General features: G+C 63.6%; 110 protein-coding genes and 1 tRNA gene (1 of these 111 only partly in view). 44 read left to right on the forward strand and 67 right to left on the reverse strand.

What is annotated here, in order from left to right:
* Positions 1-679: 679 nt before the first annotated feature.
* Together P3T42_RS24215 and P3T42_RS24220 are read right to left on the reverse strand one after the other, a co-directional pair.
* The gene (locus P3T42_RS24215; protein WP_429307462.1) at positions 680-1,216 is read right to left on the reverse strand and encodes a single-stranded DNA-binding protein; all 537 of its coding nucleotides are present in this window, start codon (positions 1,214-1,216) and stop codon (positions 680-682) included.
* A 109-nt stretch (positions 1,217-1,325) separates the two neighbouring features.
* Positions 1,326-2,519, reverse strand: a complete 1,194-nt coding sequence (locus tag P3T42_RS24220; protein WP_429307463.1) for an MFS transporter — start codon at positions 2,517-2,519, stop codon at positions 1,326-1,328.
* 308 nt (positions 2,520-2,827) lie between these two features.
* On the opposite strand from P3T42_RS24220, the gene uvrA reads away from it, so the two are divergent.
* Together uvrA and P3T42_RS24230 are read left to right on the forward strand one after the other, a co-directional pair.
* The gene (gene uvrA / locus P3T42_RS24225) at positions 2,828-5,701 is read left to right on the forward strand and encodes an excinuclease ABC subunit UvrA (RefSeq protein ID WP_074300844.1); all 2,874 of its coding nucleotides are present in this window, start codon (positions 2,828-2,830) and stop codon (positions 5,699-5,701) included.
* A gap of 35 nt (positions 5,702-5,736) precedes the next feature.
* On the forward strand, positions 5,737-6,822 hold the full coding sequence (locus P3T42_RS24230; RefSeq protein WP_074300845.1) for an AI-2E family transporter: 1,086 nt from the start codon (positions 5,737-5,739) through the stop codon (positions 6,820-6,822).
* Between the two features lie 59 nt (positions 6,823-6,881).
* On the opposite strand, the gene purU is transcribed toward P3T42_RS24230, so the two are convergent.
* The 5 genes from purU to P3T42_RS24255 all read right to left on the reverse strand — a co-directional run bounded on the left by purU (position 6,882) and on the right by P3T42_RS24255 (position 12,136).
* A complete protein-coding gene (gene purU / locus P3T42_RS24235) occupies positions 6,882-7,751 on the reverse strand; it encodes a formyltetrahydrofolate deformylase (protein WP_074300846.1) in 870 nt (289 codons plus the stop codon).
* 67 nt (positions 7,752-7,818) lie between these two features.
* Complete coding sequence (locus P3T42_RS24240) at positions 7,819-8,667, reverse strand: NUDIX hydrolase (RefSeq protein ID WP_429307464.1); 849 nt, start codon at positions 8,665-8,667, stop codon at positions 7,819-7,821.
* Positions 8,668-8,692: 25 nt separating this feature from the next.
* Positions 8,693-9,307 carry a LysE family translocator gene (locus tag P3T42_RS24245; RefSeq protein WP_429307465.1) on the reverse strand — a complete coding sequence of 205 codons (615 nt, stop codon included), beginning with the start codon at positions 9,305-9,307 and terminating at the stop codon, positions 8,693-8,695.
* Positions 9,308-9,419: 112 nt separating this feature from the next.
* The gene (locus P3T42_RS24250; protein ID WP_074300849.1) at positions 9,420-9,986 is read right to left on the reverse strand and encodes an adenine phosphoribosyltransferase; all 567 of its coding nucleotides are present in this window, start codon (positions 9,984-9,986) and stop codon (positions 9,420-9,422) included.
* 146 nt (positions 9,987-10,132) lie between these two features.
* Positions 10,133-12,136, reverse strand: coding sequence for a monovalent cation:proton antiporter family protein (locus P3T42_RS24255; RefSeq protein WP_074300850.1), 2,004 nt, complete (start codon positions 12,134-12,136; stop codon positions 10,133-10,135).
* Positions 12,137-12,271: 135 nt separating this feature from the next.
* Here P3T42_RS24255 and kdsD point away from each other — a divergent pair, with 135 nt between their 5' ends.
* The 11 genes from kdsD to P3T42_RS24310 all read left to right on the forward strand — a co-directional run bounded on the left by kdsD (position 12,272) and on the right by P3T42_RS24310 (position 21,646).
* The gene (gene kdsD / locus P3T42_RS24260) at positions 12,272-13,255 is read left to right on the forward strand and encodes an arabinose 5-phosphate isomerase KdsD (RefSeq protein ID WP_074300851.1); all 984 of its coding nucleotides are present in this window, start codon (positions 12,272-12,274) and stop codon (positions 13,253-13,255) included.
* Positions 13,255-13,818 (forward strand): KdsC family phosphatase, encoded by a 564-nt coding sequence (locus tag P3T42_RS24265; RefSeq protein WP_074300852.1) that lies wholly within the window; start codon positions 13,255-13,257, stop codon positions 13,816-13,818. The genes kdsD and P3T42_RS24265 overlap by 1 nt, the downstream gene beginning before the upstream one ends.
* A complete protein-coding gene (gene lptC, locus P3T42_RS24270; RefSeq protein ID WP_074300853.1) occupies positions 13,815-14,423 on the forward strand; it encodes an LPS export ABC transporter periplasmic protein LptC in 609 nt (202 codons plus the stop codon). The genes P3T42_RS24265 and lptC overlap by 4 nt, the downstream gene beginning before the upstream one ends.
* Positions 14,424-14,442: 19 nt before the next feature.
* Positions 14,443-15,114: a lipopolysaccharide transport periplasmic protein LptA gene (gene lptA, locus P3T42_RS24275; RefSeq protein WP_074300854.1), complete on the forward strand. Its 672-nt coding sequence runs from the start codon at positions 14,443-14,445 to the stop codon at positions 15,112-15,114.
* Positions 15,115-15,119: 5 nt separating this feature from the next.
* Positions 15,120-15,902, forward strand: a complete 783-nt coding sequence (gene lptB, locus P3T42_RS24280) for an LPS export ABC transporter ATP-binding protein (RefSeq protein ID WP_074301773.1) — start codon at positions 15,120-15,122, stop codon at positions 15,900-15,902.
* A gap of 185 nt (positions 15,903-16,087) precedes the next feature.
* Complete coding sequence (locus P3T42_RS24285) at positions 16,088-17,602, forward strand: RNA polymerase factor sigma-54 (protein WP_074300855.1); 1,515 nt, start codon at positions 16,088-16,090, stop codon at positions 17,600-17,602.
* 171 nt (positions 17,603-17,773) lie between these two features.
* A complete protein-coding gene (gene hpf / locus P3T42_RS24290; protein ID WP_074300856.1) occupies positions 17,774-18,133 on the forward strand; it encodes a ribosome hibernation-promoting factor, HPF/YfiA family in 360 nt (119 codons plus the stop codon).
* A gap of 227 nt (positions 18,134-18,360) precedes the next feature.
* Positions 18,361-18,876 carry a PTS sugar transporter subunit IIA gene (locus P3T42_RS24295; protein WP_074300857.1) on the forward strand — a complete coding sequence of 172 codons (516 nt, stop codon included), beginning with the start codon at positions 18,361-18,363 and terminating at the stop codon, positions 18,874-18,876.
* Positions 18,877-19,004: 128 nt separating this feature from the next.
* The gene (gene hprK, locus P3T42_RS24300) at positions 19,005-19,973 is read left to right on the forward strand and encodes an HPr(Ser) kinase/phosphatase (protein ID WP_074300858.1); all 969 of its coding nucleotides are present in this window, start codon (positions 19,005-19,007) and stop codon (positions 19,971-19,973) included.
* Between the two features lie 108 nt (positions 19,974-20,081).
* Complete coding sequence (gene rapZ, locus P3T42_RS24305) at positions 20,082-20,975, forward strand: RNase adapter RapZ (RefSeq protein ID WP_074300859.1); 894 nt, start codon at positions 20,082-20,084, stop codon at positions 20,973-20,975.
* Between the two features lie 38 nt (positions 20,976-21,013).
* Entirely contained in the window at positions 21,014-21,646 is a 633-nt protein-coding gene (locus P3T42_RS24310) for an LON peptidase substrate-binding domain-containing protein (RefSeq protein WP_074300860.1), read from the forward strand.
* Positions 21,647-21,707: 61 nt separating this feature from the next.
* On the opposite strand, the gene mutY is transcribed toward P3T42_RS24310, so the two are convergent.
* Both mutY and mutM read right to left on the reverse strand, forming a co-directional pair.
* Positions 21,708-22,832: an A/G-specific adenine glycosylase gene (gene mutY, locus P3T42_RS24315; RefSeq protein ID WP_429307466.1), complete on the reverse strand. Its 1,125-nt coding sequence runs from the start codon at positions 22,830-22,832 to the stop codon at positions 21,708-21,710.
* Between the two features lie 7 nt (positions 22,833-22,839).
* Entirely contained in the window at positions 22,840-23,670 is an 831-nt protein-coding gene (mutM, locus tag P3T42_RS24320) for a bifunctional DNA-formamidopyrimidine glycosylase/DNA-(apurinic or apyrimidinic site) lyase (RefSeq protein WP_074300861.1), read from the reverse strand.
* An 87-nt stretch (positions 23,671-23,757) separates the two neighbouring features.
* Here mutM and P3T42_RS24325 point away from each other — a divergent pair, with 87 nt between their 5' ends.
* The 8 genes from P3T42_RS24325 to hisC all read left to right on the forward strand — a co-directional run bounded on the left by P3T42_RS24325 (position 23,758) and on the right by hisC (position 30,982).
* Positions 23,758-25,599 (forward strand): tetratricopeptide repeat protein, encoded by a 1,842-nt coding sequence (locus P3T42_RS24325; protein ID WP_074300862.1) that lies wholly within the window; start codon positions 23,758-23,760, stop codon positions 25,597-25,599.
* Complete coding sequence (gene lolB, locus P3T42_RS24330; protein WP_074300863.1) at positions 25,599-26,255, forward strand: lipoprotein insertase outer membrane protein LolB; 657 nt, start codon at positions 25,599-25,601, stop codon at positions 26,253-26,255. The genes P3T42_RS24325 and lolB overlap by 1 nt, the downstream gene beginning before the upstream one ends.
* Before the next feature lie 36 nt (positions 26,256-26,291).
* Positions 26,292-27,173 carry a 4-(cytidine 5'-diphospho)-2-C-methyl-D-erythritol kinase gene (gene ispE, locus P3T42_RS24335; protein ID WP_074300864.1) on the forward strand — a complete coding sequence of 294 codons (882 nt, stop codon included), beginning with the start codon at positions 26,292-26,294 and terminating at the stop codon, positions 27,171-27,173.
* A gap of 52 nt (positions 27,174-27,225) precedes the next feature.
* Positions 27,226-27,302: transfer RNA gene (locus P3T42_RS24340), tRNA-Gln, on the forward strand.
* A 45-nt stretch (positions 27,303-27,347) separates the two neighbouring features.
* A complete protein-coding gene (locus tag P3T42_RS24345; protein WP_074300865.1) occupies positions 27,348-28,304 on the forward strand; it encodes a ribose-phosphate pyrophosphokinase in 957 nt (318 codons plus the stop codon).
* 165 nt (positions 28,305-28,469) lie between these two features.
* Positions 28,470-29,090 (forward strand): 50S ribosomal protein L25/general stress protein Ctc, encoded by a 621-nt coding sequence (locus P3T42_RS24350; protein ID WP_074300866.1) that lies wholly within the window; start codon positions 28,470-28,472, stop codon positions 29,088-29,090.
* Between the two features lie 140 nt (positions 29,091-29,230).
* A complete protein-coding gene (pth, locus tag P3T42_RS24355; RefSeq protein ID WP_074300867.1) occupies positions 29,231-29,833 on the forward strand; it encodes an aminoacyl-tRNA hydrolase in 603 nt (200 codons plus the stop codon).
* Positions 29,834-29,902: 69 nt separating this feature from the next.
* Positions 29,903-30,982, forward strand: coding sequence for a histidinol-phosphate transaminase (hisC, locus tag P3T42_RS24360; RefSeq protein ID WP_429307467.1), 1,080 nt, complete (start codon positions 29,903-29,905; stop codon positions 30,980-30,982).
* Between the two features lie 46 nt (positions 30,983-31,028).
* Here hisC and P3T42_RS24365 read toward each other — a convergent pair whose 3' ends face one another.
* The 3 genes from P3T42_RS24365 to rsmD all read right to left on the reverse strand — a co-directional run bounded on the left by P3T42_RS24365 (position 31,029) and on the right by rsmD (position 32,589).
* A complete protein-coding gene (locus P3T42_RS24365) occupies positions 31,029-31,283 on the reverse strand; it encodes a YfhL family 4Fe-4S dicluster ferredoxin (RefSeq protein ID WP_074263289.1) in 255 nt (84 codons plus the stop codon).
* 65 nt (positions 31,284-31,348) lie between these two features.
* Positions 31,349-31,861, reverse strand: coding sequence for a pantetheine-phosphate adenylyltransferase (gene coaD, locus P3T42_RS24370; RefSeq protein ID WP_074300869.1), 513 nt, complete (start codon positions 31,859-31,861; stop codon positions 31,349-31,351).
* Between the two features lie 113 nt (positions 31,862-31,974).
* Complete coding sequence (gene rsmD / locus P3T42_RS24375) at positions 31,975-32,589, reverse strand: 16S rRNA (guanine(966)-N(2))-methyltransferase RsmD (protein WP_074300870.1); 615 nt, start codon at positions 32,587-32,589, stop codon at positions 31,975-31,977.
* Between the two features lie 252 nt (positions 32,590-32,841).
* On the opposite strand from rsmD, the gene ftsY reads away from it, so the two are divergent.
* On the forward strand, positions 32,842-34,056 hold the full coding sequence (ftsY, locus tag P3T42_RS24380; RefSeq protein ID WP_429307468.1) for a signal recognition particle-docking protein FtsY: 1,215 nt from the start codon (positions 32,842-32,844) through the stop codon (positions 34,054-34,056).
* 133 nt (positions 34,057-34,189) lie between these two features.
* Here the strand turns inward: ftsY and maiA are convergent, their stop codons facing one another.
* Positions 34,190-34,834 carry a maleylacetoacetate isomerase gene (gene maiA, locus P3T42_RS24385; RefSeq protein ID WP_429307469.1) on the reverse strand — a complete coding sequence of 215 codons (645 nt, stop codon included), beginning with the start codon at positions 34,832-34,834 and terminating at the stop codon, positions 34,190-34,192.
* A 28-nt stretch (positions 34,835-34,862) separates the two neighbouring features.
* Positions 34,863-35,561 carry a fumarylacetoacetate hydrolase family protein gene (locus P3T42_RS24390; RefSeq protein WP_074300873.1) on the reverse strand — a complete coding sequence of 233 codons (699 nt, stop codon included), beginning with the start codon at positions 35,559-35,561 and terminating at the stop codon, positions 34,863-34,865.
* 296 nt (positions 35,562-35,857) lie between these two features.
* On the opposite strand from P3T42_RS24390, the gene ybiB reads away from it, so the two are divergent.
* On the forward strand, positions 35,858-36,832 hold the full coding sequence (gene ybiB / locus P3T42_RS24395; protein WP_429307470.1) for a DNA-binding protein YbiB: 975 nt from the start codon (positions 35,858-35,860) through the stop codon (positions 36,830-36,832).
* A gap of 552 nt (positions 36,833-37,384) precedes the next feature.
* Complete coding sequence (leuA, locus tag P3T42_RS24400) at positions 37,385-39,088, forward strand: 2-isopropylmalate synthase (protein WP_429307471.1); 1,704 nt, start codon at positions 37,385-37,387, stop codon at positions 39,086-39,088.
* A gap of 122 nt (positions 39,089-39,210) precedes the next feature.
* Here leuA and P3T42_RS24405 read toward each other — a convergent pair whose 3' ends face one another.
* Together P3T42_RS24405 and P3T42_RS24410 are read right to left on the reverse strand one after the other, a co-directional pair.
* Positions 39,211-39,594: a nuclear transport factor 2 family protein gene (locus tag P3T42_RS24405; RefSeq protein WP_074300876.1), complete on the reverse strand. Its 384-nt coding sequence runs from the start codon at positions 39,592-39,594 to the stop codon at positions 39,211-39,213.
* Positions 39,595-39,638: 44 nt separating this feature from the next.
* Positions 39,639-39,770 carry an acyloxyacyl hydrolase gene (locus P3T42_RS24410; protein WP_429307531.1) on the reverse strand — a complete coding sequence of 44 codons (132 nt, stop codon included), beginning with the start codon at positions 39,768-39,770 and terminating at the stop codon, positions 39,639-39,641.
* Positions 39,771-40,156: 386 nt separating this feature from the next.
* Here P3T42_RS24410 and rpoH point away from each other — a divergent pair, with 386 nt between their 5' ends.
* The 5 genes from rpoH to cydX all read left to right on the forward strand — a co-directional run bounded on the left by rpoH (position 40,157) and on the right by cydX (position 44,609).
* Complete coding sequence (rpoH, locus tag P3T42_RS24415) at positions 40,157-41,092, forward strand: RNA polymerase sigma factor RpoH (protein ID WP_074300878.1); 936 nt, start codon at positions 40,157-40,159, stop codon at positions 41,090-41,092.
* Positions 41,093-41,393: 301 nt separating this feature from the next.
* The gene (gene cydP / locus P3T42_RS24420) at positions 41,394-41,654 is read left to right on the forward strand and encodes a cytochrome oxidase putative small subunit CydP (RefSeq protein ID WP_429307472.1); all 261 of its coding nucleotides are present in this window, start codon (positions 41,394-41,396) and stop codon (positions 41,652-41,654) included.
* The gene (locus P3T42_RS24425) at positions 41,644-43,242 is read left to right on the forward strand and encodes a cytochrome ubiquinol oxidase subunit I (protein WP_074300880.1); all 1,599 of its coding nucleotides are present in this window, start codon (positions 41,644-41,646) and stop codon (positions 43,240-43,242) included. Before cydP ends, P3T42_RS24425 begins: the two co-directional genes overlap by 11 nt.
* A gap of 53 nt (positions 43,243-43,295) precedes the next feature.
* Positions 43,296-44,432 (forward strand): cytochrome d ubiquinol oxidase subunit II, encoded by a 1,137-nt coding sequence (gene cydB, locus P3T42_RS24430; RefSeq protein ID WP_074300881.1) that lies wholly within the window; start codon positions 43,296-43,298, stop codon positions 44,430-44,432.
* A gap of 57 nt (positions 44,433-44,489) precedes the next feature.
* The gene (cydX, locus tag P3T42_RS24435) at positions 44,490-44,609 is read left to right on the forward strand and encodes a cytochrome bd-I oxidase subunit CydX (protein WP_074300882.1); all 120 of its coding nucleotides are present in this window, start codon (positions 44,490-44,492) and stop codon (positions 44,607-44,609) included.
* Positions 44,610-44,770: 161 nt separating this feature from the next.
* On the opposite strand, the gene nagE is transcribed toward cydX, so the two are convergent.
* From nagE to P3T42_RS24460, 5 genes are all read right to left on the reverse strand, one after another.
* The gene (gene nagE / locus P3T42_RS24440; protein WP_429307473.1) at positions 44,771-46,549 is read right to left on the reverse strand and encodes an N-acetylglucosamine-specific PTS transporter subunit IIBC; all 1,779 of its coding nucleotides are present in this window, start codon (positions 46,547-46,549) and stop codon (positions 44,771-44,773) included.
* An 84-nt stretch (positions 46,550-46,633) separates the two neighbouring features.
* The gene (ptsP, locus tag P3T42_RS24445) at positions 46,634-49,189 is read right to left on the reverse strand and encodes a phosphoenolpyruvate--protein phosphotransferase (protein ID WP_429307474.1); all 2,556 of its coding nucleotides are present in this window, start codon (positions 49,187-49,189) and stop codon (positions 46,634-46,636) included.
* Positions 49,190-49,228: 39 nt separating this feature from the next.
* The gene (locus tag P3T42_RS24450) at positions 49,229-50,236 is read right to left on the reverse strand and encodes an SIS domain-containing protein (RefSeq protein WP_429307532.1); all 1,008 of its coding nucleotides are present in this window, start codon (positions 50,234-50,236) and stop codon (positions 49,229-49,231) included.
* Positions 50,229-51,332 carry an N-acetylglucosamine-6-phosphate deacetylase gene (gene nagA, locus P3T42_RS24455; RefSeq protein ID WP_074300886.1) on the reverse strand — a complete coding sequence of 368 codons (1,104 nt, stop codon included), beginning with the start codon at positions 51,330-51,332 and terminating at the stop codon, positions 50,229-50,231. The genes P3T42_RS24450 and nagA overlap by 8 nt, the downstream gene beginning before the upstream one ends.
* A 106-nt stretch (positions 51,333-51,438) precedes the next feature.
* A complete protein-coding gene (locus tag P3T42_RS24460; RefSeq protein ID WP_074300887.1) occupies positions 51,439-52,173 on the reverse strand; it encodes a GntR family transcriptional regulator in 735 nt (244 codons plus the stop codon).
* 379 nt (positions 52,174-52,552) lie between these two features.
* Between P3T42_RS24460 and P3T42_RS24465 the strand changes: the two genes are divergently transcribed.
* Complete coding sequence (locus tag P3T42_RS24465; protein WP_429307475.1) at positions 52,553-53,479, forward strand: bifunctional helix-turn-helix transcriptional regulator/GNAT family N-acetyltransferase; 927 nt, start codon at positions 52,553-52,555, stop codon at positions 53,477-53,479.
* Positions 53,480-53,511: 32 nt separating this feature from the next.
* Here the strand turns inward: P3T42_RS24465 and chrA are convergent, their stop codons facing one another.
* The 7 genes from chrA to P3T42_RS24500 all read right to left on the reverse strand — a co-directional run bounded on the left by chrA (position 53,512) and on the right by P3T42_RS24500 (position 60,115).
* Complete coding sequence (gene chrA / locus P3T42_RS24470) at positions 53,512-54,717, reverse strand: chromate efflux transporter (protein WP_429307476.1); 1,206 nt, start codon at positions 54,715-54,717, stop codon at positions 53,512-53,514.
* 170 nt (positions 54,718-54,887) lie between these two features.
* A complete protein-coding gene (locus P3T42_RS24475; RefSeq protein ID WP_074301776.1) occupies positions 54,888-55,700 on the reverse strand; it encodes a MetQ/NlpA family ABC transporter substrate-binding protein in 813 nt (270 codons plus the stop codon).
* A 283-nt stretch (positions 55,701-55,983) separates the two neighbouring features.
* The gene (locus P3T42_RS24480) at positions 55,984-56,601 is read right to left on the reverse strand and encodes an SCO family protein (protein WP_429307477.1); all 618 of its coding nucleotides are present in this window, start codon (positions 56,599-56,601) and stop codon (positions 55,984-55,986) included.
* Positions 56,602-56,605: 4 nt separating this feature from the next.
* Positions 56,606-57,511 (reverse strand): heme o synthase, encoded by a 906-nt coding sequence (gene cyoE, locus P3T42_RS24485; protein ID WP_429307478.1) that lies wholly within the window; start codon positions 57,509-57,511, stop codon positions 56,606-56,608.
* A 5-nt stretch (positions 57,512-57,516) separates the two neighbouring features.
* Complete coding sequence (locus tag P3T42_RS24490) at positions 57,517-58,626, reverse strand: COX15/CtaA family protein (protein ID WP_429307479.1); 1,110 nt, start codon at positions 58,624-58,626, stop codon at positions 57,517-57,519.
* Between the two features lie 90 nt (positions 58,627-58,716).
* Positions 58,717-59,379: an SCO family protein gene (locus P3T42_RS24495; RefSeq protein ID WP_074300892.1), complete on the reverse strand. Its 663-nt coding sequence runs from the start codon at positions 59,377-59,379 to the stop codon at positions 58,717-58,719.
* Between the two features lie 19 nt (positions 59,380-59,398).
* Positions 59,399-60,115: an SURF1 family protein gene (locus tag P3T42_RS24500; protein ID WP_074300893.1), complete on the reverse strand. Its 717-nt coding sequence runs from the start codon at positions 60,113-60,115 to the stop codon at positions 59,399-59,401.
* Positions 60,116-60,202: 87 nt separating this feature from the next.
* Here P3T42_RS24500 and P3T42_RS24505 point away from each other — a divergent pair, with 87 nt between their 5' ends.
* Complete coding sequence (locus P3T42_RS24505) at positions 60,203-60,412, forward strand: twin transmembrane helix small protein (protein ID WP_074300894.1); 210 nt, start codon at positions 60,203-60,205, stop codon at positions 60,410-60,412.
* Positions 60,413-60,594: 182 nt separating this feature from the next.
* On the opposite strand, the gene P3T42_RS24510 is transcribed toward P3T42_RS24505, so the two are convergent.
* The 7 genes from P3T42_RS24510 to P3T42_RS24540 all read right to left on the reverse strand — a co-directional run bounded on the left by P3T42_RS24510 (position 60,595) and on the right by P3T42_RS24540 (position 67,177).
* On the reverse strand, positions 60,595-61,452 hold the full coding sequence (locus P3T42_RS24510) for a cytochrome c oxidase subunit 3 (RefSeq protein WP_074300895.1): 858 nt from the start codon (positions 61,450-61,452) through the stop codon (positions 60,595-60,597).
* Positions 61,453-61,614: 162 nt separating this feature from the next.
* Positions 61,615-61,839, reverse strand: a complete 225-nt coding sequence (locus P3T42_RS24515) for a DUF2970 domain-containing protein (RefSeq protein ID WP_429307480.1) — start codon at positions 61,837-61,839, stop codon at positions 61,615-61,617.
* A 13-nt stretch (positions 61,840-61,852) separates the two neighbouring features.
* A complete protein-coding gene (locus P3T42_RS24520; RefSeq protein ID WP_216352739.1) occupies positions 61,853-61,987 on the reverse strand; it encodes a cytochrome oxidase small assembly protein in 135 nt (44 codons plus the stop codon).
* A 126-nt stretch (positions 61,988-62,113) separates the two neighbouring features.
* Complete coding sequence (gene ctaD / locus P3T42_RS24525) at positions 62,114-63,730, reverse strand: cytochrome c oxidase subunit I (protein ID WP_074300897.1); 1,617 nt, start codon at positions 63,728-63,730, stop codon at positions 62,114-62,116.
* A gap of 43 nt (positions 63,731-63,773) precedes the next feature.
* Positions 63,774-65,405: a cytochrome c oxidase subunit II gene (coxB, locus tag P3T42_RS24530; protein WP_429307481.1), complete on the reverse strand. Its 1,632-nt coding sequence runs from the start codon at positions 65,403-65,405 to the stop codon at positions 63,774-63,776.
* A 67-nt stretch (positions 65,406-65,472) separates the two neighbouring features.
* Positions 65,473-65,946 (reverse strand): DUF2244 domain-containing protein, encoded by a 474-nt coding sequence (locus P3T42_RS24535; protein WP_074300899.1) that lies wholly within the window; start codon positions 65,944-65,946, stop codon positions 65,473-65,475.
* Between the two features lie 268 nt (positions 65,947-66,214).
* Positions 66,215-67,177: a methyltransferase domain-containing protein gene (locus P3T42_RS24540; protein ID WP_429307482.1), complete on the reverse strand. Its 963-nt coding sequence runs from the start codon at positions 67,175-67,177 to the stop codon at positions 66,215-66,217.
* An 84-nt stretch (positions 67,178-67,261) separates the two neighbouring features.
* Between P3T42_RS24540 and P3T42_RS24545 the strand changes: the two genes are divergently transcribed.
* Together P3T42_RS24545 and trmL are read left to right on the forward strand one after the other, a co-directional pair.
* Complete coding sequence (locus tag P3T42_RS24545) at positions 67,262-68,044, forward strand: phosphoribosyltransferase family protein (protein WP_429307483.1); 783 nt, start codon at positions 67,262-67,264, stop codon at positions 68,042-68,044.
* 18 nt (positions 68,045-68,062) lie between these two features.
* Positions 68,063-68,533 carry a tRNA (uridine(34)/cytosine(34)/5-carboxymethylaminomethyluridine(34)-2'-O)-methyltransferase TrmL gene (gene trmL, locus P3T42_RS24550; protein WP_429307484.1) on the forward strand — a complete coding sequence of 157 codons (471 nt, stop codon included), beginning with the start codon at positions 68,063-68,065 and terminating at the stop codon, positions 68,531-68,533.
* On the opposite strand, the gene P3T42_RS24555 is transcribed toward trmL, so the two are convergent.
* The 5 genes from P3T42_RS24555 to P3T42_RS24575 form a co-directional block, all read right to left on the reverse strand.
* Positions 68,506-69,066, reverse strand: coding sequence for an O-acetyl-ADP-ribose deacetylase (locus P3T42_RS24555; protein ID WP_429307485.1), 561 nt, complete (start codon positions 69,064-69,066; stop codon positions 68,506-68,508). The two genes, trmL and P3T42_RS24555, sit on opposite strands and share 28 nt — an antisense overlap.
* 114 nt (positions 69,067-69,180) lie before the next feature.
* The gene (locus P3T42_RS24560; protein WP_074300904.1) at positions 69,181-70,179 is read right to left on the reverse strand and encodes an NAD(P)H-dependent glycerol-3-phosphate dehydrogenase; all 999 of its coding nucleotides are present in this window, start codon (positions 70,177-70,179) and stop codon (positions 69,181-69,183) included.
* 21 nt (positions 70,180-70,200) lie between these two features.
* On the reverse strand, positions 70,201-70,671 hold the full coding sequence (gene secB / locus P3T42_RS24565) for a protein-export chaperone SecB (RefSeq protein WP_074300905.1): 471 nt from the start codon (positions 70,669-70,671) through the stop codon (positions 70,201-70,203).
* A gap of 206 nt (positions 70,672-70,877) precedes the next feature.
* Positions 70,878-71,138 (reverse strand): glutaredoxin 3, encoded by a 261-nt coding sequence (gene grxC / locus P3T42_RS24570; protein ID WP_074300906.1) that lies wholly within the window; start codon positions 71,136-71,138, stop codon positions 70,878-70,880.
* Positions 71,135-71,560 carry a rhodanese-like domain-containing protein gene (locus tag P3T42_RS24575; RefSeq protein WP_074300907.1) on the reverse strand — a complete coding sequence of 142 codons (426 nt, stop codon included), beginning with the start codon at positions 71,558-71,560 and terminating at the stop codon, positions 71,135-71,137. Before P3T42_RS24575 ends, grxC begins: the two co-directional genes overlap by 4 nt.
* 138 nt (positions 71,561-71,698) lie before the next feature.
* Here P3T42_RS24575 and gpmA point away from each other — a divergent pair, with 138 nt between their 5' ends.
* From gpmA to P3T42_RS24590, 3 genes are all read left to right on the forward strand, one after another.
* Positions 71,699-72,445: a 2,3-diphosphoglycerate-dependent phosphoglycerate mutase gene (gene gpmA, locus P3T42_RS24580; protein ID WP_074300908.1), complete on the forward strand. Its 747-nt coding sequence runs from the start codon at positions 71,699-71,701 to the stop codon at positions 72,443-72,445.
* A 408-nt stretch (positions 72,446-72,853) separates the two neighbouring features.
* Entirely contained in the window at positions 72,854-74,443 is a 1,590-nt protein-coding gene (locus P3T42_RS24585; RefSeq protein WP_074300909.1) for a S41 family peptidase, read from the forward strand.
* Between the two features lie 168 nt (positions 74,444-74,611).
* Positions 74,612-75,370: a HesA/MoeB/ThiF family protein gene (locus P3T42_RS24590; RefSeq protein ID WP_429307486.1), complete on the forward strand. Its 759-nt coding sequence runs from the start codon at positions 74,612-74,614 to the stop codon at positions 75,368-75,370.
* A gap of 52 nt (positions 75,371-75,422) precedes the next feature.
* Here the strand turns inward: P3T42_RS24590 and ptsP (P3T42_RS24595) are convergent, their stop codons facing one another.
* The 6 genes from ptsP (P3T42_RS24595) to P3T42_RS24620 all read right to left on the reverse strand — a co-directional run bounded on the left by ptsP (P3T42_RS24595) (position 75,423) and on the right by P3T42_RS24620 (position 82,362).
* The gene (ptsP, locus tag P3T42_RS24595) at positions 75,423-77,174 is read right to left on the reverse strand and encodes a phosphoenolpyruvate--protein phosphotransferase (RefSeq protein WP_074301777.1); all 1,752 of its coding nucleotides are present in this window, start codon (positions 77,172-77,174) and stop codon (positions 75,423-75,425) included.
* 199 nt (positions 77,175-77,373) lie between these two features.
* Complete coding sequence (locus tag P3T42_RS24600) at positions 77,374-77,643, reverse strand: HPr family phosphocarrier protein (protein ID WP_074300911.1); 270 nt, start codon at positions 77,641-77,643, stop codon at positions 77,374-77,376.
* A gap of 106 nt (positions 77,644-77,749) precedes the next feature.
* A complete protein-coding gene (locus tag P3T42_RS24605) occupies positions 77,750-78,235 on the reverse strand; it encodes a PTS sugar transporter subunit IIA (protein ID WP_074300912.1) in 486 nt (161 codons plus the stop codon).
* 294 nt (positions 78,236-78,529) lie between these two features.
* Positions 78,530-79,486: a glutathione synthase gene (gshB, locus tag P3T42_RS24610; RefSeq protein WP_074300913.1), complete on the reverse strand. Its 957-nt coding sequence runs from the start codon at positions 79,484-79,486 to the stop codon at positions 78,530-78,532.
* 123 nt (positions 79,487-79,609) lie between these two features.
* Entirely contained in the window at positions 79,610-80,899 is a 1,290-nt protein-coding gene (gshA, locus tag P3T42_RS24615; RefSeq protein ID WP_074300914.1) for a glutamate--cysteine ligase, read from the reverse strand.
* Positions 80,900-81,171: 272 nt separating this feature from the next.
* On the reverse strand, positions 81,172-82,362 hold the full coding sequence (locus tag P3T42_RS24620) for an ammonium transporter (RefSeq protein WP_253190229.1): 1,191 nt from the start codon (positions 82,360-82,362) through the stop codon (positions 81,172-81,174).
* Between P3T42_RS24620 and P3T42_RS24625 the strand changes: the two genes are divergently transcribed.
* On the forward strand, positions 82,331-82,675 hold the full coding sequence (locus tag P3T42_RS24625) for a hypothetical protein (protein WP_429307487.1): 345 nt from the start codon (positions 82,331-82,333) through the stop codon (positions 82,673-82,675). The two genes, P3T42_RS24620 and P3T42_RS24625, sit on opposite strands and share 32 nt — an antisense overlap.
* A 19-nt stretch (positions 82,676-82,694) precedes the next feature.
* Here the strand turns inward: P3T42_RS24625 and P3T42_RS24630 are convergent, their stop codons facing one another.
* A complete protein-coding gene (locus tag P3T42_RS24630; RefSeq protein ID WP_006048089.1) occupies positions 82,695-83,033 on the reverse strand; it encodes a P-II family nitrogen regulator in 339 nt (112 codons plus the stop codon).
* 420 nt (positions 83,034-83,453) lie between these two features.
* Between P3T42_RS24630 and P3T42_RS24635 the strand changes: the two genes are divergently transcribed.
* Both P3T42_RS24635 and P3T42_RS24640 read left to right on the forward strand, forming a co-directional pair.
* Positions 83,454-83,708, forward strand: coding sequence for an accessory factor UbiK family protein (locus tag P3T42_RS24635; protein WP_074300916.1), 255 nt, complete (start codon positions 83,454-83,456; stop codon positions 83,706-83,708).
* 102 nt (positions 83,709-83,810) lie between these two features.
* Entirely contained in the window at positions 83,811-85,448 is a 1,638-nt protein-coding gene (locus P3T42_RS24640; RefSeq protein ID WP_429307488.1) for a YifB family Mg chelatase-like AAA ATPase, read from the forward strand.
* A 329-nt stretch (positions 85,449-85,777) separates the two neighbouring features.
* Here the strand turns inward: P3T42_RS24640 and P3T42_RS24645 are convergent, their stop codons facing one another.
* On the reverse strand, positions 85,778-86,287 hold the full coding sequence (locus P3T42_RS24645; RefSeq protein WP_429307533.1) for a hypothetical protein: 510 nt from the start codon (positions 86,285-86,287) through the stop codon (positions 85,778-85,780).
* A gap of 266 nt (positions 86,288-86,553) precedes the next feature.
* Between P3T42_RS24645 and P3T42_RS24650 the strand changes: the two genes are divergently transcribed.
* On the forward strand, positions 86,554-87,087 hold the full coding sequence (locus P3T42_RS24650) for a peroxiredoxin family protein (protein WP_074300919.1): 534 nt from the start codon (positions 86,554-86,556) through the stop codon (positions 87,085-87,087).
* 117 nt (positions 87,088-87,204) lie between these two features.
* Here the strand turns inward: P3T42_RS24650 and P3T42_RS24655 are convergent, their stop codons facing one another.
* Together P3T42_RS24655 and P3T42_RS24660 are read right to left on the reverse strand one after the other, a co-directional pair.
* Positions 87,205-88,557 (reverse strand): sigma-54-dependent transcriptional regulator, encoded by a 1,353-nt coding sequence (locus tag P3T42_RS24655; RefSeq protein WP_074300920.1) that lies wholly within the window; start codon positions 88,555-88,557, stop codon positions 87,205-87,207.
* 54 nt (positions 88,558-88,611) lie between these two features.
* Complete coding sequence (locus P3T42_RS24660; RefSeq protein ID WP_429307534.1) at positions 88,612-90,549, reverse strand: sensor histidine kinase; 1,938 nt, start codon at positions 90,547-90,549, stop codon at positions 88,612-88,614.
* Positions 90,550-90,700: 151 nt separating this feature from the next.
* Here P3T42_RS24660 and P3T42_RS24665 point away from each other — a divergent pair, with 151 nt between their 5' ends.
* On the forward strand, positions 90,701-93,583 hold the full coding sequence (locus P3T42_RS24665) for a hypothetical protein (protein ID WP_429307489.1): 2,883 nt from the start codon (positions 90,701-90,703) through the stop codon (positions 93,581-93,583).
* Between the two features lie 171 nt (positions 93,584-93,754).
* Here the strand turns inward: P3T42_RS24665 and P3T42_RS24670 are convergent, their stop codons facing one another.
* The 3 genes from P3T42_RS24670 to P3T42_RS24680 form a co-directional block, all read right to left on the reverse strand.
* Complete coding sequence (locus tag P3T42_RS24670; protein WP_074301779.1) at positions 93,755-95,044, reverse strand: dicarboxylate/amino acid:cation symporter; 1,290 nt, start codon at positions 95,042-95,044, stop codon at positions 93,755-93,757.
* Positions 95,045-95,568: 524 nt separating this feature from the next.
* Complete coding sequence (locus P3T42_RS24675; protein WP_074300922.1) at positions 95,569-95,886, reverse strand: zf-TFIIB domain-containing protein; 318 nt, start codon at positions 95,884-95,886, stop codon at positions 95,569-95,571.
* 132 nt (positions 95,887-96,018) lie between these two features.
* Entirely contained in the window at positions 96,019-96,771 is a 753-nt protein-coding gene (locus P3T42_RS24680; RefSeq protein WP_074300923.1) for a TerC family protein, read from the reverse strand.
* Positions 96,772-96,893: 122 nt separating this feature from the next.
* Between P3T42_RS24680 and P3T42_RS24685 the strand changes: the two genes are divergently transcribed.
* Entirely contained in the window at positions 96,894-97,775 is an 882-nt protein-coding gene (locus tag P3T42_RS24685) for a LysR family transcriptional regulator (protein WP_074300924.1), read from the forward strand.
* Here P3T42_RS24685 and P3T42_RS24690 read toward each other — a convergent pair.
* The 6 genes from P3T42_RS24690 to ugpQ form a co-directional block, all read right to left on the reverse strand.
* On the reverse strand, positions 97,748-98,215 hold the full coding sequence (locus P3T42_RS24690) for a TerB family tellurite resistance protein (RefSeq protein ID WP_429307490.1): 468 nt from the start codon (positions 98,213-98,215) through the stop codon (positions 97,748-97,750). The genes P3T42_RS24685 and P3T42_RS24690 overlap by 28 nt on opposite strands.
* 121 nt (positions 98,216-98,336) lie before the next feature.
* Entirely contained in the window at positions 98,337-99,407 is a 1,071-nt protein-coding gene (locus P3T42_RS24695; RefSeq protein WP_429307491.1) for an ABC transporter ATP-binding protein, read from the reverse strand.
* 19 nt (positions 99,408-99,426) lie between these two features.
* Positions 99,427-100,230 (reverse strand): ABC transporter permease, encoded by an 804-nt coding sequence (locus P3T42_RS24700; protein ID WP_074300927.1) that lies wholly within the window; start codon positions 100,228-100,230, stop codon positions 99,427-99,429.
* Positions 100,227-101,165 (reverse strand): ABC transporter permease, encoded by a 939-nt coding sequence (locus P3T42_RS24705; RefSeq protein WP_074300928.1) that lies wholly within the window; start codon positions 101,163-101,165, stop codon positions 100,227-100,229. Before P3T42_RS24705 ends, P3T42_RS24700 begins: the two co-directional genes overlap by 4 nt.
* A 108-nt stretch (positions 101,166-101,273) precedes the next feature.
* Positions 101,274-102,386 (reverse strand): ABC transporter substrate-binding protein, encoded by a 1,113-nt coding sequence (locus P3T42_RS24710; RefSeq protein WP_074300929.1) that lies wholly within the window; start codon positions 102,384-102,386, stop codon positions 101,274-101,276.
* A 97-nt stretch (positions 102,387-102,483) separates the two neighbouring features.
* Entirely contained in the window at positions 102,484-103,266 is a 783-nt protein-coding gene (ugpQ, locus tag P3T42_RS24715; protein WP_429307492.1) for a glycerophosphodiester phosphodiesterase, read from the reverse strand.
* A gap of 425 nt (positions 103,267-103,691) precedes the next feature.
* On the opposite strand from ugpQ, the gene P3T42_RS24720 reads away from it, so the two are divergent.
* Entirely contained in the window at positions 103,692-104,465 is a 774-nt protein-coding gene (locus tag P3T42_RS24720) for a DeoR/GlpR family DNA-binding transcription regulator (protein ID WP_074300931.1), read from the forward strand.
* A 4-nt stretch (positions 104,466-104,469) separates the two neighbouring features.
* On the opposite strand, the gene P3T42_RS24725 is transcribed toward P3T42_RS24720, so the two are convergent.
* Positions 104,470-106,137, reverse strand: a complete 1,668-nt coding sequence (locus P3T42_RS24725; RefSeq protein WP_074300932.1) for a Na/Pi cotransporter family protein — start codon at positions 106,135-106,137, stop codon at positions 104,470-104,472.
* 205 nt (positions 106,138-106,342) lie between these two features.
* On the opposite strand from P3T42_RS24725, the gene P3T42_RS24730 reads away from it, so the two are divergent.
* Positions 106,343-107,026, forward strand: coding sequence for an HAD family hydrolase (locus P3T42_RS24730; RefSeq protein WP_074300933.1), 684 nt, complete (start codon positions 106,343-106,345; stop codon positions 107,024-107,026).
* A 67-nt stretch (positions 107,027-107,093) separates the two neighbouring features.
* Here P3T42_RS24730 and P3T42_RS24735 read toward each other — a convergent pair whose 3' ends face one another.
* From P3T42_RS24735 to P3T42_RS24765, 7 genes are all read right to left on the reverse strand, one after another.
* A complete protein-coding gene (locus P3T42_RS24735; RefSeq protein ID WP_074301780.1) occupies positions 107,094-107,939 on the reverse strand; it encodes an ABC transporter permease subunit in 846 nt (281 codons plus the stop codon).
* Between the two features lie 56 nt (positions 107,940-107,995).
* Positions 107,996-108,793 carry a taurine ABC transporter ATP-binding protein gene (locus P3T42_RS24740; RefSeq protein ID WP_429307493.1) on the reverse strand — a complete coding sequence of 266 codons (798 nt, stop codon included), beginning with the start codon at positions 108,791-108,793 and terminating at the stop codon, positions 107,996-107,998.
* Between the two features lie 72 nt (positions 108,794-108,865).
* Entirely contained in the window at positions 108,866-109,888 is a 1,023-nt protein-coding gene (gene tauA, locus P3T42_RS24745; protein WP_429307494.1) for a taurine ABC transporter substrate-binding protein, read from the reverse strand.
* A gap of 269 nt (positions 109,889-110,157) precedes the next feature.
* On the reverse strand, positions 110,158-110,388 hold the full coding sequence (locus P3T42_RS24750; RefSeq protein ID WP_143788494.1) for a hypothetical protein: 231 nt from the start codon (positions 110,386-110,388) through the stop codon (positions 110,158-110,160).
* A gap of 328 nt (positions 110,389-110,716) precedes the next feature.
* The gene (gene lipA / locus P3T42_RS24755; RefSeq protein ID WP_429307495.1) at positions 110,717-111,721 is read right to left on the reverse strand and encodes a lipoyl synthase; all 1,005 of its coding nucleotides are present in this window, start codon (positions 111,719-111,721) and stop codon (positions 110,717-110,719) included.
* Between the two features lie 13 nt (positions 111,722-111,734).
* On the reverse strand, positions 111,735-112,553 hold the full coding sequence (lipB, locus tag P3T42_RS24760; protein ID WP_074300937.1) for a lipoyl(octanoyl) transferase LipB: 819 nt from the start codon (positions 112,551-112,553) through the stop codon (positions 111,735-111,737).
* 83 nt (positions 112,554-112,636) lie between these two features.
* Positions 112,637-112,769 carry the 3' end of a DUF2917 domain-containing protein gene (locus tag P3T42_RS24765; protein ID WP_429307496.1) on the reverse strand. Its footprint extends 194 nt past the window's final position, so the window shows 133 of its 327 coding nt (coding positions 195-327); its start codon lies off the right edge, out of view; it ends in the stop codon at positions 112,637-112,639.

Consider the following 112,769-nt stretch of genomic DNA (forward strand, 5'->3'; position numbering starts at 1 on the left):
TCAAACAAATATAAATGGAAATGCCTTTCTCCGTGAATGCAGGAAAAATACGACAATCAATTAGGATCAGTCCTATCGCAGCACGCGCCACGATCTAGCCCCTACGGCTCCGCAGATTTATTTTTAGCTTCTTGCTGCGCCGCCTTCATGTTTTCGAAATGTTAGCAAACACCTTCCTTTTTCGCAACGAGGTTTTATTGCGATAAAGTCGAATTATTTTGTCAAATTTTTATTCAAACGTTAAACAATGTTTCAAATCAAAAAATGGGATACCCATAAAAGAGAAAGAAGAAATTCAACACGTAACCAAATGGATTAAGCCGCTCAATATTGACCGAGAAACGCTGACCCAAGCACTCTTGCGTCAGCGTCAAAGCAATGAAATGTCGGAATGTTCCGGCTTCGAACCGTGTAGTCCATTCCAGGGACCATCGAGAAGATCGATGTCAAGCGTCGCCTCGTTACACGGCGCTGAGCGGACCGAACCGTGCCGAAGCTTTCGAAGCGGGACCGGGGGTATCGCGGGTCGCTAGCGGAACTGAAGGCCGGGGCGGCGTGGCGCGCCCGCTGGATCCGGGAGAGGCCGGGGTCATGTGCCGGGAAAGCCATCAACCGGAACGAGATAAAAAAAACCCCGCTTAAAGGCGGGGTTGATCTTACATTTTTCGGTTACGGGAAATCAGAACGGAATATCGTCATCCATCTCATCAAACCCGCCGCCGGCCGGCGCGCTCGGACGGCTCGAACCACCACCGCCGCTACCCCCACGCGAAGCGCCACCACCACCCGAAGCCACGCGACCACCACCACCGCCGCCACCACTGCGCTCCGACGGCTCGCGGCTATACCCGCCTTCGTCGCCACCACCACCCATCGCGCCACCACGGCCACCCAGCATCTGCATCTGCTCGGCCACGATCTCAGTGGAATAACGATCCGTCCCATCCTGAGCCTGCCACTTACGCGTACGAATGCGCCCTTCGATATAAACCGACGAGCCCTTCTTGAGGTATTCGTTCACGATCTCGGCCAACCGCCCGAAGAACGAAACCCGGTGCCACTCGGTGGCTTCCTTCATTTCGCCGGACGTCTTGTCCTTGTACCGGTCCGTCGTCGCAAGGCGGATGTTCGCCACTGCGTCGCCGCTCGGAAGATAACGGACTTCCGGATCGGCTCCGAGGTTGCCGACGAGAATGACCTTGTTCACGGATGCCATGAGTTTCTCCTGTTGATTCCGTTGCAGGTGGCGCGGCAACGCACGTTTTACGTCTCAGAACCGGCCGGCCCGAGAGGAAAACTGCGCCTCAGCCGGCCACCGGTGAGTTCTATGATGCCTTCCTGAGCGGCGGCGGCTTCATATTTGCCGCGATTATAAGCCAGCAAAATACCAGCCCGGAGCAGGCGAAGAACACCGCGCTCTGTCCGTCCGCCTTCAGCAGCACACCGCCGAGCACGCCGCCAATGGCGAGGCCGATCGACTGCGTGGTGTTGTACACGCCCGTCGCCGCGCCTTTGCGCGAGCCCGGCGCCAGTTTCGACACCAGCGAAGGCTGCGACGCTTCAAGAATATTGAAGCCGAGAAAGTAGATAAACAGGATCCCGGCCACACTCAGAATGGTATGGGGCGCGACGCCCAGCAGCAACTGTCCGATCAGGATAAGACCAATCGCACTGACGAGCACCACCTTCATCTTGCCGCGCTTTTCCGCCGCGATGATCGCCGGGACCATCATCACGAACGACAGCCCCATCACCGGCAAATAAACCTTCCAATGCGACGCGACCGGTAAGCCGCCCGCTTCCAGAATGCGCGGCACCACCAGGAACAGCGCCGTTTGCGTCGCGTGCAGCACCAGCACGCCAAAGTTCAAACGCAGCAACTCGACGTTGTGCAGCACTTCCGAGAACGGTGCGCGCACGTGCACGGGCATGGGCGCGTTCGGCACGATCCAGATCACCACGCCAATCGCCAGAATCGAGAAAATGCCGACCAGCGTGAACAGGCCGCTCATGCCGACCCACTCGAACACGATCGGCGCGCCGACAATCGCCACGGCGAACGACACGCCAATGCTGCCGCCCACCATCGCCATCGCCTTGGTGCGATGCTCTTCGGACGTGAGATCCGCGATAAAAGCGAGCACGGCGGACGACACTGCGCCCATCCCCTGAATCACCCGGCCGACGATGATCCACGTCATGTCGTGCGCCCCCGCCGCGACAAAGCTGCCGAGCGCGAAGATCGCGAGCCCGGTGGCGATCACCGGCTTGCGCCCCACCTTGTCGGAAACCCAGCCGTAGAAGATATACAGCAGCGATTGCGTCACGCCGTATGCGCCGAGCGCGATCCCCACCAGCAGGACGTTGTTTCCGCCGGGGATGGTTTTCGCGTAGATCGAGAACACCGGCATGATCATGAAGAGACCGAGCATGCGCAGGGCAAAGATGCCTGCGAGCGACACGGTCGCACGCAGTTCAGGCGCGCTCATGCGTGAAGAGGTTGCGGACGGATTGGACATCGGGAACGTGTTTTGAATAATCTGGACGGCCTCGTGGCCGGGCGACACACCGTCGGGCAGCATACCTCGGGCGGCCTGCCGTGAGCGACCCGCGACCTGCGGCAAAGACCCACAGGCGTCTTGCAGTCGCACCAAAAGGCCCCACCTGCCACCTTTCCTCACGACGCTGAACCGCTGTCTTACAGCTCGCCGCGCGCCTGTCGGGCGCTGTCAGGTAGTCGTAACAGCGGTCTTGAAAAGTCGTTATAGTAGCAGGTTTAGCCTCTTCCTCTTTCCGCCAGTTCGTGGCCAGGCGATGGGATCAACGCGTGGAACAAATCCGTATCCGTGGGGCTCGTACCCACAATCTGAAGAACGTCAGTCTCGACCTGCCGCGTCACAAGCTCATTGTGATTACCGGCTTGTCGGGCTCGGGCAAATCGTCGCTTGCCTTTGACACGCTCTACGCGGAAGGGCAGCGCCGCTACGTCGAGAGCCTCTCCGCGTACGCACGGCAATTCCTGCAATTGATGGAAAAGCCGGATGTCGACCTGATCGAAGGTCTGTCGCCGGCCATCTCCATCGAACAAAAGGCCACCTCGCACAATCCGCGCTCCACGGTCGGCACCGTCACGGAGATTCACGACTACCTGCGCCTGTTGTTCGCGCGGGTGGGCACGCCCTATTGTCCGGACCACGAAATTCCGCTGCAGGCGCAAAGCGTCTCGCAGATGGTCGACGCCGCGCTCGCCCTGCCGGACGACACCAAGCTGATGATCCTGGCGCCGGTGGTGGCGGACCGCAAGGGCGAACACGTCGAACTGTTCGAGGAAATGCAGGCGCAGGGCTTTATCCGCTTTCGCGTGCGTTCGGGCGGCGGCACCGCCAATGAAGAGGTCGCGAAGATCTACGAAGTGGACTCGCTGCCGAAGCTGAAGAAGAACGACAAGCATACGATCGACGTCGTGGTCGACCGTCTGAAAGTGCGCGCCGATATGAAGCAGCGCCTCGCGGAGTCGTTCGAAACCGCGCTGCGCCTCGCCGACGGCCGCGCCATCGCACTCGAAATGGACACCGACAAGGAGCATCTGTTCAGCTCCAAGTTCGCCTGCCCGATCTGCTCGTATTCGCTGCAGGAGCTCGAGCCGCGTCTGTTCTCGTTCAACAACCCGATGGGCGCGTGCCCGGAGTGCGACGGCCTCGGCCAGATCACTTTCTTCGATCCGAAGCGGGTGGTGGCGCATCCGTCGCTGTCGCTCGCGGCGGGCGCCGTGAAGGGCTGGGACCGGCGCAACCAGTTCTACTTCCAGATGCTGCAAAGTCTCGCGGCGTTTTACGAGTTCGACATCGACGAGGCCTTCGAGGATCTGCCGGAGAAGGTCAAGAAGATCCTGCTGTTCGGCTCGGGCAAGCAGACCATCCCGTTCTCGTACATCAACGAACGCGGCCGGGCGTCGATTCGCGAGCACGTGTTCGAAGGCATTATCCCGAACCTCGAGCGCCGCTACCGCGAGACCGATTCGGTCGCCGTGCGCGAAGAACTCGCCAAGTACCAGAACAACCAGGCCTGCCCCGCCTGCGCCGGCACGCGCCTGCGCCGCGAAGCGCGCTTTGTGCGCATCGGCGCGAACAGCGACGCCCGCGGCATCTTCGAAATCAGCGGCTGGCCGTTGCGCGATGCGCTCGGCTATTTCCAGACCCTGCGCCTGGAAGGCTCGAAGCGCGAGATCGCCGACAAGGTGATCAAGGAGATCGTCGCGCGGCTGATGTTCCTGAATAACGTCGGGCTCGACTATCTGTCGCTCGAACGCAGCGCGGAAACGCTCTCGGGCGGCGAAGCGCAGCGCATCCGGCTCGCCTCGCAGATCGGCTCGGGCCTGACCGGCGTGATGTACGTGCTCGATGAACCGTCCATCGGCCTGCACCAGCGCGACAACGACCGCCTGATTTCGACGCTGAAGCATCTGCGCGATCTCGGCAATTCGGTGATCGTCGTCGAGCACGACGAGGACATGATCCGCATGGCCGACTACGTGGTCGACATGGGCCCGGGCGCCGGCGAACACGGCGGCATGATCATCGCCGAGGGCACGCCCGAAGAGGTGGAGGCCGATGCGGCGTCGATTACCGGCCAGTACCTGTCCGGCGCACGCACCATCCAGTACCCGGACGAGCGCAAGGAGCCCGACGAGCGGCGCCTGCGCATTGTCGAAGCCTACGGCAACAATCTGCAGCGCGTCACGCTCGACCTGCCGGTGGGCCTCCTCACCTGCATCACCGGTGTGTCCGGCTCGGGCAAGTCCACGCTCATCAACGACACGCTGTATCACGCGGTGTCGCATCACCTGTACGGTTCGTCGGCCGAGCCGGCGCCGTACGAAGCGATCGAAGGCCTCGAGCACTTCGACAAGGTCATCAACGTCGACCAGTCGCCGATCGGCCGCACGCCGCGCTCGAATCCGGCCACGTATACCGGCGTGTTCACGCCGATCCGCGAGCTGTTCGCGGGTGTGCCGGCTTCGAAGGAGCGCGGCTACGATCCGGGCCGTTTCTCGTTCAACGTGAAGGGCGGCCGCTGCGAAGCGTGCCAGGGCGACGGCGTGCTGAAGGTGGAAATGCACTTTCTGCCCGACGTCTACGTGCCGTGTGACGTTTGCCACGGCAAGCGCTACAACCGCGAAACGCTCGACGTCCACTACAAGGGCAAAAGCATCAGCGAAGTGCTGGAGCTGACGGTCGAAAACGCGTACGAGTTCTTCAAGCCCGTCCCGGTCGTGGCGCGCAAGCTGAAAACCTTGCTGGACGTGGGTCTTGGCTATATCCGCCTGGGGCAGTCGGCCACCACCTTGTCGGGCGGCGAAGCGCAGCGCGTCAAACTATCGTTGGAACTGAGCAAGCGTGACACCGGTCGCACTCTATACATCCTCGACGAGCCGACCACCGGTTTGCACTTCCACGATATCGCGCTGCTGCTCGAAGTGATTCACCGTTTGCGAGATCAGGGCAATACCGTGGTGATCATCGAGCATAATCTGGATGTAATCAAAACGGCCGACTGGCTGATCGACCTCGGCCCGGAAGGCGGCGCCGGCGGCGGTCAGATCATCGCCCAAGGCACGCCGGAGCAGGTGGCGAAGTCGAAGGCAAGTTTTACCGGTCGATACCTGGCGCCGCTGCTGAAACGCGACGCCGCCAAAAAGTAATGCTGCACACCCCAGGTTGGAGATGGAAATAAGCCATGACCAAGCGTAACGAGGCGCCCGATGAAGGGCAGGTGCAGGATCTGCGCCCACGCCCGGTCAGGCTGACGAGCGACATGAGCCTGCCGAGGCTGTCCGCGGTCGAGATCGGCAGTTACCTGCTGATGCTGTTCGGCATGTGGGCGGTGCTCAATCTCAGGCTGCTCGGCGCGTTGCTGGCCGGGCTGCTGGTGTACCAGCTCATCCAGACGCTCGCGCCGCGCATCGAAAAGCACATGTCCAGCCAGCGCGCGCGCTGGCTCTCGGTGGTGATCCTCGCGGTGGTGATCGTCGGCGGGCTGACGGGTCTCGTGATCGGCATCATCGATCATTTCGAAGGCGACGTACCGAGCGTGCAGATGCTGCTCGACCAGGCCATGCAATTGATCGACGAGGCGCGCGGCCGGATTCCGCAGTTCGTCGCCAACTATCTGCCGGTCGACACCGATCAGATGAAAGCGCGCGCCACCGAGCTGATGCAAACCCACGCCGGCATGCTGCAGCAAGGCGGCAAGAATGCGGCGCGGGTCTTCACGCATATCCTGATCGGCATGATCATCGGCGCGATCATCGCGGTCGGCGCCCAGAAGCACATGCAGCGGCTACCGCTGTCCACCGCGTTCGTCACCCGCGTGACGCGGTTTGCCGACGCCTTCCGCCGCATTGTCTTCGCCCAGGTGAAGATTTCCGCGATCAACGCGGTGTTCACCGGCATCTTCCTGCTGGTGCTGCTGCCGATCTTCCACGACCGGCTGCCGCTGTCGAAGACGCTGGTGCTCGTCACGTTCATCGTCGGCTTGCTGCCGGTGATCGGCAATCTGATCTCGAACACGATCATCGTCGCCGTGGCGCTCTCGGTGAGCTTTCCGGCCGCGGTCATGTCGCTCGTGTTCCTGATCCTGATCCACAAGCTCGAGTACTTCCTGAACGCGCGGATCGTCGGCGGCCAGATCGAGGCGCGTGCGTGGGAATTGCTGGTGGCAATGCTGATCATGGAAGCGGCGTTCGGCATCCAGGGCGTAATCGCCGCGCCGATCTTCTATGCGTATATCAAGCGGGAACTGATCTATCTGCGGCTGGTTTGATGGATCGATGATTTGGCGGCGGCCGTCTTTTTTTACCCAATGCTCCCGGCCGCCTCCGATCAGCGGAACACGACCGTCTTGCTGCCGTTCAGCACGACGCGATGTTCGACATGCCACTTCACCGCCCGCGCCAGCGTCACGCATTCGACGTCGCGGCCGATCGCCGTGAGTTGATCCGGCGTCATGCTGTGGTCGACCCGCTCCACTTCCTGCTCGATGATCGGACCTTCGTCCAGATCGGTCGTCACGTAGTGGGCGGTGGCGCCAATCAGCTTCACGCCGCGATCGAACGCCTGATAGTACGGCTTCGCACCCTTGAAGCTCGGCAGGAACGAGTGGTGAATATTGATCGCACGGCCAGCGAGGCGTTCGCACAACTGCGGCGAGAGGATCTGCATATAACGCGCAAGCACCACCAGATCGGCCTTGTGCTCGTCGATCACTTCGAGCACACGCGCTTCCTGCGCCGCCTTGCCCTCGGGCGTCGACGCCATCAGCGGGAAGTGGTGGAACGGAATGTCGTAGCTCGCCGCAAGTTGATAGAACTCCTTGTGGTTCGAGATGATCGCCGGAATCTCGATGCCCAGTTGACCGGTGCGGTAGCGGAACAGCAGGTCGTTCAGGCAATGGCCGATCTTCGAGACCATGATCACCACGCGCGGCTTCACCGTCGCGTCGTGCAACTCCCAGCGCATGCCGAAGCCGTCCGCGAGCGTGCCGAACGCGCTGCGCAGCGCTTCCAGCCCCGGATCGCCGCCCACCTGCTGGAAATGCACGCGCATGAAGAACTCGCCGGTATGGCTGTCGCCGAACTGCGCGGAGTCGAGAATGTTGCTGCCGCGCTCGAACAGGAAGCCCGATACCGCGTGGACGATGCCGGGCCGGTCGGCGCACGACAGTTTGAGAATAAAGCTGTGATCGGTCGACATGACCTGGGTGACTCCCTTGTTCAATGCGTGATTCGTTGAAAGCGTCGTTGAAAGCGCCGTTGAATGGTTATGCGATGGCCGGCGGCACGAACAACGCGTCGATCCCCACGCAGTCCTCTGCATCGATCCAGCGCCGGCGCAACAGGCAGTCGAGCGTGGCGAGGCTGGCATCGACGGTCAGCGCGTCTTCCTCGATCCAGCGGGCCACTTCGTCGATGCGTGCCAGGCGGTGCTCGCCCACTTCGCCGTCCTGATTGCGCGGCGCGAAATCCGCCGGCAGCGCGAGGTCGTAGACGAAAATCTGCTCGGCCTGGGTGCCTTCCGGCAAGGACTGCAGCACATGCACCGTGCGCCCCGGCGTGGCGCGCGCAGCGATCTCTTCCGGGATGCCGGCTTCTTCCCAGCACTCCTTGACGATCGTCGCCTCGATCCCGAAGCCCCAGCCTATCCCGCCCGCGACCACGTTATCCAGCATGCCGGGGTCCGTGGCCTTGGTGTCGCTGCGGCGCGCGATCCACAATTGCGGCGCGCCCTCCGCGTATTCTACGACGCCGTTCAGATGCACCGCGTAGGTCATGGTGCCGAAGAAGCGCGAGGCGGCGCGTTCGATATACGCGAGCGGCGGCGCATCGAACGCATTGCGGATCGCGTAGGTCTCGTCGCGCCAGCCGGGAATGCGGCCTTCGGCGGCCAGCGCACCGATCACGGCCCCAAGCGCCGCGCTACGCATATCCACGGTGTTCAAGCGCGGCAATAACACCACGCGCGTGGCGTCGATCTCGAAGACGTCGGGCCAGCGGGCCAGCAGGGGCACGTCCGTCGAGCGAATCCAGCCCACCTGCTGGGCGTCGATCCAGAACGGCCGATGCGCGTGCGCATCGAAGCGGCGCGCTTTGATGATAGAAGGCAAGGTCATGAATACTCCAACTGCACGAACGCGATCAATCACGCAGCGCCACGCGAATGCCGATCGCGATAAAGGTTGCGCCCGCAAGGCGATCGAGCCACACGCCGACACGCGGACGGCGCTTCAGCCAGCCGCCGATCATCCCCGCGCACACGCCGAACAGCGAAAACACCAGCACCGTCTGCAGCATGAACACGAGGCCCAGTTCGAGCATCTGCAGCGGCACGCTCTGCACGCCATGCGGCTCGATGAACTGCGGCAGGAACACGAGGAAGAACAGCGTCACCTTCGGATTCAGCATGTTGCCGGACACGCTTTGACGGAACACCGACCACAGCGGCTGAGCCGGCCGCTCATGGGCCGTGGCGAGCCCCTGGCTGCGCAGCGCCTTGATGCCGATCCAGATCAGGTAAGCGGCGCCGGCGTACTTGATGGCCTGGAAAGCCAGCGGCGACGAGCGCAGTAATGCGGCCACGCCCAGCGTGGCGAGCGTCGTGTGGAACGTGATGCCGGCGGCGAAACCGAGTGCCGCGACGAGTCCGGCGGCACGGCCCTGCGAAATGCCGCGCGCCAGCACCTGAAGGTTGTCCGGGCCGGGAGCCAGCGTGATCGCCATCGAGGTGGCGAGAAACAGCAGGAAATTGGGCATGCGTCTTACCTCATCGCGGTGGTCTTGCTGAATGATCGAAGGCGGTTGAAGCGCGGTCAAGGCGCGCTTGCAGCACTCGCCGCGCCGGACACCGGACGTCCCCGCCCGCGGCTTAGTGGCCGCTAAACTCGGTGACGGTGAAGAGCGGCAACCCCGCCGAGCGCAACAGCGCCGAGCCGCCCAGCTCCGGCAGGTCGATGATAGCCGCGCCTTCGATCACCACCGCGCCCAGTCGCTCGAGCAGTTGCTTGCCGGCCATCATGGTGCCGCCGGTTGCGATCAGGTCGTCGACGATCAGCACGCGGTCGCCCGCTCCACACGCGTCGGCGTGAATCTCGACGGTCGCCGTGCCGTATTCGAGCTCGTACGACTGCGACTCCGTCCGGTAGGGCAGCTTGCCCTGCTTGCGGATCGGAATGAAGCCCACGTTCAGTTCGTACGCCAGCACCGGCCCGATGATGAAACCACGCGCGTCGAGCCCCGCGATGTAGTCGAGCTTCGCGTCGATATAGCGCTGCACGAACAGGTCGATCAGCACCCGAAACGTCTTCGGATGCTGCAGCAGCGGCGTGATATCGCGAAACTGCACGCCGGCCTGCGGCCAGTCGGGCACGGTGCGAATCTGGCTTTTGACGAACGCAGCCGCGTCGAGCGGTGCGCTCGCAAGCGCGTTGGACATGATGGCTCCAGACGGATCCCCAGGGACCCTGGTAAAAGACTTAAGAATCTCGCGCGGCGGCTTCGGGTCGCGCGCCTCGAATCCCGGCCGCTTGCGTGTGCGCGGCACGGCCCGCTGCCGCATGTTCGCTTATGCCGCCGCCCGCTTCAAACGGCCGGTGCGCCCGCCCGGCGATGCTTCGACAGCCGCTCTTCGGCTGCGGCGAGCGCTTCGGGCAAGCCGCGCAGCACGACGATGTCGCTGGCGCGCAGTTTGGTCGACGGGTCCGGCTCCACGCCGCGAATGCCATGACGGCGGATCGCCGTCACCTCGACGCCCAGTCCGAACAAACCGACCTCGGCCAGCGTACGGCCCACCGCGTCCGCGTTCTCGTCGACCGGCACCGATTGTAGTCGCACCTGCTCGTGACTGTCGTCGTCGCCCACGTCGTCGGCGCCGTGAAAATAGCCGCGCAGCAGACTATAGCGCTCGTCGCGCATCTCCTCGACCCGCCGCACCACGCGCCGCATCGGCACGCCCATCAGCACCAGCGTGTGCGAAGCGAGCATCAGGCTGCCCTCGACGATCTCCGGAATCACCTCGGTCGCGCCGGCCGCGAGCAGCTTTTCGAGGTCGGCGTCGTCGACGGTACGCACGATGACCGGCAGCGTCGGCTCCAGTTCGTGGATGTTGTGCAGCACGCGCAGCGCCGACGGCGTATTGGCGTAGGTGATCGCGACCGCCGCCGCGCGGTGGATACCGGCCGCGAGCAAGGACTCGCGCCGCCCGGCGTCGCCGAACACCACGGATTCGCCGGCCGCCGCGGCCGCCGCCACGCGGTCGGGGTCGAGGTCGAGCGCCACGTATGAAAGACCCTCGTGCTCGAGCATGCGCGCAAGGTTCTGCCCCGCCCGCCCGTAGCCGCAGATGATCGTATGGCCGCTTTGCTTCAGGCTTTGCGTGGCGATGCGCGTCATCTGCAGGGACTGCATCATCCATTCAGTCGACGACAGGCGCAGCACAATGCGGTCCGCGTTCTGGATCATGAAGGGCGCGGCCAGCATGGACAGCAGCATCGCGGCGAGAATCGCCTGCAGGAGCGTGGCGTCGACCAGATGCTTGTCGAGAATCAGGTTCAGGAGCACGAAGCCGAATTCGCCGGCCTGCGCGAGGCCGATGCCGGTACGCATCGCCACGCCCGGCGACGCGCCGAACAGGCGCGACAGCGCGGTGATCATGATCAGCTTCAGCAGCATCGGGCCGAGCAGGAAAGCCAGCACGATCAGCGGATGCGTCCAGATCACCATCGGGTTGAGCAGCATGCCGGTGGTGACGAAGAAGAGGCCCAGCAGCACGTCGCGAAACGGCTTGATGTCTTCTTCAACCTGATGCCGGTAAGGCGTCTCGGCGATCAGCATGCCGGCGATGAACGCGCCCAGCGCAAGCGACAAACCGAATTTATCCGTGATGAACGCCGCCCCGAGCGTGACGAGCAGCAGGTTCAGGATGAACAGCTCCTGCGAGCGGCGCCGCGCCACCACATTGAACCAGCGGGTCATGAACTTCTGCCCGACGATCAGCAGCAGAGCCAAGGCGACCACAATCTTCACTGCCGCGAGCCCGAGCGCCGTCATCAGGGTGCGGGAATCGCCACCGAGCGCCGAGATGACAATCAGCAGCGGCACCACCGCCAGATCCTGGAACAGCAGCACGCCGAAGATATTGCGGCCGTGCTCCGTCTCGATCTCGAGCCGCTCCGCCAGCATCTTGCTGACAATAGCCGTCGACGACATGGCAAGCGCCCCGCCCAGCGCGATGCTGCCCTGCCACGTGATATGCACCCAGCGCTCCAGCACGAAGCCGAGCGCCACTGCGACCGCCACCGTGCCGATCACCTGCAGCAGGCCGAGGCCGAACACCAGCCGGCGCATCGAGCGCAGCTTGGCGAGCGAAAACTCCAGCCCGATCGAGAACATCAGGAACACCACGCCGAACTCGGCAAGGTTCTGCGCGCCGATCGAATCCGGAACGATACCGAACGCGTGCGGCCCGACGATGATCCCCACCGTCAGGTAGCCGAGCATCGGCGGCAGGTTCAGGAAACGGAAAACGACGACGCCCGCCACCGATGCCAGCAGCAGGAACAGCGTCATTTCGAGCGGGGAAATCATCTGAAAGCGTCCTGGTTCGTCGACATAACCATCGCACGCAAACCGCCGTGCGACAAGGTTGAGGGGCCGGTGAGGGCAGCGGCCGGAGACAGCCGTCCCGGCGCGGCGAACAAACGCCTTTGCTATACTCCGCGAATGATAGCGAAAATCAATGGCGACCGGGCACTCGCGCTCGCTCGCAACGTGCTCGACATCGAAGCGGACGCCGTGCGCGCGCTTCGCGATCAACTCGACGACGGTTTCGTCGAGGCGATCGATTTCATCCTGGGCTGCCGTGGACGCGTCGTCGTTTCCGGCATCGGCAAATCCGGCCACGTGGCCCGCAAGCTGGCGGCAACCTTCGCCAGCACCGGCACGCCCGCGTTTTTCGTGCATCCGGCGGAGGCCAGCCATGGCGACCTCGGCATGGTCACCTCGGATGACGTGTTCGTGGCCATGTCGAACTCCGGCGAATCCGAAGAGCTGATGGCGATTCTGCCTATCATCAAGCGGCTCGGTTCAAAGCTGATCGCGATCACCGGCAAGCCGGGCTCGAGTCTCGCGCAACTGTCCGACGTGCATCTGAACGCCGGCGTCGCAAAAGAAGCCTGCCCGATGAATCTTGCCCCCACCGCCAGCACCACCGCCGCGCTCGCGCTTGGCGACGCACTTGCGGTTGCCGTGCTGGACGCGCGCGGCTTCGGCCCGGACGACTTCGCCCGCTCGCATCCGGGCGGCGCGCTCGGCCGCCGCCTGCTCACCTATGTGCGCGACGTGATGCGCACCGGCGACCAGGTGCCGAAGGTGATGCCCGAGTCCACCGTGCGCGACGCCCTGTTCCAGTTGACCGCCAAGCGCATGGGCATGACGGCGATCGTCGACGAAAACCAGCGCGTCAAAGGCATCTTCACCGACGGCGACCTGCGCCGCGTGCTCGAGCGCAGCGGCGACTTCCGCGACCTGCCGATCGCCTCCGTAATGACGCCGGGCCCGCGTACCATTGGACCGGATCAACTGGCGGTCGAAGCTGTGGAACTGATGGAACGCCACCGGATCAACCAGATGCTGGTTGTCGACGACGCGGGCAAGCTGATCGGCGCGCTCAACATGCACGACCTGTTCTCCAAGAAGGTGATCTGATGGCTACCGCGTCCCTTACCGCTACTGAGCGCGCGCGCCGCGTCAAGCTGATGATTTTCGACGTCGACGGCGTGCTGACCGACGGCGGCCTGATGTTTACCGCCGAGGGCGACACGATGAAGTCGTTCAACTCGATGGACGGCCACGGCGCGAAGCTGCTACGCGAAGCCGGCATCGACACGGCCATCATCACCGGGCGCAAGTCGGGCATCGTCGCGGTGCGGGCCAAGGAACTGAAGATCACCCATCTGTATCAGGGCATCGAAAACAAGCCCGCGGCCTTCGCCGAGCTGCTCAAGGAAACCGGCCGCACCGCCGAGGAATGCGGCTACATGGGCGACGACTGGGTCGATCTCGGCGTGATGCTGAAGGTCGGCTTCGCCGCCGCGCCCGCCAATTCGCATCCTGAAGTGATCGCGCGGGCCCACTGGGTCAGCGAAGCGCGCGGCGGCCACGGCGCCGTGCGCGAAGTATGCGACACCTTGCTGCGCGCGCAGAACAAGTACGACGCGCTGCTCGCGGCAGCCTGCGCCGGCGGGCAACAGCAGGGCCTTGTCGGATGAACCAGTTCCGCTTCACTTCGCTGATTCCGCTGGTTGCCATGGCGGTGCTCGCCGGGATCACCTGGTGGCTGCTGCAGGCCACCGCGCCGCCGCCGCACGAAGGCGAGATCAAGCCGAAGGAACACACGCCCGACTACTTCGCCGACAACTTCTCGGTGTCGGAGCTGGATCAATCGGGCGCGACGCAGTACCGGCTGACGGCCACCCACCTCGTCCATTACGAAGACGACGAGTTGAGCGATCTCGTCAAGCCGGCCATCCGCGCCTTCCAGCCGGGCAAGCCCATCGTGACGGCGACCGGCGACACCGGCACCGTCAACGGCGATGCCTCGATCGTCGATCTGTACCAGAACGCCCGCATCCTGCGCGCTGCCGGAGACGGCGACCCGGCGATGCAGGCCGATTCCTACCATTTTCGGGTCCTGGTCAACGACGATGTGATTGAGACCGAAAAGCCGGTTAAACTTCAGCGCGGCCTGTCTGTCATGACGGCCAGCGGCATGAACTACAACAACGTCACCCGGGTAATGCAGCTGTTCGGCAACGTCCGTGGCGCGATCGCCGCGTCCGACGCCTCCGGCGGCTCCCTGAAGCAACCCGGGTAATCCAATCCAGCGTGACTGCATGAACGAATCGTTCCCCCGTTTTGACACCGGCCGCGCGCGCACCTTGTCCGCGTGCCGCGCTGGACTTGCTGCGCTGCTGGTCGCGTTGCCGCTCGCAGGCTTTGCGCCGCTGGCGCACGCCGAGCGCGCCGACAAGGACAAGCCGCTCAATATTGAAGCGGACAACATGACCTATGACGACCTGAAGCAGGTCAACATCTTCACCGGACACGTCGTGGCCACCAAAGGCACGATCGTCATCAAGGCGGATCGCGTCGAGGTGACGCAGGATCCGCAGGGCTATCAGTACGCCACCGGCACCTCGAGCGGCGGCAATCTGTCGTACTTCCGCCAGAAGCGCGAGGGGCTGAACGAGTATGTGGAAGGCACCGCCATCCGCATCGACTACGACGGCAAGCAGGACCTCACCACCCTGACGACCAACGCCACCGTGAACCGCCTGCAGGGCCTCTCGACGGTGATGGATACGGTCCACGGCAGCGTCATCACCTATGACGGCCAGAGCGACTTCTATACCGCGAAGGCGGGTCCGGACGTCGCCGGCCCGGGCAATCCGAGCGGCCGCGTGCGCGCCATGCTGTCGCCGCGTAACGGCGGCGCCGCACCGCTGTCCGGCGCCTCGGCCACGCTCGCGCCGTCCACCACGCTTCAGGGAGCCCCGGCCCAGTGAACTCAGTGAATTCGCCTTCCCTCCCCCATCGCAAGCCGGCTGGGACCAGCAGTTCGCTGGTGGTTCGCAATCTGAAGAAGCGCTATGGTTCGCGCACCGTCGTGAAAGACGTGTCGCTCGACGTCAAGAGCGGCGAAGTGGTCGGCCTGCTCGGCCCGAACGGCGCAGGCAAGACCACCTCGTTCTACATGATCGTGGGCCTCGTGCCGCTCGACGCGGGCGAGATCGACCTGGACGGCAAGTCCATCAGCCTGCTGCCCATTCACAAGCGCGCTTCGCTCGGCCTGTCGTATCTGCCGCAGGAAGCCTCGGTGTTCCGTAAGCTCACCGTCGAAGAGAACATTCGCGCGGTGCTGGAGTTGCAACTCGACGAGAGCGGCAAGCGGCTCAACAAGGACACCATCACCACCCGCACGGAAGCGCTGCTCGACGAACTGCAGATCGCGCATCTGCGCGGCAATCCGGCGCTCTCGCTGTCGGGCGGCGAACGCCGGCGTGTGGAAATCGCGCGGGCGCTGGCGACCAATCCGAGCTTCATCCTGCTCGACGAACCGTTCGCCGGCGTCGATCCGATCGCGGTTCTGGAAATCCAGAAGATCGTCAAGTTCCTGAAGCAGCGCAACATCGGCGTGCTGATTACGGACCACAACGTGCGCGAAACGCTCGGCATCTGCGACCATGCGTACATCATCAGCGATGGCAGCGTGCTGGCCGCCGGCGCGCCTGGCGACATCATCGAAAACGAAAACGTGCGGCGCGTCTATCTGGGCGAGCACTTCCGCATGTAACCGCGCAAGGGGCATGCACGGCGGCATCCCCTGCCGCCCGTCCCTTGCTGCGACGGCCTCAGCGTATTTTTGACGCAACGGGCCGCCCGCTTCCCCCGCAAGCCCAATCCGGGCGCACGCGTTATTGCGAATGTCGCAAGGTATCGCGGTCGTGGCAAACTCTTTACAATGAATCTCAACTTGCCATGAAAGCCAGCCTCCAACTCCGCCTGTCGCAGCATCTTGCGCTGACCCCTCAACTGCAACAGTCCATCCGGCTGCTGCAGCTGTCCACGCTCGAACTGCAGCAGGAAGTCGCGATGGCGATCTCCCAGAATCCGTTGCTCGAAAACGAGGACGACTGGATCGCCAGCCCGCTGCGAGTCGCCGCGGACGGTTCGCTGATCGCCCAGGCGCCGAGCAACGCCGCGCCCGAGCAGATGGGCAGCAGTAGTTCCTCGTCGTCCACCAGCACCAGCGAGCGCGCCGAAAACGGCGAGCCGCAGGGCGTCGACGAGTACAACGGCCTCTCCTCGGACAGCAACGGCGACTCCACCCAGTGGAATCTGGACGACTACGGCCGCTCCGGCACCGCCTCGGACGACGACGACCTGCCGCCGCTGCAGATCCACGAATCCAGCACGTCGCTGCGCGACCACCTGATGGCGCAACTGCGCGTCACCCAGGCGAGCCAGCGCGACCGCGCGTTGATCACCTTTCTGATCGAATCGCTCGACGACGACGGCTATCTGACCGCGACCCTCGATGAAGTGCAGGCCGACCTGCCCGAAGAACTCGACGTCGACCTCGACGAGCTGAACGCGGCGCTCGCGCTGCTGCACAGCTTCGACCCACCCGGCGTCGGCGCACGTTCGGCGTCCGAGTGCCTGAAGCTGCAATTGCTGCGACTCGATGCCTCAGCGACCCGCACGCTCGCGCTCGAGATCGTTGCGCACCATCTGGAACTGCTCGCCGCGCGCGACTTCACGCGCCTGCGCAAGCACCTGAAAGCCGGCGACGACGACCTGCGCGACGCGCACGTGCTGATCCGCTCGCTCGAACCGTTCCCCGGCGCGGCTTACGGCAAGGCCGAAGCCGACTACGTGGTGCCCGACATCATGGTGCGCAAGACGGGCCAAGGCTGGCAGGCCGAGCTGAATCCCGAGGTGGTGCCGAAGCTGCGCATCAACCATCTGTACGCGAACATCCTGCGCAACAACCGGGGCGATCCGGGCAGCGGTTCGCTGCGCCAGCAGCTCCAGGAAGCGCGCTGGCTGATCAAGAATATCCAGCAACGTTTCGAGACGATCCTGCGAGTCGCCCAGGCTATTGTCGAGCGTCAGAAGAGCTTTTTTGTCCATGGCGAAATTGCCATGCGGCCCTTGGTTTTGCGGGAAATTGCTGATACGCTGGGCCTACACGAGTCAACTGTCAGCCGTGTGACAACCGGTAAATACATGCTGACCCCATTCGGGACGCTTGAATTTAAGTACTTCTTCGGATCACACGTTTCAACTGACACGGGCGGGGCAGCCTCTTCCACGGCTATCCGCGCGCTCATCAAGCAACTGATAGGAGCGGAAAACACCAAATCTCCTCTTTCAGACAGCCGCATCGCCGAATTGCTGGCGGAGCAAGGATTCGTGGTCGCACGGCGTACTGTGGCCAAGTACCGCGAAGCCCTCAAGATCCCAGCAGTTAACCTGCGCAAGTCTCTTTAGCCCGTCGCGTAGTGTGGCGGGCATTTTCCGGCCGCTCCGCCCGTTGGCGGACAGGCCGGCCGATGCGACCTGCCAGTAGTCAGTCAACGGGGGACGACACAGGCGAGCCGTCAGATCGACCGGTACTGCCCCATCGTGCGGACCAAGCGGCCACTAGCTTGGAGAAGCACTATGAATCTGCAGATCAGTGGACACCATCTCGAAGTAACGCCAGCGTTGCGAGAATACGTGATCACCAAACTGGATAGGGTGCTAAGACATTTCGATCAGGTGATCGATGGCAGTGTGGTCCTCTCGGTCGACAACCACAAGGAAAAGGAAAAGAGGCAGAAGGTTGAAATCAACCTGCATCTGAAGGGCAAGGACATCTTTGTCGAGAGCTGTGACGGCGACCTGTACGCCGCGATTGATCTGATGATCGACAAGCTCGACCGGCAAGTCATACGTCACAAGGATCGCCTGCAGGGTCATCAGCACGAAGCGATCAAGTATCAACCGCTGGCGCCGCAAGTGGACGTGCCGCCGCAATAAGTCGTATCAGGCAGGACCTGTCAGGATCCGAAGGTTTTTCCTGACGCAGCTAAACCGCCCGGCAACGGGCGGTTTTTCGTTGGATGCATCTATGCATGGCGCGCCGCACCATCCATGGTCGTGCTGTTCTATAATGGGCCGGTTACCATCGGGGTCAATCGGGGTTATTCAGCGGGAGTCCTGCCTTTTTGGCCTCCCAAGCACATCGCCGTGAGCATCAGTCGAGAATGGAACGCCACTCAAACGCCACAGCGAGGAATATCCAGGCCACGTTTCCGCCTGCCAACATGAATCGTTTAGCCAAATTTCTTCCCCTCGAAAACGTCGTCGTCGGCCTATCGGTCACCAGCAAGAAACGCGTCTTCGAGCAAGCGGGCCTGATTTTCGAAAACCAGAACGGCATCGCCCGCAGCACGGTCACTGACAATCTGTTTGCGCGCGAGCGCCTCGGGTCGACGGGTCTTGGCGAGGGTGTCGCGATTCCGCATGGCCGGATCAAAGGCTTGAAGCAGCCGCTCGCCGCATTCGTTCGGCTCGCCGAACCGATCCCTTTCGAATCGCCCGACGGTCAGCCGGTGTCGTTGCTGATCTTCCTGCTGGTGCCTGAACAGGCCACCCAGCAGCATCTGGAAATCCTCTCGGAAATCGCCCAACTGCTGTCCGACCGCGAAGCACGCGAGCGGCTGCACACGGAAGAAGACCGCGAAGCGTTGCATCGCCTGCTCACTCAGTGGCAACCTTGATGCATCAGCGACAATCCGCATACGAGCGGGCTCAGCCCCGCACCGAAGCCGGCTCTAGCCGGCCGGCCCGGCTGCGTTAGCGCAGCCGGCGTACGCGGGACAGCGGCCCACACTGGAGTCACGGACTCATGGATACGTCCAGCATCAACGCCCAAAGCATTTTCGACGACAACGCCGCCATGCTGAAACTCAGCTGGCTGACGGGGCATGAAGGCTGGGAGCGCGGCTTCTCGGCAGAAACGGTTGCCTATGCCACGTCGAGCGCCGACCTCGTGGGCCACTTGAACCTGATCCACCCGAACCGCATCCAGGTACTGGGCGACGCTGAAGTCGAGTACTACCAGCGTCAATCCGAAGAAGACCGCTCACGCCATATGGCCGAGCTGATCGCCCTCGAGCCGCCGTTCCTGGTGGTGGCGGGCGGAGTCGCCGCGCCGCCGGAACTGGTCCTGCGCTGTACGCGTTCCTCCACGCCGCTGTTCACCACGCCCATGTCGGCCGCCGCTGTGATCGACAGCCTGCGCCTCTACATGTCGCGCATCCTCGCGCCGCGCGCCACGCTGCACGGCGTGTTTCTCGACATTCTCGGGATGGGCGTGCTGCTCACCGGCGACTCCGGTCTCGGCAAAAGCGAACTCGGCCTTGAACTGATCAGCCGCGGGCACGGCCTCGTGGCCGACGACGCGGTGGATTTCGTGCGCCTCGGGCCGGATTTCGTCGAAGGACGCTGCCCGCCGCTGCTGCAGAATCTGCTGGAAGTGCGCGGCCTGGGCCTGCTCGACATCAAGACCATCTTCGGTGAAACCGCCGTTCGGCGCAAAATGAAGCTGAAGCTGATCGTTCAGCTGGTGCGTCGTCCGGATGGCGAATTCCAGCGCCTGCCGCTCGAAAGCCAGACCGTCGACGTGCTCGGCCTGCCTATCAGCAAGGTCACCATCCAGGTTGCGGCCGGCCGCAACCTCGCGGTGCTGGTGGAAGCCGCCGTGCGCAATACGATCCTGCAATTGCGCGGCATCGACACGCTGCGCGACTTCATGGATCGCCAGCGCCTCGCCATGCAAGACCCGGACAGCCAGTTTCCCGGCAAGCTGATCTGAGCGGCCACGCGGTTGCCGGAGGTGCCCGCCCACCCCGCGTATGCGCCGGCAGGGGGCACGCGCAGGGGGACCAGATGCTATGATGAAACGTACAGATTCGACCACTCCATGCGCATTATTCTGATCACCGGTATTTCCGGCTCCGGCAAATCCGTTGCACTGAACGCGCTTGAAGACGCTGGCTATTACTGCGTCGACAACCTGCCGCCGCGCTTTCTGCCGCAACTCGCCACCTATCTCGCGGAAGACGGTCACGACCGTCTTGCGGTCGCCATCGACGCGCGTTCGAGCGCCTCGCTCGACGACATGCCGGCGATGATCCGCGACCTGTCGCGCCAGCACGATGTGCGGGTGCTGTTCCTGAACGCAAGCACGCAGGCGCTGATCCAGCGTTTCTCCGAAACGCGCCGCCGCCATCCGCTCTCCGGTTCCACCGCGCACGACGCGGACGTCGGCCTGCTCACCTCGCTCGAAGAAGCGATCGAGCGCGAACGTGAACTGGTCGCGAACCTGGCCGAATTCGGCCACCAGATCGATACCAGCAATCTGCGCGCGAACGTGTTGCGCGCGTGGGTCAAGCGCTTCATCGAACAGGAACACAGCGGTCTGGTGCTGATGTTCGAGTCGTTCGGCTTCAAGCGCGGCGTGCCGCTCGACGCCGATTTCGTGTTCGACGTGCGCACGCTGCCGAACCCGTACTACGATCATGAATTACGCCCACTCACCGGGCTCGACCAGCCGGTGATCGATTTCCTCGGCGCACTGCCCGTGGTGCACGACATGATGGGCGACATCGAGACGTTCCTCGCGAAATGGCTGCCGCACTTTCGCGACGACAACCGCAGTTACCTGACTGTGGCTATCGGCTGCACAGGCGGCCAGCACCGATCGGTGTTCATTGCCGAGACGCTCGCCGCGCGTCTTGCCAAGCAGGCCAATGTAATCGTGCGGCACCGCGATGCGCCGGTCGACGTCGGCGAATCATCGAAGTTAGTGGCTTAACCGGCCGCATCGCGCGGCCTTAACTGAAGCGTTGCGCCATGTCCTCTACTTCTGTGCTTGCCGATGTGCCGCTGTTTCCGCTGCATACGGTGCTGTTCCCCGATGGGCTGCTGCCCCTCAAGATCTTCGAAGCGCGCTACCTCGACATGGCGCGCGACTGTCTGCGCGAAAAGACCCCGTTCGGTGTCTGCCTGCTGAAAAGCGGTGGTGAAGTCGCGCTGCCGGATGAACCGTCGGTCCCGGAACACGTTGGATGTCTCGCTGAAATCGACGAATGCGATGTCGAAACCTTCGGCATGCTGCTGATCCGCGCGCGCGGTACGCGGCGTTTCCGGCTGCTGTCGCATCGCGTGGAACATAGTGGCTTGCTGGTAGGGATGGCGGAGCCGCTGCCCGACGACGTGCCGCTCGAAGGCAACCAGCATCTGGCCAAATTCGGCGCATGCGCGGAAGTACTCGAGCGGATCATCGCGACGATTCGCGAGCGCGATCCCGACGGTCTGCCGTTCGCGGAACCGTTCAAGCTCGAAGACCCGACGTGGGTGTCCAACCGGCTCTCGGAAGTGCTGCCAATTGCGCTAAAGGCGCGGCAAAAGCTGATGGAACTGACAGATGCCGGGGCGCGCATCGACGTGGTTCATCACTACATGCAGCAGCATCAGTTGCTGTGAAGGTGAAGGTGACGGCAACGGCAGTTGGCGCGCTCGCGCCAGCCTGCCCCAAGGCAAAGCACTAGATCAGCGACCCTTGCAGGCCGTCCAGCAGCTTGCGCACCGGCGCCGGCACGCCATACGCGTCGATATTGCGCAGCGGCACCCACACGGTTTCCGCGTCGCCCAGCACGGCGCTGCCGCCCCCGGCTCGATCCAGTTCCGCGAGGCGCGGCTCGATATCCAGCTTGAAATGCGTGAATGTATGCGTGAGCGGCGCAAGCGGCGAGACCGCACCGTCACCGCCGAATTCACGTGCGCGCGCGGCGAGCGCGGCTTCATCCGCCGCTTCCGGCAAGCTCCATAGGCCGCCCCAGATACCCGACGGCGGCCGCTTTTCGAGCATCACCGCATCGCCGTCGCACAGCACCAGCATCCACGTGCGACGGGTCGGCACGGCCTTCCTGGGACGCGCGGCCGGCAATTGCCGCTGCCGTCCGCTCACGTTCGCCACGCAGTCCGGCGCGAACGGGCAGCGCTCGCAGTCCGGCTTGCCGCGCATGCACAGCGTCGCGCCGAGGTCCATCAAGCCCTGCGTATAGGCGCTCACCTCTGCGTTGCCGGCGTTGGACGGCAAGAGCGATTCGGCCAGCGTCCACATCGCGTTCTCCACACGCTTTTCGCCCGGGAAACCTTCGACGCCGAACACGCGCGCGAGCACGCGCTTCACGTTGCCGTCGAGAATCGTCGCGCGTGCGCCGAACGCGAATGAGGCGATCGCCGCTGCAGTCGAGCGCCCAATGCCCGGCAGTTCGGCCAGCGCTTCCACGGAAGCCGGAAACGCCCCACCGTGCAATTCGACCACCGCCTGCGCGCAACGGTGCAGGTTACGGGCGCGCGAGTAGTAGCCAAGGCCGGCCCACAACGCCATCACGTCGTCGAGCGGCGCGGCGGCCAGCGCGGCGACATCCGGAAAACGCTCGAGGAAACGCGCGTAGTACGGAATCACCGTCGACACCTGGGTCTGCTGCAACATGATTTCCGACAACCAGATGCGATACGCGTCGCGCGTATTCTGCCAGGGCAGGTCGTGGCGGCCATGCTGACGCTGCCACGCGATCAGGCGTGCAGAGAAATCGGCGAGCGCCGGCGAAGCGGACAGGACGGGTGCGGCAGCTGTCGAGGACGGCGTTAAGCGAGAGGGCATCGGAAAATTAGCGCTGGCAAGTCGGACAAAAGTAAGTCGAGCGCTGCCCCTGCACGATCTGTCTGATCGGCGTCCCACACACTCGGCATGGCAGCCCCGCGCGATCATAGACGAAATAGTCGAGCTGGAAGTAGCCGCTTTCGCCGTCGCTGCCGACGAAATCGCGCAGCGTACTGCCGCCCTTTTCGATGGCGGCCGCGAGCGTCAGGCGCACGGCGTCCGCCAGCAGGTCGTAGCGGACCAGCGAGACGCGGCCGGCCGGCGTGGTTGGCCGGATGCCGGCGCGAAACAGGCTTTCGGACGCGTAAATATTGCCCACGCCCACCACGATCTCACCTGCCAGCAAGGCCTGCTTGACGGAGACCTTGCGCCCGCGCGTCTGCCGGTGCATCAACGCGCCCGAAAAAGCCGGCGAGAATGGTTCGACGCCGAGCCCCGCTAGCAGCGGATGCGCCAGCACGTCGCCGTCTGCGCGCGCATGCCACAGGACGGCGCCGAAGCGCCGCGGGTCGCGATAGCGGAGAATGAATTCGTCGAAGATCCAGTCGACATGGTCGTGCTTCGCAGCCGCCGGCAGGTGCGGCAGATTGCGCAGCACTCGCAGCGTCCCGGTCATGCCCAGGTGCACAATGAACCAGCCCGCGTCGATCTCGAACAGCAGGTACTTGCCGCGCCGTTCCACCTTGTGGACCACACGGCCCCGCAAGGTTTTAGCAAGGTCGGCGGGAATCGGCCAGCGCAGTGCGGGCGTGCGGACGTCGACGCGTTCGACCCGGCGTCCGGAGACATACGGTTCAATTCCGCGTCGGGTAACCTCAACTTCTGGCAACTCTGGCATGTCTAACTGGTCTGCAACTTGCGTGAGTGGTTGTGCGCTTATTGTAGCGAGCGCGTTACAATCGTCCGAAACATTGAACGGATTTCCATGAACTTGTCCTTCGTGAAGCTGTTTTCGAAGCGCCCGGCGCGCACCTCCCGCGTGCCGCACGCTGTGTCCGCTCGCCGTCTGCTCGGCGCCGCAGCGCTTGCCGTGTGGGCGCTCGCCGCCATGCCGGCGCATGCCCAGGATCCCTCGCCGGATACGGACGACAACTCCGTGTCCATGCCCGATGCGTTAGGCGCGCCGACGGCTGACGATCAAAAGAATCTGCCTGACGTCGCGCTGTCGAGTCAGATCGTGTTCCAGGTGCTCGCGGCCGAAGTCGCGCTGCAGCGGGACCAGCCGGCGCCGGCGTATCAGACCTATCTGGCACTGGCGCGCGACACGCACGATCCACGCATGGCGCAACGCGCCACCGAAATCGCGCTGGCCGCCCAGAGTCCTTCGGACGCGCTGGCGGCTGCGCAATTGTGGCAGCAGTATGCGCCCACGTCGGAACGCGCGGCGCAACTCGATGCATCGCTACTCGTGTTGTCGGGCAAGCCCGACGACGCCGAGCCGCTGCTCGCACGCGAACTGGCGAAGGTGCCTGACGAGAACCGCGGCAGCGCCATCCTCGCGCTGCAATTGCTGGTGTCGCGCGGGCCGAATCGCGTCGGCGGCCTGCACGTGCTGCAGGATCTGCTCAAGAACGACATGAACCGGCCCGAGGCGCAACTGGCCATCGCCCGTCAGCAGATCGTGGCGGACGACGCACCGGGCGCACGCAAGTCGCTCGAGCAGGCGCTCACGCTCAAGCCCGACTATCTGCCGGCCGCGTTGACGCTGTCGCAGATGGGCCCGGAAGAGCGCAAGGAAGGCATCGCGTCGCTCGAAAAATACGTCGCGCAGAATCCGAAATCGCATGATGCGCGGCTTGCGCTGGCGCAGATGTACCTCGCAAGCGACCGTCTCGACGACGCGCAAAAGCAGTTCGAGGCGATGCACAAAGACAACGCGAACGACCTGACGCCGTTGATGGCGCTCGCGCTGATCGACATCCAGAAGAAGGATTTCGCGGGCGCGCAGCCGTATCTGGAACAGTACGCGCAGAAGGCGGAGAAAACGCCGGGCGCCGATCCGGGCCAGGCGTACATCTATCTCTCGCAGTTGGCGCTCGAGCAGAAGAACGACGCGGCCGCGAGCGACTGGCTCAACAAGATTTCACCCCAGAGCCAGCAATATATTCCTGCGCAGATCACGCGCGCCCAGTTGCTTGAAAAGCAGGGCAAGCCGGACGACGCCCGCAAGCTGCTCGCCGGTCTGCAGGCTCAGGATCCGCGCGATCAGGCCTTGATCGCGCGCACGGACGCGGCCATCCTGTTCGACGCGAAGCGCTATCAGGAAGCGGAAGACCGGCTGGCGCAGGCCACCGCGGACTACCCGGACGACCCCGATCTGACGTACGACTACGCGATGGCGGCCGAGAAGAACGGCCACTACGACACGATGGAAGCGCAGTTGCGCAAGCTGATCGAGACGCAGCCGGATAACCCGCAGGCCTACAACGCGCTGGGCTATTCGCTCGCCGATCGCGGCGTGCGGCTGCAGGAAGCGGACAAGCTGATCCAGAAGGCGTCGTCGCTGGCGCCGGACGACGCGTTCATCATGGACAGCGTGGGCTGGGTCAAGTATCGCCTCGGCGACACACCGGACGCACTCAAGCTGCTGCGCAAGGCCTACGACCTGCAGCCGAATGCGGAAATCGGCGCCCATCTGGGCGAAGTGCTGTGGAAGTCGGGCGCGCAGGATCAGGCGCGCGACGCCTGGCGCGAAGCGCGCAAGCTGGAACCTGACAACGATACGCTCCTCAAAACGCTCAAACGTTTTCAGGTCAACGATCTCTGATGCTCATTTCGAACCGCTCTACCCGTTTGTTCGGTCGCCCGTTCGTTAGTCCCCAGGCGCCGCGTCGCGCGGCGCTGGGGCTCGCCGTGGCGGCTGCCGTGGCACTGACCGGCTGTGCGTCGGTCAAGCCGCGTGAGCCGTCCACCTCGAACGCCACGACCTCCGTCACCGCGCAGACGAGCCGCGCCTATCACGGCCGCTTTGCCGTGCAGTACGTCGACCAGAACGGCCAGCAGCGCAACGCCTACGGCAACTTCGACTGGCAGGAAGCAGGCGACACGGTCACGCTGCAGTTGCGCAACCCGCTCGGCCAGACGCTCGCCATCGTCACGTCGTCGCCCGCCTCAGCTTCGCTTGAACTGCCGAATCGCCAGCCGCTCACCGCCGACAACGTGTCCACGCTGATGCAGAACGCGCTCGGCTTTGCGTTGCCGGTCGAAGGCCTGCGCTACTGGCTGCAGCCGTCGGCCGCGCCCAGCTCGCGGGCGAAGACCGAGCAGGATCCACAAGATCCGTCGCACCTGAAGGAAATCGTCCAGGACGGCTGGACCATCGACTATCTCGCGTATGCTGATGCACCGGCCACCGGCCTCAAGCGCGTCAACCTGAGCCGCGAGCAGCCGCCGCTCGACATCAAGCTCGTGCTCGACCAATAGACCGGTAAGCCGCGCCACTGCCCTTTGTCCTGAGTCATGATTGAAACGAACGATTCGCTGCGCGATTGCCTCGCGCCAGCGAAGCTGAATCTCTTCCTGCACATCACCGGTCGCCGGCCGGATGGTTATCACGCGCTGCAGACCGTGTTCCAGTTGCTCGACTGGGGCGATTCGCTGCATTTCACGCGCCGTGACGACGGCCGTGTCACGCGTAGCACCGACGTCTCCGGCGTGCCGCCGGAACACGACCTGACGGTGCGTGCCGCGCTGCTGCTGAAGCACCACACGGGCACGGCGGAAGGCGTCGACATCGAAATCGACAAGCGCCTGCCGATGGGCGCGGGCCTCGGCGGCGGCAGCTCGGACGCCGCCACGACACTGCTCGCGCTGAACCGTCTGTGGAAGCTCGATCTGCCGCGCGCGGAATTGCAGGCGCTCGCGCTGAAGCTCGGTGCGGATGTGCCGTTCTTTGTATTTGGAAAAAATGCGTTTGCAGAGGGTGTCGGAGAAGCGTTAGAGACTGTACAATTGCCCGCTCGTTATTTCCTAGTTGTGACGCCGCGGGTTCATGTTCCAACTGCAGCGATTTTTTCCGAAAAATCGTTGACAAGAGATTCAAAACCCCTCACAATTACGGACTTTCTTGCACAACATAGTTGCAGCGCAGAATGGCCAGACAGTTTCGGCCGCAATGACATGCAGCAGGTTGTCGTGGGAAAATACGCGGAAGTTGCGCAGGTGCTGGGATGGTTTGATAACATCGCGCCGGCGCGGATGACTGGATCGGGGGCAAGTGTTTTTGCCGCGTTCCGCAATCGCGATGAAGCAGAAGCGGCGCAAGCCAAACTGCCGAGCGAGTGGAACAGCGCAGTCACAGCAAGCCTGGATACACATCCACTCTTCGCTTTCGCGTCATAGGTTTTGCATCGTCGAGCGGTCCTACACGCTCGGTGAAGCTCAAAGTTAGTGTAGGGGAGTCGCCAAGTTGGTTAAGGCACCGGATTTTGATTCCGGCATTCGAGGGTTCGAGTCCTTCCTCCCCTGCCAAAAATTCTCGCAGTTCCTCGCCCCCCAGCCAGAAGCAGGTGCATGATGAGCAGCCATGACGGCCTGATGGTTTTTACTGGCAACGCGAATCCCGCGCTTGCACAAGAAGTCGTAAAAATCCTCGGTATCCCCCTCGGCAAAGCGATGGTCAGCCGTTTTTCGGACGGCGAAATCCAGGTCGAGATTCAGGAAAACGTACGTGGCAAGGATGTCTTCGTCCTGCAATCCACGTGCGCACCGGCGAACGACAACCTGATGGAACTGATGATCATGGTCGATGCGCTCAAGCGCGCATCCGCTGGCCGGATCACCGCTGCTATCCCCTACTTCGGCTATGCCCGTCAAGATCGTCGCCCGCGTTCGGCGCGCGTTGCGATCTCGGCCAAGGTTGTGGCGAACATGCTGGAAATCGCCGGCGTCGAGCGGATCATCACCATGGATCTGCACGCTGACCAGATTCAAGGTTTCTTCGACATCCCGGTCGACAACATCTACGCCACGCCTGTGCTGCTCGGCGATCTGCGCAAGCAGAATCACGAGAACCTGCTGGTCGTGTCGCCGGACGTTGGCGGCGTGGTCCGCGCCCGTGCGCTGGCGAAGCAACTGAACTGCGATCTCGCCATCATCGACAAGCGTCGCCCGAAGGCGAACATCGCTGAAGTGATGAACATCATCGGTGAAGTCGAAGGCCGTACCTGCGTGATCATGGACGACATGGTCGACACCGCCGGCACGCTCTGCAAGGCGGCTCAGGTGTTGAAGGAACGCGGCGCGATCAAGGTGTTCGCATACGCCACTCACCCGGTTCTGTCGGGCGGTGCTGGCGAGCGTATCGCGGCTTCCGCGCTCGACGAACTGGTCGTGACGGATACGATCCCGCTCGGCGAAGAAGCTCGCTCGTGCGCGAAGATCCGTTCGCTGACAAGCGCAGGTCTCTTGGCCGAAACGTTCTCGCGGATCCGCCGCGGCGATTCGGTGATGTCGCTGTTTGCAGAAAGTTAAGTATTTGCGAAGGCGCAACGTGCATTGAAACATCGCACGCTGCGCTTTTGCACAATCGGCATGAGCGAACGAAGGTTCGTGCCGTCGAGTCTGGGGCCTCAGCCATAATGGCATGAAGGCCCCGTTTTTACTGCCTGGTCGCGGGCAGTGCATTGGAGATTCAACATGAAAGTAGTCGCTTTCGAGCGTTCCCTGCAAGGTACGGGTGCGAGCCGCCGCCTGCGTATTTCCGGCAAGACGCCGGCAATCGTTTATGGCGCTGGTGCTGAACCGCAATTGATCGAACTCGATCACAACGCGCTGTGGCACGCCCTGAAGAAAGAAGTTTTCCATTCGTCGATTCTCGATCTGGAAATCGGCGATAAGGCGCAACAGGTTCTGCTGCGCGACGTGCAATACCACCCGTTCCGTCAGCTCGTGCTGCACGTGGACTTCCAGCGCGTCGATGCAACGAAGAAGCTGCACACCAAGGTGCCGCTGCACTTCATGAACCAGGAATCGAACCCGGCTGTCAAGCTGTCGGGCGCGGTGATCTCGCACGTTCTGAACGAAATCGAAATCGAGTGCCTGCCGTCGGCACTGCCTGAATTCCTCGAAGTCAACCTCGCAACGATCGAAGCTGGTCACACGATGCACGCCAAGGACATCGTCCTGCCGGCTGGTGTCGCACTGGTTGCACACGTTGAAGCTGAAAACCCGGTGGTCGCCTCCGCGACGATCCCGGCTGGCGCGATCGCCGAAGGCGACGCTGCTGCTGCAAGCGAAGGCGAAACGCCGGCCGCTTAAGCTGCATACAGCGAGCAATCCTCTCGATCCGTTTCAATGGAACGGACGATGTGACCCGCCGCGGTTCGCCCCGGCGGGTTTTTTTTGTTTTTTCGGGCCGCGCGGCACGCCACCGGCCTTTAACCCATCATGACTCAATCATGATCAAGCTGATCGTGGGGCTCGGCAACCCGGGCGCCGAATATACCGCGACGCGTCACAACGCCGGTTTCTGGCTGGTCGATCAACTGGCGCGCGAAGCCGGCACTACCTTGCGTGACGAACGCCGCTTTCACGGTTTCTACGCGAAGGCTCGCTTGCATGGCGAAGAGGTGCACCTGCTCGAGCCGCAGACGTACATGAACCGCTCGGGGCAGTCGGTTGTCGCGCTTGCCCATTTCTTCAAGATCCTGCCCGACGAGATTCTCGTCGCGCACGACGAACTCGATCTGCCGCCCGGCACCGTCAAGCTGAAGCTCGGCGGCGGTAGCGGCGGGCACAATGGCCTGAAGGACATTTCCGCGCATCTGTCGTCGCAACAGTATTGGCGGCTGCGCATCGGCATCGGCCATCCGCGCGATCTGATCCCCGAAAGCGCGCGCGCCGGCGCCAAGCCCGACGTCGCCAACTACGTGCTGAAGCCGCCGCGCCGCGAAGAGCAGGACGTGATCGACGCGTCGATCGAACGTGCGCTTGTGCAGATGCCGCTCGTTGTCAAAGGCGAGCTCGACCGGGCGGTCATGCAGTTGCATCGCAACGCGTAGGCGGCGGGTTTCGCCGCGATTGCCCGGCTATCATCAGGATCGAATCGCAGCCATCTATTGGAGGCCCGCTTGAGCCGCTACTGGAGTGACATCGTTAGTCGTCTGACGCCGTATGTGCCGGGTGAACAGCCCGCACTCGCCCATCCCGTCAAGCTCAATACCAACGAGAACCCGTATCCGCCGTCGCCGCGCGTGCTGGCGGCGATCCGTCACGAACTCGGCGACAGCGCGGAATCGCTGCGCCTTTATCCCGATCCGACTGCGCGCAAACTGCGCGAGACCGTCGCGGCACACCACGGCATCCGCGCCGAGCAGGTGTTCGCCGGCAACGGTTCGGACGAGGTGCTCGCTCTGACGTTCCAGGCGCTGCTCAAGCACGACAAGCCCATCCTGTTCCCGGACATCACGTACAGCTTCTATCCGACGTACGCGCGGCTCTTCGAGGTCGACTACCGCACCCTCCCCGTCGACGATGCATTCGCCATCCGCGTCGACGACTACGTTTTGCCCAACGGCGGCGTCCTCTTGCCGAATCCGAACGCGCCGACGGGCCACCCCTTGCCGCTCGCCGAGATCGAACGGCTGGTGGCGCGGCATGCGGAATCCGTAGTGGTGGTCGACGAAGCGTATGTGGATTTCGGCGGACAATCGGCGGTTTCGCTGATCGACCGCTATCCGAATCTGCTGGTGGTGCAGACGGTCTCGAAGTCGCGCTCGCTGGCCGGCATGCGGGTGGGATTTGCGTTCGGCAATGTGGCGCTGATCGAGGCGTTGACCCGCGTCAAGGACAGCTTCAACTCGTATCCGCTCGACCGGCTCGCCCAGGTCGCGGCGATTGCCGCCTACGAAGACGACGCGTGGTTCCGCAATAGTTGCGCGAAAGTCGTCGCGAGCCGCGAGCGTCTTTCCGCAGGCTTGACGGCGCTTGGCTTCAACGTCGTACCGTCAGGAGCGAATTTCGTGTTCGCTCGCCATGAAGGCTACGACGCGGCCACGCTCGCCGCCCGGCTGCGGGACAAGGAGATTTTCGTGCGCCATTTCAAGGCACCGCGGATCGATCAGCACTTGCGCATTTCGATTGGCACCGACGCAGAATGCGACACGCTGCTCGATGCATTGCAGGACGTGTTTCGCGCTTACGTGGGATAAGTGGACTGCGTGGGACAGGTGCATGCGCCGCCTCGCCCACGCACCCTCAGGCCTTCGCGGCCTGCAACGCGTGGTACTTCGCCATCAGGCCTTCAGGCGTCTCCAGATGCTCCGGGTCGCGCGGAATGCATTCCACCGGGCACACCTGGATACACTGCGGCTCGTCGAAATGACCGACGCATTCGGTGCATTTCTTCGGATCGATCACATAGATTTCCGGGCCCATCGAAATGGCGTCGTTCGGGCACTCAGGCTCGCAGACGTCGCAATTGATGCACTCGTCGGTAATCATCAGGGCCATACTTCTCTCACTTCACGCCGGCGCAAGGCCGGCTGTCATTCCGTCAAGACCACAGTTTACGCCGGTTAGGACTGCCCTGCCTGGCCATTGTCCTGATCCAGCAAGGCCACCTTGTCCTTCAGCCATTTTTCGACGGACGGGAACACGAACTTGCTGACGTCGCCGCCCAATTGCGCAATCTCGCGCACGATGGTGCCGGAGATGAACTGGTATTGATCGGACGGCGTCATGAACATGGTTTCGACGTCGGGCAGCAGATAGCGGTTCATGCCGGCCATCTGAAACTCGTATTCGAAGTCCGACACGGCGCGCAGGCCGCGCACGATGACGCGGGCGTTATTGCTGCGGACGAAATCCTTCAATAACCCCTTGAAGCTCATGACCTGCACGTTCGGATAGTGACCGAGCACTTCGTGGGCGATATCGAGGCGCTCTTCGAGCGTGAAGAACGGCTTCTTGTTGCGGCTGTCGGCGACGCCTACCACCAGCGTGTCGAAAATACTCGACGCGCGCCGAACGAGGTCTTCGTGACCGCGCGTCAGCGGGTCGAACGTACCCGGGTACACGGCGACTACCATGAGACTTCTCCTCTCTTCAGACAAATGGGCACGTCAAGCACGCCCGCAGGACGCGTTTGCCGCCGGTCGCGCGCGTGACGGCTAGCCGTCCGGCGCTTGTTTTAGAACGCGCATTATTCCTCATTTTCGCGCTGCAGCAAATGATAGTGGACCGCTCCCGCCTTGCCCTGCCGCACGATGGTCCAGCCCGCCAGCGCGGGCGTCTGTGCGATCTCGAGCGCCTCGCCGGCTTCCACATAGAGGAATCCTTCGGCGCTGACGAGCCGCACCGCCAGCTCCAGCGCGCGGCCCAGCAGGTCGGAGTCGAACGGCGGGTCGAGGAACACCACGTCGAACGACGCGGGCGCAAGGCTTGCCGCGAGGCGCAGTGCGTCGGCCTCGGCGACTTCAATCGTGTTGGGCGCGAGGCGCGCCTGGTTGGCGCGCAACTGCCCGGCTGCCTTCGCGTGGCGCTCGACCATCAGAACCCGGGCCGCGCCGCGCGACGCCGCCTCGAAGCCCAGCGCGCCGCTGCCGGCGAACAGGTCCAGACAGCGCAGGCCGTCGAGCCGCTGGCCGAGCCAGTTGAAGAGCGTTTCGCGCACGCGGTCCGGCGTGGGGCGCAGACCGTCGAGGTCGAGCACGGGCAACGGCGTGCGCTTCCAGTCGCCGCCAATGATGCGGATGGCGTGCGGCTTGCCGCGGTTGGACGACGCGCTGTGCTGACGGGGTGCAGAAGTACGGGGCATGCAGATTCGAACAGTTGAACAGGTTAGGCGATTTGCCCGCAGGCGCTTGCTGGCACCGGGGTTGGAGCGCCAACGTTACCACATGGGGGCACGCATCTCACCCTGGCCGGACGGCTAATGCTATCCATGCGGGCTTGCCTGATAAAATAAGCGGCTTCCAGCGCCTTGCATCCCGCATTGCCACGCTGCCTGCCGCTGCCACCGGTGTTCGCCGGCTGCGCGCACCGGCGCTCGCTCTCACCACGCCAGACCATGTTCAGCTTTTTCAAACGATTCAAGGGTTCGAAAGAGCCCGACGCAACGCCCGAGGAGTCGCAGACGGCGCCGGAATCCGTTGCGCCTGCCGGGACGCAGCGTAGCGCCTCGCCAGCCTCCGCAGCCGCCGTGGAGCGGCCATCAGCGCCAGCAGCTCCCAAGGCCGTAGCTGCGCCGCAGCCGGCCAGTGTCAATGGCGCGCAAGCGGCACCCACCCTCAGCCGGCCGCAAACGCCGCTTCAGGCAGAACCTGACGAAAGCGCGCTCGAAACCGTCGAGATCGTGCCGCCGCCGCTGCCCGAAGCCTCGGCGAAGAAGTCCTGGCTCACGCGCCTGAAGAGCGGCCTGTCGAAGACCAGTTCGAACCTGACGGGCATCTTCGTCGGCACCAAGATCGACGAGGACCTGTACGAGGAACTCGAAACTGCCCTGCTGATGTCCGACGCCGGCGTCGACGCCACCGAATTCCTGCTCGAATCGCTCCGCGAAAAAGTGCGCGCCGAGCGGCTGAGCGATCCGCAGCAGGTCAAGACCGCGCTGCGCACGCTGCTGATCGACCTGCTCAAGCCGCTTGAAAAATCCCTGATGCTCGGCCGCGCCCAGCCGCTCGTGATGATGATCGCGGGCGTGAACGGCGCGGGCAAGACCACCAGCATCGGCAAGCTGGCGAAGCATCTGCAGAGCTTCGATCAGTCCGTGCTGCTCGCCGCCGGCGACACGTTTCGCGCCGCCGCCCGCGAACAGCTCGCGATCTGGGGCGAACGCAACAACGTGACGGTCGTATCGCAGGAAAGCGGCGATCCGGCCGCGGTGATCTTCGACGCGGTGGGCGCCGCGCGCGCGCGCAAGATCGACGTGCTGATGGCCGACACGGCCGGTCGTTTGCCGACCCAGTTGCATCTCATGGAAGAGCTGCGCAAGGTCAAGCGCGTGATCGGCAAGGCCATGGACAGCGCGCCGCACGAGGTGCTGCTCGTCATCGACGCGAACACCGGTCAGAACGCCCTCACGCAAGTGAAAGCATTCGACGACGCGCTGGGCCTCACCGGTTTGATCGTCACCAAGCTCGACGGCACGGCCAAGGGCGGCATTCTTGCGGCGATTGCACGGCAACGGCCGATCCCGGTGTACTTCATTGGAGTCGGCGAGAAGGTCGAAGATTTGCAGCCGTTCAGCGCGGAAGAGTTTTCCGACGCGTTGCTGGGCGGTTGACCAGCAACGCGGCCAAAAGGGCTGCAGGCAAGCCGCACAATCACCGCACCAACAAAGAGGGCACCCCGCGGGGTGCCCTCTTTGCTTCTAGTTTGACCACCAGCCAAACCGGCCAGTCAGTCAGCTACCTTCGTCACTCCGCATCCGGCTGCACACCAGGCGCCGCCCGCGCGAACGCGTCGAGTTGCGACGCGTGATCGTGAATGCGCTGGATCGTCGGAAATCGCGTCACGTCGATCTTGAAGCGTTGTGCGTTGAACACCTGCGGTACGAGACACGCATCGGCGAGCGTCGGCGTGTCGCCGAAGCACAGCTTGCCGGTCCGCGAATCGCCGGCCAGATGCCGTTCGAGCGTCGTAAAACCCGCCTCGACCCAGTGACGATACCAGGCGTCCTTGGTCTCGTCGTCGGTGCCCACCGTGTGCTTCAGATACTTCAGCACCCGCAGGTTGTCCAACGGATGAATCTCGCAGGCAATCTGCAGCGCCACCGAGCGCACATAGGCACGATCGGCCGGCGCCTTCGGCAATAACGGCGGCTCGGGATGCGTCTCCTCCAGATACTCGATGATCGCGAGCGACTGCTGCAGCACGTTGTCGCCATCCACCAGCGTGGGCACCACCCCATCCGGATTCAGCTTGCGATACTCCGGCTTGAGCTGCTCACCGCCATCGCGCAGCATGTGGATAGGCGCATAGTCGTACGGCAGATTCTTCAGGTTCAGCGCAATGCGCACGCGATACGACGCCGAGCTCCGAAAATAGCTATAAAGCTTCATATTGATTTGTCTCCTCCCCACCGTGATTTCAGACGACCCGCACGCTGAACTCGCCTAGCCCGTCCACGCCACCTTTCATCGTATCGCCCTTCACCACCGCGCCGACGCCTTCAGGCGTGCCCGTGAAGATCAGATCGCCGGGGTACAGTTCGTACAGCGTCGACAGGTAAGCCACCGTCTCCGCCACCGACCAGATCAGTTGCGACACGTCCGAACGCTGCTTTTCCTCACCGTTGACGTTCAGCCAGATCGCGCCCTTGCCGACCTGTCCCACTGTCGACACCGGATGGATCGGACCCAGCGGCGCCGAGTGATCGAAGCCCTTCGCGGTGTCCCAGGGACGGCCCAGCTTCTTCGCTTCAGCCTGCAGATCGCGACGCGTCATGTCGAGTCCGAGCGCATAGCCGTAGACATGCTCAAGCGCCTGCTCGACCGGAATGTCCTTGCCGGCCTTGCCGATGGCGGCGACCAGTTCCATTTCGAAATGGACGTTCTTCGACTGCGCCGGATACGGGAATTGGCCGGTCTCGCCTGGTGCGACATAGACCACGGCGTCGGCGGGCTTGCTGAAGAAGAACGGCGGCTCACGGTCAGGGTCGTGCCCCATCTCGCGCGCGTGCGCCTCGTAATTGCGGCCCACACAGTAGATGCGGCGCACCGCGAACTGATCGCTGGACCCCACGACCGGCACCGCGACCACCGGTGCGGGAGCAAACACGTAACTCATCCCGTTCTCCAATCTTTAGTAAGCGCCGCGGGCGCGGCAATAAAACGTTGAGTGTAACGCGCAGGGAAACATGGGTGGCGCGAGGAAGGCACAAACGCGCCGCCCAGCGGGCCTTATGGCCGGATGGCCATACCGCCGCCATCTTCCCGCCAGCTTGCAAGATCGCTGCAGATGCGATACTCACTACAGGTACCGCTTCGAGTGCCGCCTCCGGCACGGCCGGCGGCAGCACCTTAACCTTTGAATACCGTGACCAACCGCGTCGAGCGCGAGGCCACCCAGCCACACTGAACCCGATGACCGAATCAGCCGAAACCGTTGCCTCCGAGTTCCCCTGCGCCCGCTTTATCAAGGAGATCGGCCGCGGCCCGAACGGCGCCCGCGCGCTCACGTCCGAGGACACGCACGCGCTCTATCGCGCGATGCTCGACGGACGCGTCGGCGATCTGGAGCTCGGCGCGGTGCTGCTGGCCTACCGGGTGAAAGGCGAAACCGCCGACGAACTCGCCGCGATGCTGGCGGCCGCTCACGCCTCGTTCGAACCGATCCAGATTGCGCACGGCGCCTACCGGCCGGTGTCCATTCCCAGCTACAACGGCGCGCGCAAGCAGCCCAATCTGGTGCCGCTGCTCGCGCTGCTGCTGGCCCGTGAAGGCGTCCCGGTGCTCGTGCACGGCGTCAGCGAAGATCCGGGCCGCGTGACCAGCGCGGAAATTTTCACGCATCTGCAGATTGCGCACGCGCAAAGCCACGCGGAGATCGAAGACAACCTCGCCGCGCGCCGGCTAGCCTTTGCGCCAATCACCGCTCTCGCGCCGAAGCTCGCGCGCCTGCTCGCCTTACGGCGCCGAATGGGCGTGCGCAATTCCACCCATACGCTCGTCAAGATCCTGCAGCCGTTCGCGCCGGCGGGGCTGCGGCTCGTCAACTACACGCATCCGCCCTATCGCGAGAGTCTCACCCAGTTGTTCAGCACACATCCGGATGCCGCCGCCGGCGGTGCGCTGCTCGCGCGCGGCACCGAGGGCGAAGCGGTGGCCGATACGCGCCGCCAGGTCCAGATCGACTGGCTGCACGACGGCATCTGCGACACGCGGGTGGCGGCCGAACGCTCGTCGGCCGACGCGCCTGAAGTGGAACTGCCGGAAGCGCGCGACGCCGCGACCACCGCCGCATGGATCGACGCCGTGCTGCGCGGCGAGGCGCCGGTGCCGGGCGCGATCGAGCGGCAGATCGAAGTGATCGTGGATATCGCCAGAACCCCGCTATGACGGGCGTCGCGGTATCGCCGAAACCGCAGTCATGACGGGCGTCACGGCGTGCTAAAGCCCGGCGCGCGACGCCGTGCAACGTGTCATTGCGCGGATCGGCGGTTGACACGCCGCGGCTCGCTCGCATACATTGGACCCATGCGTTCCCTTCCGAACACCCTCCGAATTACCTCCGGCCGCCTAGCGCGGCCCCTATCGCTACGTCTAGCGTAAGCCAGGCGTAGCGCCGCGCGTTGGCCGCCTCCGCGGCTCAGGCCCGGTCCTCAAAGCAGTTCCCGTAGTTCAGCGTCACCCCAAACCGTCGTTCCTTTTACAACCTGTCAGTCGTCTGCATTCGTCCGTTTACCCTTCGGACGAGTCGCGAGGGTCACATGCACGTTGCCTCTGCATCACTCAATCCCTTTACCGGCGTCATGATCGCCATGATGTGCCTTGTCCGCGCCCGTTCGTTGCTCCCGCTAGCGCCCGGCTGGCGGGCCGTGCACCTGTGGCAGCCCGCCCGCCGCTCGACGCCACACCCCTTGGCATCCAACGAAACGAACGAGGCTCACCATGTTGCGCAACCCCGCTGAAAAATACCGCCCCTTCCCCGCCGTCCGTTTGACCGGCCGAAAATGGCCCAGCCGCACGATCCAGCAGGCGCCGGTCTGGATGAGCACCGATCTGCGCGATGGCAACCAGGCGCTGATCGAACCCATGAACAGCGCGCAAAAGCTCGAATTCTTCGAGATGCTGGTCGCGATCGGCTTCAAGGAAATCGAAGTCGGCTTTCCGTCGGCTTCGCAGACCGACTTCGATTTCGTGCGCAAGCTGATCGACGAAAAACGCATTCCCGACGACGTGACGATCGAAGTGCTCGTCCAGGCACGCGAGGAACTGATCGCGCGCACCTTCGAGGCGCTCGACGGCGTGCCGCGCGCGATCGTGCATCTCTACAACGCGATCGCGCCGTCGTTCCGCAAGATCGTCTTCAACCAGTCGAAGGATGAGGTGAAAGCGCTCGCGGTCGAGGGCACCCGGCTCATCAAGCAGTACGCGCAAGCGCGGCCGCAGACGCACTGGATCTACCAGTACTCGCCGGAAACCTTCAGCATGACCGAGCTGCCGTTTGCCCGCGAGGTGTGCGACGCGGTCGCGCAAACGTGGCGGCCCACGCGCGATCACAAGATGATCGTGAACCTGCCCGCCACAATCGAGTCCGCCACCCCGAACGTGTACGCCGATCAGATCGAATGGATGGACCGCAACCTCGGCTACCGGGACAGCATCGTGTTGTCGGTGCATCCGCATAACGACCGCGGCACCGCGGTCGCGGCCGCCGAGCTCGCGCTGATGGCCGGCGCCGACCGCATCGAAGGCTGCCTGTTCGGCAATGGCGAACGCACCGGCAACGTCGACCTCGTCACGCTCGCGATGAACCTCTACTCGCAGGGCATCGACCCGGGCCTCGATTTCTCGGACATCGACGCCGTGCGCCGCGTGGTGGAGCGTTGCAACCAGTTGCCCGTGCATCCGCGCCATCCGTACGCCGGCGACCTCGTCTATACGGCGTTCTCCGGCTCGCATCAGGACGCCATCCGCAAGGGCTTCGCGCAGCAGGCGCCGGAAGCCGTCTGGGAGGTGCCGTACCTGCCGGTCGACCCGGCCGATGTAGGACGCAGCTATGATGCCGTGATCCGCGTCAACAGCCAGTCGGGCAAGGGCGGCTCGACCTATCTGCTCGAGCGCGGTATGGGCTTCACGCCGTCGCGCCGCGTGCAAATCGAGTTCAGCCAGGCCGTGCAGGCGGCCGCGGATCACAGCGGCGCCGAGATAAGCGGCGAGGCGATCTGCGCGTTGTTCGCGCGGGAATACTTCGAGGTTGCCGGGCCGGCGCGGCGCGTCAATGCGTCGACGGTCCGGTGGGAGAACCGCGACTTCAGCGTGGCTGCGGCGAAACCTGCGCGCGGCACGCAGGGGCAGGGGCAGGGGCAATACGAAGCGGTTGAGCAACACGCCCAGCGTGTTACCGCCGCGCTCGCGACCGCCTCAGAGCAGCCTGTCGAACTCACCTCGGTGGAAAGCACGCGTACAGCAGACGGCCGCACGGCCGTGTTCGTGGGCTGCCGCGTCGGTGAACAGGGAGTCCGTTACGGCGTTGGGGTCAGCCCGGAGGATGTAGCCGCAGTCGTGGACGCGGTTGTCAGCGCGGTCAACCGGGCCTGCGGGGCGAATCGGGCCGTGTGGCAAGAGCCTGACCGTCGAGCCGCAGCCTGAGGTCCACGTGTCGGCCAGCAGGCATGCAAAGGCAGGCGAAAGCTTGAGCGGGCGCGGCACGATCTGCCGCCTCCGTGCGCGGGCCGCTCAAAAAGCGGCCTGACGAAAGAAGCCCACCGGCCTCACTCGATCGCGCAACGCGTCGCCTGCCATGCCACCAGCCGCCAATGCCCGTCCACCTGAGCGTGGATCGCGGTATAGGCAATCGGAAACAGCAACGCGCCGTTGTTCGCCTCCATCTCGATCAGCGCGCGGCCGGTCACGATAAAGGTCTCGCGGCCGGCCGGCAGCACATCCTGCGACTGGATCTCGATCTGCCGGTAGCGGCGGCGCCCGGCCGTGATCCCGTCGATGAACTGCTGCTTCGTTTCGCGTTTGCCATTCGTATGGATATAGCTCACGTTGTCGGAGAGCAGCGTGTCGAGCAACGGCCCGTTACCGTCGACCATCGCGCGAAAACGGTCGCGCTCGAGTCCACGAATCGCTTCGATCACCTTTTCGGCCATTGCTCAGCCCCTTTGCCTCGACGGGCCGACAGTGGCCACGGTCGTCAGAAGTTACGTTGCAAATATAGCTGGCTGAAATTTATACCAGGATTCGGCTCTTTGATACCGCTGTTCGCCAGGTGCTGAATCCGGTAGCTCGCCAGGTGCGCTGGACGGCTGCCGGGCAGCCATCCGATCGAATTCGGCCCCGCCCCAGGCCGGAATCCGCCCTTCCCGGTGCGGTTCGCCCCCGCCAGACACCGAGTAAACCCTCTATATATTGGGGGCCACAAGAGCAATAAATCATAAGAAGAAAGCCTGAAACCGCCGGATTGCTGCCCCAAACCTCAAAAAACCGGTGATTCCGCACAGACAGATGCGTATCCACAGCAAATCCTACGCTCATCCCCGGGAAGTTGCAGAAGGCGTATGATGCTATTGAAAATCAAATTTCGATAGCCATGCGGGAACCGGGATACCCCCACGCACTCTAAGTATTAGCACTCGGTAATTCAGAGTGCTAACATCCACGCTGGAGTCGAAGTTCGACTGAGCAATTTGCTGATTCCAAGGAGTTTTCTACGTGAGCAACGCAATGACCCTTCCGAGTACTCTAAGCCCGTCGTCGGCTAAGGCCGCTTCGGCAGGTGCACTGGCGCTCTCGCATTCTTCGCTGCTGCCCGGTCAACTGGGCAATATCGACGCCTACATCCAGGCCGTGAACCGGATTCCGATGCTGACGCCGGCGGAAGAACGCCAGTTCGCCACTGAATTCCGCGACCAGGCCAATCTGGAGTCTGCGCGCCGCCTTGTCCTGTCGCACCTGCGGCTGGTGGTTTCGATCGCGCGTAACTATCTGGGCTACGGCCTGCCGCATGCCGACCTGATCCAGGAAGGCAATATCGGCCTGATGAAGGCCGTGAAGCGCTTCGACCCGGAGCAGAACGTACGTCTCGTGTCGTATGCCATGCACTGGATCAAGGCTGAGATTCACGAATACATCCTGCGCAACTGGCGCATGGTGAAGGTCGCCACCACCAAGGCGCAGCGCAAGCTGTTCTTCAACCTGCGCAGCCACAAGCAGGGCTTGGGCGCGTTCACGCCGGACGAGATCGAAGGTCTCGCCAAGGAACTGAACGTCAAGCGCGAGGAAGTGGCCGAGATGGAAACGCGGCTGTCCGGCGGCGACATCGCACTGGAAGGCCAGGTCGAGGACGGTGAGGAATCGTACGCGCCCATCGCCTATCTGGCCGATTCGCATAGCGAACCGACGGCTGTGCTCGCCGCGCGTCAGCGCGACAAGCTGCAGAGCGACGGTATCGCCAGCGCGCTGGAATCGTTGGATGCACGCAGCCGCCGCATCATCGAAGCGCGCTGGCTGCACGTCGAAGACGACGGCTCGGGCGGTTCCACGCTGCATGATCTCGCCGACGAATTCGGCGTGTCGGCCGAGCGGATTCGCCAGATCGAAGCCAGCGCCATGAAGAAAATGCGCAGCGCATTGAACGAGTACGCTTAACGCCCAACACGGCGCACACGGCACCCTCCGGTGCCCTGTCAGACACTAGCCCTGCCTTCGTAAGACGGCAGGGCTTTTTCTTGCTCCCGTGGAAATCGCACCCCGTTTCCTTGACGTATCGCAAGCTTGCTTGTATTACTGAGATGGACGGCACCCTTCCGCGACCCAATGCCACGGTCGCGAACTTCCTCGCTGCCAGCCCCTATCTTAATATCGTTATGTACTCGCCAAGCCGCCCAGGTCACCTGCGCGGTTTGAATCCGACCGGGCAAACCGGTGTGAAGTCGTCCATCGACCGATCATGACCATAACGCTACACGACAGGAATCCGCCTCGCGCCACCCTGCGCGCGCGAATCGCCAACTGGGCGCGCGGCCCCACCTTTGGGCGAGATATCGCCATCGTGCTCGCCATCAAATTTGCACTCCTGATGGTCCTGAAGTACGCCTTCTTCAATCATCCTCTGGCGGACAACATGTCCATGCCGCCCGCACTCGTTGCGCAAGCCCTGCTTTCAGCGCCTGCCCCGCATCCGTCTCAAGGTGATCAACATGCCCGTTAGCGAAGTCGTCGATCTTTCGCGCCTCCAGTTCGCCGTGACGGCGCTTTATCACTTTCTGTTCGTCCCCCTGACGCTTGGACTGTCGTGGCTGCTCGTCATCATGGAAGCCGTCTACGTGATGACCGGCAAGCAGATCTACAAGGACATGACGCAGTTCTGGGGCAAGCTGTTCGGCATCAACTTCGCCATGGGCGTCACGACCGGCCTCACGCTCGAGTTCCAGTTCGGCACCAACTGGTCGTATTACTCGCATTACGTGGGCGACATCTTCGGCGTGCCGCTCGCCGTCGAAGGGCTGATGGCTTTCTTCCTCGAATCGACTTTCGTCGGCCTGTTCTTCTTCGGCTGGAACCGTCTGTCGCGAGTGCAGCATCTGATCGTCACCTTCCTCGTGGCGCTGGGCTCGAACCTGTCGGCGCTGTGGATTCTGGTCGCGAACGGCTGGATGAACAATCCGGTCGGCGCCGAGTTCAACTACGAAACCATGCGCATGGAGCTGTCGAGCATCTTCGCCGTGCTGTTCAACCCAGTGGCGCAGGTGAAGTTCGTGCATACGGTGTCGGCCGGTTATGTGACCGCGTCGATGTTCGTGCTCGGCATCTCGTCGTGGTATCTGCTCAAGCGCCGCGACACCGAATTCGCGCTGCGCTCGTTTGCGATTGCGGCGGGTTTCGGCCTGGCGTCGACGGTCTGTGTGATCGTGCTCGGCGACGAATCGGGCTACCGCACCGGCGAAGTCCAGCAGGTCAAACTCGCCGCCATCGAATCGGAATGGGAAACCGCGCCGGCACCGGCGCCGTTCACGATCTTCGGCATTCCGAACCAGAAGGAAGAGCGGACCGACTACGCGATCCGGATTCCGTACGCACTCGGCATTATCGCGACGCGTTCGCTCGATGAACCGGTGCTCGGCCTGAAGGATCTGATCGCGCACAACGAAATCCGCATCAAGGACGGCATGCTCGCGTACGGGGCGCTGCAGCAGTTGAAGCAAGGCAATGCCACCGACGACGCCAGGACCACCTTCGCACTCCACAAGGACAATCTCGGCTACGCGCTGATGCTCAAGCAGTTCACCGCCAACGTCACCGACGCGACGCCGGAACAGATCGCCCAGGCGGCGAAGAAGACCATCCCGCCCGTGCTGCCGGTGTTCTTCTCGTTCCGGATCATGGTGGGCCTCGGCATCCTGTTTCTTGCGACCTTCGTGCTGGCGTTCTGGTTCTGCGCACAGCGTTCGCTGCTGCTCGACAAGCGCCGCTGGTTCCTGCGCTGGGCCGTGTGGGCCATTCCATTGCCGTGGATCGCGGCGGAATTCGGCTGGGTGGTGGCCGAAGTGGGCCGTCAACCGTGGACCATTGCCGGCATCCTGCCCACGGCATTGTCTGCCTCGAGCCTGACGGCCACCGACCTGTATCTGAGCATTGGCGGCTTCGTGGTGTTCTACACGGCGCTCTTCGTGATCGAGATCACGCTGATGTTCAAGTACGCGCGCCTCGGCCCGTCGTCACTGCATACGGGACGCTACCACCACGAAACGCCGCCGCCCGGTCAACCGTCCAAGCCGCTGAGCACCACGGCCGCATGAGTCGCCATCACGCTGCGCAAGCTGTCCAAGCTGTGTAAAAGGGAAAAATCATCATGGATTACGCAACCCTCAAAGTGATCTGGTGGGTCCTGATCGGCGTGTTGCTGATCGGCTTCGCCCTCACCGACGGTTTCGACATGGGCACGGCCATTCTGCTGCCCTTCATCGCGAAGACCGATACGGAGCGGCGCATCGTCGTCAATACGGTCGGCGCAACGTGGGAAGGCAACCAGGTCTGGTTCATCACCGCAGGCGGCGCGATGTTCGCCGCGTGGCCGCTCGTCTACGCCGCGTCGTTTTCGGGTTTCTATTTCGCCATGCTGCTGGTGCTGTTCTCGCTGTTCTTCCGGCCGGTGGGTTTCGACTACCGCAGCAAGCGTGAAGATCCGCGCTGGCGTAGCGCGTGGGACTGGGCGCTGTTCATCGGCGGCTTCGTGCCGGCGCTGGTGATCGGCGTCGCCTTCGGCAACCTGCTGCAAGGCGTGCCGTTCTCGTTCGATACGGACTTGCGCGTCACCTACCACGGCAGTTTCTTCGCGCTGCTCAATCCGTTTGCGGTGCTGTGCGGGCTCGTCAGCGTGTCGATGCTGGCCGCGCACGGCGCCGCCTTCGTGAAGATGAAAACGGACGACGTGATTGCGCGTCGCGCGTCGCTGGCGTTGCGCATCGCGTCGCTGGCCGGCGTGGTGTTGTTCCTGGTTGCCGGCGCGCTGGTTGCGACGATGATCGGCGGCTATCAGATCGTCGACGCCGCGCCGTTCGATACGGTCGCCAATCCGCTGTTGAAGAGCGTGATCGGAGCGCCCGGTTTGTGGCTCACCAATTACTCCACCTACCCGTGGATGGTCGCGGCGCCGGTGATCGGCGTAGTGGGCGGTATGCTGGCCGTGCTGCTCGCAAGCTCGCGCTTTGAGAAGAGCGCGTTTATCTGCACCGGGCTGATGATCGTCGGCGTGATCCTGACGGCAGGCTTCTCGATGTTCCCGTTCATCATGCCGTCGTCGCTCGACGGACGCAGCAGCCTCACCGTGTGGGATTCGACTTCGAGCCAGATGACGCTGCAGATCATGCTGATCGCCGTGATCATCTTCCTGCCCATCATCCTGATCTACACGAGCTGGGTGTACCGCGTGATGCGCGGCAAGGTGACGAGGGCCGCGCTCGAGGAGAACAGCCACTCGATGTATTGAGGCGTCCTTCCCATGGCGTCGCAGACGTAAATGAAACTGAATTCACAGGAGCACATGATGTGGTATTTCAGCTGGATTCTCGGTATTGGCGTGGCCCTCTCGTTTGGCATCATCAATGTGATGTGGCTCGAGTCGCAGCGGCCGGCTGAGGCGGCGGCAAAGCGCAAGACGGATTGACCACCTGCTGAGGAACCCTGATGAGCGGCTTGTTCAAGCAGCTCATTCATGGCGAGCGGTAAACGAAAGAGCGGCGCCTGAATGACAGGCGCCGCTCTTTTTCGTGCAGATTCATTCCCGTGACACGGAGACGGTCGAAGCCGCTCCCGTGTCACATCGCGTCACGCCGGTTGAGGCGTAACCCCACCCGTTGCACCCGCCGCCGGCAAACGTGCCGACAACTGCTGCGCATAACGCGGTGCAGCCTCACCGACGACGATGTGGAACGTATCCGGCGAGATCCACGCCACGTCGAGCGCGGCGAGACGCTGACGATCCACCGCGGTCGGGTCCGTCACCACGACGCGCAGACGGGTCGACGCCACCGCATCCAGCGACACGATATTGGTCGCACCGCCGAACACCGCGAGCCAGCGCGCCGGATCGGGATCGAGCGGACCGCTTTGCGCACCGGCAACCGCTGCAGCAGGAGCAGCAGACGCTGCCGCCGCCACTGCCGGCTTAGCCTCGACGCCGCCGCCCTGAGCAATCACGGTACGGATTTCGTCGGCGATGATGTCCGCTTCCGGTCCGATGATCACCTGCACGCTGGTAGCGCCACGCTTCAGCACACCACGCGCACCGATCGTCTTCAGATCCGCTTCCGAAACCTTGCTCGGGTCCACCACCGACAGACGCAGACGCGTCGTACAGGCATCGACGATCGACAGGTTCGCGGCGCCGCCCAATGCTGCGATATAGCGCTGGGCACGCGGCACGGATGCGGCAGCAGCCGGTGCAACGTAACCGCCCTTATCGAACGACTCGATCTGTTCTTCAGCAGCAGCGGGTTCGCGGCCCGGCGTCGCCATATTGAACTTGCGGATGAAGAAGCGGAACAGGCCGTAGTACACGACGGCGTAGATCGCACCGATCACCAGCGCCCACCAGCCCTTGGTCGACAGACCGTAGTTCAGCACATAGTCGATCGCGCCAGCCGAGAAGGTGAAGCCGAGGTGAATCCCCAGCGCCGAGCAGACGGCGAGCGAGATACCGGTCAGCACCGCGTGGATCGCATACAGCACCGGTGCGAGGAACATGAAGCTGAATTCGATCGGCTCGGTCACGCCCGTCAGGAACGAGGTGAGCGCCATCGAGAACAGCAGGCCGCCGACCATCGCGCGGCGTTCCTTCGGTGCCTCATGGAACATCGCGAGACACGCGGCCGGCAGGCCGAACATCATCACCGGGAAGAAGCCCGTCATGAAGGTGCCGGCGGTCGGGTCGCCCGCGAAGAAGCGGTGCAGGTCGCCCGTGACCGCAGCCCCGCCACCCGGCGGCGTGAAGCTGCCGAACACGAACCACGTCAGCGAGTTCAGGATGTGGTGCAGGCCCGTCACCAGCAGCAAGCGGTTCAGCACGCCGAACACGAAGGCGCCGATCGCGCCGGCGGTGGTCAGCCAGTGGCCGGCCATGTCGATCGCCGACTGCACCGGTTGCCAGACGTAGCCGAGCACAATGCCGATCACCAGACAGGTCACCCCCGTGACAATCGGCACGAAGCGTTTCCCTCCAAAGAACGCGAGGTACTCGGGTAGCTTGATGTCCTTGTACTTGTTGTACAACATCCCGGCCACGAGACCCGCCACGATCCCCGACAACACGCCCATGTTGAGCTTGTCGTTGATGTCCTTCATCACCGCGATTTCGACCAGATAACCGATCGCGCCCGCGAGCGCCGCCACGCCGTTGTTGTCCTTCGCGAAGCCGACCGCGATGCCGATTGCAAACAGCAGCGGCAGGTTGTCGAAAATCGCACCGCCCGCGTCGGCGATCATCTTGATGTTGAACACATCAGGCTGGCCAAGTCGCAGCAGCAGCCCGGCAACCGGTAGCACCGCAATCGGCAGCATCAGCGCGCGGCCGAGCCGCTGCACCTTCAGAAACGGATTCCCATCCATTTACACCTCCAATCCTTTGTCTCTTCGTCGAGTCGTAGCTTTACGTGGTTATGTAGCGAAATTGCGCCGTGGACTGTGTGGGGTTCAGTCCAGCGGCCAGGTTTCGCGGCTCACTGCTCTTACCGCCTGCGCCGACTCCAGCGCCAGGACATCCTGGGCACGTTGTTGGCACAGCTGATAATTGAGGTTGCGCACTCGCGCCTTGATGCCCGGCACCGACACCGGGTCCACCGACAGCTCGGTCACGCCCAGGCCGACGAGCAGCGGCACGGCCAGCGGATCGCCCGCCAGTGCCCCGCACACGCCCACCCATTTGCCATGCCTGTTCGCGCCCTGCACGGTCGCTGCAATCAGGCGCAGCACCGCCGGATGCAGACCGTCGGCTTGCGCGGCGAGGTCGGCCTGGCAGCGGTCCATCGCCAGCGTGTATTGCGTCAGATCGTTGGTGCCGATCGAGAGGAAGTCCGCGTACTGCGACAGTTGATCGGCCAGCAACGCCGCCGACGGCACTTCGATCATCACGCCGACTTCGATCGGATCGGTGCGGCCCATCTCGCGGGCGAATTCGTCGATGCGCTTGCGCAAGCGGATCAGTTCGCCGGCGTCCGTCACCATCGGCAGCAGGATGCGCACAGCGCCGAGCGGTTGCACCGCCAGCAGGCCGCGCAACTGGTCGTCGAGCAGGTCCGGGCGGACTTGCGCCAGACGGATGCCGCGCAGGCCGAGCGCGGGGTTCGGCTCGGGCGGCAGCGTCAGATAATCGACTTCCTTGTCCGCGCCGACATCCAGCGTGCGGATGATGGCGGTACGGCCGGCGAGCGCATCGACGATCGACTGATAGCTTTGGCGATGCTCGTCGGTGGTCGGGGCCGAGGCGCGGTGGATGAACAGCAGTTCGGTGCGCAGCAGGCCAACCGCATCCGCGCCGTTCTCGACCGCCGTCTTCGCGTCGTCCAGCGTGGCGATGTTCGCCGCCACTTCGACCGCGTGGCCGTCCGCCGTCGCGGCTGCCTGTTGCGAGGTGCGGCGGTTCGCTTCGCGCACGCCGGCAAGCCGTGTGCGTTCGACGCGGGCGCGCTCTACGTCCAGCGCCGTCGGCGCAAATTCGATTCGCCCGGCAGACGCATCGACCACGACTTCGGTGCCTTCGGGAATCGCATGCAGGGCGTCGCCCACGGCTACCAGCGCCGGAATGCCGCTCTGCCGCGCGAGAATCGCCGCGTGCGAGGTCGCGCCGCCACGGGCCATCACCAGTGCCGTGACATGCGTACGGTCCAGCGACGACAGATCGGAAGGCGTGAACTCTTCGGCCACCAGCACGGCTTCGTTCGGCAGCGTCCGTGCCGCGTTGTTCGAATAGCCGAGCGCGCGCAGCACGCGCTTTTCCAGATCGCGCAGATCCGCGGCCCGTTCGGCGAGCAGCGCGTCGTCGACTTTCGTCAGGACTGCGATCTGTGCGCGGATCGACTGGCGCCATGCAAAGCCGGCGCTCTTTCCAAGGCTGATCTGATCGCGTGCCGCGTCGAGCAGCGTCGGATCTTCAAGCAAGACGCGGTGGACCGCGAAAATGCCCGCCTCGCCATGCGCGCCGCGTTGCGAGGCATCGCGCACTGTTGTGTTCAGTTCGGCGTCGACGGTGGCAAGCGCCTTGTCGAGCAGACGGCTTTCCGCCGCCGACGTGCCGCTTGCCGTCTCGGGTGGATCGAGATCCGCATCGTCCCAGCGCACCAGCTTGCCGACCGCGATGCCAGGCGCCGCGCAAACGCCCGCTAGCGTATTGGGCGCGAGCGGCGCACCGCCTGTCTGGGCCATCAGAGGCGCCGGCGAACTTTGCCGGGCCGGCTTTTCTTCGACTTCGCCATGCGCTTCGCGCAGCAACTCATGCGCGACCGCTTCGACCGCGGCAGCCGCTTGCGGACCGACGCCGAGAATTTCGACCGTCGCACCTTCGCCCGCGCCGAGGCCGAGCAGACCCACGACGCTTTCGATCGGCGCCTTACGGCCGTCGTAACGCACTTCAACGCGTGCATCGAGACCGCGCGCCGCTTCACGCGCACGAGCCGCGGGACGCGCATGCAAACCGCCGGCGTGACCGAGCGTCACCGTCTGGCGCGCTTCTTCCGTCACATGAGTCGCCTGGCGCGAGGCTTCCGCCGCCGCGCCGCCTCGCTCGCGCAGCACCAGCAACGGCGTTTTACCCGCCTTCAGCATGCCGCCTTCCGCGCGCTCGACGATCTCGAACGCATCCGAGTTCGCAATCGCAATCACCGACACCAGGCTCGGCGCATTGCACGCCACCAGATCCTGATCGAACTCGATCAACAGATCGCCAGTGCGCACCTGGGCGCCCTGCGCGACCTTCGGCGTAAAGCCGCGGCCGTTCAGTTCGACCGTGTCGATACCGATGTGCAGCAGGATCTCCGCGCCCTCGGCCGTCGCCAGCGTCAGCGCATGACCGGTGCGCGCCAGATGCGTGACAACCCCGTCGCACGGCGCGACGAGTTTGCCCTCCAGCGGATCCACGCCAATCCCGTCGCCGAACATGCCGCCCGAAAACACAGGGTCGGGCACGTTCGCGAGCGGCACGACCGGACCGGTCATGGGCGCGAGCAAAACAATATGGCCTTGGGAATGGCTCATCAAGCGGGACTCCTCGACACGTCGCATCTGATTTCTCGATCAGTGAGTTTCGGTGACTTTATTCAGATGGCGCGGCGCATCGGGATTGCGTCCGCGTGCGGCGGCAAGACCCGCAGCCATCACGTAAAAGGAAAGAATGGCGGCGATCGGGTCGAGCGCCGCATGGGCCGTCGTCACGAGCGGCAAAGTGGCTTCCGGCACATCGGCCGGGGCGGCGAGCAGCACGCGTGCGCCGCGCGCCTGCATGTCGCGGGCAAGCTGGATCAGGCCGGCCTGCTCGGGGCCGCGCGGCGCGAACACCAGCAGCGGGTAGTCGCGATCGATCAACTCCATCGGACCATGGCGCACTTCGGCGCTTGAAAACGCCTCGGCCTGGATGCCCGAGGTTTCCTTGAGCTTAAGCGCCGCTTCCTGCGCGATCGCAAGACCGAGACCCCGGCCGATCACGATCATGCGTTCGACACCGCGCAATTCTTCAACGGCCTGGCTCCAGTCGAGCTGGCCGGCGCGCCGCAAGGCTTCGGGCAAGTCGCGCAGCGCAGCGAGCAACGCTTCGTCGCGCTGCCAGTGCGCCACCAGTTGCGCGGAGATCGACAGCATCGCGATATAGCTCTTGGTGGCCGCGACGCTCAATTCAGGACCGGCGACGAGCGGCAGGTGCCATTCGCACGCGTCGGACAGCGGCGATTGCGGCGCGTTCACGGCGGCCACGGTCAGGGCGCCGGCCTCGCGCAACGCAACCATCGTGCCGACCAGATCCGGGCTCTTGCCGGACTGCGAGAACGCGACAGCCAACTGATCGCGCACTTGCAATGGCGCCTGCTGCAGCGTCGCCACGGACATCGGCAACGAAGCGACCGGCACGCCGATGCGGCTCATGGTAAGGCTTGCGAAATAACTGGCTGCGTGGTCCGAGCTACCGCGTGCCACAGTGAGCGCGACATGGCGCGGATGTTCAGCGAGCTTCCGCGCGAGCGCCTCGACGCGCGACGTATCGGCAAGCTGCGCGGCGACCACTTCGGCGGACGCCAGCGCTTCGTTAAGCATATTCGACAATTGATTCTCCTTCGACGTAAGTCGCGGTCAGCGCCAGTTCACGATCGAACACGACGATATCGGCCCAGGCACCGCGCGCGATGCGGCCGCGGTCTTCGATGCCGAGGTAGTCGGCGGCGTAGCGCGACAGACGGTTTGACACATCGGCCATAGGCAAGCCGATCGATACCAGATTGCGCAGCGCCTGATCCATCGTCAGGGTGCTGCCGGCGAGCGTGCCGTCGGCAAGACGGACGCCGCCCAGACACTTCGTGACATGCTGGCTGCCGAGACGGTACTCACCGTCCGGCATGCCGGTAGCGGAGGTGCTGTCGGTCACCACATACACGCGCGGAATCGCCCGCATGGCGGCGCGAATCGCGCCAGGATGCACGTGCAGCAGATCGGGGATGATCTCCGCGAACTCGGCGTGCGCGAGCGCGGCGCCGACCATGCCGGGATTGCGGTGATGCAGCGGCGACATCGCGTTGAACAGATGCGTAAAGCCGCACGCGCCGTGCTTGAGCGCGGCGACGGCATCGTCGTAGGTACCGAGCGAATGGCCGAGCTGCACGCGCACGCCGCGCGCGGCGATTTCGGAAATGATGTCCATGTGGCCGGAGATTTCCGGCGCGATCGTGACCACGCGGATTGGCGCGATGGACAGATACTTCAGCACTTCATCGAGCACCGCCGACACCGCGGCGTCCGGCTGCGCACCGAGCTTGCCGGGATTGATATACGGGCCTTCGAGGTGAACCCCCAGCACGCGCGAACCACCCGGCGTGCGCACCCGGGCGACGTCGCCGAGATTCGCGACCACGTTCATCAGCTCTTCGCGCGGCGCGGTCATCGTGGTGGCGAGCAGGCTGGTGGTGCCGAAGCGGGCGTGCGTGCGCGTGATCGTCTCGATCGCGTTGCCCGCCTCCATGACGTCGGAGCCGCCGCCGCCGTGCACGTGCAGATCGATGAAGCCCGGCAGGATATAGGGCGCGTCGTTGGTGGACGGGTCGACCCGCTCGCCCGTGAGCGACGTGATGCGGCCGTTTTCGTATTCGAGCGTGCCGTAAATCCACCCATCGGTGGTGAGTATGTTTCCGGTCAGCATGAGTCTCTCTGATATTACGTAGTGCGATACGTTGCCAATTCGCGCTCTTCAGCCTTGCGCGAGGGTTGCGCCGATACTGCGCCGGTCCTGCGACGTTATTGCGCCCTCATTGGCGCAACTCGGCGACAAAGTCGTAGTAATCGTCCCGGCAGTAGGTGTCCGTCAATTCGATCGCGCGCTGATCGGCGCTATAGCCGATGCGCGTGATCACCAGCAGCGCCGAGCGCGGCTCGATGTCCATCAACGACGCAATCTCGCTCGTCGCATTGACGGCCCGAAAGTGCTGCAGCGCGCGCACCACCGCCATGCCGCGCTGTTCCAGATAGCTGTACAACGACACGCCGATGGCCTGCGGGTCGGGCACGATCGAGGCCGGCAACGCCGAATGCTCCACCGCCATCACGATGCCGTCCGCGCGCCGCAGGCGCCGCAGACTCGTGACCGCCGCGCCCGGCGACAGGCCGAGGTGCACCAGTTCGTCGCGATTCGCCGCGCGGATGCCGCGCTCGAGCCAGACTGAGTCCGGACGAAAGCCGCGTTGCTGCATCTTTTTCGTGAAGCCGGTGAGCCGCGACAGCGGATCTTCGACGCGCGGCGTGATGAAGCTGCCCGCTCCTCGCGCACGCCGGATCAGGCCTTGCTCGACCAGCAGCTCAATCGCCTTGCGCGCGGTAATGCGCGACACGCCAATCGCATCCGACAACGTACGCTCCGACGGCAACGCCTCGCCGGCCGACCAGACGCCACAGTGGATCGCCGTGGCCAGGTTGCGCGCGAGTTGCAGATAGAGCGGCGTGACGTTGCGAGCGTCAGGCATCAATGCGGACCAGCGTGTTTCCATGGGACTCGGATGGGTCGAAAGGACGAGCACGGGCTACGAAAGGAGAGCCCATTATATAACCACCATAATACCAGTCAATCGAGTTGTTTCAGGCCTCGCAGATCGCCCTCAAAGCCTTGATGGGAAAGGGATTTAGCGTGATTTACAGCGATTTTCCGGGCATCTTCGATGATCGGTATTTACCCGTATTCGGCATCATTTCCGGCCCAGTAGCGAACCACTGGTTCGCTACCGCACAGAGCGCTTAACATCACCTTGCTAGTTTCGTCTTACTAATGCCTTGCGATGCGGCTGGAGCACAATATTTTCCGTTTTTATATAGGATGGCAGCCAATATCCCGCTGTGTGACACTCACGAAACCCCCCGGAGAGCCGTACGTTGACCGATCCCACAGCGCTGCGGCGCGCTGAGGCAGTTCGCCACTTCAACCGCTTCTATACGAAGCACGTCGGCGCACTGCATGAGCGCCTGCAAAAAAGCGCGTTCTCATTGACCGAGGTGCGCGTGCTGCATGAACTGGCACGCGAACGCGCACAAACCGCCGCGGTACTGACGCGCAACCTGGGACTCGACAGCGGCTATCTGAGCCGTCTGCTGACGAGCTTCGAGCGCCGCAACCTGATCACCCGGCGTCCCTCGGAAAGCGACGCGCGTCAGTCGCTCATCGCGCTTACCGACGAGGGTCATGCCGCTTATGCACCGCTCGACTGCGCCGCCATCGAAGAAGTGCTGTCGGTGCTGGAACGGCTCGCAGACAGTTCGCAGGAGCAACTGATCGGCGCCATGAAGCTCGTCGAACGGCTGCTCGACGATCAGCCGCGGCGCGGCATCATCACCTTGCGGGCGCCGCGCGGCGGCGAATATGGCTGGCTGGTGCACCGGCAAGCCATATTGTTCGCCAGCGAACACGGCTGGGATCAATCGTTCGAAGGATGGCTCGCGAAGACGGTCGCGGACTTCACGCTGAATCGCGATCCGCTACGCGAGACCTGCTGGATCGCCGAACAGGACGATTCGATTGTCGGTTCAGCCATGGTGATGGGCGTGTCGGCCACGGTCGCGCGGGTCGAACTGCTGTACATCGAGCCCGATATGCGCCGCCTCGGTATCGGCACGCAACTGGTCGACGAATGCGCGCGATTCGCGAGACGCGCGGGCTATACCAAGCTGACGCTCTCGACCGTCACCACGCTTGCCGAGTCGCGGCGGCTCTGCGAGCGCGCCGGGTTTATCTGCGCCAGCTCGACGCCGGAGCTACGCTTCGGCCATGACCTGACGGTGGAGCGCTGGGAGCGCGATCTGTAGAGGGGCTTGGGCGGCTGCAGCTCGAAGAGAATCTAGAAAATCAACTCCCCCACCGCCGCCGCCAATGCCACCACCAGCCATGGGGGCGTACGCAGTGCCCACAGCAGCACCAGCGCAGCGGCGGCAAAGGCAACGTCGGTGAGGCTGCGGAGTGAATGAACGCAAAGCGGCGAGTAGAACGCTGCGCCCAGCAAGCCAACGACGGCGGCATTGATACCCAGTAGCGCGTAACGCACCCAGCGCACCGAGCGCAGCCGGTCCCACAGGGGCACCACGCCAACCACGAGCAGAAACGAAGGCAGAAAGATGGCGACCACCGCGATTGCCGCTCCGACAATGCCCGCCGGCTGCTGGCTGGAAACGCTGCCGAGGAAAGCCGCGAAGGTGAAGAGCGGACCCGGCACCGCTTGAGCAGCACCGTAACCGGCGATAAAAGCGTCGGGCCGAACCCAGCCGGACGTCACCACGACTGACTCGAGCAAGGGCAGCACGACGTGACCGCCGCCGAAAACCAGCGAACCCACCCGAAAGAAACTGCTGAACAGATGCAGCGCGTAACTGCCCGAGAGTGCCGCCATGGCCGGCAACCCGAACAGCAGCGCCGCAAACAGCGCGAGCACGAGTGCAGGATGCGCCGCGGTACTCCTCGTGATCGGCTCACCCGCGCTACCCGGTACGGGCAAGCGGTGTCGCAGCAACCAGCCCGCCAGTGCACCGACCAGCAGTGCGGCAATTTGCATCAACGGCGTCGCGCCGCTGAGCATCACGGCCGCAGCCACTGCAGCAATTGCCAGCCGCGGCAAATCCGGACAGAGCGTGCGAGTCATGCTCCAGAGTGCTTGCGCGACGACCGCTACGGCGGCCAGTCCGAGGCCATGCAACCAGCCGGCGGAGGCGGCGCCGGCGCCGTAGTGCGTCATCACAAGCCCAAACGCCCACAACAAAACCGCGGACGGCAAGGTAAAGCCGAGCCACGCGGCAAACGCACCAGCGAGACCACCCTGTCTCAGCCCAAGTGCGATGCCGACCTGGCTGCTCGACGGTCCCGGCATGAACTGGCAGAGCGCAACGATATCGGCAAATGCTTCGTCGCTCAGCCATGCCCTCCGTTTGACGAATTCATCGCGGAAGAAGCCGATATGCGCGACCGGACCGCCGAAGCAAGTAAGGCCCAGTTTCAGGAAGATCAGGAAAATGCGCGGCGCAGTGAGGCGCGCCATTGAGTCCTGTGAAGCCATGCAGCAGTCCTCGTAGAACAGGCGTGGCGAATTATCCAGCATCTGCGACGTGGCAAGAGCGAGGCGCAGTGTTTCGATGGCGCGGGTTGGTTCGGGTGGCGTAAAAAAAGCGCCATGGTCATCCATGGCGCCTGGTGTTTCGCGGCCCGCTGTCGCGGTCTACGCCGTGCTTAGAACGACGGCACCACCGAACCCTTGAACTGCGTCTTGATGAACTGGCGCACGTCTTCCGATTGATAAGCCGCCACCAGCTTCTTCACCCACGGCTTGTCCTTGTCCTGGGTGCGCACGGCAATCAGGTTCGCGTACGGGCTGTGGATGTCCTCGAGCGCGATGGCATCCCTGGTCGGCTGCAAGCCGCCGGCAAGTGCGTAGTTGGTGTTGATGGCAGCGGCGTCGACGTCGGACAGCGAGCGCGGCAATTGCGCCGCATCCAGTTCGACCAGCTTCACCTTCTTCGGATTGTCGGCAACGTCGAGCGGCGTCGCGCTGTTGCCGTTCGTGCCGGCGCCGGCCTTCAGCTTGAGCACGCCCTGCGCCTGCAGCAACAGCAGCGCGCGGTTCTCATTGGACGGATCGTTCGGCACGGCGACCTTCGCACCCTGCGGCAGGTCCTTCAGCGACTTGATCTTCTTCGAGTAGATGCCGAGCGGCGAGATGTAGGTGAGACCGGCGCTGACGATCTTGTAGCCGCGCTGCTTCACCTGGCTGTCGAGGTAGGGCTGGTGCTGGAAGCTGTTGGCATCCAGATCGCCGGCGTCGAGCGCGGCGTTCGGCTGCACATAATCGTTGAATTCGATGACCTTCACGTTCAGGCCTTCGCGCTGCGCCACTTTCTGGACCACGGCCCAGATTTGCGCATCGGGACCGCTGATGGTGCCGACCTTGATGACCTTGTCATCGGCATGAGCGGAGAAGCTGGTGACGAAGGCGGCGGTAGCGACAACTGCGGAGAGGGCTTTCAGGATATTTCTGCGCTGCATGGTGTTCTCGTTGGTTCTGATCGGTGTCAGATTCAGGTGAAAAGCCGGTGGCGTATTGCGTACCGCCGACTGGACCGCAAATGGTCTCATAGGGCCGGCGAGAAGTGAAATATCACGATCTCATATCGGTATGCCGTGGGGCGTACGGGGATGCGATGCGTGAGCACCGGGGCTGAATCTGCCAACTCTGGTGTGATGCTTCGAGACCAACAGGGATCAACAGAACGAAAAGAAATAGCGGGTCGCCATGCGCGTGCCAAGAGCACGCGCATGGCATCCAGCCTTAATCGAGCAGCAGCTTGATATCGTGCACCCAGGGCGCGGCGCCCTGGCCATCGCGGGCGAAGAGCCGCAGCTTGCCGTCCGGGTCGAAGACATAGCTCGCAGCCGTGTGGTCCATCGTATAGCTATCGGGCGTCTTGCCCGGCACCTTCGCGTAGTAGACGCGGAAGTCCTTTGTCACCTTGGTGAGCTGCGCCTCGTCGGCGGGACGCAAGCCGACAAACGAAGGATTGAAGGCCGGCACATACTGCGCCATCAGCGCCGCGGTATCGCGCTCGGGATCGACGGTGACGAACAACACCTGGACGCGGCTGGCATCCGTGGGTCCGAGTTGCTGCAGCGCTTGCGAAAGCTCGGCCATCGTCGTCGGACAGACGTCCGGGCAATGCGTGTAGCCGAAGAACAGCACCACCACCTTGCCCTTGTAGTCCGCGAGCGTGCGAGTCTTGCCGGTGGTGTCGGGTAACGAGAAGTCCGTGCCGAACTGCGCATTGCCGGTGATGTCGACGTTCTGGAACGAGGGAGCGGGTTTGCCGCAGCCAGAGGCCAGTAGCGCGCCGCCGAGCGCACAGGTCATCATGGCGGCGCGCGCGAGGCGCGCTAGCCGGTTTGTGAGCATGGTGTTACGCGCCGATCAGGACACGTGCATAGTGATCGATCAACAGCGCGGCGAACAGCAGCGACAGATAAATGATCGAGTAACGGAACAACTGACGCGCGAGTGTATCGGAGTACTCCCGATAGATCTTCCACGCGTATGCGAGAAACACGGCGCCGAGCAGCACCGCGGCCAGCAGATAAACGACGCCGCTCATGCCGGAGATGAACGGCATCAACGTGACCGCGAACAGGATCACGGAATACAGGAAAATATGCAGCCGCGTGTACTGCTCGCCATGGGTGTTCGGCAGCATCGGCAGACCGGCGTTTTCGTAGTCCTTGCGGCGATACAGCGCGAGCGCCCAGAAATGCGGCGGCGTCCACACGAAGATGATCAACACCAGAATCCATGCATCGCCGGGCACGTGGCCCGTGACTGCGGCCCACCCCAGCGCCGGCGGCATGGCACCCGAAGCGCCGCCGATCACGATGTTCTGCGGCGTGGCCGGCTTGAGCAGCAGCGTGTAGATAACGGCATAGCCGACGAAAGTGGCGATCGTCAGCCACATGGTCAGCGGATTGGCGAACGTATAAAGCGTCCACATGCCAAGGCCGCCGAGCACCGCCGAAAACAGCAGGATTTGCCCCGTGGTGATTTCGCCGCGTGCCGACGGACGCCACGAGGTGCGGCGCATCTTCGCGTCGATCTTCTGTTCGACGAGGCAATTGATGGCGAAGGCCGCGCCGGCCAGCAGCCAGATGCCGACTGTGCCGCCGATCAGCACGGCCCACGGCACCATGCCGGGCGTGGAGAGGAACATACCGATCACCGCGCAGAACACGGCAAGCTGCGTCACGCGCGGCTTGGTCAGCGCGATGTATTGGGAAATCCGGCTACCGGGGGTCTGGGAAAGAGTTGTGCTGTCCATGAGGGTCACGCTGGCGCGGCATCGCGCGCGGGCAACGCGGCGCGGCCGGGACGGCTATAAGCGATCCGAAAGTTTAGCATAACGAGCAGGAGCAGCAGGATTGCGGCGCCACCGTTATGGGCGACTGCAACGGCCAACGGCCATTGCAGGACGATGTTTGAGAGGCCCGTGACGAACTGGATCAGCACCACCAGCAACACGCCGTTGGCGGGACGCCGCAGCGATTCGAAGCGGCGCACCTTCAGCGCGAACCAGAGCAGATAGGCGACCACCACGATCGCAAAGGTCCGGTGGGTCCAGTGGATCGCCACCAGCGCATCCTGGGTGATCATCTCGCCGTCGCCGGTCATGCCAAGCGCGCGCCACAGGTGGAAGCCGTGGGCGAAGTCCATCGGCGGAATCCATTGGCCGTTGCAGGTCGGGAAGTCGGTGCAGGCCAGCACCGCGTAGTTCGTACTGACCCAGCCGCCCAGCGCAATCTGCACGATCAGTAGCGCCAGGCCGGCAAGCGCCGCCGCACGCCAGTGCGCGACCTCGGGCTCGTAGGCAGGCAGCGGCGTCTGGCGCGCCGCCAGCCAACCGAGCGTGCCGAGCAAGGCGAGGCCCAGCAGCAGGTGCGTCGTCACGATCACCGGTTGCAGCTTGAGCGTCACGGTCCACGCGCCGAACGCGCCCTGCACCAGAATCAGCAGGAGCAGCGAGGTCGGCCACCAGGGCGACACATGCAGCGGACGCCGCTTGATACGCGCCACCCATGCGATCAGCGTCTGCGCGACGATCAACACGCCGATCGCCATCGCGAAGTAGCGGTGGATCATTTCGATCCACGCCTTGGTCATGCTGACGGGCCCGGTAGGCATGGCCTGGTGAGCCGCGGCGATCGCGGCGTGCGCGATGAAGGGCGAGGACGTCCCGTAGCAACCGGGCCAGTCCGGGCAGCCGAGACCGGAGTCGGTGAGGCGCGTGAAGCCGCCGAACATCACGAGGTCCAGCGTCATGAAGGTGGTGACCCAGACCAGCTTGCGGAATTTATTGTCGTCGGCCTTGACCCATACGTAGGACAGCGGCAACAACGCAATGCACAAGCCGATCATGCCCAGTTGCAGTACGAACATCTCTCTACCTTCTCGCGATAAACGGTGCGGCCGATGGTGCTACAGGCGGTCCACTCCGCGGTGCACTCCGGCATGCGATAAAACGCCGCATCAGCCGATGCTCGACCACTTCAGCAGCTTCGTGATGTCACCCTTGATCTTGCTCGGGTTTGGATCTTTCGGGAAACGCATCATCAGATTGCCGTTCGGATCGACCACGAAAATGTGATCGGTGAGGCTCGTGCCGGCATCGACCGGCAGCCAGGCGGTCAGCGCGGCCGGGTCGGCGATCAGCTTGCGCGTGTCCGGATAGGCTTTTTCGATGACGTCCGACACGTTGCCGGCGTCGGTGCGCAGCCAGACCTCGACGACCCGCTCGCGCTCCGGTCCTTGCGTCGCGCGCACCTGGCGCATGAAATACAGCTTGGTGACGCAAGCCTTGTCGCAGGCGCTGCTGTCGACGGAAACCAGCAGCCATTTGCCGCGCAGCGAGGCGAGCGCCAGCAGCTTGCCGTCGTCGCCCGTCACGACCAGGCCCTCGGGAATCGGCCGCTGCGGCTCGACCAGCGCGCCGTAACTCGTGCTGCCGCCGGTGGGTTTGATGACGTAGTACGTGAAGTACGAGCCGATTACCGGCGCGGCGCAGACGAGCGCGATCAGCAGCATCATCCAGCGGCCGCGATGCCACGATCCTTTGCCGTGGGGCTGACCGGGCATCACGGCCGGGCCAGCGGATTTGCCGGCTTGCGGCGAACGGGGAGATTGCGTCGACACTACAAAACCTCTTTAAATGTTAGGTGCTGGGCGCGTGCTCTTTCTTTGCTGCGCGCCGCGCGGCATAGAGACCGAAGGCCAGCGCCGCGATTGCCATGCCCCACCATTGCAGCATGTAGCCGTAGTTGCGCTCGACATCGGTGTCCGGCGCCGGCCAGTCGCGCACCAGCTTGTCGCCATCGTCGCTCAACTGCTGGATCACGAACGGCTGCAGCGGCAACCCGGTCTCCGCAGCGTACGCGCTCACATCCAGATTCTGCCGGATCAACTGGTGCGCGGCCGAGCCGCCCTGCCCCAGTTCGAACGCGCGGGTTGCATCGGCGCGCGCAATGCCTTCGATCTCGATCTGACCTGCCGGCGTGACGTACGGTGCGATAGTGGTGCGATCGGCGATGTTGCGCGGCAACCAGCCGCGATTGACCAGCACGTAACCGCCATCGGCGAGTTTAAAGGGCATCACGACGTAAAAGCCCGGCTGGTCGTTATACGGGCGATTGTCGAGATACACCACCTTGTCGGCGACGAAGCTGCCGCGTGCGCGCACCCGGTGAAACTCGATATCCTTCAGCGCAACCGGCGCGCCGCTGAGCGGCTCGGCCGGCGCGTTTTCGAACTGCGTGATGTGGGCCTGCAGAGCCTCTTTCTGATGCGCGCGATCGCGCTGCCAGAAACCCAGCCGCACCGTCACCGCCACGACGATCAGGATCAGCAGTGCCGGCAACCAGCGGATCTTCATCGTGCCGGCCCCAGGGCCATACGCGGCGCAACGCACGGTGCGATAATAACCATCTTGCCTTTGCGCTCCTGAATTTCAGCTGATTTCATGCACATTATCGTTCCCATCGCCTTTGCCCTGATCATTGCCAGTATGGCCTCGGCGCTGTACTTCATGATGCACGACAAGGGCAAGACGAAACGCATGGTCTGGTCGCTGGCCACTCGCGTGGGCCTGTCGATCTCGCTGTTCCTCTTCATCCTGTTTGCTCACTGGATGGGGTGGATCCAGTCGACCGGCATTCCTTACGGCCGCTAAGCCATGCTCATAGGCGGCGCGATTGAGCGCCCGCCAGAAGCAAAACGCCGCCCTGACAGGGTCGAGGGCGGCGCTGCATCAGCCTGCATACTACTCGTGGGCTCCGCCGCTTGCAGCGAACCCGGCAATCCAGACGCCTGCGCGTAGCGGGTAACAATGACCGCGCGCAGGCCCGTCAAGCTTTACAGCCAGTACACGACAACGTACAGCCCGAGCCACACCACGTCCACAAAGTGCCAGTACCAGGCCGCCCCTTCAAAGGCGAAGTGGTGATCCGCCGTGAAGTGGCCGCGGATCACACGCACCAGCACCACCGTCAGCATCGTGCCGCCCAGAAACACGTGGAAGCCGTGGAAGCCGGTCAGCAGGAAGAACGTCGAACCATACACGCCTGAGGCCAGCGTCAGGTTCAGTTCGTTGTACGCGTGGTAGTACTCGAAACCTTGCAGGAACAGGAAGCACAGTCCCAGCAACACCGTCGCGGCCAGCCACGCAATGGTCTTGTTGCGATGGTTCTCGCGCAGCGCATGGTGAGCCACCGTCAGCGTCGCGCCCGAGGACAGCAGCAACGCCGTGTTGATGGTCGGCACCGGCCACGGTTGCATCGACTTGAAGTGGGACACGAGCGTTGCCGGTCCGATGTTCGGCCACACCGCCGTGAAGTCAGGCCAGATGAGCTTGTAGTCGAGGCTGCCCAGTTCATGCAGCGCAATTTCACGGGCGTAGAACAGCGCGCCGAAAAACGCGCCGAAGAACATGACTTCGGAGAAGATGAACCAGCTCATGCTCCAGCGGTACGACTTGTCGACGTTCTTGCCGTACATGCCACCTTCGGATTCGGAGATCGCGTCGCCGAACCAGTGCCACAACGTGTAGAGCAGCCACAACAAACCGGCGAGCACCGTAATCGGCGCCCAGCTTTCGCCGTTGATCCAGGCCGCAAGCGATGACAGCATGACCAGCAGCCCGATGGCCGCGCTGATCGGATGCCGCGACGGATGCGGTACGAAATAGTACGGGCTCTCGTTTTGACCGCTCATTCTTGATTCTCCACTTCAGTCCAGTTGTTCCGCTCGATCCGGATGGGTCCGGCTGTCTCTCCGGCGGTGCGTCGATACCGCACCGCTTCACTCTAATTTCGGGGCTGTGTCCGGCCCGGTGCTGCCGCTTTTGCTGTTTCCCTCTACTGCGCGCCGGGCGCCTTAGCCCACCACCGCGCGTACCACCAGAATCAGGATGCCGATAAAAATCGCCGCACCGATCAGCGCCGCCGCCAGCACGTGGAGCGGATTGAGCTGGGTGGCGTCCGATTCCAGGTCGCGCCGTTTGCGCACGCCGAAAAACGCCCAGAACACGGCTTTCATCGACTGGCCGAAGCTGCCTTTCCCTGCAGCAGGGCCACCACCGCTACCGCCGTTGTCACTCATTGCGCAATCGTCTTCAGGAGAAAAAGCTCCGCTTGACGAAGATACCCACGAAAAACGCAGCGGCGATGGCCAGCATGAGCAAACCGAGCCGCAGGTTGCCCGCGCGGATTTCCTCAGGCGTACGTCGTTGTAGTGGATTCCGGGTCATGCTGGAGTTTCTCGGTACTTCACCAATGGAGCGTCGCTCTGCCACTTTAAGACTTCGCGGCGCTACGCCTTCGTTGCACCCGGTCCGGCTTGCGCCAGGACCAGGCCTATCGCGATGCAACCACGCTTACTCGACCGTCGGCGGGTTTTCGAACGTGTGAAACGGAGCCGGGCTCGGCACGGTCCATTCGAGGCCCGTTGCGCCATCCCACGGCTTGTCGCTCGCCTTCTCGAGTTCGCCACCGCCGCGGTACGCCGGCAGGGCAACCGCAAACAGGAAGTACACCTGAGCGAGGCCGAAGCCGAACGCGCCGATGGTGATGACCTGGTTCCAGTCGGTGAACTGCGCCGGGTAGTCTGCGTAACGACGCGGCATGCCTGCGAGACCCACGAAGTGCATCGGCAGGAAGGCGAGGTTAAAGAAGATCATCGAGGCCCAGAAGTGGATCTTGCCGCGCGTCTCGTTGTACATCCAGCCGGTCCACTTCGGCGACCAGTAGTACCAGCCGGAGAAGAGCCCGAACAGCGAGCCCGCCACCAGCACGTAGTGGAAGTGCGCCACCACGAAGTAGGTGCCGTGATACTGGATGTCGAGCGGCGCCATGGCGAGCATCAGGCCCGTCAGACCGCCGAACGTGAACACGAACAGGAAGCCCACCGCGAACAGCATCGGCGTTTCGAAGGTCAGCGAACCGCGCCACATCGTGGCCACCCAGTTGAACACCTTCACGCCGGTCGGCACGGCAATCAGCATGGTGGCGTACATGAAGAACAGCTGGCCCGTCACCGGCATGCCGGTGGCGAACATGTGGTGCGCCCAGACCATGAACGACAGGATCGCGATCGACGACGTGGCGTACACCATCGAGCTATAGCCGAACAGCGGCTTGCGCGAGAACGCCGGAATCACCTGCGAGACGATCCCGAACGCCGGCAAGATCATGATGTAGACCTCGGGGTGCCCGAAGAACCAGAAGATGTGCTGGTACATCACCGGGTCGCCGCCGCCCGCTGCGTTGAAGAACGAGGTGCCGAAGTGGCGGTCGAACAGCAGCATGGTGATCGCACCGGCCAGAACCGGCATCACGGCAATCAGCAGGTAAGCGGTGATGAGCCACGTCCAGACGAACATCGGCATCTTCATCAGCGTCAGGCCCGGCGCGCGCATGTTCAGGATCGTCACGACGATGTTGATCCCGCCCATGATCGACGAGGCGCCCATCAAGTGGACCGCGAAAATCGCGAAGTCCATGCCCGGTCCCATCTGCGTGGAGAGCGGCGCGTACAGCGTCCAGCCCGCAGCGGTTGCCCCGCCCGGCGCGAAGAACGAACCCACCAGCAGCACCGCCGCCACCGGCAGCAGCCAGAAGCTGAAGTTGTTCATGCGGGCGAAGGCCATGTCCGACGCGCCGATCTGCAGCGGCACCATCCAGTTCGCGAAGCCGACGAAGGCCGGCATGATCGCGCCGAACACCATGATCAGGCCGTGCATCGTGGTCAACTGGTTGAAGAACTCGGGGCGCATGATCTGCAGGCCCGGCTCGAACAGTTCGGCACGGATCAACAGCGCCATCACGCCCCCGGACAGGAACATGGTGAACGAGAAGATCAGGTACAGCGTACCGATATCCTTGTGGTTCGTGGCATACAGCCAGCGACGCCAGCCATGCGGCGTCCCATGCGCATGGGGGTCGCCATGGACGTGCTCGTGGCCCGCAACTACATCGTGTCCAACGCTAGACATGACAATCTCCTAAAGCTAATTCTGCGGTACTGACATGAACACGTCAGGCAGCCGGGCTGATCTGGACTCGCCGGGCTTCTTTGGCGTCGCTACCGCCGGTGACCGTTTCCGGTTTCTTCAAAATAATATGGTCTTCGGCAATGCCGGCCGCCTTCAGCGCATCGCGCACGGCTTCCGCGCGGCTCTTGGCCAGCTTCGCGTTGACCTCGGCCGAGCCGGTTGCATCAGTAAAACCCGACAGCGTGAACTTCGCATCCGGATGCGCCTTGGCGTAGTCCGCAGCCGCGTCGACCGCTGCCTTCGCGTCGTCCGGCAGCGTGCTCTTGCCGGTTTCGAAGTAGACGTTGGCCGGCAATGCGGCTTGCGGTTGCGACGCCGCGCTGTCCGAACCGCCGGCGGCCGGGGCCGCACCGCTGGCGGCGCCTGAGTCGGAGGCTGCGGCGGCGCCGCTCGCGCCTGCCGCTGCATCCGCAAGGTGGTCGCCGCCTTCCGGCAGCTTGCCGTTGCGAGCGTCCGCCACCTGCTTCGGCTGGAGAATGTCGCCCGTGTGGTTGCCCCACGAGTTGCGCTCGAAGGTGATAACAGACGCGATTTCAACGTCGTTCAGCGTGGGCGCCCACGACGGCATCACGTTCTTACCCTTCAGCACGATGCTCACGTGTTGCGCGATCGGGCCGTTGGCGATCTTGCTGCCGTCGAGCGCCGGGAACGCGCCTGCACCCTTGCCGGTGGGCTGGTGGCAGACCGCGCAGTTCGACGCGTAGACCTTGCCGCCGCGCTCCATCAACTCGGCCATGGTGTAGGTCTTGTTCGGATCGTCAGCGCCGGCGGCCATTTTCTTCTTCTGGTCGTCGACCCACTTTGCATAGTCGTCAGCCGAAAGCACTTCGACCACGACCGGCATGAAGGCGTGTTCCTTGCCGCACAGTTCGGTACAGAAGCCGCGGAAGGTGCCGGTCTTGTCGGCCTTGAACCACGTGTCGCGCACGAAGCCCGGAATCGCATCCTGCTTCACACCGAAGGCCGGCACGTACCAGGAGTGGACCACGTCGTTAGCGGTGGTGATGATGCGGATCTTCTTGTCGACCGGCACCACAAGCGGGTTGTCGACTTCCTGCAGATACGTATCGGAGATGGGCTGCTGGCCGTCTGTTTCGGCGCGCGGCGTGCTGAGGGTGGACAGGAAGCTGATGCCTTCGCCCGGACCCTTCACGTAGTCGTAGCCCCACTTCCACTGATAGCCGGTCACCTTGATGGTGAGATCGGAGTTCGTGGTGTCCTTCATCGCCACGACCGTTCTGGTGGCGGGGAGCGCCATCAGCACGACGATGATGAATGGGACGATCGTCCAGATAATTTCGACGGTGGTGCTTTCGTGGAAATGGGAGGCTTTGTGGCCTTTCGACTTGCGGTGAGCGAAGACCGAATAGAACATCACGCCGAACACGCCCACGAAGATCACCGTACAAAGGATCAACATGAAGGTGTGCAGGTGATAGAGCTCCTCAGCGATAGCGGTTGCAGGCGGCTGGAGGTTGATCTCGTTGACGGCGGGGCCGCCCGGACTGTCGCCTACTGCCAGCGCAGCGCCGGCAAAGAGCAGCCCGGTAAGCGCCAGCCCGCCCATGAGGGCTCGCTTGATTGTTTTCATAGCTTCCTTACCCAAATTTTCCATTCAAACCCTCGACCCCGCTGGAAGGCTGTCTCGCGCGCCCCCTGAACGGCGCGAGCCTCAAAGCGTCTTAACAACGCCTGAGCCACATGCGCAATTCGCCTGCAAATTGCGCGCGCCGATACTGCGCGAGGTGTTGCCCGATCATGATCGTCTGGCCACGCGAGACCAGTTTGATGTGGTCACGCGGCGTTGCGCCCGGCTCAATCTGCACCCAGCGTGGATTGAATTCGAACTGCGTGACTTGCTCCGCACTAACCCGTTCGATCACGAGCCGGTTCGGAAACAGCCTGATGCGTTCGTAGTCCACAGCATGACGCGCGTATATTGCAAAAGCGATACCGACCGCCAGCAACTCGATGCCGGTGAACGGCAACACCAGCCAGGCGCCGATCAGATCCAGCATGAAAGCGATTACCAGCGAGACCACCGCAAGCGACAGATAGAAGCATACAAACTGCTTAGGGGACACCGAACAGTTGCGTTTCATCGTCCAGTCCTTGAGGACCGGTTCCGACTCCGCCAGCAGATCAGATGACGCCATCGCTGTCTCCTGCGAGTTGCCTCTTAACCTTGCCTGTTGCTCAGTTCGTGCCGCCCTGCCCTGCTGTCCAGCCCCTCGGGCCTGCCGCCGCGGAAGTGGGAACTCCGAGCGACAAACTGACGCATTATAGGCGCGTTCAATGGCATCCACAAGCAACGGCCTATCGGCCTGGAAGCCAGGCCTGACAAGCCTCTGCGCCATTTTGACGCGCCTCGGGAGGCACTTTTGCCCCCGTAATTTCAGGCATAACAGATGCCCTCTTTCCGCCTCAACGATTCTTCGACGGGCCGCGTCCAATGTCTTCGAGACGCACGATTCCGTGTCCTTCCGCGGTCATGCGCGGCACCGCTTTCCAGGCATGTCCGTAGATCACCTCGAAGGTCAAAGGAAGCGTGCCGTCGGCACGGCGGCGCGCTTCCAATGCCCCGAGCAGCGCCTTGTGCAGACGCCGTGCGGCCGGGTTGTCCGACTCGCGCTGGAACGGGTAAGCGCCCCAGCGGCGCACATCCGCAAGCAGGGACTGCGGCGACTTATAGGTGATCGTGATCGTCTCCTGGTCCATCACCGGGATTTCAAAGCCGCTCTCCACCAGCATATCGCCCAGATCGTGCATGTCGACAAAATCGATCACATGCCTGGCGGACGGCACCCCGTGCGCGGCCTCCACTTCGGCATAAGCGCCGCGCAACTCCTTCAGTGTATCGGGACCGAGCGTGCTGAACATCAGTAGACCTCCTACCTTGAGCACGCGCTGCCACTCTGGAAACACCAGATCGGGCCGCGAGTGCCAGTGCAAGGCGAGGTTCGACCAGATGAATTCGAATGCGCCGGCCACAAACGGCAAGGCCGAGAAATCGGCCTGGGCGAAGCGCGGACCGCGCGCGCCCAGCGCCTTGCCGATCGACGCCGGCAGAAAGCGCCGCCAGCTCGTGTCGCCGGCGTCGTGCCGCAGCGCGCGGCCGAGCATCGCCTGCGAAAGGTCGGTGCCGAACACGGGCGCCTCCGGAAAGCGCTCGCGCAGGCCCGGCAGGTCGTCGCCCGCGCCGCAGCCCGCATCGAGGACGCTGGCCGGGTTGACCTTGATGTAGTCGAGGCGCTCGCGCATGCGCTGGGCGATCTCGCGCGGCAGGAATGCAACCTCGTCGAAAGTCGCGGCGCGGCGGTCGAAAATCCGCTGAAGGCGCCGGGAATCATAGGCCGGACGGCTAGTTTTTGCGGGAGATGGGGACATGGGAGACACACGGACGAAGAGCTCGAAGTATACTCGCTCGCTCCCCTCCATTCAGCGCAGGAGGCCTTCGCGGGCGGCCCACCGATGCGATTTCCGGCATCTCGTTCTTCACCTTGCGGCCGGCTTGCAGAGTTTGCAACCCGGCTCGGTTCGTCATGGCCGCGCCTCGCTCACGCCGCCCTGCCGAACCTCTGCGCGTTATGCGGCAATTTGTCGCAGAGCACGCTGTGCAGTGGGTGCGACGAGGCTTATGCGAATGAAACGCGTCTGCGCTGCACAGTTTGCGCGGTGCCGTTATCGCGTTCGCGCCGTGATCTGCGCGCGGGCTATCGCTGTGCGGATTGCGTTGCTACGCCGCCGCCGTTCGAGGCCACGCTGGCCCTGGCCGACTACCGCGCGCCGCTCGACACACTCGCTGTGGGCCTGAAATTTCGCGCCCGGCTGATGCTGGCCGACGAGTTCGCGCAGCGGCTCGCCCGCCTCGCAGACGATATGCTCGACGCATCGCACTGGCCCGACGTGATCGCGCCCGTACCGCTGGCGGCGAAGCGCCTCGTCGAACGCGGTTACAACCAGGCATGGCAGATTGCGAAGCCGCTTGGCCGCGCGCTGCGAGTGCGCAGCGACGCTACGCTGCTCGCGCGGGTGATCGAGACGGCGCCGCAGTCGCGGCTCGATCTGGATGCGCGCCGCCAGAACGTCGGCCGGGCGTTCCGGGTCAACGCGCCGGTGCATGGCCTGCACGTGGCCGTCGTCGACGATGTGATGACCACCGGCGCCACCCTCGAAGCGCTCGCGCATGCGCTGAAGGCGGTCGGCGCCCGGCGCGTAACCAACTTCGTCGCCCTGCGCACGCCGAAAAACTAGTTTCCACTGGCTCACATCATGTTTAACGTCGTTCTCGTCGAACCCGAAATTCCGCCGAACACCGGCAACGTCATCCGCCTGTGCGCCAATACCGGCGCCAGCCTGCATCTGATCGAACCGCTCGGCTTCCCGCTCGACGACGCCAAGATGCGGCGCGCCGGGCTCGACTATCACGAGTACGCCCAGATGCATGTGCATGCCGATTGGGCGGCGTTCGTGGCCAGCGAATCGCCTGATCCGGCGCGCATGTTCGCGTTCACCACGCGCGGCTCCGGCGCATTCCACTCGCATGCGTTCCTGCCTGGCGACTGGTTCGTGTTCGGCGCGGAGACGCGCGGCCTGCCCGCTAGCGTGCTGGAACAGTTCGCCACTGAACAGCGGGTGCGCCTGCCGATGCGCCCCGGCAACCGCAGCCTGAATCTGTCGAACACGGTCGCGGTGGTGGTGTTCGAGGCGTGGCGTCAAGCCGGCTTCGAAGGCGGCGCCTGACGGCGCCCGGCCAGCGCGGCGAGTTGAGTCTGATAGCGCGCGAACATCGCGTCGTCGAAGCAGGCGAACAGCACGCGCTCGATGGACGGCACGCGCGGCAACGTCTCGAGCACCACGTCGAGCGCAATCCGTACCGCGTCATCCGCAGGAAAACGGTAGACGCCGCAACTGATGGCGGGAAACGCAATGCTCTTGCAGTGCGCCTCGCCCGCGAGTTCGAGCGAGCGCCGGTAGCACGACCCCAGCAATTCGGCCTCGCCTCGGCCGCCGCCGTGCCAGACCGGACCCACTGCATGGATGACGTGTTTGGCCGGCAACTGATAGCCGGCGGTGATTTTTGCGTCGCCCGTGGCGCAGCCGCCGAGCGTCTCGCACTCGCGTAACAGCGCACGCCCCGCCGCGCGATGGATCGCACCGTCTACGCCCCCGCCGCCCAGCAGCGAGGTATTCGCCGCGTTGACGATCGCGTCGAAGGCCAGCGTCGTGATGTCGACGACGCGCGCTTCGAGCGAACAATGACCTGATGTGAGCATGGGGAACCTCGCCATCCGAAACGTCGATAAGACGTGGACAGCGAAGGGAGGGCAAGCGTTCAGCGGAGCAGACCGGCGCTCGAAACCGCGCCCGTCTCGCGCTGAACGAATGCCTTATTCGGCTTTGGCGTCGCGCCGCAACAGCGCGCTAACGGCATCGCGTGCAGCGACACCGTCGAACAGCACCGCGCAAACGGCCTGAGTGATCGGCATCTCGATCGAGTGAGCCCGTGCGATCGCCAGCACGGCTTGCGCACAACGCACGCCTTCTGCCACATGACCGAGGCCGCCGAGGATGTCGTCCAGGGTGCGTCCCGAAGCCAGTTGCAGACCCACCGTCCGATTGCGCGACAGGTCACCGGTGGCCGTCAGAATCAGGTCGCCGAGGCCGGTGAGCCCGGTAAACGTTTCCGCCCGGCCGCCAAGCGTCACGCCAAGGCGCGACATTTCGGCAAGACCGCGCGTGATCAGCGCGGCGCGTGCATTAAGCCCAAGCCCGAGCCCGTCGGCAATGCCCGTGGCGATGGCCAGCACGTTCTTCACCGCACCGCCCACCTCCACGCCGACGAGGTCGTCGCCCGTATAGATGCGCATGGCGCCGTGATGAAACGCCGCCACGGTCCGCTCGCGGCAAGCCGCCGAGGCACTGGCGATAGTCAGCGCAACCGGCAAGCCCTGCCCCACTTCGCGTGCAAAACTGGGGCCCGACAGCACGCCATTGCTGGCGTGACCGGCCAGCTCGGCGGCGACCACCTGATGCGGCAGCAACTGCGTATCCGCTTCGAAGCCCTTGCAGAGCCAGACCACGTGAGCCGGCACCTTGCCGGCGTCGCGCATTGCCCGAAACAAGCCGCGCAGGCCCGCCACCGGCGTGGCGACGACGCATAGCGCGTCGTCCGCGAGTCCATGACTGAGCGCCGTGCCAAGATCCGCTTCGTAGCGAAGCCCGGCCGGCAAAGCAACGCCCGCCAGATAGCGGGCGTTTTCCTGCGCGGCGGCAAGCTCGGCGACCAGCGCCGGTTCACGCGCCCACAGCACCGTATCGTGCCGCACGGCCAGATGGCCCGCGAGAGCGGTGCCCCATGCACCAGCGCCGAGAACGGCGACTTTCATACCCGGCACTGCGCGCGACGCTTAGTGCGTGACGCCGTTCTGCGCCGCACCGTCTTGCGAGCCGAGCTGCGCGAGACGTTGCTCGTACAGGGCCTGGAAGTTGATTTCGGCGAGGTGGATCGGCGGGAAACCGGCGCGCGTGATCGCGTCGGCGATGTTCGAGCGCAGATACGGGAACAGGATCGTCGGGCACGCGATGCCGACCAGCGGGTCGATCTGCTCAGCCGGAATATTGCGGATGTCGAAAATACCAGCCTGCTTGGCTTCGATCAGGAACGCCACCTTGTCCGACACCTTGGCCGTCACGGTACCCGTGACGAGGATTTCGAACACGGTGTCGGCAAGGCGCTCGGCCTTCACGTCGACTTCCACTTCGACCGACGGCATTTCCTGTTCAAGGAAGATGGCCGGCGAATTCGGCTGCTCGAGCGACATGTCCTTCAGGTAGATGCGCTGGATGTTGAAGAACGGCTGGTTATTCTCGTCGGACATGATTGGGTATTCCCTGAATATGGTCATTTCGGCGCGCCATGCTTCCATGACGTGCCGGATCGGTGCGATACGCGCCGCCCACCGCGGGCGTCGACGAACCGGCTTGTTTTGGTACTGTTTTGCTTGCTCGCGGCCGTCTGAGCAACCTCAGCAAACGTCGGGCCGCCGGCAAGGCAGCCGCGAGGCTGCCTCTTCAGCAGGCACGCTCAGGCTGCTTCGAGCAGCGGCATCAGGCCGCCCGCGCGATCAAGCGCGGAAAGGTCATCATAGCCGCCCACGTGCGTCTCGCCGATGAACACCTGAGGAACCGTGCGACGACCCGTGCGGCTCATCATTTCTTCACGCCGGGCCGGGTCTTTGTCGATCAGCACCTTTTCGACGTTCTCGACGCCGCGCGACTTTAAAAGACGTTCGGCCATCTGGCAATACGGACACACCTGGGTGCTGTACATGATTACCTTGTTCACTTCGCTGCTCCTTGTTTCACAACCGGCATGCCGGCTTGCTGCCAGGCGTTCAGGCCGCCTTCGAGCACATGGACTTCGGCATAGCCCGCGTCCTGCACGACGCGTACCGCCTTGTTCGACTGCTGGCCGGTCTGGCAGACCAGCAGCACCGGGTTGCTCTTGTTCTTCACGAGCTGGCCGACCTTCGCCTGCAACTCGGCAAACTCAAGATGCCGGGCCGCGGGCAGATGACCGTTGGCGAACTCCGCCGACGGCCGCAGGTCGATGACTACAGCGTTGCGGCGGTTGATCAGCTGGGTGGCTGCGGCTGCGGTCAGGCCGCCGCGGCCCCGGCGGCTGATGGTCGGCCACAGGAGCAACCCACCGGAGATGAGGACGATCGCGATGAGTACAAGGTTTGTGTAATCGGTGAAGAACTTCACGGAAAATCCGCCGAAAAAGAGAGAAATCGGAATGAGGCAATCCTGCCATTATAAAATAACCGACTGACGCGATGGCGACGGCCCATTTGGCCGTGTCCGCCGCGCTTTACCGCTTCCTTACTACCGACCGGCCATCTTATGTACAAACTCGTTCTCATCCGCCACGGCGAATCGACGTGGAACAAGGAAAACCGCTTCACGGGCTGGGTCGACGTCGACCTGACCGAGCAGGGCAATCGTGAAGCGCAGCAGGCGGGCGTGCTGCTGAAGGAATCGGGCTACACGTTCGACATCGCCTACACGTCGGTCCTGAAGCGCGCCATCCGCACGCTGTGGCACGTGCAGGACCAGATGGACCTGATGTACCTGCCGGTGGTCCATTCGTGGCGCCTCAACGAACGCCACTACGGCGCGCTGTCGGGCCTGAACAAGGCGGAGACCGCCGCGAAGTTCGGCGACGAGCAGGTGCTGGTCTGGCGTCGCAGCTACGACACGCCGCCGCCCGCGCTCGACCCGTCGGACGAACGCACCGCCTACAACGACCCGCGCTACGCCAAGGTGCCGCGCGAGCAGTTGCCGCTCACCGAGTGCCTGAAGGATACCGTGGCGCGCGTGCTGCCCATGTGGAACGAGTCGATTGCGCCCGCCATCAAGTCCGGCCGCAAGGTGGTGATCGCCGCGCACGGCAACTCCATCCGCGCGCTGGTGAAGTACCTCGACAATATCTCGGACGACGACATCGTCGGCCTGAACATCCCGAACGGCGTGCCGCTCGTGTATGAACTGGACGAGAACCTGAAGCCCATCAAGCACTACTACCTGGGCGACCAGGAAGCCATCGCGAAGGCCCAGGCGGCCGTCGCGAAGCAAGGCAAGGCGGGCTAAGGCCGGCGTGCGGCGTATGGCGCAAGGGCCTGCGCCGCTCGTTTGGGCTCCTGAGCGGCCTGCGCGAAGGTGCGCTTTGGCCTTTTCACAAGCCTCGCAGGCCGCCCTGCTTGCCCTGGCATTGGCCACATAAAGCGCAATACAACACTGCAGGAAACACGCTGTGTGCTCCGGCCCAAAGCGGCCGGGGTGCGCAGCGCAAGGCTCGCTGCCGGGGCCGGACAGCATCCGTTCACGCCGTTACCGCACATTTCTTCTCCACCCCAGCGCAAATCCCCAGAACCTGGCACGCCACGCGCTGTCGAACTGCGATTACTATGCTGTGCACTGCCTGAGCGGGTGTGCAGTTATACTTGTCCGTCCCCATCTCTTTGACGCTGCCACGCGCTTCCGACCGCAACAGACTCTATGCGAAAGAACCTGAAAAATATCGGCCTGATTGCCGCGGGCCTTGCTACCGGCGTTTTTGCAACATTGCAACTTTCCGCCTCGGCCCAGCAACCCGCCAGCAGCGCGGTCGCCCCGCTGCCGCTCGATCAGTTGCGACTCTTTGCCGAAGTTTTCGGACAGATCAAGCACGAATATGTCGAACCGGTCGACGACAAGAAGCTCCTCACGGCCGCTATCAAGGGCATGGTGTCGAGCCTCGACCCGCACTCGTCGTATCTCGACAAGACCGATTACGAAGAACTGCAGGAACAGACCAAGGGCCGCTTCGCGGGCCTCGGTATTGAGATCTCGTCGGAAGACGGCCTGATCAAGGTGATCTCGCCGATCGAAGACACGCCTGCGTTCCGCGCCGGCATCCGTCCGGGCGACCTGATCACGCGTATCAACGACAAGCCGGTGCGCGGCATGACGCTCGACCAGGCCGTCAAGCAGATGCGCGGCGACCCGGGCACCAAGGTCACGCTGACCATCTTCCGCAAGACCGACGACCGCACCTTCCCGCTCACGGTCACGCGCGCCATCATCAAGGTGCAGAGCGTGAAGATGAAGATTCTGGCGCCGGGTTATGCGTACATCCGCATCACCAGCTTCCAGGAACGCACCACGCCCGATCTGGCTGAAAAGCTCCAGGAAATCGCGCGTCAACAGCCGAACCTGAAGGGTCTCGTGCTCGACCTGCGTAACAACGGTGGCGGTCTGTTGCAGAGCGCGGTCGGTGTGGCCGGCGCCTTCCTGCCGCCGGATTCGGTGGTGGTGTCCACTAACGGTCAGATCCCGGATTCGAAGCAGGTCTATCGCGACACCTACGACAACTACCGTCTGCCGTCGTTCGACAGCGATCCGCTGAAGGACGAAGCGCCGATCTTCAAGACCGTGCCGATGATCGTGCTGACCAACGCCTACTCGGCGTCGGCGTCGGAAATCGTTGCCGGTGCGCTGCAGGATCAGCATCGTGCGCTGATCGTCGGCAAGACGACCTTCGGCAAGGGCTCGGTGCAAACGGTGCGTCCGATGACGGCCGACACCGCGCTGCGCCTGACCACGGCGTACTACTACACGCCGAGCGGCCGTTCGATCCAGAACAAGGGCATTCGCCCGGATGTCGCGGTGGATCAATACGCGGACGGCGATCCGGACGACGCACTCGTGACGCGCGAAGTGGATTATTCGAACCACCTGGCGAACACGCAGGATCCGAACGAGAAGAAAGAACAGGAACAGCGCGAGCAGGACCGCATGGACCAGTTGCGGGTGCTTGAAGAGCAGAACGACAAGAAGACGCCGGAACAACGCCAGAAGGACCGCGACCGTAAGCCGGTCGAGTTCGGCTCGGCCGACGACTTCATGCTGCAGCAAGGCCTGAACAAGCTGGAAGGCAAGCCGGTGCAGGAGTCGAAGTCGCTCTCCGAACGCCGTCTCGCGCAGAACAAGCCGGAGCAATCCGCTTCGGCCCCGGTGGCAGTCAAGCCGACCACGCCGGTTCCGGGCATGGGCGCATCGGCTGCAGAACCGGCGTCGGCGCCGGTGCCGGCTTCGCAAAGCAACTAAGCAGCACGCCTCACCTCAAGGACCTTCGCAGCACGCGCTGCGAAGGTCTTTTCCCAGCGCGATTAAAATAACCCGAACGAAAACTCGCGCAGCAGGCCATTCCTGACCTTGTCCCGTAGACGGTTGGCCGGTCTGCAGTTACCGCGCGACTCACCTCTGCGCCCCGCCATGAACGACGATCAACTGCTCCGCTATTCCCGCCATATCCTCGTCGACGAACTCGGCATCGAGGCTCAGCAGCGTTTTCTCGATGCGCATGCAATCGTCGTCGGCGCCGGCGGACTAGGCTCGCCGGCGGCGATGTATCTGGCCGCGGCCGGGGTCGGCAAGCTCACGCTGGTCGACGCCGACACGGTCGATCTCACCAACCTGCAGCGCCAGATCCTGCACGTGACGGCGTCGGTGGGTCGCAGCAAGGTCGAATCCGGTCGCGACGCGATCGCGCAACTCAATCCCGAGGTGGTGGTGGATGCGGTCGCGCAGCGCGTCGACGATGCCTGGCTCGACGCGGCTGTGCCGCAAGCGACCGTCGTGCTCGATTGCACGGATAACTTCGCGACACGGCACGCCATCAACCGCGCGTGCTTTGCGCACCGCGTGCCGCTTGTGTCAGGTGCGGCGCTGCGCTTTGACGGGCAGATCAGCACGTTCGACTTCCGCGACGCCGCGTCGCCCTGCTACGCGTGCGTGTTTCCGGAAGATCAACCGTTCGAGGAAGTGGCCTGTTCGACCATGGGTGTGTTTGCGCCGACCGTGGGGATCATCGGCGCGATGCAGGCCGCCGAGGCACTGCGTGTGATTGCCGGCATCGGCACGCCGCTGGTGGGTCGCCTGATGATGCTCGACTCGCTGCGCATGGAGTGGAATACGATGCGCGTCGCGCGCCAGCCGGATTGCCCGGTGTGCGGCGCGGCGCATCGTAGTTAAGTTTCAAGCAGGAGGACGTTCCCTCGCGCGCACGCGGCGAGGGAGCCGACACTCAAACCAGCGCCACCCGCTTCAAGGCCGCCTGCACCTCTTCGGGCTCGAACGACGCCAGCACATCCGCCACCGGCTTCTCCAGCGTCTTCACATGCGAGCGCAGGATCTCCTGCTTCACGACCAGCAACTGGCTCGGGTGCATGGAAAACTCGGTGAGCCCCATGCCGAGCAACAGACGCGTCAGCGCCGGATCGCCCGCCATTTCACCGCACACCGACACCGGCACACCCGCCCGCTTCGCCTCGCGCAGCGTGAAGGCGATCAGGTGCAGCACCGCCGGATGCAGCGGATCGTACAGATGCGCGACGGCGTTGTCGGCGCGGTCGATCGCCAGCGTGTACTGGATCAGATCGTTGGTGCCGATCGACAGGAAATCGAGCCGCTTCAAAAACAGCGGCAACGCAATCGCCGCCGCCGGGATCTCGATCATCGCGCCGACCTGCACGTTCGGCGCGTAGGCAAGGCCTGCGTCGTCGAGTTGCCGCTTGGCCTCGCGAATCAGGTCGAGCGTCTGATCGATCTCCTGCGCATGCGCGAGCATCGGAATCAGGATCTTCACGGTGCCGAACGCCGACGCGCGCAGGATGGCGCGCAACTGCGTCAGGAACATCTGCGGCTCGGACAGGCTCCAGCGGATCGCCCGCAAGCCCAGCGCGGGATTCGCCGCGGTCTCGTAGCCGTCGCCGCTGTTCATCGAATCGAGCGGCTTGTCCGCGCCCACGTCGATGGTGCGGATCGTCACCGGCAGCCCGTTCATCAGCTCCACGGCCCGCTTGTAGGCCTCGAACTGCTCCTCTTCCGCCGGCAGCTTATCCTTGTGATTCATGAACAGGAATTCCGTGCGGAACAGGCCAATGCCGGTCGCGCCCGCATCCACCGCCGCCTTGGCGTCGTCGGGCAATTCGATGTTCGCGCACAGTTCGATACGCGTGCCGCACAGCGTCTGCGTGGGCGAGAATTTCAGGCGCTGCAGCTTGCGCTGCTCGAGCGCCTTCTCGCTTTGCCGGTACGAATACTCTTCGAGCACGATCGGCGCGGGATCGACGATCACAATGCCGTGGTCGCCGTCGACGATGATCAGATCGTCCTGGCGGATCAACGCGCTCGCGTGCTGCACGCCGACCGCTGCCGGAATGCCGAGGCTGCGCGCGACGATCGCCGTATGCGAGGTGCGTCCCCCCAGATCCGTGACGAAGCCCTGGAAGGTCTGCGTCTTGAACTGCATCATGTCGGCGGGCGCGATGTCGTGCGCGACCACGATCATTTCGTCGCAGGTGCCGTGCACGCTCTCTACAAGGCTCGCCGCCGACGCGCCGGCCAGCGCCTTCAGCACGCGTTCGACCACCTGCTGGATATCGGCTTTGCGCTCGCGCAGATATTCGTCTTCGATGTCGTCGAAGTGGCGCGACAGGCGCTCCAGTTGCTCGGTGAGCGCCCACTCGACGTTATAGCGGCGCGTGCGGATCAGGTCGATGGTTTCCTGGACGAGCATCGCATCGTTCAGGATCATTGAATGAACGTTGATGAACGCGCCCATCTCGCTCGGCGCGTCGGCCGCGAGATCTTCGCGCAATGCGTCGAGCTCCTGATGCACGAGTTGCTGGGCCGAGCGGAAACGCTCGACCTCACCCTCGATCTGGGCAGGTTCGATCAAATAGTGGTCGACGTCGAGTGCAGCCGGGGCGATCAGATAGGCCCGCCCGATGGCAATACCGCGTGACACGGGAATTCCATGCAGCGTGAAGGACACGCGCACCTCCTCTAGTTGTGTGATGCCGCGGTAGACCGCTGCAATGCTCTCAGACCTTGCAAGTCATTATAAATTCCGCAGCCGCTCAGCGCCCGCTTCGACAGTGTGCGCCGCAACACAAATGATTCTGACTGGTTAAAAAAAACGCCGCGGTAGACCGCGGCGTGATAACCCAGACAAACCGGTGTGTGCGGCGCTTTTACTGACCCTCGCCGAATTTATCGGCGATGAGTTTCAGTAGTGAGTCCATCGCTTCCTTTTCGTCGGAGCCTTCGGTCTCGATCAGCACTGTGCTGCCGATACCCGCGGCCAGCATCATCACACCCATGATGCTTTTCGCGTTGATGCGCCGCCCATTGCGGCTCATCCAGATTTCCGCCTGGAAGTTACCCGCGAGTTGCGTCAGTTTGGCCGACGCGCGCGCGTGCAGCCCCAGCTTGTTCACGATAGTCGTTTCCTGTTGCAGCATGTGATGGTCCGAAGCGCGGGTAATGATGTTATGAAAGATGAAACTGAAACCGTATTGAAACCGGATCGAAGACTGATCGAAGCCCTGGCGAAACCGTGGGACACCGTTAAAGGCTCGTCGAGCCCTGCTTGTGGGTGAGATCGGTCTCGGGCGGCATGGCCGGCACGCAATCGCCCATCACTGGCGCGCACGCCGGCGGGGACGAACCCGGAACAATCGCCTGCACACCCTTCGTCGCCCCGGACAGCGCCTTGTCGACGAGCGTGTCGAGCGGCGTGGCGCGGTAGCAGACCGCACGCAGCAGCATCGGCAGATTCACGCCCGCCAGCACACGCACCTGAGGTAGCGTTGCGAGCCGCGCGGCGATGTTCGAGGGCGTCGCGCCAAACATGTCGGTCAGTACGAGTGCGCCGTTCTCTTCCTTGAGCCGCTCGATCTCGGAGTACGCGAATGCGACGACCTCAGCGGGATCGCAATCCGGCGACACGTCGATAACGCCGATACGGGCCGGTAAGCCACCGTAGACGTGCGCGATACAGTCCCTGAGCGCCGTGGCGAGAGGGGCGTGTGCAATGATCAGAATGCCTGCCATGTCAGCCTTGCTGCAAAAAAACGGCCCTGAACCGTGGCCCGGTATGCACCGGGCCGTCATCCCCTCGACCGGCCGATGGTCATGAGGGTCGGATCGGCGTTTCTCGACGCCCGCGCGCCCGGCCTGTTGAGGCCGGCAACGCGTGCGTGCTTCATGCCTGCTTCATCTCTGCGGCTACGCCCCGCACGCCTGCTGGCGATGCTAACCCAAGCGCGGCACCGCTGAAGAGCGGGCATTGTAACAGGCCCATTTTCGCGCTTCCGCCACTTGTTCGCTCAACGTCGTCACTGCTCACTATCCAGCCGCATGCTCCAGCGCGTCGATGAACATCGCGGCAACGTCGAAGCCGGTCTGATCCATGATTTCGCGGAAGCACGTCGGGCTCGTCACGTTCACCTCAGTCAGGTAGTTGCCGATCGCATCGAGGCCCACCAGCAGCAGGCCGCGCGCCGCCAGCACAGGCCCAAGCGTCCCGGCAATCTTGCGATCGTGCTCGGTGAGCGGCTGCGCCACGCCCAGACCGCCCGCCGCCAGGTTGCCGCGCACCTCATTGCCCTGCGGAATGCGCGCGAGCGCGAACGGCACCGGCTGGCCGCCGATCAGCAGGATGCGCTTGTCGCCGTCCTTGATCTCGGGGATGAACTTCTGCGCCATCACCGAACGCGCGCCGTCGTGGCTCAGCATTTCGATGATCGACCCGAGATTCATGCCGTCGGCCTTGACGCGAAACACCCCCATGCCGCCCATGCCGTCGAGCGGCTTCAGGATCACGTCGCCATGCTCGGCGTGAAACGCGCGCAGCCGTGCGGCGTCGCGTGTCACCAGCGTGGGCGCCACGAACTCCGGAAACTCGCCGATCGCAAGCTTTTCCGAGTGATCGCGAATGGCCTGCGGTTTATTGAAGATGCGGGCGCCGCCGCGTTCTGCAAGCTCGAGCAGCCATGTCGACGTCACGTATTCCATGTCGAACGGCGGGTCTTTGCGCATCACCACCGCGCTGAAGCTTTTCAGCGAGCGCGGCGCAGCGGCATCGGCCGCGTACCAGGTCTCGCGATGGCCGTCCGACTGATCGCCGACAATCGCAAAGCGCTGCACGTTCGCCTCGACATCCGCCCCCGTCCACGCCAGGTGTTTCGGCTCGCAGGTGTAGAGCGTGTGACCGCGCCGGGCGGCCTCGGCCATCATCGCGTAGGTCGAATCCTTGTAGATCTTGAAGTGATCCAGCGGATCGGCGATAAACAGAATGTCCATGGGGGTCCTGGTGCGCCCTGATGGGCTTGGCATAGTGCGTTAAACAAGAGCGGCGTGCTGCTCCGCGCCGCCCGTCGGTCAGGCGCAGCTCCGCTGCGCCGCGGTGAAACGCGAGGTCTGGATTCAGACCTGGATGGCTTCCGGATCGGTCTTTTCGAGTTCGACCGACGCGGCCAGCAGTCCGAGGCGCGCCACCACGCCATACATATAGAAACGGTTCGGCGGCGCGGCGCCCGGCTTCGCATGCGCGTCCGGCAACGCCGTGTGCTCGAAGCCGAGCGGCACGAAATGCATGCCCGGCGCATTCAGATTCTGGTCGCGCTCGCGGCTGCCATGGACGCGATAGAAACCGCCCACCACGTAGCGGTCGATCATGTACACGACCGGCTCCGCCACTTCCTCGCCGATGCGCTCGAAAGTGTAAACGCCTTCCTGGACGATCACGTCATGCACCTCGAGGCCGTCCTTGGTGGCGGCCATCTTCGCGCGTTCGCGCTTGGTGAGCGCCGCGACTTCGGAAGCGTCGTGCACGGTCATCACGCCCATGCCATAAGTGCCCGCATCCGACTTGATGACCACATACGGCTTCTCGGAGATGCCGTACTCGCGATACTTCTTGGCAATCTTCTTCAGCACGCCGTCGATCGCATCGGCGAGCGCCTGTTCGCCGGTACGCTCCTGGAAATCCACGCCTTCGACATGCGCGAAGTACGGATTGATCATCCACGGATCGATCTCGACCATCTTCGCAAACTTCTTCGCGACGTCGTCATAACAGGAGAAGTGCGTCGATTTGCGCCGTACCGCCCACGCGGCATGCAACGGCGGCAGCAGGTATTGCTCGTGCAGATTTTCGAGGATCGGCGGAATGCCGCCGGAAAGATCATTGTTCAGCAGAATCGAACACGGGTCGAAGTTCTTCAGTCCGAGCCGGCGCGGTGTGCGTTCAAGCGGCTCGAGGACGATCTTCTGACCGTCCGACAGTGCAATGGTGACCGGCCCGACGATGCTTTCGTCGAGCGTGCCGAAACGTACGTTCAGCCCCGCCTGGCGCATGATAGTGGCCAGCCGCGCGACATTCTCCAGATAAAACGCGTTGCGTGTGTGACGCTCCGGAATGACCAGCAGGTTCTTCGCGTCCGGGCAGATTTTTTCGATCGAGGCCATCGCCGCCTGCACGGCAAGCGGCAGCACTTCCTGCGGCAGGTTGTTGAACGCGCCGGGGAACAGATTGGTGTCGACCGGCGCGAGCTTGAAGCCCGCGTTACGCAAATCGACGGAGCAATAGAACGGCGGCGTGTGTTCCTGCCATTCAAGACGGAACCAGCGTTCGATGGCGGGTGTGGCGTCGAGGATCTTCCGCTCGAGATCGAGCAGCGGGCCGTTTAACGCCGTAACTAGGTGCGGAACCATTGATCACTCGCAGACTGGAGAAAAAAGATTGTAGAGCAAACGCTTCGTCCATTTGGGGACGGTTTCTCCATTCGCAAGCAGACATGAATGCATTCTCGCTATCGGCGCCATAGCCGGCGGAACGGCTCCTCCAAACCAGTTTAGCGCGATTCATCCGGAAACAGCAGCCCGGGCCCACCAAGAAAAAGGCCCGCCGGAAGGCGGGCCAAAGTCGCTGCGCTTGATTCGTGATCGTGATTCGTACAACCTTAAAACGTTGAAACCTTGAAGCCTTATTCGACGTGTTCGCCGTGCAGGCTCACGTCCAGGCCTTCGCGCTCCTCTTCTTCCGTCACGCGGATACCCATCACCAGGTCGATGACCTTCAGCAGGATGAAGCTGACCACGCCGCTGTACACCAGCGTCGTCAGCACGCCCTTGGCCTGCAGGATCACGCTGCCGTCCGCGCCGCCAATGTCCTTGACTGCGAACACACCGGTCAGCAGCGCACCCACGATACCGCCGATGCAGTGCACGCCGAACGCGTCGAGCGAATCGTCGTAACCGAGCTTGGCTTTGAGCCACGTAGCCGACCAGAAGCAGATCACGCCGGCTGCGATGCCGATCACCAGCGAGCCGCCGATGCCGACGAAGCCCGATGCCGGCGTAATCGCCACCAGACCAGCCACCGCGCCCGACACGATGCCGAGTACCGACGGCTTGCCCTTGGCGATCCACTCGGCAAACATCCATGCGAGTGCTGCGGCTGCCGTTGCAACTTGCGTCGCGAACATCGCGAAGCCGGCACGGCCGTCTGCTGCCACTGCGGAACCTGCGTTGAAACCGAACCAGCCCACCCACAGCATCGCGCCACCGATCAGCGTCAGCGTGAGGTTATGCGGAGCCATGACTTCCTTGCCGTAGCCGACACGCTTGCCGAGCACCAGGCAGCATACGAGACCGGCGATACCGGCGTTGATGTGCACCACCGTGCCGCCTGCGAAGTCGAGGATGCCTGCGCTAGCCAGCCAGCCGGTCGGTTCCCAGACCATGTGCGCGATCGGCGAGTAGACGATGATCGACCACAGCGTCATGAACACCAGCATCGCCGAGAACTTCATGCGGTCGGCAAACGCACCCGTGATCAGCGCCGGCGTGATGATCGCGAAGGTCATCTGATACACGCAGTAGACCGTTTCCGGGATCGTCGGAGCCAGGTGGCTCACCGTCAGCGTGGTCGCCTTGTCGCCGTGGATATAGTTCATCCCGGCCATGAAGAAGCGCGAGAAGCCACCGATAAACATGCCGCCAGGCGTGAAGGCGATGCTGTAGCCCACCACCACCCAGACGATCGTCACGACGCAGGTGATCGCGAAGCTTTGCATCAGCGTCGCCAGCACGTTCTTCTTGCGGACCATGCCGCCGTAGAACAGTGCGAGACCCGGGATCGTCATGAACAGCACGAGCGCGGTGGAGGTCAGCATCCAGGCGGTGTCGCCGGAGTTGATCTTCGACGAGTCGACCGAGAACGGCGCGGTCGGCGCTGCCGGTGCGGCGGCAGCAGATGCGGCCGATGCATCAGGTGCGGCTGCGGCGGTTGCCGGTGCGGAAGCGTCCGCTGCCGGTGCCGACGCTGCGGCAGCCGGTGCGCTGGCTGTCGTGTCGGCGGCAGGCGCCGAGGCGGCTGCGGGTGCGGAAGCGTCGTCCGCGAGGGCGGCGCCGATACCGCTCGCAAGCAGCGATCCGGCCATCAGCAAGGACATCAATAATTTGCGCATCTTCGTTTTCCTCTTGTAGCTAGTCGCTATCGTTCTAATTACAGGGCGTCCGCCCCGGTCTCCCCGGTGCGAATCCGAATCACTTGCTCGATCGGCGTGACGAAAATCTTGCCGTCGCCAATCTTGCCGGTGCGTGCCGCACGTTCGAGCGCTTCGATGGCCTGATCGACGATGTCGTCCGAGACCGCGGCCTCGATCTTCACTTTCGGCAGGAAATCGACGACGTACTCTGCGCCGCGGTACAGCTCGGTGTGGCCTTTCTGACGTCCAAAGCCCTTCACTTCTGTCACGGTGATTCCCGAGACGCCGATTGCCGACAAGGCCTCGCGCGCCTCATCGAGCTTGAACGGCTTGATGATTGCGGTAATCAGTTTCATGAAATCCTCGCTGTAGTTGCGTAACCCGTTTGCGTAACCTTTGTTTCCCCTGAACTGTTGCGTCGATCCGCGGTTGGTGTTCAAACCGCATTCGATGCAGCACCGGTAAAAAACTCCCGGCGGTGCGCGCCGGGCAGTAACAGCAACTCGCATGCCATGTGAGTGTCATAGTCCATGGAACCGGTCCCCGAAAGTCGCTCGCGCCCCCCCTGGCCGGATGGCTAACGTGGTCGGGGGACGGTGGCGCGCCGCCTGGATCGTTGCTAGAGTGTTCGCAGGCTTCGGATGCGAAAGCGCGCACCAAAGGCGCTCATGCAGCGGAACTGGTCTGGCAACCATGCACCAGAATCGCTCATGGAATAATCCGGGGCACAGACGCAATGAGATATGCACACTTTTTGTGCACCCAAGGGGAACACCATGAAACAACCGAACGACGTCTTCAACGATTTGCAGGCGCGCATGAGCGATCTGCTCAAGAACTCGCCGGCCAAAGATGTCGAACGCAACGTCAAGGCCATGCTGTCGCAGGGCTTCTCGAAGCTCGATCTGGTTACGCGCGAAGAATTCGATACCCAGACCCAGGTCCTGGTGCGCACGCGTGCCCGGCTCGAGGAACTGGAGCGGCGCGTTGCCGAACTCGAGCAGAAGCTGCCGGTGACGCACACGTCTTAAAGCATTTCTGGATGCTGCACATCACAGGCAAGCGAGCCGTGACGTCATCAGCGTATTAGGGAGTCGCGCGCGCCGCCGGCGCGCCGTCTGACGGGAGAAAACATGTCGCTTGCCGTGGTGCGCAGTCGCGCGCCGGCCTCTGGCCGCGCGCCCGAAGTAACGGTCGAGGTTCACCTCGCCAACGGATTACCCTCTTTTTCGATCGTGGGCCTCCCCGATCTCGAAGTGCGCGAAAGCCGCGAACGCGTGCGGGCCGCACTGCAGAACTGCGGCTTCGACTTTCCGGTTCGCCGCATCACCGTCAACCTCGCCCCCGCCGACCTGCCGAAGGAATCCGGCCGTTTCGACCTGCCTATTGCCCTGGGCATCCTGGCCGCGAGCGGACAGATCCCGGTGGAGTCGCTGATGCATCGGGAATTTGCCGGCGAGCTGTCGCTGACCGGCGCGCTACGGCCCATGCGCGGCGCGTTCGCGATGGCGTGCGGGACGGCGCGCAGTCATGCGGCGCAGGTGGGCGGCGAAGCAGGCACGCATCCGGCGGCCGGGATGGCGGCGAACTCCCGGCCGAACGTCACGCTGTCGATGTTGCGGCCCGCCGCGGCCGAGCGCTCGCAGCGGGCCTCCGAACTCTATCTGCCGGCGGCCAGCGCGGCGGAGGCCGCGCTGGTGCCGGGCGTGGACGTCTACGGCGCAACCGACCTGCCCTCGCTCTGCGCCCATCTGGCCGGCGAGCCGGATGGGCGGCTTACGCCGGTCGCCGCACCCGAGCTCGCCGCCACACCGGCCGTGCCGACCGCCGACATGGCCGACGTGATCGGCCAGCGCGGCGCCCGACGAGCGCTGGAAGTCGCCGCCGCCGGCGGTCATCACGTTCTGATGGTGGGCCCGCCGGGCGCCGGCAAGTCGATGCTGGCCGCGCGCCTGCCAAGCCTGCTCCCGCCCATGACCGACGAAGAAGCGCTGACCTCGGCGGCGCTGCTGTCCGCCAGCATGGCGGGCTTCTCGCCGACGCAGTGGCGGCAGCGGCCATTCCGCGCGCCGCACCACTCTTCCAGCGCGGCGGCGCTGGTGGGTGGGCGCAATCCGCCGCAGCCGGGCGAGATCACCCTGGCGCACCTGGGCGTGCTGTTTCTCGATGAAATCCCTGAGTTCGACCGTCACGTGCTGGAGACGCTGCGCGAACCGCTCGAAGCCGGCCGCATCACGATCTCGCGAGCGGCCCTGCAAGCGGACTTCCCGGCGGCCTGCCAACTGATCGCGGCGATGAACCCCTGTCCATGCGGCTGGCGCGGCGACCCGAACGGGCGCTGCCGCTGCACGCCGGAAATCGCCGCGCGCTATCTGCGCAAGCTGTCGGGGCCGCTGCTCGACCGGATCGACATCCAGATCGAAATTCCCGCGCTGACGTCGGCCGAGCTATCCGCACGCTCAAGCACCCTCGGCGAGCCGAGCGCAGCCATCGCCGAGCGGGTGAGTGCGGCGCGCAAGCGTCAACTGGCGCGGCAGGGGAAAACCAATCGCGAACTGAGCGGACGCGAGGTGGACGAGGTCTGCCGGCCCGACGCGGCCGGCGAGGCGCTGCTGCGCGAAGCGGGCGATCGCTTCGGCTGGTCGGCGCGTGCCTATTACCGCGTGCTGAAGGTGGCGCGGTCCATCGCGGACCTGGCCGGCGCCGACGTGCCGACCGGCAGCCAGATCGCAGAAGCGGTTCAGTACCGTCGCGCGTTCGCGGTCGGATAAAGCAAAAAAATCGCTGTCAAGACTTGACTTATGCACATAAAAGCATTCCTGACAAACCTAAGGGCAATTGAAAGGTAAGCACACACCGTTTCGGAGAAAGCCTTGATTTGATTGACTTTTTAAATTTTCCCCGCAACAGGGAAAAGTTCCGGGAAGCCCGCCGGACGGGCATTTCAGCCGTCTCGCACAAGGTTCTCCACAAAGTTATCCACAGGCGCTGTGGGTAACGGAAAAATCCTCATAAAATCCGGCTATTAGCGTCATAACCTGCGGAGGAACTTTCACTTCGCGCAATGCTCCATGACACGTCCAATCACGGCGTGCCAGATTCAATACAGCTGGAAAGACTGGAAAAACTGGTCGACCTGCTCCTGCGGCAACGGCTCGCTGGCGATGATCGCCGCCTGGTAGACATGCCGGCCGTGAGCCACAAGCCGCGCGTAGATCGTGCGAGTCTCCTTTTGCTCGCCGGCTTTGCCGCTCAGCGTCATTTCGAGGCCGGGCACCTGACCGCCCGCTGCCAGCGGAATCTGCACGGGGCGCGCGTCGGGAGCGGCGCCGACGTTGCGGGCCAGTCCGGTACGCAGGAAGTCGAGCGCCGTGCGCTGCGTCTGCGGGTCGTCGGAGGGCAGCATTAGCGTACCCACCGCGAAGACAGCTTTGCCGGCCTCGGCGGTTTGCATCGCCATCTGCATCGACGTCCCGCCCACGTCGATCTGGCGCGCATCGTTGCCCGGCTTGGCCGGCAGGTCGACGGTGTAGCCGTTGTCGTTGTTCATCACCGTGCGCCAGTCGTAGGTCGGCGAGCAGGCCGCCAGCAACCCGCCCACGACAAGCATGCAGACACCTGCGAACAGCACGCGGCGCAGTCGCGCCAATCCGGACAAAAGGCGCCGCGGAGCGGCTCCCGGGCGCACAGCGAGATCGAGCAGAAAACCGGGGGATGACAGGCGGAACGCGGGTCGAGACATGAGCACGAAGTCAGGGAAAGACGCAGCATAAAACCCTATTATCCGCTGACGGGCAACTCCCAGCCGCCATACCGGATTGAGGCTACAATACGTCGCAACGTTACGCGCGTTCTGCGCGATCCCGAGGTCCGTTCATGAGCCCTACCCCTTCTGCTCCGGTGACGAAGCGCACCAGCCCGATCCGCTATGTCGTCATGGCCGTCGTGGCCGGCGCCATTGCGATTGCCGGCTATTTCGCCTTCAACGGCCAGCAGCATGTACCGGATGCCACGTTCACGCTGCTGTCCGGCCAGAAAGTCTCCACGGCCGATCTGAAGGGCAAGGTCTACCTCGTCAACTTCTGGGCCACCAACTGCGATACCTGCGTGCAGGAAATGCCGAAGATGGTCGACACGTATAACCGCTTCAAGGGCAAGGGCCTCGAATTCGTCGCTGTGGCGATGAACTACGACGCGCCCATGTACGTGACCAACTACACCGCGACGCGTCGCCTGCCGTTCAAGGTGGCGATGGACGACGGTTCCGCTGCCAAGCAGTTCGGCAATGTCCAGTTGACGCCGACCACCTTCGTGGTCGACAAGGACGGCAAGATTCTCAAGCGCTACGTCGGCGAGCCGCAGTTCGCCGAGCTGGATCAACTGCTCGAGAAGGCGCTGAACGCGGCCTGAAACACCGGGCGAGGCATCAGATAAAAACGCGCCGGTAGCGGACAGAATCCGCTACCGGCGCGTTGCTTTTGGGATGTGCGGTTCAGGACGCCTGACCGGCTTCAACCGCGCCGCCCATCACCGCTCACCCTCTCCCTTCGCCGCCAGCCCATAGCGCTTTATCTTTTCATAGAGCGTCGCCTTACCCAGTTGCAAACGGTCCGCCGCCACCGCCACCGCGCCGCCCGTCTGCTCCAGCGCCTGCGCAATCACCGCACGCTCGAACTGCTCGACGCGCTCCTTGAGCGAGTGGGCGTCCGCGGCTTCATCGACGGAAGCTGTCATCGGATCTTCCGCCACCCCGAGCACGAGCCGGTCGGCCGCATTGCGCAGTTCCCGCACGTTGCCGGGCCAGTCGCGCTGCATCAGACCGGCCCGCTGACGGTCGGTGAGGATCGGCGCGGGACGCTGATAACGCACCGCCGCATCGAGCAGGAAATGTTCGAACAGCGGCACGATGTCTTCGCGCCGCTCGGCGAGCGGCGGCAGCGCGATGGTCACCACGTTCAGCCGGTACAACAGGTCGCGCCGGAAGGTGCCGGCCGCGACGTGCTCCAGCATGTCGCCCTTGGCCGCGGCCACCACGCGGCAATTCACGCGAATCGGCTGGTTCGAGCCGAGCCGTTCCAGCACGCCGTCCTGCAGCACGCGCAACAGCTTGACCTGCAGACCGAGCGGCATGCTTTCGATCTCGTCGAGAAACAGCGTGCCGCCGGATGCATGTTCGAGCTTGCCGATCCGGCGTTTCGCCGCGCCTGTAAACGCGCCGGGCTCATAGCCGAACATCTCGGACTCGAACATCGGTTCGGGCAGCGCGCCGCAATTCACCGCGATAAACGGCTTGTCGCGCCGTGGCGACAGTTCGTGCAGGCTGCGTGCGATCAGTTCCTTGCCCGCGCCGGTATCGCCGTTGATCAGCACAGAGGCGTCGGTGGGCGCGACGTTCGCGATCAGCCGGCGCACCTGCTCGATCACCGGACTGCGGCCAATGATGCGCGGCGCCACCGTGTTCTGCCCCGCCAGTTCGCGGCGCAGCGCGTGGTTCTCCAGCACCAGGGTGCGGCGTTCCAGCGCGCGCCGTACGGTTTCGATCAGACGCTCCGAGGCAAATGGCTTCTCGATGAAGTCGTAGGCGCCGTCGCGCATGGCCTGCACGGCCATCGAAATATCGCCGTGTCCGGTGACGAGAATCACCGGCACATCCGGCGCGCGTTCGTGACATTGCGCGAGCAGATCGAGACCGCTCGCGCCCGGCAAACGGATATCGCTGACGATCACGCCCGGAAAATCCGCGCTGATGGAACGCGCTGCCGCTTCGACCGATGCGTGACCGGTGACGTCGAAGCCCGCGAGCTGCAGGCTTTGCACGCTCGCGCGACGCACTAGTTCGTCGTCCTCGATATACAGCACCGGCAAACTGTTGTTGACCATCGTCCTTATCACCTCAACCTTAAAGCGCCCGAGCGCATCTGAAGCCGCCTGAATTCAGGACCCTGCCGTGAGCGGGTCCGTTGCCTGCACACGGGCCCGGCGCAGCGTGAGCACGAACAGCGCGCCGCCGTCCGGGGCATTGCGCGCCACCAGCGAGCCGCCCGCGTCGCGCACGATCGAGGATGAGATCGCAAGGCCAAGCCCCAGCCCCTGGCCCATTTCCTTCGTCGTAAAGAACGGTTCGAAAAGCCTCGGCAGGACGTCGTCCGGGATGCCGTGACCGTTATCGTGAACCGAGATCGCAAGCGTCGCTTCGGCGGCCTCGATTTCGATCTCGATACGCGGAGGGGCTACACCCACCGCGGCATCAAGCGCGTTGCTCAGCAGATTGATCAGCACCTGCTCAAGCCGCAAATCGTCGCAATTCGCGACAAGCCCGGGATGCTCGTCGGACGGATCGAAGCCCGTGCGCGTGCCCGCTTCCGCGTCGACCACCGTCAACACCACTTCCACGTCCTGCAAGCGCTTTTGCAGCAGCGCCAGCACATTGCGCAGCGCACGCGCGAGCGGCGCTCGCGCGCTGCGCGGCCGCGCCCGTCCCACGAACAGCTTCAACTGGTTGGTGATCTTACCCATGCGCTCGGTGAGCGCGGCAATCGCCTCGAGATTCTCGCGCGCCGACTCCTGATCGCCGCGTTCGAGCAACACCCTCGTGTTATCCGAGAAGCCGCGCAACGCCGCTAACGGCTGATTCAACTCGTGCGTAATACCCGCGGCCATCTGACCGAGCGCCGCCAGCTTGCTCGCCTGAATCAGCTCGTCATGCGCCGAGCGCAACTCCTGTTCGGCGCGCGTGCGTTCGCTCACTTCCTTCTTCAGTTGCTCGTTCGCCTGCGACAGGTCCGCGGTCCGCTCCGCCACCCGCTGATTCAACTCCGCGTACGCGCGCTGCAGCAGCTCGCGGCTGCGCATCATCTCGCGCACGCGTGCGCGGCGCATTCTCCAGTAGAACGCCAGCAGGCACAGCGTGACGTAGCCGAAGCCGGTCACGATAGCGGCATTGCGGGCGTCGGCGTCGACCGGATCGACGCTCGCCATGGTGATCAGTTGCCAGTCAGGTTCAAGCATCGCCCGCCGCGTTGCCAGGTAGCGCGGCGCGTAACGTCCACCGCCGATGCGCACGATCTGCGCGTCGCCCTCAAGCGTGCGTTCGATCGTCACCGGCAGCGGCGGAATCTCCTGCTGCGCGTACTGGCGCGTCTGATAGATCGAGTCTGCCACCGCGCCCGAGAGCGGCCGCACCGTGTGGTATTTCCAGGCCGGCACGGAGGATAGAAAGATCACGCCGTGATCGTCGGTGACGATCAGCGGCTCGGACGCATCCGCGCCCTGAAACCATTCCAGATTGAGTTTGACGACCGCCACGCCGACGATCTGTCCATCGCGCCGCACCGGTTGCGAGATGTAGTAGCCGGGGTCATGCGAGATCGTGCCGATGCCGAAGAAACGGCCCACGCCGCCCTTCACCGCGTCCATGAAATACGGCCGGAACTGATACTCGACGCCGACAAAGCTCTCCGGCTCGCGCCAGTTGCTCGCCGCGACGCACAGCCCGTCCGTCTGAATGATGTAGGTGGCCGTGGCCCGCGCGTGGCGGTTGAGGTCTTCCAGATAACGGTTGGCGTGCTCGACGTTCGGCGCCGTGGGGTTCACCAGCACGTCCTGCACGAACGGATGCTCGGCCAGCAGGTACGGCAGGGATTCGTAGCGCTCCAGCGTGCTCTTGAGCGCATTGGCCGTGCGGTCGACGCGCACCGCGGCGTTGCGCCGCAAACTGTCGATGCCGCGCTGCCACGCGATGCTCCACGTGAGTCCGCACGCCGCCACGAGCCCGGCGACGAGCGCGAAGAGGATCAGCAGGCGGCGCGTCACGTTGGCGGATTCCGGTGAATGGGGTGCGGCTATTGTGGCATAACGCGCCGGGGCGGACAGCGCGACGAGCCGACCGGCATCTCTCGATGCCAGGTCCTCGTTGTCGCGTTCAGATCGATCTGGAGCGCTATATATGTGACACCGGTGGATGAGCTTGCGGCAGAACAATGAGCCAGCACGTTCAGACGTTGTCACACCAGCGAGGTCCGCCATGAAAATCGACGTAAAGAATCAGACACCGTATCGGTCTAACGAGGACGAGGGAACGAGCGGGACAAAGCCAGCCGCTCCAGGCCCGAAGCCCAGGACCTACCCGCCGGCAAATACACCGGCACAGGCCGGTTCGGAAAGAGGCGGGGATACCGGCGCGACTGACCATGCGAAAGCGCCGCCGTCCGATACAGGCGACACGGTATCGGCTAAAGAAAAGCCGGGGGAGCCGGCAAAGCCGCAGACAAACGAGGATGGTACGGCAGACGCAAATCCCGGAGTACCGGCGCAGTCTAGTGCATCGGTCCCGCCGCCAAATGGCAACACGCTGCAGATCAAGGTAGCCGGTATCGTCAACGCGGTTCCTCCACTCAAGCCGAGCGGCAGCACTCCGATCACCGGTCATACTACGAAGGCTGGCAACGTGCAACGCTCCAATCAGGCGGGTTACACCGCCGGCAACGCGGGTAGAAGCCTTACGAAGGGAATCGGGGACGCCGGAGAGTTGGCGCAGAGCGGCAACCAGGACGAGCGCACCCGCTACGCATTGCAACTCATCAAGGATCTCGCGAATGGATCTGCTTCCGGCATCGATCTGAAAAGAATGACGGATAAGAAGACTGTGGCGCACGAATACTTGCACGGACCGCGGCGCAAAGGCGCCTACAACGTTGAACATGGAGGCCATGGGACGCCCCACCGACAGCAGATCGAGCTGAAGAGCATGCGTACCCTGCCGAAAGCCAAGGCGACGCAGACCCTCGCAATCTCACAGTCCGTCGCCGGTGTGCAGGTACAGCCCAACCAGTCTGGCAAGCAGACACAGGCACAGACACCGACGAGCACGCAGTCATCGCAGACGAGTCCGAATACTTACGACGCCGCGACGCAAACCATGCCTGCTGCCGACGCGAGCACGCAGACTTCAACGCCGCAGGCGCCGGCCCAAGGAGATGGCGCCCCACAGACAGCGGGAGAACACTCGTCCACTGGGGCGCCTCATAGCCCGCGCGAGCCAGCGAGTTCGCCGGACCATCACAAGACGACACAAACCTCATCGCCTGACCGCGCAAACCGCGGTACTACGACGCCAATGCCAGATAGCACCGATGCGGGAGTGCAAAACGGAGCCGACATGCAAGACGGTAGCACCCAGCATGCGCCCCCCCAGCACAGCGTGCAAACGCAAACTTCAGTTCCGGTGACATCGACGCGTACAACGCCTGCTCCGCAGCCACCCCAGTTGCACGTATCGGAACCAACCAACGGGAACGAGACGACAACGGCCACCCAGGCCGGCGCACCGCTCGATACACACGGCACGCAAACCGCCACCGGGACGCCGAAAGCAACACAGTTGAGTCCGCAACGACAGACCGCTGGCACGCAAACCTCATCGCCGTCTGTCCATCACTCCGCCACGCAGCACACGCCGCGACAGGTACACGCGCACTCTCAGACCACGTTCGGCAACACCTCCTCCGCCGAAACTCAGACAGGCGCGGATAATTCGAAGGGTTCTCAGGCCAATACGGATACGCACACGGTCGGGACGCAGTCGAAAGTCGGCACTGGCGAAGCCAAAACGCAGGCTAATCCGGGAAGTGAGAATAAATCCATACAGACCCGACCGCCGGTACAGCAACACGCAACGCAGACACCCCCGACGCCAGACACGGGCGCGGCACAATCGAATCCCGTCGGTACGCCAGCGTCGCAGGAGTCGGTCGAGACTACACACACGTCCGAGCAAGTCCCCGGTGCGACGTCAAAATCCATCGAGCTCACAAAAGGCGTCAAGGAAAACGGCCATTGGGTGGTGGCGGATATCGGATCACTGCCCGCTGACATCAACAATGTGAAAAAGCACGCCGATCTTGGATCGATCAGCGCGATCACCTCGACCAGCGCCGTGACCGCAGGCGATGTCCTTAACGTTATCAACTCCGAAGGGGGCCGCGCACTGGCTTTGGGAGCGAAATCGCTGTCATTGCTGGGTACGCTAGTCGGTCTCGCGCCGTCGGTCGGGCAGCTTGCCAACGATGTCAAACAGCTAATCGCAAATCCGAACGACAATCAGTCGAAATGGAATGTTGCGAACAGCGGTTTCGAGTTAGGCGGTGGCCTTGCCGCGGCAGCTGCCTCGATGGCTTTTCCGCCTGCCGCACTATTGCCGATCTTATTTCCCAATCTGGCTGAAATCGGTCACGCGGAAATATTGAGGCAGAAGAAGAATGGCCTGTATGCGGAAGGTCTAAAAGTCGAAGGTGATGCAACCAGCAACGACTACAAGATAGCGGCTCTCAACGCGACGCCGATCGTGAACTGGTTCTCGTCCACCTATACGCCGGAGTTGCGTCCAGCCATCGAGAAATTCGAAACGGAGCAGGGAAACAAGCCTGGCAATCCACCCGCCGGTGACTTGCCGGAGAACACACTCCATGACCAGCGCGTCTACGACTACTATGCCCAGGCGCTGAACGAGCGCGCCGCGCTGCTCGGCAATGCGGCCAACTCCTACCTCAAGAGCATTGCAGACAATTCAACCCTGAGTTCCGTCACAATGGTCTCGCGATGCCCACAGGTGTTTGGCTGGCCATCGAACGGACAGGCCATGCGCGTGTTCGATCGGGCAGCCGCTATCACGTACGATCGCGTTCACGACACGATCCACACCGAGTTTTTCGGCCCGGACAAGGACGGCACGTACAGATTGCCCACGCGGGATCCGTCGCTGCCGTCCGGCAAGGACAGCAAGAATCTGCTGTTCTGCTCGACCATGCTGGATCCTGAAGCCAAGCGGGTGGACTTCGACTTGCCGCAATACTTTGCCGATCCGGGCACGGTCGCGCTGGATATTCGCAAACAGCCGAACAAAACCTGATGGAGCTAGCTCGACATTCAAACGACGCTTAGGAGTGCGGAGCGCGGCGGCATGACAGGTCTTCTGTCGTTTCGAATACGGAGTGGTGCGACGCCAACCATTCCGTATTCGCGCCCTTCCGCGACACGCCAGAGGCGGCCCATATCGAGACTAAGGGCGACGCGCGCGGGTTCAGGCACCCGCCGCTTCCGTGTCCTTCACAGGAGCGGCTTCGCCGCGCAGCACGGCGCGCAGCTTCGCGTGGTCCAGTTCCTTCTCCCACGCCGACACCACCACCGTCGCCACACCGTTGCCGACGATGTTCGTCAGCGCGCGGCATTCGCTCATGAAGCGGTCGATCCCGAGAATCAGCACCATGCCCGACAGCGGAATCGTCGGCACCACGGCCAGGGTCGCAGCGAGCGTGATGAAACCGGCGCCCGTCACACCGCTTGCGCCCTTCGACGTCAGCATCGTGACGGCCAGCAGCGTGAGCTGCTGCGTGAGCGAGAGATCGGTGTTGGTGGCCTGGGCGATGAACAGCACGGCCATCGTCATGTAGATGTTGGTACCGTCGAGGTTGAACGAGTAACCCGTCGGCACCACGAGGCCCACCACCGAGCGCGAGCAGCCGAGCTTTTCGAGCTTCAGCATCAACTGCGGCAACGCCGCTTCCGACGAGCTCGTGCCGAGCACGATCAGCATCTCTTCCTTGATGTACGCCACGAAGCGCAGCACGCTGAAGCCGACCATGCGGGCGATCGCGCCGAGCACCACCACCACGAACACGATCGAGGTGAGATAGAACGTGCCGATCAGCTTGAGCATGGGCAGGAGCGAGCCGATGCCGTACTTGCCGATGGTGAACGCCATTGCGCCGAAGGCACCGATCGGCGCCAGCTTCGTGATGATGCGCACCACGCCGAACAACACGCTCGACAGGCTTTCGACCAGATCCGTGACGACCTTGCCTCGCTCGCCGAGCGTCGCCAGCACGCTGCCGAACAGCATCGCGATCAGCAGGATCTGCAGGATCTCGCCCTGCGCGAACGCATCCGTGATCGTGTTCGGAATGATGTGCATCAGGAAGTCGACCGTGCTTTGGCCGTGTGCCTTGGCGGCGTACGAAGCGACCTCCTTGCCGTCGAGCGTGGCCGGATCGACGTTGAAGCCGACACCCGGTTTCAGCACGTGCGTGGCGATCAGGCCGAGCACCAGCGCGAACGACGAAACGACTTCGAAGTACAGCAGCGCCTTGCCGCCGACCCGCCCGACCTTCTTCATGTCCTGCATGCCGGCGATACCGGTGACGACAGTACAGAAGATGATCGGGCCGATCACCATCTTGATCAGTTTGATGAAGGCGTCGCCAAACGGCTTCATGTCGATGGCGAGAGCCGGCGAGTAATGACCGAGGACAATGCCGACGATGATCGCGGCGATCACCTGGACATAGAGCACTTTATAGAAGGGTTTCTTCACGATGGTTCCTGCGATGTGGATGAGCCAATGGCCTGCCACGCTGCGCATCAATGCGAACGAATGGACGTATCGCCTGTGCACGGCATCGGGCCGCGACAAGACGACGAGGTTATAAATACGGGGAGGGGAAATCGGACATCGTTGTCTCCATGCTTTAGTTGTCGGGCCTTTGCGGCCGCGCTTCTACTTCGCAAGGTCGATGCCAGCTAGATGACGGCTCTTTCTCTTTGATTTTTATAGGTATTTTTGTTCGGCTCGGCGTCTTGCGTCTGGCTTTCCGGAAATCCGGAGGCGAGGCGTCGGGGATTCCGGACGGCCCATGGCCAAAAAAAATGCCTTCCTCGCGGCAGGAAGGCATTTCCAAGCGTATATCGGAGACTTTATTGTTCGTGGGCTTCGCGTTGCGGTCCTGCTGCGAAGCTCACATCTCAATATTAGGATTATTTGGCCGCGCCTACCGTCAAGGATTGTCAAATCGGCGCGGGCGATTGAAGCCACCGTCCGTCTCACGGCCGCTGACGGGCTCAATCGAAATCGAACATGTCGAACAGGGAGCGTTTTTTCCGGTATCCCGTGTGCCCAGAATGGCCCGAGTGCCCCGAGCGACGCTCATCGTATCGATGATGGCTCTCGTTCGGATACTCGCGATGCCGGTCCCGGCGATCTTCGCGGTTCGGACCGGAGACGAGCGGCGCGCCGGCGCGCTCGCCGTCCTCTGCGATCAGCTTGTCGAGTTCGCCGCGATCGAGCCAGACACCCCGGCAATCCGGGCAGTAGTCGATCTCGATCGAGCGGCGCTCGGTCATCAGAAGGTCGGTCGTCTTGCAAACAGGGCATTTCATGGCGTCTCTCCTAAAAAGGGTAAAGCTTCGAATCCGCAACCTGGCGAGCCGCCCGATCCGGGCAAAGCGATCCGGCCATACCTCGCTCAGGTTGTTCCAACTTCTTTCCATGCGCGGCCGGTACGCCAGCGCTCATTGCGTGACAGCGTCGGTGCGCTTCGACCTGGCCCGGCGCGCCAGCATGTTCATGGCCTCGACGAAGGCCGAGAACGCCATCGCCGCGTAGATATACGTCTTCGGCACATGCGAGCCGAACCCTTCCGCGATCAGCGTCATGCCGATCACCAGCAGGAAGCTCAGCGCGAGAACGACGATGGTCGGGTTGCGGTCGATAAAGCGCGACAGCGGGCGGGCCGCGAACAGCATCACCATGACCGCGGCGATGACCGCGACAAACATGATCGGCATGTGGCTGGTCATGCCGACCGCCGTGATGATGCTGTCGACCGAAAACACGATATCGAGCAACAGGATCTGGCCGATCGCGGCCCCTACGGTCAGCGGGACCACCGCACTCGTCGCGCCGCGTGCGTCGTCCGCGTGGGTGACGTGGTGATGAATCTCGCGGGTCGCCTTCCAGACGAGGAACAGGCCGCCGCCCAGCAGGATCAGGTCGCGCCACGAGAACGCGTGGCCCAGCAGCGTCACGGCGGGCTGAGTCAGTTGCGCGATCCACGCGACCGTGCCGAGCAGGCCAAGCCGCAGCACCAGCGCGAGCAGAATGCCGAGGCGCTGGGTGCGTGCCCGCTGCGCTTCCGGCAGCTTGTTGCTGAGGATCGAGATGAAGATCAGGTTGTCGATGCCGAGCACGATCTCCATCACGACCAGCGTGAGGAGCGCCGCCCAGGCAGCGGGATCGGAAATCAGAATGGTCAGGGCGTCCATGGCATGCGTCGGCGAAGTGAACCGAGTGATGTCGAAGTGATGCCATGATCGCCGCTTCACGACTTCGGATAAATCAGTGATAAGCTGAATGACATATCGATTTTTTCGAAGTGTCGCCGCTCATGCTGAACTATCGCCATCTCTACTACTTCTGGATCGTCGTCAAGGAAGGCGGCTTCGCGCGCGCGGCCGAGCGTCTCGACATGGCCGTCCAGACCATCAGCGCGCAGGTACGTGAACTGGAAAAATCGATTGGCCGTCAGTTGCTGAAATCCGCGGGGCGCGGTGTCGCTATGACCGAAGCGGGCGAGACGGCGTTCAGCCGCGCGGAGCAGATCTTTCAGATCGGCGAAGCGCTGCTCGACGAGATGCGCGAAGCAGGCGGCGAAGGGGTTGCGCGGCTCGCCGTGGGTCTCTCCGACGGCATTTCAAAGCTCGCCGCGCACGCGCTGCTTGCGCCCGTGCTCGGCACGCCGTCGCTCAGGCTGCTGTGCCACGAAGGCGAACATGCGCAACTGTTGTCGGAGCTCGCGCTGCATCGGCTCGATCTGGTGCTGGCCTGCCAGCCGGCGCCGCACAACGCGGACCTGCGCGTGGTGAGCCAGCGCCTCGTCGGTTCGCCGGTGGACTGGTACGGCCCCGCGGCGATCGTCTCGAAGGCATCGCGCGCCGGCTTTCCGCAGAGCCTCGCCGATCTGCCCGTGCTCCTGCCCACCGGGCACGCCGCGCTACGCGCACGGCTCGACCGGTGGTTCGAAGCGGCGGGCATCCGGCCGCGGATTGTCGGGGAGTTCGAAGACAGCGCGTTGATGGCGGTGTTCGCCGCGCGCGGGCTCGGCGTGTTTCCGCTCGCGGAACTGGGCGCCGAGGACCTGTCCCTGCTGCGCGGACTGCGCCGGCTCGGCCGCGCGGACGGCGTGATCGAAGAGATCCACGCCATCCGCTCGCGGCGCGGCCAGCATCATCCGCTCGCGACTCAGGTGATCGACGCCGCGCGTTCGTGATCGAGCAAGGCCCTTGGCGGGATGCCGTGGCGAACGGTGACCGCCGCCGGTGCCGGAGCGAGTCCCCACACACTAAACACGGCCGCCAACAGGGCGATCTCGCCATCCGCGAGATAGTCGTCGGCAACCGCCACGGCAACGCACAGGCGAATCACCTTGCCGCGCAACACCGGGTCGTCGATCTCGCCCAGCAGTGTGGCCAGCATGGCCGTGTCGATCTGGCCGATGGTCGGCGCAAGCGGCGCGTGTGCGATAGAGTGATCCTCGCACAGCGCCTGCACGATCTGCGCGAATTGCGTGGGCGCGAGACCGAGCTGGCCGGCGATATCGAGTCTGTCGAGCGCGCGCTCCTCGGAGCTGCAGACGTGTCCGTCGGAGGTCAGCACCAGCGCGACAATCCGTGCTGCGGCTTGAGGACTGTTGCGGGGATAGGTTCGCATGACCGGGGCTCCTTTAGCGGACGTTGTCCGTAGTGATGATGAGCCCTAGTCTGCGTCAGGTTTCGAATCGGATAAACCTGCTAATCCAGAAGTGACAGTTCGAGAAAACCGAAGTGGTGTTCTAAGCCGCACCCTCTTCCAGCACCAGCAGATTCTCGTGCGAGAAGCCCAACGCCACCGGCTGACCCCGCTCGGGCAGACGGCGATTCGGATCGTTGAAGACGTCGAGCGAAATCACCGCATCCTTCACCCGCGTCCTGATCCGCACCACGGCGCCGAGAAAATTCACTTCTTCGACGGTCGCCGCCAGCGTGTTGCGCCCCGCCGCCGGCGCTTCCAGCACAATCGCCTCCGGGCGCAGCGCCAGCAGACGCTTCTTGCCGGCGTCGTCCGGCGCGAGCTGCTGAGTGGTCACGAGTTCCTGACCATCAACAGCCATCTTGCCGCTCGCCGGATCCACCACGTGACCGGATAGGATATTCAGCGTGCCGACGAACGACGCCACGAAGCGCGTGCGCGGATAGTTGTAGATCTCCGAAGAGGTGCCCACCTGCTCGACCCGCCCTTCGTTCATCACCACGATGCGGTCGGAGATGGACAGCGCCTCTTCCTGATCGTGCGTGACGAAAATCGACGTGATGCCGAGTTCACGCTGCAACGCGCGTATGTCCTGGCGCAGCGAAATGCGGATCTTTGCGTCGAGCGCGGAGAGCGGCTCGTCGAGCAGCAGAACCTGCGGCTTGCCGGCGAGCGCGCGGGCCAAGGCGACGCGCTGCTGCTGGCCGCCCGAGAGCTGCCACGGATAGCGTTCGGCGACATGCGGCAGCTTGATCAGATCCAGCATCTCGCCCACCCGTTTGCGGATTTCATCCTGCGGACGACGCGCCACCTTTAGCCCAAAGCCGATATTGTCGGCCACGGTCATGTTCGGAAACAGCGCGTACGACTGAAACACCATGCCGACCTTGCGCTGGCGTGTACGCAGATGCGTAACGTCGCGACCATCGAGGCGAATCACGCCGCGCGTCGGGCTTTCGAAGCCCGCGATCATACGCAGCACCGTGGTCTTGCCGCAGCCCGACGGGCCGAGAAAGGTGATGAACTCGCCGCGCTCGATCTTCATGTCGAAATGATGCAGCGCCGTGTTCGCCCCGAAGGACTTGTGCAGATTTTCGATCTCAAGGAATGCCATGATTCGATGCCTCAGTTCTTCAGGGTTTTTGTCCGGCCAGCGCGCGGGCCGAGCCGCGAGCCGATCCGAACACCTGGATCAGCCCCATCGAGGCCCAGGTAATGGCGAACGCGATAATCGCGAGTGCCGACGGTTCATACGCGCGGTTCGCGCCGATCAGTTGCAGGTACGGCCCGAACGCCGGCCGGTCGAGCAGGCTCGCCAGCGTGAACTCGCCGATCACCACCGCAAAGGTGAGAAAGGCGCCGGACAGGATGCCCGAGCGGATATTCGGAAAGATCACCTTGAACAGGATGGTGGGCCAGGTTGCACCGAGACATTCGGCGGCTTCGGTGAGCGAGCGCACGTCGACTGCCGCGAGACCCGCATCGACCGCGCGGTACATATACGGCAGCGACAAGGTGACGTAGCCGAACACCAGCAGCAGATCGGTGGCGCGCTCGTTGCCGGTAAGCGGCAGGATCGAGCTGCTGTTGTAGATGCGCAGGTAGCCGAACACGATCACGATGGCCGGAATCACCAGCGGCAACAGCGTGATGAACTCCACCACCGGCCGCAGTCTCGGCAAACGCAGACGGACCCAGTACGCCGTCGGCACCACCAGCAGCACGCCGACCACGATCGTCAGGACTGCCATCAGCATCGAGTAGCCGAACGAGGCCTGAAACCGCGGATCGCTCAGCACCACGCGATAGGCGTCGAAACTGTATTCGCCGCGCCGCATGCGCAGACTGAATTCGAGGGTGGCGGCGAGCGGAATCAGGAAATACAGCGAGCCCACGACCATCGCGGTCCAGGCGCCCACACGCGATTGGCTGTTCATCGACGTCCCCTCTCGGCCCGCGAGCGCAGCCAGATGTAGCCGCCATTCGACAGGCCCGTCACCAGGATCATGCCGAGCGCGAGCGCGTAGCCGAGATTCTGGTTATGCAGCACGTCGCCGCGGATCTGCGCGTACAACAGGATGGTCACGATGTTCAGCGAGCTGCCGGTGAGCGCATAGGCCGTCGCGACCGCGCCGAACGAGTTGGCGAACAGCAGCAGGGTCGCGCCGAGCACGCTGGGCCACAGCACCGGCAACGCGACATAACGCCAATACTGGAACGAAGTGCCGCCGAGGCAATCGCAGGCCTCGCGCCATTCTCGCTTCAGGCCGTCGAGCGCGGGCGTGACGATCAGGACCATCAGCGGAATCTGGAAGTACAGATAGGTCACCGTCAAGCCGGTGAAACTGAGGATGCTGAAGCCCGTCGAGTACAGGTTGAAGCCGAGGTATTTCTTCAGCAAAACCGTGACGAGACCGACGCGCCCCAGCGTGCAGATAAACGCGAACGCGAGCGGCACGCCGGCAAAATTCGAGGCGACCCCGGAGAAGGTCATCAGCGTCGGACGAATCCATACCGGCAAGCGTCCCTGCACGGCCGCCCAGGCCAGCAGCGAACCGATCACCGCGCCGCCGAGCGCCGACGCCGCGCTCACCTTGAAGCTGATCCAGTAAGCGTCGAGCACGCCGGGCTGGAACAGATCGCGGAAGTTGACGAGCGTGAAATGCCCCTGGGGATCCTGAAACGCGCCCACCATCAGGAAGCCCGTCGGCAGGATCAGGAACAGCAGGGCAAACAGGAAAAATGGTGCAACGCCGAGCCAGGTCAGGAGCTGGGACGACTGTCCCGGTCCCTTCACGCCGGGCGCAGGCGCGGGCACCGGCGGAACCAGCAGTTCCGGCTGCGCCGACCCGATATCCGATGAAGCGGTCATAGGTCACCCTTGAAGCAATCAGGCTAAAGCCGGGACCACGCGGAGCGACGCTCGAAGGCGCACTCGCGGGCCCGGCACACAGCATGCTGGAGCAATAAAAGTCCGGCCTTACTTCACGTTCGCGCCGACCACTTCATCCCAATGCTTGGTGATGGTGTCCTTGTACGCGTCCTGCTGCGACAGCGTCGGGAACACGGCGTTCTTGTAGGCCGATGCCGGCGGCAACTTGTCGAGCAGCGCCTGCGGCACCTTCTTGCCAGCAACCAGTTGCGTATAGCGCATGGGGTGGCAGTAGCCGGTCAACCAGCCGATCTGGCCTTCGTCCGAGTACAGGTATTCCATCCACAGCTTCGCGGCGTTCGGATGCGGTGCAAACGCGCTGATCGCCTGCACGTAGACGCCGGCGACCACGCCCGTCTTCGGCACCACGACCTGCACCTTCGGATTGCCCTTGAGCGTGTCGCGGTCGGCCAGCGCGTTGTAGTCCCAACGCACGATGATCGGCGTCGTGCCTTGTGCGAGGGAAGCGGCCTTGCCGATCACCGGCACGAAGTTGCCGTTCTTGTTGAGGTCGGCGAAGTACTTCAGGCCGGCGTCGGCCGCCTTGGCGGTGTCGCCCCTGGTCGACGACAGGCCGGACGCGTACACGCCCTGGATGGCCTGGTTGGCCGAGCGCGGGTCGCCGGCGAGCGAGACGGCGTTCTTGTAGTCGGCCTTGAGCAGATCGCTCCAGTCGGCCGGCGCCTTGTCGATCATGTCCGCGTTCACTTCGAACGACAGCACGCCGTAGTAATCGCCGTACCAGTAGCCGTCAGCGTCCTTGGCCGAATCGGGAATCTCCTTCCACGTCGACACCTTGTACGGCTGCAGCAAGCCTTCTGCCTTCGCGGTCGGGCCGAACGACAGACCCACGTCGATCACGTCCGGCGCTTGCGGTCCCTTGTTGCCCTTGTTGGCCTTGATGGCTTCGACTTCGTCGCCCGAACCGGCATCCGGATTCAGCTCGTTGACCTTGATGCCGTACTTCTTTTCGAAGGCGGCAATCATCGGACCATAGCCGCACCAGTCATGCGGCAAGGCGATCACGGTGAGTTGTCCTTCCTGTTTGGCGGCGGCGACCAGCGCGTCGAGCGGCGCTGCGGACGCGCTGCTGGCGCCTGCAGCGGCGACGCCCGCCACCGCTGACATCGAGATAACACGGCTCAACCACGTGCGGTTCATAGTATTCCCCATCCTTTGCCTAAAGTTGCTACGTTAGGAAAACTGCATTCTGACGATTGTCTTCGGCGCGCAAACACCCCGGCGCGCCTGCCATGCCTTACGCCGTATTTCCCGGCGTGGACAGCATGTCGTGCGCAAGCATATCGATGCGATCGGTACAAATCATGTCAACGCCCCAGTGGGCGAGCAGCTTCGCGCGGTCCGGATCGTTCACCGTATAGACGAGCACGCGCAGACCCTCGGCGCGAATCGCGGCGACGCGTTCCTCGGTGAGATGCTTATGGCTTGCATGCAGCGAGACGCAATCGAGTTCACGCACGATGCGCAGCCAGTCGTCCGGCACCGCTTCGAACAGCATCCCGCGCGCGAGCGTAGGGGCGGCGTCGCGGGCGGCGGCGAGCACCTCGAACGAGAACGACGACAGCAGCGGCGGCGTCTGGTCCTGCCAGAGCGCGAGCGCGGCGCCGGCGACGAGTTGGCCCGTGATGACGTCGCGTCCGGGGCAAGGCTTGATTTCGATGTTGGCCGCAATGCCGTCGCGCTTGCAACGGGCAGCCGCATCGGCGAGCGTGGGCAAACGCTCGCCAGCGAACGCCGGGTCGCGCCACGAGCCGGCATCGAGCTTCGCCAGTTCCTGCCACGTATGTTCGGCGGCCGGGCCATGGCCGTTGGTGGTGCGATCGAGCGTGTCGTCGTGCAGCAGGAAGAGGTGGTCGTCGGCCGAGAGCTTGGCGTCGAACTCGACCATGCGATACCCGTAGCGCTTGCAGGCGTCGAATCCTGCCAGCGTGTTTTCCGGCGCGAGCGTCCCGCCGCAACGATGCGCGACCAGTCGCGGATACGGCCAGTCGGCGTTTGTACGATCAATCCCAGTAGCCACGTCTGTACACCTTCGAAATAGACTGTTGCGCGCGCTTCGCCGGGCTGCCATCGTCAGGATGACGAACCGAACGGTATTATCCGGTCAGCCGGTTATCATGTCGCGGCACGCATCGAAAACGGCGGCAACAGTGGCCGCCGAGCCTAGTATGGAGCCAGCATACGGCAGCTTGCTTGTCAAAAGCGACGTTCAATGTTCGAAATTGGACATTTCAATTCCTTTTCGAACATTCCGTGTTCGGATTGGCCGGCTGCCAGCTAATCTGCGAAGGCTAAATTCAAATACACAAATTTGCAAGGCACCAAAAAAATACAACACGAAGCGGGTAAAGTAGCGCCGATGACATCGGCGCGACACACAACCGTGTCAGTGATGTCAAAGGCCCAAAAGCCGTCCAGACCGACTCATTTGTAAAGGGAAAATGCATGTGGCAGGAAGACCGTCATCAGAGAATTCGCGCGCTGCTATCGACCCTGCAACGGGTGTCGACCGAACGGATCATGGCGGATCTCGGCGTATCGCGCGAAACAGTACGGCGCGACCTGCTCGACCTGGAAGCACTCGGCGAATTGCGGCGGGTGCATGGCGGCGCGATCAAGCCTGCCGACGAAGCGCCCATCGCGGAACGCGCCCATACGCGGGTCAAGTCCAAGACGGCGATCGCCAAGGCGGCAATGGGCGTCATCTCTAGCGGCCAGACGCTGTTTATCGATGCCGGCACGACCACCTCGGCGCTTGCCGAAGAGCTGGCGAAGCTCGCCAATCTCACGGTGGTGACCAATTCGATCGACGTCGCGCTGAAGATGCGCGGAGCGGTCGAGCAGCAGGCGGAAGCCGCCAACGAAGTCATCCTGCTGGGTGGCTCGATCAGCGACCGGGCCATGGCGACGGGAGGCAGCACGACGATCCTCGAGATTCACCGCTTCCGGGCGGATGTGGCCTTGCTCTCGCCGGTCGGCATCGACCCGCGGCACGGCGCCACCAACTACGATCACGAGGAGACGGAAGTGGCGCGGGCGATGGTCGCCAATGCCCATCGTGTGGTGATCCTCGCCGACTACAGCAAGATCGGCCAGCGCAGCCGCATTTCGTACTGCCAGCCCGAGCAGATCGACGTGTTGATCACCAACAAGAAAGCGGCCGAGGCGCCCGACTTCGCGGCCCTGAAGAAGAAGGTCGCGCGGATCATCCTGGCGTAGGGGTTTATTCCGGCGCGTGCAGGGTATCGAGGACGCGCTTGCGCAAGCGCGTATCGTGCAACGCACCGGCTGCGTCGAGCACCGGGTAGGCCGTCGAGCAGAACAGCGAGTTGAGCCGCTTCATGTCGCTGATCATGTCGAGATGCAGCGCGCTGGTCTCGATGCTGCGCAAGGTCTGCCCAGCCAGACGGTCCAGGTGGGCGTATGAGTACAGCCGCTCCAGATCGCGGAACCGCTCCTTCTCCGCCAGCAAGCGCTCGGCGCAACGCAAATCGTTGTTCAGAAACACCGACAGCCCGAGCTGCAGGTTGCTGACGAGCCGCGCATGCAGATCCTCCAGTTCGCCCAGCCCTTCCTCGGAGAACGAGAGCCGGTGGGCAATCTTCTTCTCCTCGATGTCCCCCACAATGCGCTCGATGATGTCGCCCGCGTGCTCGAGGTTGATGGTCAGCGCGATGATGTCGGTCCAGCGCCGACTCTCCACTTCGTCGAGCTGCTCGCGGGAGATGCGCGCGAGATAGCCTTTGACGGCCGCATAAAGCTGGTCGACGTCGTCGTCCATCCGCGCCGTCTCGCGCGCCTTGGCCAGGTTGTTGTGATGAATCAGTTCGGCCACGTTGCCGAGCATGGTGCCGACGATGTCGCCAATGCGCAGCACTTCGCGCGCGGCGTTCGCCAGCGCGAGCGAGGGTGTGGAGAGCGCCGCGGCGTCGAGGTGCAAGGCGCGAAATTCGCCGTTCTGCGCCGGCACGTCCGGCAACAGACGGCTGCAGATGCGCGCCACCGGATCGATCAACGCAAGGCATGCGCAGCAGCGCAGCGTGTTGTAGATCAGATGAAACCCGACCACCGCTTCACGCGGGTTGCCGATCAGTACCGGCAGGCCGCGCGCCAGCAGCGACGCAAACGGCAGGATCAACAATGCGCCGGCCAGCTTGAACACCAGGCTGCCGAGCGCGAGGCGCCGCGCCGCGGCGTTCTGCGCCAGCGTGCCGCTCAGCGCCAGTAGCCCGCTGCCGAGATTGGCGCCGATCACCAGGCACAACGCCACTTTCAACGAAATCACGCCGGACGATGCCAGCGTCGCCGTCAACAGCACCGCCGCGAGGCTCGAGTAGGAAATCACCGCGAAGGCGGCGCCGACCAGCGCATCGAGCATCGTGTCGCCGGTTAGCGCGCCGAACATGACGCGCACGCCGGCACCCTGCATCATCGGCTGGGCGGCTTCGACAATCAGATGCAGCGCCAGCAGGATCAGGCCGAGGCCGATCGCCGTGCGGCCCGCCTGGCCGATCCGCGTCTGCTTGCGTGTGAGGAACAGCGGCACGCCCATCAGGACGAGGATGGGCGACAGCCACGAGAGGTCCAGCGTGAGCACACGCGCCATCAGGGCCGTGCCGACGTCCGCGCCCAGCATGATGGCGAGTCCGCTGGTGAGAGGCAGCAAGCCCTGGGCGGCGAACGAGGTGACGATGACAGCCGTCGCGTTGCTGCTTTGCACGAGGCTCGTCACGAGCACACCGGAGCCGAACGCGCGCAGGCGGCTACCGGTGCTGCGGCCGAGTGCCGTGCGCAGATCCGCACCGAGCACGCGCAGGATGCCTGTACGAACGATGTGCGAGCCCCACACGAGGAGCGCCACACCGGAGAGAAGATTAAGCAGAATCAACATAGGGCACTACGCTTCTCAAACCGCCAACCATGACCGGACCCGCATGCCGCTGCCTGGCGACACCCGGAGAAATATGACAGTAGTGTTGCACAAATTTGGCTTATTGTATTTTTGGGTATTTAAATATACGATCTGCCAGCATGCGGAGAGGTGTGCCGCGCCGGCAGCGGGCCGGCTTCGAAGCGTTGATGCAAGGAATCCCTAGATGAGTCGTAACCTCGCGCTGTTCGATCTGGACCACACCCTGCTGCCGCTCGACAGCGACCAGGCGTGGGCCCACTTCATCGCAAAGCTGGGTGTGGAAGGCGCAGCGCAACACGCGGAAGACATCGATGCGTACTATCGCCAATACGTGGCGGGCACGCTCGATATGAACGATTACCTGAACTACACGCTCGCACCGCTCGCACGCCACTCCCGCGCGCAACTGGATGCGTGGCATGCCTCGTTCATGAGCGAGGTGATCGTGCCGGCCATCCGGCCCGCCGCACGCGAGCTGATTCAACGGCATCTCGATGCCGGCGACCTGTGCTGCATCGTGACCGCAACGAATGTGTTCGTGACGGCGCCGATCGGCAAGGCGCTGGGATTCGAGCATCTGCTCGGCATCGAACTCGGCACCGAAGGCGGCGATCCACTCGGGCGTTATACCGGCGCCGCAGTCGGCGTGCCGACTTTCCGCGAAGGCAAGATCGTGCGTACGGAGAGCTGGCTGGCGTCGCTGGGTTACGCGCTGCAGGACTTTCCGAAGAGCTACTTCTATAGCGATTCGATCAACGACGTGCCGCTGCTCGAGCGCGTCACGCATCCGGTGGCGACCAATCCGGATGCACGGCTGCGTGCGATTGCGCAAGAGCGGGACTGGCCGATCATTGAGTTGTTCGCGTGATGTTTGCATAACTGAAGAGCGGTTGAGCGCACGCTGCGCTCAACCGCCGTTGCCTGGCCGGCGGGTCCTACACGCGGCCCTTCCACGGCACCAGCCGCCGCTCCAGCGCCCGCATCCCCAGGTCGAAGATCCACGCGATCAGACCGATCAGCACGATCCCCATCACCACCACGTCGGTACGCAGAAAGCTCGACGCGTTCAGCACCATCTGACCCAGACCCGCCGTCGCCGCCACCATTTCGGCGGCCACCAGCGTGGTCCAACCGAAGCCGATCGCAATCCGCAGCCCGGTCAGAATCTCCGGCAAGGCCGCGGGCAACACCACGTAGCGCACGATCTGCGAAAACTTGCCGCCGAGCGAATACGCCGCATGAATCTGCTCGACAGTCGCGCTGCGTGCGCCGGCACGCGCCGCCATGGCGATCGGCGCGAAACAGGCGAGGTAGATGACGACAATCTTCGCCGTCTCGTCGATGCCGAACCAGATCACCACGAGCGGCAGATATGCGAGCGGCGGCAGCGGCCGGTAGAACTCCAGCGGCGGATCGAGCAGCCCGCGCGCTACCCGGCTCACGCCCATCAGAATGCCGACCGGCACTGCGGTGACCGTGGCGAGTGCGAACGCACCGAACACGCGCAGCGCGCTCCACGCGAGATGCTGCGACAAGGGCAAGCCGCCCTGGATGCGTCCGTGGCACGCGTCGATGAAGGCGGCCCAGACGGCTTCAGGTGTCGGCAGAAAGAGCGGCGGCAACCATTGCAGGTGCGTGGCGATCCACCACAACGCGGCAAGCGCGGCCACCGACGCGACGCTCAACGCCGCGGTCGGCCCTTCGCCCGGCATGCGCCACGCGCGCACGGGCCTGCCCTTCTTCTTCAGCGGCGACGCAGCCGGGGTACTGGATGAATCCATCACCGCAGCGCTCTGCTGAGCCAGCGGCGCGCTGTCAAACGAATCACGCGAAGCCGTCACGACACCACCTCTTCATCCGCACGCTGATGCAGACGACGCACCAGCCGTTCACGCCACTCGATAAACTCCCGCGACGACTTTACCTCGCGCGCATCGCGCGTCTCGAGAAAGCGTCGCGCGAAAGGCAAGTCGTAGCTCTCGGCGATACGGCCCGGCCCCGGTGTCATCACGACGAGACGCGTCGCCAGAAACAGCGCTTCTTCGACACTGTGCGTGATGAAAAACACCGTCTTGCCCGTACGGCCCCACACGTCGAGCACGAGTTCCTGCATCGACTCGCGCGTCATGGCATCGAGCGCGCCCATCGGCTCGTCCATCAACAGGACTTCGGGATCGCTCGCCAGTGCCCGCGCAATTCCCACGCGCTGCTGCATCCCGCCCGATAGCGCATAGACTCGCGCATGCGCATGCTGTTCGAGCCCGACCAGCGCGAGCATCTCGCGAGCGACACGATGGCGCTGCGCTTTCGGCACGTACTGGAAACGCAAGCCGAGCGCGACATTGTCGAGCACGTCGAGCCAGGGCATCAGCGCATACTTCTGAAACACCACGCCACGATCGGCGCCGGGGCCGTTGACCAGTTCGCCGTTCAGACGAACTTCGCCGCCGGTCGGCGCGATAAAGCCGGCGATGCAATTGAGCAAGGTCGTCTTGCCGCAACCCGACGCGCCGAGCGCCACGACGAACTCGCCGGACTCGATACGCAGATCGACATCGGCGAGCGCAACGTTCGGGGCCGCGCCCCGGGCACCTTCGTAGGCGACATGGAGCCGCCGGATCTCGAGACCACTCATCTGGATACCTGTTGATTCGGAGGACCGGGCAGCGCCGGCGCGCCCAGGCGACACACGGCGCGGCCCGTCTTCCTAGTGTGCTACCTGCTGGACAAAGCGCGGATCGATGCCTGCCGAGTAGTCCGGCAGCACGTTCTGGATTGTCCCTTGCGCCTTCAGGAACGTCGCCGTCGCCGCCAGCGATTTCGCCGCCCCGGATTGCGCGCCGCCGCCCAGCCACGTGTTCGATGCCTGCTGAGCCGCCGACGGGAAAGCGTACAGCGCCAGGCTCGCCGGCACGTCCTGAGCATTTGCTCCGGACTCCTTGGCGACTGCCGCGACTTCAGGAGAGCCCGTCGTCCACGTCGAGGTGTGATCGCGATAGCTGGCGTCGCTCGCGGCCAGCACCTTGACGAAACGCGCCACGAACTCCGGGTTCTGCTGCGCGAACTTGCGATCGACCACGAAGCCGTCGAAGGTCGCCTTACCGGTTTCCTGGGCGACCTGACCCGAGGTAATCAGCACCTTGCCGTTCTTCTTCACCTTGGCGAGCACCGGGTCCCAGATGTAGGTGGCGTCGATATCGCCACGGTCCCACGCAGCCGCGACTTCTTGCGGGCGCAGGTTGACGATCTTCACGTCAGCCGGATTCACGCCCGCGGCCTGCAGCGCAACGAGCGTATGGAAGTGCGAGGTCGACACGAACGGCACGCCGATCTTCTTGCCCTTGAGGCCGGCGATGCTGGTCACGCCCGAACCGTCGCGCGCCACCAGTGCTTCGGCATCGTTGATGTTGTCGAGAATCCAGAACAGCGAAATGTCGACGCCCTGCGACAGGCCTGCCGCAATCGGACTGGAACCGGCCTCGCCGAGTTGCACCGAACCCGACGCCAGCGCGCGAACCACCTCTGCGCCGCTGCTGAGCTGACGATAGACCACCTTGTAACCGGTCTCCTTTTCGACTTCACCGGTGGCCTGGGCATAGCGCCATGGCAGGACCATGTCCTGATACGCGATCACGACTTCTTTGGTGTCGGCGTGGGCGACGCTCGCAAAGGGAGCGGATACGGCAAGCAGCGTCACGAGCGCGGCGAGCGGGCGGAAGAATCGGTTCATCGAGAAGCCCCGTTGTAATAAGGTGTTTGGGAGGCTTTTGACTATAGGGAGTTTGGGCACGGGCGGTTCTAACGAATTCTAGATTGCTAATTACGCTGTTCGAGCATTGCTTTTCACGCTGGGTTGGGTGAGCGGGTCTGCTGCGGTGTGCGCGAAGGAGTTTGCGACGGAGGGTGGCAGAGTCGCGCGAGGGGCGCAAGCTGGCCGTTCGGTCGATCGACCGGCGTGTGGGGTGGAACGGATCATGGACTGGTTTTCTTCACTGCACGTCATCTCCATTCATGATCGATTTTCTTGCGCACTTGAGCGGGTTTTTGTCCAACGTTGGCGTGCCGGTTCTGGCGCCGATTGCCTTGCTGCCGTTGCTGAATTTTTCGCATGTTTGGCGCCGCCGACGCGCGAAAGTATTTCAGCGATCCGGCTAGCAACGATGTTCCCGGCAAAACCTTGATGTGGGTGTCGTTCGTCGCAACAGCCTTCGTCGCGACAAGTTTTTCCATATCTCATTTTTCGTTAAGCCAAATATTTAGCCTGATCGAGATATAATTAAAACCATTCAAGGGAGAACTTAACGTGCCCAACCTTATCGACTACCTCCTCGAGAACGATGATGTGCGACACCGCGTCATGATGTACATCGCCTACTTCATGTTTATTGGGAGCGGCCTCTACTCAGTCAGTCTGCTGATTGCGCGACTTTTCTTCTGGAAGTACTGAACGCCGACTGCAACGTGCACACTCGAGCAGCGAACACCTCGGCGGCCGCCCGCATAAAAAAGCCCGCATCAAGTGCGGGCTCTACGTCAAACCAGACTACCGGGAAAAAGCTCAGACCACGCCGGCCCCATGCGCCTGCAAGTCCGCGTGATAGCTCGAACGCACCATCGCGCCAACGGCCGCGTGCGTGAAGCCCATCTTGTACGCTTCTTCCTCATACATCTTGAACGTATCGGGATGCACGTACGAGCGAACCGGCAGGTGATGCTCCGACGGTTGCAGGTACTGGCCGATCGTCAGCATGTCGACATCGTGCGCGCGCAGATCGCGCATCACCTGAAGGATCTCTTCTTCCGTCTCACCCAGGCCGACCATCAAACCCGACTTGGTCGCGACATCCGGATGCAGCGCCTTGAAGTCCTTCAGCAGCTTCAGCGAGTGCGCGTAGTCCGAACCCGGCCGCGCTTCCTTGTACAGACGCGGCACCGTTTCGAGGTTGTGGTTCATCACATCGGGCGGAGCGGCATTGAGGATGCCCAGCGCGCGATCCAGACGGCCGCGGAAATCCGGCGTCAGGATTTCGATACGCGTTTCCGGCGACAGCTCGCGGGTCTGGCGGATGCATTCCACGAAGTGGGCGGCGCCGCCGTCGCGCAGATCGTCACGGTCCACGCTGGTGATCACCACGTACTTCAGCTTCAGCGCGGCAATCGTGCGCGCCAGGTTGCCCGGTTCCTCGACATCCAGGGGATCGGGACGGCCATGGCCGACGTCGCAGAACGGGCAACGGCGCGTGCACTTGTCGCCCATGATCATGAACGTGGCGGTGCCCTTGCCAAAACACTCGCCGATATTCGGGCAGCTCGCCTCTTCGCAGACCGTATGCAGGTTGTGCTCGCGCAGGATCTGCTTGATCTCGTAGAAGCGCGAATTGCCGGTGGCCGCTTTCACGCGAATCCAGTCCGGCTTCTTCAGCTTTTCGATCGGGATGATCTTGATCGGAATGCGCGCGGTCTTGGCCTGCGCCTTCTGTTTCGCCGTAGCGTCATAAGCGGCGGGCGCTGCTGCAGCGTCGGGGGCGGCAGAGCCGGCGAGGTTCGCGGTAACGTCAGTCATTCGTTCGATCCAGTCAGGCGGTCAAGACACCGGCCTGCGGTTGGGCGACGGCCGCGGGGGTGCCGTCGATGTTTGCGGTGAGGCATGCAGCAAAGGTCCGGGCCACCTCGTCCCAGCCGGCGGCGGCGCCGAGCGTCGCCATGTCGACGGTTTCGAGCCCGGCGTACCCGCATGGGTTGATGGCCAGAAACGGCCGCAGATCCATCTTCACGTTCAGGCTGACCCCGTGATAACTGCAGCCATTGCGGATTTTCAGGCCCAGCGCGCCGATCTTGGCGCCGGCATGCGGCCCCACATCCGGACCAGGCGCCACGTAGATGCCTGGGGCGCCCGCCTTGCGTTCTCCGGCGAGATTATACGCCGCGAGCGTGTCGATCACGGCCTGCTCGATCCGCGTGACCAGCTCGCGCACCATCAGCTTGCGGCGGCGCAAGTCGAGCAGCAGGTACGCGACGACCTGTCCAGGCCCGTGATAGGTGATCTGCCCGCCGCGGTCGACTTTCACAAGCGGAATGCCGCTGTCGGCGGCCAGCAGGTGCGCCGGGTTGCCGGCCTGGCCGAGCGTAAAGACGGGGGGATGTTCGACCAGCCAGATTTCGTCCACGGTCTCGCTGTCGCGCGCGTCGGTGAAGGCGCGCATGGCGTCGAAGCTGGTTTCGTAGGGTTCGACGCCGCGCCAGCGGAGCGTCAGTGCGGGAGCGGAAGCAGATGAAGCCGCGCAGACGGGCTCGGCGCTCGCAGTTGCGGTCGGACTCACGGAGTCGGGCACCGCCTGATCTTCACGGCAGGGTGCAGCAGATAGGGAAAGCGGGGAAACCGGCGTGGCACACATGATCCGCCTAGTTTACCGAAATAATGAGATCCCCGCCCGAGCCGCTGTCCAAGCCGGCCCGCCCAACCCACCGCCGAGCCGCCTCAAACGGTCCGCCACCCATCGCGCGACCGCAAGCCGATCCGGTCCGCGAGACGCACCAGCCAGTCGAACGCGCGCACATCCGCGCGGGCCGGCACGGCGAACGCCACCCGTGCCTGCGCTCCGCTCTCGACG

Origin of the sequence: Paraburkholderia sp. GAS38, from assembly GCF_050434965.1 — a bacterium.
Taxonomy (GTDB): Bacteria; Pseudomonadota; Gammaproteobacteria; order Burkholderiales; family Burkholderiaceae; genus Paraburkholderia; species Paraburkholderia phenazinium_A.

Bases quoted from the DNA above. Each gene is read 5' to 3' on its own strand.
- P3T42_RS24215 (WP_429307462.1), bottom strand. From the start codon at position 1,216: ATGGCATCCGTGAACAAGGTCATTCTCGTCGGCAACCTCGGAGCCGAT.
- P3T42_RS24220 (WP_429307463.1), bottom strand. From the start codon at position 2,519: ATGTCCAATCCGTCCGCAACCTCTTCACGCATGAGCGCGCCTGAACTG.
- P3T42_RS24230 (WP_074300845.1), top strand. From the start codon at position 5,737: ATGACCAAGCGTAACGAGGCGCCCGATGAAGGGCAGGTGCAGGATCTG.
- purU (WP_074300846.1), bottom strand. From the start codon at position 7,751: ATGTCGACCGATCACAGCTTTATTCTCAAACTGTCGTGCGCCGACCGG.
- P3T42_RS24240 (WP_429307464.1), bottom strand. From the start codon at position 8,667: ATGACCTTGCCTTCTATCATCAAAGCGCGCCGCTTCGATGCGCACGCG.
- P3T42_RS24245 (WP_429307465.1), bottom strand. From the start codon at position 9,307: ATGCCCAATTTCCTGCTGTTTCTCGCCACCTCGATGGCGATCACGCTG.
- P3T42_RS24250 (WP_074300849.1), bottom strand. From the start codon at position 9,986: ATGTCCAACGCGCTTGCGAGCGCACCGCTCGACGCGGCTGCGTTCGTC.
- P3T42_RS24255 (WP_074300850.1), bottom strand. From the start codon at position 12,136: ATGATTTCCCCGCTCGAAATGACGCTGTTCCTGCTGCTGGCATCGGTG.
- kdsD (WP_074300851.1), top strand. From the start codon at position 12,272: ATGATAGCGAAAATCAATGGCGACCGGGCACTCGCGCTCGCTCGCAAC.
- P3T42_RS24265 (WP_074300852.1), top strand. From the start codon at position 13,255: ATGGCTACCGCGTCCCTTACCGCTACTGAGCGCGCGCGCCGCGTCAAG.
- lptC (WP_074300853.1), top strand. From the start codon at position 13,815: ATGAACCAGTTCCGCTTCACTTCGCTGATTCCGCTGGTTGCCATGGCG.
- lptA (WP_074300854.1), top strand. From the start codon at position 14,443: ATGAACGAATCGTTCCCCCGTTTTGACACCGGCCGCGCGCGCACCTTG.
- P3T42_RS24285 (WP_074300855.1), top strand. From the start codon at position 16,088: ATGAAAGCCAGCCTCCAACTCCGCCTGTCGCAGCATCTTGCGCTGACC.
- hpf (WP_074300856.1), top strand. From the start codon at position 17,774: ATGAATCTGCAGATCAGTGGACACCATCTCGAAGTAACGCCAGCGTTG.
- P3T42_RS24295 (WP_074300857.1), top strand. From the start codon at position 18,361: ATGGAACGCCACTCAAACGCCACAGCGAGGAATATCCAGGCCACGTTT.
- hprK (WP_074300858.1), top strand. From the start codon at position 19,005: ATGGATACGTCCAGCATCAACGCCCAAAGCATTTTCGACGACAACGCC.
- rapZ (WP_074300859.1), top strand. From the start codon at position 20,082: ATGCGCATTATTCTGATCACCGGTATTTCCGGCTCCGGCAAATCCGTT.
- P3T42_RS24310 (WP_074300860.1), top strand. From the start codon at position 21,014: ATGTCCTCTACTTCTGTGCTTGCCGATGTGCCGCTGTTTCCGCTGCAT.
- mutY (WP_429307466.1), bottom strand. From the start codon at position 22,832: ATGCCCTCTCGCTTAACGCCGTCCTCGACAGCTGCCGCACCCGTCCTG.
- mutM (WP_074300861.1), bottom strand. From the start codon at position 23,670: ATGCCAGAGTTGCCAGAAGTTGAGGTTACCCGACGCGGAATTGAACCG.
- P3T42_RS24325 (WP_074300862.1), top strand. From the start codon at position 23,758: ATGAACTTGTCCTTCGTGAAGCTGTTTTCGAAGCGCCCGGCGCGCACC.
- lolB (WP_074300863.1), top strand. From the start codon at position 25,599: ATGCTCATTTCGAACCGCTCTACCCGTTTGTTCGGTCGCCCGTTCGTT.
- ispE (WP_074300864.1), top strand. From the start codon at position 26,292: ATGATTGAAACGAACGATTCGCTGCGCGATTGCCTCGCGCCAGCGAAG.
- P3T42_RS24345 (WP_074300865.1), top strand. From the start codon at position 27,348: ATGAGCAGCCATGACGGCCTGATGGTTTTTACTGGCAACGCGAATCCC.
- P3T42_RS24350 (WP_074300866.1), top strand. From the start codon at position 28,470: ATGAAAGTAGTCGCTTTCGAGCGTTCCCTGCAAGGTACGGGTGCGAGC.
- pth (WP_074300867.1), top strand. From the start codon at position 29,231: ATGATCAAGCTGATCGTGGGGCTCGGCAACCCGGGCGCCGAATATACC.
- P3T42_RS24365 (WP_074263289.1), bottom strand. From the start codon at position 31,283: ATGGCCCTGATGATTACCGACGAGTGCATCAATTGCGACGTCTGCGAG.
- coaD (WP_074300869.1), bottom strand. From the start codon at position 31,861: ATGGTAGTCGCCGTGTACCCGGGTACGTTCGACCCGCTGACGCGCGGT.
- rsmD (WP_074300870.1), bottom strand. From the start codon at position 32,589: ATGCCCCGTACTTCTGCACCCCGTCAGCACAGCGCGTCGTCCAACCGC.
- ftsY (WP_429307468.1), top strand. From the start codon at position 32,842: ATGTTCAGCTTTTTCAAACGATTCAAGGGTTCGAAAGAGCCCGACGCA.
- maiA (WP_429307469.1), bottom strand. From the start codon at position 34,834: ATGAAGCTTTATAGCTATTTTCGGAGCTCGGCGTCGTATCGCGTGCGC.
- P3T42_RS24390 (WP_074300873.1), bottom strand. From the start codon at position 35,561: ATGAGTTACGTGTTTGCTCCCGCACCGGTGGTCGCGGTGCCGGTCGTG.
- ybiB (WP_429307470.1), top strand. From the start codon at position 35,858: ATGACCGAATCAGCCGAAACCGTTGCCTCCGAGTTCCCCTGCGCCCGC.
- leuA (WP_429307471.1), top strand. From the start codon at position 37,385: ATGTTGCGCAACCCCGCTGAAAAATACCGCCCCTTCCCCGCCGTCCGT.
- P3T42_RS24405 (WP_074300876.1), bottom strand. From the start codon at position 39,594: ATGGCCGAAAAGGTGATCGAAGCGATTCGTGGACTCGAGCGCGACCGT.
- cydP (WP_429307472.1), top strand. From the start codon at position 41,394: ATGACCATAACGCTACACGACAGGAATCCGCCTCGCGCCACCCTGCGC.
- P3T42_RS24425 (WP_074300880.1), top strand. From the start codon at position 41,644: ATGCCCGTTAGCGAAGTCGTCGATCTTTCGCGCCTCCAGTTCGCCGTG.
- cydB (WP_074300881.1), top strand. From the start codon at position 43,296: ATGGATTACGCAACCCTCAAAGTGATCTGGTGGGTCCTGATCGGCGTG.
- cydX (WP_074300882.1), top strand. From the start codon at position 44,490: ATGTGGTATTTCAGCTGGATTCTCGGTATTGGCGTGGCCCTCTCGTTT.
- nagE (WP_429307473.1), bottom strand. From the start codon at position 46,549: ATGGATGGGAATCCGTTTCTGAAGGTGCAGCGGCTCGGCCGCGCGCTG.
- ptsP (WP_429307474.1), bottom strand. From the start codon at position 49,189: ATGAGCCATTCCCAAGGCCATATTGTTTTGCTCGCGCCCATGACCGGT.
- P3T42_RS24450 (WP_429307532.1), bottom strand. From the start codon at position 50,236: ATGCTTAACGAAGCGCTGGCGTCCGCCGAAGTGGTCGCCGCGCAGCTT.
- nagA (WP_074300886.1), bottom strand. From the start codon at position 51,332: ATGCTGACCGGAAACATACTCACCACCGATGGGTGGATTTACGGCACG.
- P3T42_RS24460 (WP_074300887.1), bottom strand. From the start codon at position 52,173: ATGGAAACACGCTGGTCCGCATTGATGCCTGACGCTCGCAACGTCACG.
- chrA (WP_429307476.1), bottom strand. From the start codon at position 54,717: ATGGCTTCACAGGACTCAATGGCGCGCCTCACTGCGCCGCGCATTTTC.
- P3T42_RS24475 (WP_074301776.1), bottom strand. From the start codon at position 55,700: ATGCAGCGCAGAAATATCCTGAAAGCCCTCTCCGCAGTTGTCGCTACC.
- P3T42_RS24480 (WP_429307477.1), bottom strand. From the start codon at position 56,601: ATGCTCACAAACCGGCTAGCGCGCCTCGCGCGCGCCGCCATGATGACC.
- cyoE (WP_429307478.1), bottom strand. From the start codon at position 57,511: ATGGACAGCACAACTCTTTCCCAGACCCCCGGTAGCCGGATTTCCCAA.
- P3T42_RS24490 (WP_429307479.1), bottom strand. From the start codon at position 58,626: ATGTTCGTACTGCAACTGGGCATGATCGGCTTGTGCATTGCGTTGTTG.
- P3T42_RS24500 (WP_074300893.1), bottom strand. From the start codon at position 60,115: ATGAAGATCCGCTGGTTGCCGGCACTGCTGATCCTGATCGTCGTGGCG.
- P3T42_RS24505 (WP_074300894.1), top strand. From the start codon at position 60,203: ATGCACATTATCGTTCCCATCGCCTTTGCCCTGATCATTGCCAGTATG.
- P3T42_RS24510 (WP_074300895.1), bottom strand. From the start codon at position 61,452: ATGAGCGGTCAAAACGAGAGCCCGTACTATTTCGTACCGCATCCGTCG.
- P3T42_RS24515 (WP_429307480.1), bottom strand. From the start codon at position 61,839: ATGAGTGACAACGGCGGTAGCGGTGGTGGCCCTGCTGCAGGGAAAGGC.
- P3T42_RS24520 (WP_216352739.1), bottom strand. From the start codon at position 61,987: ATGACCCGGAATCCACTACAACGACGTACGCCTGAGGAAATCCGCGCG.
- ctaD (WP_074300897.1), bottom strand. From the start codon at position 63,730: ATGTCTAGCGTTGGACACGATGTAGTTGCGGGCCACGAGCACGTCCAT.
- coxB (WP_429307481.1), bottom strand. From the start codon at position 65,405: ATGGAAAATTTGGGTAAGGAAGCTATGAAAACAATCAAGCGAGCCCTC.
- P3T42_RS24535 (WP_074300899.1), bottom strand. From the start codon at position 65,946: ATGGCGTCATCTGATCTGCTGGCGGAGTCGGAACCGGTCCTCAAGGAC.
- P3T42_RS24540 (WP_429307482.1), bottom strand. From the start codon at position 67,177: ATGTCCCCATCTCCCGCAAAAACTAGCCGTCCGGCCTATGATTCCCGG.
- P3T42_RS24545 (WP_429307483.1), top strand. From the start codon at position 67,262: ATGCGATTTCCGGCATCTCGTTCTTCACCTTGCGGCCGGCTTGCAGAG.
- trmL (WP_429307484.1), top strand. From the start codon at position 68,063: ATGTTTAACGTCGTTCTCGTCGAACCCGAAATTCCGCCGAACACCGGC.
- P3T42_RS24555 (WP_429307485.1), bottom strand. From the start codon at position 69,066: ATGCTCACATCAGGTCATTGTTCGCTCGAAGCGCGCGTCGTCGACATC.
- P3T42_RS24560 (WP_074300904.1), bottom strand. From the start codon at position 70,179: ATGAAAGTCGCCGTTCTCGGCGCTGGTGCATGGGGCACCGCTCTCGCG.
- secB (WP_074300905.1), bottom strand. From the start codon at position 70,671: ATGTCCGACGAGAATAACCAGCCGTTCTTCAACATCCAGCGCATCTAC.
- gpmA (WP_074300908.1), top strand. From the start codon at position 71,699: ATGTACAAACTCGTTCTCATCCGCCACGGCGAATCGACGTGGAACAAG.
- P3T42_RS24585 (WP_074300909.1), top strand. From the start codon at position 72,854: ATGCGAAAGAACCTGAAAAATATCGGCCTGATTGCCGCGGGCCTTGCT.
- P3T42_RS24590 (WP_429307486.1), top strand. From the start codon at position 74,612: ATGAACGACGATCAACTGCTCCGCTATTCCCGCCATATCCTCGTCGAC.
- P3T42_RS24600 (WP_074300911.1), bottom strand. From the start codon at position 77,643: ATGCTGCAACAGGAAACGACTATCGTGAACAAGCTGGGGCTGCACGCG.
- P3T42_RS24605 (WP_074300912.1), bottom strand. From the start codon at position 78,235: ATGGCAGGCATTCTGATCATTGCACACGCCCCTCTCGCCACGGCGCTC.
- gshB (WP_074300913.1), bottom strand. From the start codon at position 79,486: ATGGACATTCTGTTTATCGCCGATCCGCTGGATCACTTCAAGATCTAC.
- gshA (WP_074300914.1), bottom strand. From the start codon at position 80,899: ATGGTTCCGCACCTAGTTACGGCGTTAAACGGCCCGCTGCTCGATCTC.
- P3T42_RS24625 (WP_429307487.1), top strand. From the start codon at position 82,331: ATGAACAGCACGAGCGCGGTGGAGGTCAGCATCCAGGCGGTGTCGCCG.
- P3T42_RS24620 (WP_253190229.1), bottom strand. From the start codon at position 82,362: ATGCTGACCTCCACCGCGCTCGTGCTGTTCATGACGATCCCGGGTCTC.
- P3T42_RS24630 (WP_006048089.1), bottom strand. From the start codon at position 83,033: ATGAAACTGATTACCGCAATCATCAAGCCGTTCAAGCTCGATGAGGCG.
- P3T42_RS24635 (WP_074300916.1), top strand. From the start codon at position 83,454: ATGAAACAACCGAACGACGTCTTCAACGATTTGCAGGCGCGCATGAGC.
- P3T42_RS24640 (WP_429307488.1), top strand. From the start codon at position 83,811: ATGTCGCTTGCCGTGGTGCGCAGTCGCGCGCCGGCCTCTGGCCGCGCG.
- P3T42_RS24645 (WP_429307533.1), bottom strand. From the start codon at position 86,287: ATGCTTGTCGTGGGCGGGTTGCTGGCGGCCTGCTCGCCGACCTACGAC.
- P3T42_RS24650 (WP_074300919.1), top strand. From the start codon at position 86,554: ATGAGCCCTACCCCTTCTGCTCCGGTGACGAAGCGCACCAGCCCGATC.
- P3T42_RS24655 (WP_074300920.1), bottom strand. From the start codon at position 88,557: ATGGTCAACAACAGTTTGCCGGTGCTGTATATCGAGGACGACGAACTA.
- P3T42_RS24665 (WP_429307489.1), top strand. From the start codon at position 90,701: ATGAAAATCGACGTAAAGAATCAGACACCGTATCGGTCTAACGAGGAC.
- P3T42_RS24675 (WP_074300922.1), bottom strand. From the start codon at position 95,886: ATGAAATGCCCTGTTTGCAAGACGACCGACCTTCTGATGACCGAGCGC.
- P3T42_RS24680 (WP_074300923.1), bottom strand. From the start codon at position 96,771: ATGGACGCCCTGACCATTCTGATTTCCGATCCCGCTGCCTGGGCGGCG.
- P3T42_RS24685 (WP_074300924.1), top strand. From the start codon at position 96,894: ATGCTGAACTATCGCCATCTCTACTACTTCTGGATCGTCGTCAAGGAA.
- P3T42_RS24690 (WP_429307490.1), bottom strand. From the start codon at position 98,215: ATGCGAACCTATCCCCGCAACAGTCCTCAAGCCGCAGCACGGATTGTC.
- P3T42_RS24695 (WP_429307491.1), bottom strand. From the start codon at position 99,407: ATGGCATTCCTTGAGATCGAAAATCTGCACAAGTCCTTCGGGGCGAAC.
- P3T42_RS24700 (WP_074300927.1), bottom strand. From the start codon at position 100,230: ATGAACAGCCAATCGCGTGTGGGCGCCTGGACCGCGATGGTCGTGGGC.
- P3T42_RS24705 (WP_074300928.1), bottom strand. From the start codon at position 101,165: ATGACCGCTTCATCGGATATCGGGTCGGCGCAGCCGGAACTGCTGGTT.
- P3T42_RS24710 (WP_074300929.1), bottom strand. From the start codon at position 102,386: ATGAACCGCACGTGGTTGAGCCGTGTTATCTCGATGTCAGCGGTGGCG.
- P3T42_RS24720 (WP_074300931.1), top strand. From the start codon at position 103,692: ATGTGGCAGGAAGACCGTCATCAGAGAATTCGCGCGCTGCTATCGACC.
- P3T42_RS24725 (WP_074300932.1), bottom strand. From the start codon at position 106,137: ATGTTGATTCTGCTTAATCTTCTCTCCGGTGTGGCGCTCCTCGTGTGG.
- P3T42_RS24730 (WP_074300933.1), top strand. From the start codon at position 106,343: ATGAGTCGTAACCTCGCGCTGTTCGATCTGGACCACACCCTGCTGCCG.
- P3T42_RS24735 (WP_074301780.1), bottom strand. From the start codon at position 107,939: ATGGATTCATCCAGTACCCCGGCTGCGTCGCCGCTGAAGAAGAAGGGC.
- P3T42_RS24740 (WP_429307493.1), bottom strand. From the start codon at position 108,793: ATGAGTGGTCTCGAGATCCGGCGGCTCCATGTCGCCTACGAAGGTGCC.
- tauA (WP_429307494.1), bottom strand. From the start codon at position 109,888: ATGAACCGATTCTTCCGCCCGCTCGCCGCGCTCGTGACGCTGCTTGCC.
- P3T42_RS24750 (WP_143788494.1), bottom strand. From the start codon at position 110,388: ATGGAAAAACTTGTCGCGACGAAGGCTGTTGCGACGAACGACACCCAC.
- lipA (WP_429307495.1), bottom strand. From the start codon at position 111,721: ATGACTGACGTTACCGCGAACCTCGCCGGCTCTGCCGCCCCCGACGCT.
- lipB (WP_074300937.1), bottom strand. From the start codon at position 112,553: ATGTGTGCCACGCCGGTTTCCCCGCTTTCCCTATCTGCTGCACCCTGC.